Source organism: Nakamurella alba (assembly GCF_009707545.1).
Classification (GTDB): Bacteria; Actinomycetota; Actinomycetes; order Mycobacteriales; family Nakamurellaceae; genus Nakamurella; species Nakamurella alba.
The window spans coordinates 1-83,013 of sequence record NZ_WLYK01000018.1 but is presented as its reverse complement, the minus strand read 5'-3'; the positions used below and the strand labels follow the sequence as shown (position 1 = coordinate 83,013).

Here is an 83,013-nt window from a genome sequence, read left to right as displayed (position 1 = left end):
GACGCCCTCACCGACCTCTTCGCCCGCCTCGCCGCCGGACACACCATCACCCTCACCGACCTCTACCACTTCCCCGAACTCGCACCCCACACCCGCCACCACACCACCCACAACAGCAGTAGCGACAGCAGCGGCAGCAGCGGCAGCGAGACCGGCAGCGGCGAGAACAACATCACCGCGCACGATGTCACCGACCCGGCCGACACCCCCGAATCCGACAGCGCCGACGGCAGCCCGGCCGACACCACCACCGATGCCACCGACCGAGCCGATACCGATGGCACCGAAAGCGCCGACGGCGGCCCGGCCGGCACCACCGCCGAACACACCGACGACGAGCACACCGAGCCGCCGACCGGGCAACCCGAGACGGGCGGCTCCGGAGCCAACGACTCGTCGATGAACCCCGCCGCCGAGTACGCGTCCGACACTGCCACCGAGCCGGATACCGCCACCGAGCCGGATACCGCCACCGAGCCGGATACCGCCACCGGGTCAGATATCGCGACCGAGTCGGGCGCCGAGGGCGGTCACGCCCCTTCACACGACGAGTCGTGCGGCGGTGAGTCCGCGTACGAAAGCGTCGACTCGACCGGCGATGTCGACGACGACTGCCCTGGCCCCGTGGGAGACGAAGACCCCGCCGACAGCACCGCCACCGACGAGGCACCCGCCACCGAGCCGACCGGCTCCGGAACCGATGCGGACGACAACAGCAGAGACGCTCAGGACGACCGGGCCGACCACACCCGCGGCTCCAGCCTTCTCGACGCGGAGGACATCGATTCCGTCACCGACATCCCCAGCGATCCAGCCGCGCCCGACGCACCCGAATCGGACGACGACGGTGCCGGCGCCGACGAACATGACCGACCCCGCACCGCGGAGGACAGTGAACAGACAGTCGACGGCGAAGCCATGCCCGACGCGTGCGGAACGGACGACAACGGCGCCCACACCGACGAACATGAGCGACCCCGCTCCGCAGACGACAGCGAACAGACGGCCGGCGGCGGAGCCATGCCCGACGTACCCGGACCTGCCTTCGACAGCGACAGCGAACCTGACGACCTGCAGGACCTGATCGACTACCTCAACTCCGATACATCCGGTCCTGGCGACCCGGGATCAGCCGAGAACCCCGAGAACTGCGACAGCGCCACCCGCCCTGACGACATCGGGACCGACGACGCCGGTGACCCCGGTGCCGGGCCGGAGCCTACCCGGCGAGGGTTCCGGATCACCCCGCACGACCCGAACGCCGACCACCACGACACCCAGGTCACCGACATCCACCCAGCAGCCCGACCCGTCCGCGCCGAACACGCCTTCCACACCACCGTCACCATGTCCCTGCACACCCTGCTCGCCCTGGCCCGCAACCCCGGCCTGCTCCACCGGCAAGGACCCATCACCGCCGAACTCGCCCAAGCCATCGCCGAAGCAACCACCACCGTCAGCCTGCTCATCCTCGACGAGCACACCGGCACACCCGTCGGCGCCTCCGACACCCACTACGTCCCCGGCAGCCGACTCCGCCGCAAAATCGAACAACTCAACCCCCACTGCTCCTGGCCCTCCTGCCGCCGCCGCGCCCAAACCTGCGACCTGGACCACGTCACCCCCTACGACCACGACAGCCCCACCCGCGGCGGACAAACCTGCCTGCACAACCTGCGACCCCTGTGCCGGCACCACCACCTGCTCAAAACCCACACCGACTGGACCTACCAAGAGCACGACGACCGCACCGCGACGTTCACCTCACCCCTGGGCCACCGCACCCACCGACCCCCACCCGCGGTCGTCCACCCCGCCGAACACGCCAACGAATGGAACATCGATGACGACCCCGCCCCGTTCTGACAGGCGCGGTGTCCCGAGGGGTCCTCGGCATCCGGGACACTGGTGGGGTGAGTGCGACCCCGGCTGCCGACAGCGAACTCGGGACCGCGGCCCGGCTGCTGCACGAGGCCTTGGCGGAGCGCCGGGAGGCCGTGGCGACGATCGACCCGCGCCTGCTCCCCGACCTCGACCGGTTGCTGACGTTCGTCGACTCCGGGAAGTGGCTGCGCCCACGGTTCCTGTTGGCCGGACACCGCGCGACGGGCCGGGAGCCCGACGAAGCAGTGCTGCGCGCCGCCGGCAGCCTGGAACTGATCCAGGCCTGCGCCCTCCTGCACGACGATGTCATCGACCGTTCGGACACCCGTCGGGGAGATCCCAGCACCCACCGGGCGGTGGCCAAGGAACACGCCGATCACGGATGGTCCGGGGACGCCGACCACTACGGGATCTCGGTGGCCATCCTCCTCGGCGATCTGGCACTGGCCTGGGCGGACGACATCTTCACCGCTGCCGCAGCGGATCTCGACGCGCTCACGGCCACGCTGCCGGTCTGGCGGGACATGCGGACCGAGGTGCTCGCCGGCCAGCTGCTCGATCTGCGTGCCACAGCGGACCTCGCCGACGCCCCGGAGGCGCAGATCGCCGACGCCTCCGCGATCAACCGCTACAAGACCGCCGCCTACACCGTCGAACGCCCCTTGCACCTCGGAGCCGCACTCGCCGGTGCCGGCCACGACACGATCGCTGCCCTCCGCGAGTACGGCGCTGCGATCGGCGTGGCTTTCCAACTGCGCGACGACCTGCTCGGGGTGTTCGGTGATCCGGCGGTCACCGGCAAGCCGGCCGGCGACGACCTGGTGGAGGGCAAGCGCACCGTCCTGCTCGCCCTGGCTCGCGAGCCCCTCACCGGCACACCCGATCTCGACGAACTCGACGCGGGCATCGGCCGCAGCAACCCACCCGGCGGCATCGACCGCCTCCGGGACCTCATCGCCGCGACCGGCGCACCGGAGCGGCTGGAGTCCAGGATCGCGCAGCTCCACGCCGAGGGGCTCGAAGCGCTCCGGCGCACCACCGACGGAGCGCCGGTCGTCGCAACAAGCGCCGCCGCCGATCTCACCGACCTGGCTCGCCGCGCCGTGTTCCGGGAACGTTGAGAAGACACCGCCTGATTACCCAGAGTCAATTCTGTTGACCAACTCTTGACCTGAAGCATGACGAGCTCGATAGAATTCGATCGTTACGGACATATCGCCACGCTTCTGATCACAGAACGTTGCCGACTCTCGGGGTGGATCCATGACTGGACGTCGTTCCCTGCTGCGCCGCGCCGGTAGCGGCATGTTGGCGGTCATGCTGGCAGCCGCCACCATGGTGGTCGTCGCTGCCCCGGCGTCGGCAGTCGCCACCGCCTACGGGAAGACGATCAGCGGTTCCATCGCAGTGTCCGGCGAGCGCGACGTGTACACCTTCGCGGGTGCTGCCGGCGACCGTCTGTCGATCGACGAGATCACCGGGTCCGGCAGCATGCGGATGTCCCTGAAGGCACCGAACGGCCTCCTGGTCTGGGACGAGATCTACTACAGCGACAACTACGTGGATCTCGAGGCGTCGGGCACCTGGACGCTGACTGTCAGCTACGGCACGTACACCTACACCGGCGCTTACTCGTTCGCGATCAACAACGTGAAGAACCCGCAGAGCTTCGCCCGGCCGTACGGTTCGACGATCACCCAGAACGTCCCGTCGATCTTCAAGTCCGGCCCCACGCCGTCGGTCAACGGCGTCTACACCCCGCTGTCCGGCGACTTCGACGGCGACGGCCGCGCCGACATCTTCTACTACGCACCCGGTGCCGTCGGCGAGGCGATGTGGTTCGGTACCGCCACCGGTGCGTTCACCCCCGTTGCGGTGCCCGGCATCTCGGTCAGCGCCAGCTACCGGCCCGTCGTCGGCGACTTCACCGGTGACGGCAAGGACGACATCTTCTGGTACGCCCCCGGCGCCGGCGCCGAGTCGCTCTGGAAGGGCCGGGCCACGATCCGCACAGCCGGGTTCGCGAAGGCGGCCGGTCGGACGGTCAGCGGCACCTACACCCCACTCGCCGGCGACTGGAACGCCGACGGCAACACCGACATCTACTGGTACGGACCGGGAACCGCCAAGGACTTCCTCTGGTACGGCCAGGACAACGGCAGCTTCACCGACGGCCCCACCTTCGTCGTCAGCGGCAACTACGTCCTCACCGCCGTCAATGTCGACGGTGTCCCGGGCGACGACGTCGTCTTCTACTCGCCCAGCACCGGCGCGCTGTACCTGTGGTGGTCCCGCGGCGGCCGTCCGGTCGACAGCAGGAAGGTCTTCGGCTCGCCCGGCAAGAACAAGGTCCCGGTCGGCGGCGACTTCGACGACGACGGGTACGGCGACGTCCTCTTCTACCAGCCGGGTGCCGGCGCGGACGTGCTGCGGCGCGGCACCGCGAACGGTTTCACCAGCGGCCCGGTGGTCACCGTCAACGGCGACTACAAGCCGGTCGCCGGCGATTTCAACGGCGACGGTCACGGCGACATCTTCTGGTATGGCACAGGTACCAAGGCCGATTCCCTGTCCCTGGGCGTCACCCCCGAGCGGGCCGGCGCCGGGAACATCGAACTGCCCGGGGCGTCGGACGAGTACACGTTCGTCGGAAAGGTGGGCGATCGACTGTCGATCGACGAGCTCACCGGCAGTTCGTTGCGCATGACGCTGATCGCGCCGAACGGCGCCCGCGTCTGGAACGACGAGTACTGGGGCGACCGGTACCTCGATCTCACCCAGAACGGCACCTACCGCCTCAGGGTCTCGTACGGTCCGTACGTCTACACCGGCGCCTACAGCTTCAAGCTCAACAACACCGCTACCCCGCAGGCATTCACCGTCAAGTACGGCGACACGGTCGGCACCGGGTATCCCGGGCGGGGGTCCGCCAGCATCGAATTGCCGGGCGGCTCGGACCAGTACAACTTCACCGCCAAGGCCGGCGACCGACTGTCGATCGACGAGCTCACCGGCAGTTCCCTTCGGATGACGCTCACCGCCCCCAACGGCGCAACGATCTGGAACGACGAGTACTGGGGCGACCGCTACGTCGATCTCACCCAGAACGGCACCTACAAGTTCAAGGTGTCCTACGGTCCCTACGCCTACACCGGCACCTACAGCTTCAAGATCAACAACACCGCCGCTCCCCAGGTCTTCACCGCCAAGTACGGCGACACCATCCAGGCGGGCTATCCGGGTGCGGGTGCCGCCAACATCGAACTGCCGGGCAGTGCTGACCAGTACAACTTCGCCGGCAGGAACGGCGACCGACTGTCGATCGACGCCCTCACCGGGAGTTCCCTCCGGGTCACCCTGACCGCCCCCAACGGCGCAACGATCTGGAACGACGAGTACTGGGGCGACCGCTACGTCGATCTCACCCAGAACGGCACCTACAAGCTCAAGATCTCCTACGGTCCCTACGCCTACACCGGCACCTACAGCTTCCAGCTGCTCAAGGCGAACTGAACCCCCGGGGAGCACACTGGTCCCCATGGACCAGCGAGTGAGTTTCGTGACGGTGGCGACGGACGACCTGGAGGCGGCACGACGTTTCTACGGGGCGGGCGGCATCGGGTGGACGCCGCTGATGGACGTGCCGGGCGAGATCCTGTTCTTCCAGATCGCGCCGGGACTGGTGCTCGGCCTGTTCGACACCGAGAAGTTCAAGGCGGACGGGGATCTCGCGCCCACCCCGGCAGGATCCCCCAGCGTGGCCGGCCTCACCCTGTCGCACAACCTCGGCTCCCCCGAGGAGGTCAGCCGGGTCGTCGCCGAGTTGGAGGCGGCCGGCGGCGAGGTGACGGTGCCGCCGACGGAGAGCGATTTCGGCGGGGTGTTCCGCGCCCACGTCCGCGACCCCAACGGGATCATCTGGGAGATCGCGCACATCCCGACCTGGCGGGTCCACCCCGACGGGTCGGTCACCCTGGTCTGACCTCCCGAAGTACAGCTCTAGAACCCGGCCGCCTGCGCACGCCGGTGCACCTCGCGACCGCGGTTCTCGCGCAGCGCGGTGATCGGACGGCCGGGCAGCGACTCGTCCGACTCGAACAGCCAGGTGACGATCTCGGCGTCCGAGTACCCGGCATCGGTGAGCAGGGTGATGGTCCCGGGCAGCCCTTTGACCACGAGCCCCTCGCTGACGAACTCGGCCGGGATGCGCACCACGCCGCCCTCGCGCACGGCGATCAGGCTGCGCTCGCGCACCAGCTGGTGCACCTTCGTCACCACGATCCCGAGGGCCTCGGCGATGTCCGGGACCGGCACCCAGGTGGGCGGGCCGGCGTCGGGAGCGGGAGCAGCAGGTGTCGACACGGCGACCAGCCTGCCACACCGCCGGCGTCGCTGAGCTCAGCTGCGCAGCGGCCCCCGCCGGATCATTTCGAGCAGCCCGGCCGGCTGCGCTGCCTCGCCCTCCCACCGGGACTCGATCCACCAGGTCGCGCCCGCATCGGCCAACGCCTGCAGCCGGGCGCGGGCGGCGTCGGGGTCGTCGTCGGGCAGCTGACCCTCCACCACGATGTCGAACGGCGTGTCCGATTCCCGGTGTTCTGCCATCCAGTCGCGCACCGCGGCCACCGTCTCCGGCCGGGTCGGCTCCATCCCCGCCCCTTGCGCCACCGGCATGATCCCGTCCCAGCGCGCCGCCCGCCGCAGCGACCGCTCCACCGGGTGCACCCCGACCACCCAGATCGGGATCCGCGGCTGCTGCACCGGGCGCGGTCGGAACACCAGATCTTCTGCGGTGTAATGCTTCCCGCGGTAGCTGACGGTCTCCCCTGTCCACGCCTGCTCCAGGATCTCCAGCGTTTCGTCCAGCCGCTCGGCGCGCTCCCGCCGGGTGGTCGCCTCGCCGGACACCCGGGCGAACCCGCCGTCGTCGTTGGCCGCACCCAGCGCCACCGGCAGCACCAGCCGGCCGCCGGAGAGGTGATCGACCGTGATCGCCTCCCGCGCCACCTTCCACGGGCGCCGCCGCGCCAGCGGGAACACCATCGCCCCCAGCACCATCCGGGACGTCCGCTGGGTCAGCGCGCCGAGCAGCGCCCACGGGTCGAAGGTGTCCACCTCGCCGATCGAGATGCCGTCCCAGGTGAAGAACCCGTCCCAGCCCGCGGCCTCCGCCGTCTCCGCCATCTCCAGCACCTGCGCCGTCGATCCGAAGCTGCCCACCACACCGAATTTCATGGCCCGACCGTAGCGAGGCGCACCGACAAGCACCTGACTAGCACCTGCCGGGGCGCACCGCCTCCTAGGATCGGAACCGTGGACACCCCTGCCCCGCACCAGGCATCCGCCCGGCCCGGGCACCTCCTGGAGGGCCGCTACCGGGTCGGCGCGATGATCGCCCGCGGCGGCATGTCCACCGTCTACCGGGGCGTCGACCAGCGGCTGGACCGCCCGGTGGCGATCAAGATCATGGACCCGGCCCACGCCACCGACCCGGCATTCCTGGGGCGCTTCGAGCGCGAGGCACGACTGGCCGCCGGCGTGCACCACCGCGGCGTCGTGCAGGTCTTCGACCAGGGTCGCGAGGGCGAACTCGTCTACCTGGTGATGGAACTCGTCGACGGCGGCACCCTGCGCGAGCTGCTGCGGGAACGCGGTCCGCTGCCGGTGCCGGTGGTGATCGGCATACTGGAGCCGCTGCTCGCCGCGCTCGGCGCCGCCCACGACGCCGGACTGGTGCACCGCGACGTCAAGCCGGAGAACGTGCTGATCAACAGCCGCGGCGAGGTCAAGGTCGCCGACTTCGGCCTGGTCCGCGCGGTCAGCTCGGCCACCTTCGCCACCGGTGACGTCATCCTCGGCACGGTCGCCTACCTGTCCCCCGAGCAGGTCTCGACCGGCGCCAGCGATCCGCGGTCCGACGTCTACGCCGCCGGGATCGTGGCCTGGGAGATGCTCACCGGGCACCCGCCCTACTCCGGCGACAACCCGATCGGCGTGGCCTACCAGCACGTGCACTCCGACGTGCCGCCGGTCGGCGAGATCAACGCGGACGTCCCGGTCGAGCTGGAGGACCTGCTGCTGGCGGCCACCCGCCGCGAGCCGGACGCCCGGCCCCGCGACGCCGGGCAGTTCCTGTCGGCCCTCCGGTCCGTCCGCGCGCACCTGGGCATCGAGCTGCCACGACTGCCGGTGCCGGCGGTGCAGCGGGCCACCGAGCAGCCCGCCGCGGTCGGTCCGGGTGGTACCCGGATGGTGCCGGCGGAGGGGCCGGCCACGGCGCACCTCCCCGACGCGAGCGCCCGGCCCACCGACGCGGTGACCGCGCCGGCGACCCGGCGGCCGACACGGGGCCGCGGATTCCGGCGATGGCTGATCGCGATCATCGTCCTGCTGCTGCTCGGCACCGCCGCGGCCATCGGCGGCTGGTGGCTGGGCAGCGGCCGCTGGGCCACCATGCCGGTCACCGTCGGGCTGGACCGGGTGGACGCCGAGTCGGTGGTCCGGTCCGCCGGCCTGATCCCCGCGGTGCGCACCGCCCCGGACGACGGGGTGCGCAGCGGGCTCGTCGCCACCAGCGACCCGCAGGCCGGCACCCGGCAGCTGCGCGGCAGCGAGGTGAGCCTGGTGGTGTCCACCGGCAGGCCGAAGGTCCCGCAGATCGCGCCCGGCACCAGCGTGGTGGAGGCCTCGGCGGCGATCCGACAGGTCGGTCTGAAGACCGCAGCAGCCGCCCCGGCGGAGTACGACGACACCGTGCCGACCGGCACCGTGCTGCGCACCGACCCGGCCGGCGGCACCCCGCTCGCACTCGGCTCCGGCGTCACGCTCATCCGGTCGGCCGGCCCGCAGCCGGTCGAGATCCCGCCGGTGGCCGACAAATCCGTCGAGGACGCGACCAATGCGCTGCTCGCCGCCGGACTGCAGGTGGGCCCGGAGATCAAGCGGTTCGACACGTACCACGACCCCGGCACGGTGCTCGGCACCGATCCGCCGGCCGGTACCTCGACCGGCCGCGGCGGCACCGCGTCCCTGGTCATCGCCGACTCACTGACCGTGCCGGCCACGTCCGGCCTGGACGAACAGGCCGCCCGGGACCTGCTGACCGGCGAGGGCTTCGAGGTGACCCTCGGCGACGCCGTCTACGACCCGGCGGTGGACGGCGGTCTGGTCTCCGGCACCGCCCCGGCGGTCGGCACCCGGATCGACCCGGCCGCGCCGGCCATCACCCTGCACCTGTCCAACTCGGTGACCGTCCCGGAGGTGACCGGCCGCAGCCTGGACGAGGCGAGCGAGCAGCTGCGGGCCCTCGGCCTGGACGTCACCGTCTCCGCGGTGATCGGCGCCGGCTTCGCCAGCGTCATCGACCAGTCACCGGAGGCCGGGACCAGGGTCGAGCCCGGGCGGCAGATCGCCCTGGGCGTGTTCCCCTGACCCCGGCCCGGACCGGCCGGAACCAGCACAGAACCAGCTCAGTTGCGGAGCATCTCCGCGATCAGGAAGGCCAGCTCCAGCGACTGCTGGGTGTTCAGCCGCGGGTCGCAGGCGGTCTCGTAGCGGGACTCCAGGTCCTCGTCGCTGATCTCCTGCGCGCCGCCGAGGCACTCGGTGACGTCCTCGCCGGTCAGCTCCACGTGCACGCCGCCCGGGTGGGTGCCGAGCTCGCGGTGCACCTCGAAGAAGCCCTGCACCTCGTCCACGATCCGGTCGAAGTGCCGGGTCTTGTAGCCGGTGGACGCCTCGTGGGTGTTGCCGTGCATCGGGTCGCACTGCCAGATGATCCGGTGCCCGGTGGCCTCGACCTTCTCAACGATGGCCGGCAGGGTGTCGCGCACCTTGCCGTTGCCCATGCGGGAGATCAGCGTCAGTCGTCCCGGGGTGTTGTGCGGGTCGAGCCGCTCGACGTACTCCACCGCCATCTCGGGAGTCGTCGACGGGCCGATCTTCAGGCCGATCGGGTTCGCCATGATCTCGGCGAACGCGATGTGCGCGTGGTCGAGCTGGCGGGTGCGCTCGCCGATCCACAGGAAGTGGCCGGACAGGTCGTACAGCTTCGACTCGTCACCGGTCTCGTCCAGCCGCAGCATGGCGCGCTCGTAGTCGAGCAGCAGCGCCTCGTGCGAGGCGAAGATCTCCACCGAGTGCAGGGTGTGCGAGTCGACGCCGCAGGCGGCCATGAACCGCATCGCACGGTCGATCTCGGCCGCCACCCGCTCGTAGCGCTCGCCGGCCCGGGAGGTCCGGACGAACTCCTGGTTCCACTCGTGCACGGAGGCCAGGTCGCCCATGCCGGCGCCGGTGACCGATCGCACCAGGTTCATCGCGGCCGAGGCGTTGGCGTACGCCCGCACCATGCGGCCCGGGTCGGCGACCCGCGCCTCCGGGGTGGTGGACAGCGAGTTGATGATGTCGCCGCGGTAGGACGGCAGGCCCAGCGCGTCGGTGTCGGAGGACCGGGGCTTGGCGTACTGGCCGGCGATCCGGGCCACCTTCACCACCGGCATCGACGAGCCGTAGGTCAGCACGACGGCCATCTGCAGCAGCGTCCGGATGTTGGCCCGGATGTGCGGTTCGGTGTTGGCCGCGAAGGTCTCGGCGCAGTCGCCGCCCTGCAGCAGGAACGCCTCGCCGCGCGCCACCTGCGCCAGTTGGTCGTGCAGCCGGTCGACCTCGCGCGGGACGGTGATCGGCGGCACGGCCTCGAGGACCCGGCGGACCGCGGCGACCTGCGCTCCGTCCGGCCAGTTCGGCTGCTGCGCGGCGGGGAGGGAGAGGGCCGCGTCCAGACGCTCGCGCAGCTGCGCGGGCAGGGGCGGCAGGTCCGGCCATTCCTCGGTGGGGATGTCGACAGTCCAGTTCACGTGATCAGCCTATTTCGTCTCGGGGTGGTGCTCGACCACGGTGCAAACGTCAGCGCGGGGTCGGGTATGCCTGCAGCGTCTTCTCGGCGACCATCCAGCGGTCCCGGCCGAGCCGGGCGTCGGCCAGCGCGTCGTGCCGGTCGCGGCCCGGCTCCGGGATCGGCGGGCAGCCGGCCGCCTCCCAGTGCTGGCGGATCTCCCGGGTCAGCCGCGGGATCTCCCGCGGCAGTGCCGGCATGGCGCCCCACAGCTGGGCGAGCGCCACGTGGTCGTAGGCGCCGTACCAGGCCCACAGCTCGACCGGCAGCTTCGGGGCGAGCAGGAACGCGGCCAGGTCGTCGCGGATCCGTTCGCGGCTGCGCCAGGACCGGTCGGCCGGTCCGGGCAGTTTGTCCAGGACGTGCTTGCGCACCCAGGTCCCGGCCCGGTTCGGGTCGAAAGCGGTGGAGATCGCGTAGAACTCGCGGCCGTCCTCGGCGACCACCCCGATCGAGATCAACTCGATGGTGCGGCCGTCCTCGATGAACTCGCAGTCGTAGAAGTACCGGGCGACCGGCCCGGTGGGAGCGGGCCGGACCACCGGTCAGCCGGCCTTGGTGCCAGGGAGCCGGGTGACGGTGCCGGGGCCGCGGCCCTCCACCAGGGCCGGCTTGCCCTTCGCCGCGTCCAGGTCCGCCTTGACCTTCGCCGCGTAGACGTCGACGTACTCCTGGCCGGACAGCTCCATGATCCGGTACATGACCTCGTCGGTCATCGACCGCTCGACGAACCGGTCACCGGCCATCCCCTCGTAGCGGGAGAAGTCCAGCGGGCGACCGACGATCATCTGGATCCGGCCCGGGCGCCACATCTTCGAACCGATCGGGTTCACCTTGTCGGTGCCGAGCATGATCACCGGCACCACCGGCACCCGCGCCTCGAGGGCCATCCGGGCGAACCCGGTCTTGCCCTTGTACAGCCGGCCGTCCGGCGAGCGGGTGCCCTCGGGATAGACGCCGATGACCTGACCCTTGTTCAGCAGCCGGATACCGGTGTCCAGGGCGTCGCGCGCGGCCGAGGCGCCGCCCCGGTCGATCGGCACCTGGCCGGCCCCGGTGAAGAACCACTTCTTCAACCTGCCCTTGAGACCCTTCTCCGTGAAGTACTCGCTCTTGGCCAGGTACGAGACCTTGCGCGGGAGGTGCAGAGGGGTGAAGAAGGAATCGGCGACGGAGACGTGGTTGCCGACCAGGATGACGCCGCCGGACTCGGGCAAGTTTTCCACTCCGACCACCTTCGTCGGGAAGAACAGCCGCAACACCGGCCCGATCAGCACGAACTTGAAGAGGTAGTAGAGCACTCGACTCCCCGTCCTTCCAGGTCATGTCCGTCCACGGCGGCGGAAGACCACGGCACCGCCCCACACCGTACCCCGACGGGTGTTGCGGTCGACACCTCTGCCGACGCGTCGCACGTGCGAACATGGTGGGGTGAGCGCCGAACGTCCCGCCGATCCGGGTGCCCCGGTGCGCGTCGACGGCGGGCCGACCGGCGTGCTGCTGTGCCACGGTTTCACCGGCAGCCCGCGGTCGCTGCATCTGTGGAGCGCGGCGGCCGTCGACGCCGGGTTCACCGTCCGGGTGCCGCTGCTGCCCGGTCACGGCACCCGCTGGCAGGACATGAACCGCACCACCTTCGACGACTGGCTGGCCGCCGTCACCACCTCGCTGGCCGAGTTGGCCGAACGCTGCGACACCGTGGTGGTCGGCGGGCTGTCGATGGGCGGCACTCTCGCACTGCGGCTGGCCGAGCTGCACCCCGGCACCGTGGACGGCCTGGTGCTGGTCAACCCGTCGGTGATGTCGCTGCGCCGGGAGATGCGGATCCTGCCGCTGCTCAAGCGGGTGCTGCCGTCGGTCGCCGCGATCGGCGACGACATTGCCAAGGAGGGCGTGACCGAGGGCGCCTACCCACGGACCCCGCTGACGGCGCTGGACAGCCTGCGCCGCGGCTGGGCCACGGTCCGCGCCGACCTGTCCGAGGTGCGGGCGCCGTTGCTGCTGCTGCACTCCCGGACGGACAACGTCGTCGAACCGGAGAACTCCGCGATCGTGCTGTCCGGGGTGTCCTCCACCGACGTCACCGAGGTCTGGCTGGAACACAGCCGCCATGTCGCGACGTTGGACCACGACGCGGCGTTGATCACCGCGTCGGCGGTCGACTTCACCCGCCGGATCAGTGGCGTCGCGGTGAGCGGGGTGACGGAGTGACGAGCCCGAACCGGGATCCGCTGGACGGTGCCAGCAACGCCGAGGTCGACGCACGGTTCGCCGAGATCATCGCCGCCTGGGGCCCGCCGCAGGAGCTGCGCAGCTTCCGTGATTCGCAGGTGAACTCGCAGGTGGCCGACTCCCGGACGGTGACCCCGGACGAACTGGACGCCGCTGCCGCGGAAGCGGCGCGCGACCGGCGCGAGGAGCAGGTGAGCGACCGGGAGCGCCGGCGCGAGCTGCGCCGGATGGAGCGGGCCGCCGAGCTCGAGGCCTTCCAGGCCGAGCAGGCCCGACACCAGGCCGAGCTGGACGCCGACACCGAGCACTACGACCCGCCGGAACCACCGCCGATCCCCCGACCGAAGCGGCGCACCGTGCTGTCCGCCCTGCTGATGACCCTGGGGATCGTGATCATGGTGTGGCCGGGACTGCTCTCGGTCGCACCGGAAGTGGTGCTGATCCTCGGGCTCTCGGCGCTGGCCGGTGGTTTCGCCCTCATGATCGCCGGGCTGCGGCACCGGCGGGACGGCTGGGACGACGGCGCCGAGGTCTGACGCCCTACAGCTCGGCGGCCCGCAGCGCGGCGCCGATGATGCCGGCGGATCCGCCGAAGGTGGCGAGCTCCACCCGCGGCTCCGGGCGGTGGGCACCGCCGGTGATCATCGCCCGCATCTCGGCCACGGCCTGCGGCAGGAAGTACTCCGAGGAGCCCACCACGCCACCGCCGATCACGATCACCTCGGGATCGAGCACGTCGGCCGCCATCGCCAGGCCACGGCCCAGCCAGGTGCCGAGGTCGGCCAGGGCACGCAACGCCAGCTGGTCCCCCGCCGACGCGGCCTTGGCCACCATGGCGCCGGTCAGGTCCGCCGGATCACCGATGTCCAACAGCCCCGGCTTGTGGTCGGCCGCGATCATCTCCCGCGCGGTGTCGGCCAGCCCGGTCCCCGAGCAGTAGCGCTCCCAGCAGCCACGCTTCCCGCACGGGCACGGCCGGCCGCCCGGCACCAGCACCAGGTGGCCCAGCTCGGGCGCGACACCGTGGGCGCCGCGGTAGATCTCGCCGTCGACGATCAGCCCGGCGCCGATCCCGGTGCCGATCGCCACCAGCAGCGCGATGGAGGCCGAGCGGGCCGAACCCCGGCGGTACTCCGCCCAGGCGGCGCTGTTCACGTCGTGGTCCATCACCACCGGCATCCCGACCAGGTCCGAGATGCGTTGCGGCACAGGGTCGCCACGCCAGGCCAGGTGCGGCGCGAACATCACCGCGGTGCGGTCGGCGGTGACGAACCCGGCGACCGCGAGGCCGACCGCGCGCACCGGGTGCACCGACGCGAGGTCGAGGATCAGCTCCGCGAAGACCTTCTCGGTCTCCTCGACGGTGTGCGGGGTCGGGGCGTGGCGGGAATCCACGATGCGGCAGTCGGCATCGACCACGGCGGCCCGGACGGAGGTACCGCCGATGTCGAGACCGATGGTGTAAGAGGCGTTCTGGGTGCTCACTCGATGTCGATCCGTTGCAGTCCGGTGGTGGTGGGGTCCTGGGGGGCGGGGGCGGTGGTGGGCCCGGTCCGGGGTGTTCCGGCGGCGTCCAGCAGCCGGCGCAGCGCGCCGACCGCGGTCACCGCGGCGTCCAGCAGGGCGTCGGACACCTCCGGCCGCTCGCCGCGGGCCACCGCCAGCAGGGCGCACCACGGACAGCCGGTGGTGCACGAGGGCCCGTCGCCCGTCCGCCCGCACTCGGGGCACGGCGGCGTGGGCTCGGGAGCGTCGGCCTGCCGGCGCTCCCGGGCCTGGTCCAGCCTGGCCGAGACGGCGTCGAGCAGCAGGCCGGCCTCGGTGGTCAGGCCGGCCACCGGGTGGTGATGCGCGGTCATCGGCCGGCCACCATCTCCGCCACCGGCGCCAGGGCCTCCGGCCACCGCTCGGGATCCGGCACGAAACGCACCACCAGGTCGTCGCCCTCGAAGCGGGCACCGTCGGTCCGGCAGCGCTGCAGCAGCGACGGCAGGGTGAGCCGCCGGCGGTGCGGGCCGACCGTCACCACCAGGTCGTCGCCGGACCGGCCCAGGTGGACCTGACCGCGCTCGGCCAGCGGCAGGGACCAGCGCAGCTCCCAGCCGCCCGGGGCCTCGGTCGTGCGCGGGCCCGGGGCGGTGGCACGGGGTGCGGCGGGATCCTCACCGGCGAAGACCTGTGCGGCCAGCGCTGTCAGGGCCGGTACGCCCACGGGTTCGGCGGCGGCCCACGGCACCCGGTGCTGCGGGAGATCGGCGAAGGACTCGGTGACCTGCTCCAGACCGGCGGCCTGCGACCGCTGCCAGCCGCTGACCAGCTCCCCGTGCGGCCCGTCGGGCAGCACCCGGTTGACCACGATCCCGTCGACCGGGTAGCCGTGCAGGGCCAGCGCGGTCCGCAGCCGCCGCGCTTCCGCGACCACCACCCGCTCCGGGGTGAGCACGATCCGGGTGGCCCCGCGCGCCGCATCGGTCAGCAGGTCGCGCACGGCGGCGAGGTCGCCCAGCAGGTCGGCCAGCGCATCGCGGACCTCACCGGACGGGCCGGACCGGCTGCCGCCGGTGAGCCCGGCCAGGCCCGCGGCCAGTCCGCGCAGCAGCCGGGCCGGGCCGCCGAGCAGCCGGGACCCGTAGAACGCCAGCGTCTCCGGGACGGCGAGCAGCCGGAGCGTCTCACCGGTGGGCGCACAGTCGACGACCACCAGGTCGTGCTCGCCGGAGTCCAGGTGGCGCTTCAGCTCCAGCAGCGCGACCACCTCCTCGGCACCCGGGACGACGGTGAGCTCGTCGGCCTGTACCTCGCCGATCCCCTGTGCCGCAAGGACTCCGACCAGGTATCCGCGGACGGCGGACCAGGCCTGCTCGAACCGGCCCCGCACGTCCACCTGGGCGGCGCACAACCCGGGCACGCCGGGCACCGGGGTCGGGTCCGCCCGCAGCGGCAGGTCCAGCACGTCGGCGGCGGAGTGCGCGGGATCGGTGGACAGCAGCAGCACCCGGTGCCCGTGGCCGGCGGCGGCGACCGCCGTCATGGCCGCGACCGTCGACTTGCCCACACCGCCCTTGCCGGTGTGCAGGACCACCCGGGGCGCCGTCGTGCCCCCCACTCAGGCCTGCTCGACGCGCTTGCGGAGCTCTTTGAGCGCGGTGTCCATGATCGTCCGCTCGGCCTTGCGGCGCAGCACCCCGATCAGCGGCACGGTCAGCTGGACCGACAACGTGTAGGTGACCTCGGTGCGCCCGCCCTGCGGGGCCAGCACGTAGCTGCCGTGCTGCGACTTCTGCATCTGACCGGACACCAGGTCCCAGGAGACCGAGAGCCCGTCCGCCGCCCAGGTGTACTCGAGCTCGTAGGTGTCCTTGATCATTCCGGCGTCCAGCCCGAACTTCACCCGGCGGGCCCGGCCGTCGCTGCCGGGCTCGGTGATCTCCACCTGCTTCACCGCCCCGGTCCAGTCGGGGTAGGCCGGGAAGTCGGCGATGGTGGCCATGATGTCCGCGGGTGCCGCGTCCATCGTCAGCGACTGGGTGGAGGAGTCGGCCATGTCCGGAAGGTTAGTCGCTCCGGCTCAGACCTCCAGCACGAAAGGCACCGGGAAGCGCTGGAAGTGACCGACGTTGACGCACTCGGTGCGGCCCACCCGCAGCCGCCGGGCCAGCGGCTGGTGCACGTGCCCGAAGAGCGCCCACCTCGGATGGTGCTCGTCGATGTACTCGCGCAGGCCAGGGCCGAACATCTCCATCCGGGCCGGCACCACGTCGTACCGCAACGACGGGATCTGCGGCGGCACGTGCGAGCACAGCACGTCCACCGGGCCCAGGTCGCGCACCGTCGCCAGGTACTCGTCCCCGGGCCGGACCAGCGGCTGCCAGACCGGATCCGGGGCACGGACCGGGATGCCGGTCCGGGTCGACCCGCCGGCCACGAAGCCCAGGTCCAGGCCGCCGACGGAGACCACCGCACCGTCCAGGTAGGGCAGCCGGTCGCCGGCGATCTCGTTCCACACCGCCGCCACGTCGACGTTGCCCAGGGTCAGCAATGTGTCCGGCCCGACGGCCTCCAGCACCTGCTGGTAGCGGACGGCCACCACCTCGCTGAGCACCGACACCGGGTCGCTGACGGTGGCCCACAGCGAGCGGTTGTAGTCACGCAGGCCGAGGAAGTCGCCGGAACTGCGGAGCCGGGCGAACGGCCGGACCCGGTCCGCCCCGAACACCTGGCCCAGGATGCCGTTGCCGTGGTCGTGGTAGTCGACGTAGTCCAGCAGGTCCCCCAGCACGACCAGCTGCTCGGCCTGCGCCGCGACCCTGGCCAGGGCCTCGATGTTCCCGTGGATGTCGGACACGAAGCTGATCCGCACCCGGCCACGGTAACCGGCGGCGTGCGGCGGGCTGTCAGCGGGACAGCAGGTCGGCCAGCCGCTCCGCGGAACGGTCCCAGGTCCAGTCCTGCCGGACCCAGCGCCGGCCGGCCTCGCCGTAGCGGGCGCGCAGCGCCGGGTCGTTGAGCAGTTCGACGACGGCAGCGGCGACGGCGTCGGCGTCCCGGCCGTCGACCACGGTGCCGGTGCGGCCGTCCTGCACCGCCTCCGGTGCGCCGCCGGAGTCACCGGCGATCACCGGCAGACCGACCGCGGCGGCCTCCAGGAACACGATGCCCAGACCCTCGACGTCGAGCCCGCCTCCCCTGGTTCGGCAGGGCATCGCGAAGACGTCGGCCGCCGCGTAGTGCGCGGCGAGCTCGCCGTCCGGAGCGCGGCCGGTCATCCGGATCGACCCGGCGACCGGTGAGTCCGCGGCGAGCCGGTGCAGTCGGGCGGCGTCGGAGCCGTCGCCGACGATCAGCAGCACCGCGTCCGGGTGCCGGGCCACCACCTGCGGCCAGCTGCGGATCAGCATGTCCTGGCCCTTGCGGGCGACCAACCGGGAGATGCAGGAGACCACCGGCCTATCGCCGAGGCCGAGCCGCCCGCGGACGTCCGCGCGGCCGGCCGGGTCCGGCCGGAAGTCCGGCGAGACCCCGGGCGGCAGGTATTCCAGCCGTGCCATCGGGCCGAGGGCGGCGGCGATCCGGCCGCGGGCGTACCGGCTGACGAAGGTGATCACGTCGACGGTGCCGCCGATCCGGCACAGCGCCTGCCGGGATCCCGGCAGCATCGACCAGCCCACCTCGTGCCCGTGGGTGCTGGCCACCGCGCGCCGGACACCGGCCCGGCGCAGCGCCGGGGTGAGCAGGGCCAGCGGCGCGGCGGCGCCGAACCAGACGGCGTCCAGCCGGTGCTCCTGCACGAGGGCCCGGGCCCGGCGCGCCACGGTCGGTACCGGCAGCATCAGCGAGGTGGGGTGCCGGACCACCCGAAACGGCTGCGCGGCGTCGAACTCCGCGGCGCCGTCCCAGGCCGGCGCGTAGACGACCAGGTCGTCGGCGGGCAACCGCACGGCGAGTGCGTGCACGTAGGACTGGATGCCGCCGGTGCGCGGCGGGAAGTCGTTGGTGACGAGCAGGGTGCGACGCACGGCCGCACCCCCTCTGCACTCTGCTCTAGCCGCGCGGCACCCGGTGGCCGGTGGCGTTCGGGCCGCCCTTCTCGACGGGCACGTAGATGATGCCCAGCGATTCGTCGGCCGCGCTGACCACCATGCCGTACCCGACGTAGATCGCGACGTGCGACACGGGCGAGTAGTAGGTGACGAGGTCGCCCGGTTGCAGCTGGTCCAGCGGGACCTCCGGGTAGTTGGCCTGCTCGTAGCTGACGCGGGGGATGTCGATGCCGGCGGTCGCCCACGCCCACTTGGTCAGGCCGGAGCAGTCGTAGGACTCGGGACCGTCGCAGGCGTAGCAGTAGCCGCCGCCGATCTTGGTGATCGCCGCGGCCGCGGCCTTCTGGCCGGCGGCGTCGCCGACCGGCTCCACGCTGGCGATGCCGGCGGCGGCCTGCGAGGCCTGGGCCATGCTCAGCATGGCGGCCTGCTCCACCGCGGACAGCCGGTTGTACAAGGTCCGGTACTTCGCGGCGGCGGCGTCCAGCGAGGTCTTGCGGGTGGCGGCGGTCGCGGCGGCGGCGTCCGCCTCCTTCTTCGCGGTCGCCGCAGTCTCGCTCGCGGTGGCGGCGCTCTGCTGGGCGGACACGGCGGCGACGGAGGCCTGCGCGGCCTTCTGCTTCGCGGCCAGCGCGGTCTGCATCACGGTGCGGTTGTCGGCGGCGACCTGCTCGAGGGAGGTGGCCTGCTCCAGGAAGTCGTCGGCGTTGTCCGCGGTGAGGATCAACGACATGGTGCCGGTGCTGGCGCCGCGGAAGCTGGCGCTGGCGAACTGGTCGAGCTGCGTCTGGTAGTCGACGACCGCGGCGGCGGCGGAGGCGGCATCGGCCTTGGCGGTGGCCGCGGCGGCGGTGGCCGTGGTCAGCGCGGTGGCGGCAGCGGTGGCGGTGGCGTCGGCGCGCTTCTGCTCCTCGCGGGCACCGTTGAGCGCCTCGGACGCGATCTCCGCCTGGCGGGACGCGACCTCCCAGGCCTGCTGCGCCTCCGAGGAGTTGGTGGGCTCCGCGGAGTTGGTGGGCTCGTCGGTCACCGGCACGGCGGAGGCCGCGGGTGCGGCGAGGGCGCCCAGCACGGACAGCAGTGCGATCGCGGCGGCGGTGCGCAGTGCTCCGGTGCGGGGATGGTGCTGGCGGACCTTGCGGCCTGGCGTCGCCACAGACGAAGTGCCTTTCTTCCCTGATGCGCCGCCTACCGGGTGAGCTGACGGATTCGGGCCGGAAGTTGCCCTACCCCCGCGCCGGCCGGACAGCGCCGCACGAAGCGGCACGACGGACGGTGGCGGGGATTCACCCCACGTACCTGGTTCCCCGGCTCGACCCCACCGACCAGGTGATCATGGCGGCGGGCTGTGTCGACTCGGCGGTGACCTCCGGGGCAACCGGACCTGGTTGCCCACTGCCGAAGGTCTCGATCAGATTACGAGAAGGACACGGGAAGGGCCACCCGGCGGAACGGACATTTCGTGCGGACGCATGCACTTCCCCGTCCGGCGTGCGGCGACGTTGCTTCGGTGTGACCGACCTCATGAAGTTTCACGCAGTTTCCTCCCACCCCCGGGACGGCATCGGTGTGACGAGCCGCAGCGGCGGGACCAGGCCGGACTCGGCCAGCACCCCGATGGCGGCACGCTCGTTCTCGTCCCACTCGACCCCCTCCGGCGGGGCACCCAGCAGCACCGTGATGACGCAGCCGGAACAGGCGCGGCCGCGGACCTCGCAGCGATCGCAATCGATGTGCATCTGACCTCCTGGACCTCCCCGCCCGGCGGGTCCGGGTGGATGCGGCCGAGGGTAGGAACGGGCACCGACAGTGCCGGTTCCCGCGCCGTCCGGTCAGGTCAGCAGGGCCAGCAGCACCGGCGCGCCGGCCGTGCGGGCACCCCGCGCGCGGGCACCGTCCATCACCTCGCGGTCCGAACTGATCACCACCACCACCCGGCCGGCCGGTTCGGCCGCGGCGAGGTCGCGCACCACGTCGTCGGCAAGCACCCCGGGCGGCGAGAACAGCACGCGCACACGGCGTCCCGGCATCTGCGGCACGGTGACCGCGGCCCCGTCGAACACCACGGTGACCTCGGCACCGGTGCGCGCAGCCAGCGCCCCGGCGGACCGGACCAGACGTTCCCGCTGCTGCACCAGGGTCAGGTCCGGGTAGCCGGACTTGGTGACGTTGTAGCCGTCGACGATCAGGTGCGCCGCCGGCAGACCGAGCCAGCGCAGCAGCCGCCCGGGATCCGCGGTGGTCTCCGCAGCGGGTGCACCGACACCCAGGTCGCGGCCGACGACATCCGCCGGGTCCGCGCCCCCGCCGAGCAGGTTCCACTCCCGGCGCAGTCCGCCGGCCGCCCCCTCGAGGGTGGTCAGCAGCAGGTCGAGCCGGCGATCGGCGGCGGCCCGGTCGTCCCGGCCCGCCTCCCGGGCGCGGCCCAGCGCCTGCTCCGCGCGGTCCGCGCGGTCGGCGGCCTGCTTCGCCCGCTTCTCCCAGCTGTCGGCCTCGGCGCGGGCGGTCTCCAGTCCGGCGGCGGTCGCCGCGGCGGATGCGGCCAGCTGCTGCTGCAGCGCCGCGACGGTGTCCTCGGCCGTCCGCAGCCGGGTGCCCTGGTCCCGCAGGCGCTGCCGCAGCCGGTCCAGTGCCTGCTCCTGGGTCTCGGTGCCGGTCCGCGCCGCCACCAGCCGGTCCCGCTCGGCGGAGACGGCCGACAGTTCGCGTTCCAACCGGCGCACCCGACGCGGCCACTCGTGCGGATCCCGGCCGGCGGCATCGGTGGTGGCCGGAACCGCGGCCAGCCGCTCGGCCAGATCGGGCAGCTTCTGCAGGTAGGCGCCGGCCGCCAGGTCCACCGGATCGGCCGGGTCGGTGACACCCGCTCCGGCCTGGGCGACCGCGGCCCGGAAGGCGGCGTCGGACTGCAGCGCCTCGGCCAGCGGGACCGCGCCGAGCCGGGCGCGCTTGCCCGGGGTGAACCGGGCGACCCGGGCCAGCGATGCCGGCATCTGCGCGGGCGGCAGCCCGTCGAGCGCCCCGGCGGCCAGCTCCAGCAGCCGACCGCGCACCGCGGCGGGCAGCGCCGTCAGCTCGGGCAGGTCGGCCGGTTCCATGCCGACGATTCAACACGTCCGGCGGCCGTCCGGGTGCACTGTCGGTGCCCTCCCCTACCGTCCGCCCCGTGAGTCCCATCAGTCCCGTCCGTGACATCGAGGTCCAGGCCTCGTTCGACGAGCTCGACGACCCGTTGCGCGAGATCACCTTCGTGGTGGTCGATCTGGAGACGACGGGCGGTTCCGCGGTGACCGAGATGATCACCGAGATCGGCGCCGTCAAGGTGCGCGGCGGCGAGGTGCTGGGCGAGTTCGCCACCCTGGTCGACCCCGGCCGGGCGATCCCGCCGCAGATCACCATGCTCACCGGCATCTCCGACGCGATGGTGATGGATGCGCCGCGGATCGACGCCGTGCTGCCGGCGTTCCTCGAGTTCACCCGCGGCACCGTGCTGGTCGCGCACAACGCCCGGTTCGACATCGGCTTCCTGAAGGCGGCGTGCGCCCGCCAGGGGCTGCCCTGGCCCGGCAACGCCGTGCTGGACACGGTGCTGCTGGCCCGGCGCGCGCTGTCGAAGGACGAGGCGCCGAGCCTGCGGCTGGGAGCGCTGGCCCGGCTGTTCGGCGCCCGGACCACACCCGACCACCGGGCGTTGCACGACGCGCGGGCCACGGTGGACGTGCTGCACGCGCTGTTCGAGCGGCTCGGCGGCCTCGGCGTGCAGAGCCTGGCCGAACTGCAGGAGCTGGGCCGGGACGTCCGACCGGCCCAGCGCCGCAAACGGCACCTCGCCGACCACCTGCCGCAGGCCCCCGGGGTCTACCTGTTCCGCGGGCCCTCGGACGAGGTGCTCTACGTCGGCACGTCGAAGAACCTGCGGCGCCGGGTGCGGTCGTACTTCGGCGCCGGTGAGCTGCGTGGCCGGATCAAGCAGATGCTGACGCTGGCCGTCCGGGTCGACCATGTGGTGTGTGCGCACGGATTGGAGGCGAACGTCCGCGAGCAGCGGCTGATCGCCGCCCACCTGCCGCCGTACAACAAGCGCTCCCGGATGCCCGACAAGGTGAGCTGGGTGGTACTGACCCGGGAGACGTTCCCCCGGCTCTCCGTGGTCTCCACCCCGCCGCTGGTGGAGTCGGTGTGCCTCGGGCCGTTCGGCACCCGGCAGGCCGCGCAGAACGCCGTCGAGGCGCTGCAGGAGGTGGTCCGGATCCGGCGCTGCTCGGTCCGGCTGTCGCGCACCCCGAAGGGCACCCCGTGCGCGCTGGCCGAGCTGGACAAGTGCGGCGCGCCGTGCGCCGGGCGGGAGTCCGCGGAGGACTACGCCGGCCACCCGACGCGGATCGCCGACCTGGTGCGCGGCAGCTCCGACGAGGTGCTGGCCCGGCTGCGGGAGGAACTCGAGAGGCTGTCCGGGCAGGGACGTTTCGACCAGGCGGCACGGGTGCGGGACCGGCTGGCCGCCCTGGTCGACGCCGTCGACCGGCGACAGCGGCTCGGCGCCTTCGCCGCGATCGAGGAGATGGTGGCCGCGCAGCCGGACGGGCACGGCGGCTGGGACCTGGTGGTGATCCGGTTCGGCCGGCTGGTCGCGTCCGGCCGGGCCCGCCGCGGGATCGACCCGATGCCGGTGGTCGACCTGCTGCAGGCCTCGGCCGAAACCGCGTTGCCGGGCAACGGTCCGCTGCCCGGCGCCTCCGCCGAGGAGACCACCACCCTGTTGCGCTGGGTGGAGACCCCGGGCACCCGGCTGGTCCGCACCACCGCGCCCTGGTCCAGCCCGGCCCGGGCCGCCGGCCGGTGGCGGCCGTTCGCCGCCGCCGCGCACCTGGCGCGCAGCGACCTGCTGCGCCGGCCCTGGAGCTGAACTGCCCTGGAGCTGGACTACGCGCGCACCGCCGTGACCACGATGTTGTCGAGGTAGCTGCCGGCCGCCCGGTCGAACTCGCCGCCGCAGGTGACCAGGCGCAGCGTGTCGGTCGGGGTGGCACCGTAGACGGCGAAGGTCGGGAAGTCGTCCTTCGGGTACCGGTCGACGGCGGTGACCGTGTAGGTCGCGGTGCGCCCGTCCTGCAGGCCCACCGCCACGCTGTCACCGACCGCGGTGTCCCGGAGCCGGAAGAACACCGCCGGCCCGTCAAGGGAATCCACGTGCCCGAGGATCACCGTCGGCAGCCCGAACTGCCCCGGCCGGCCGCCGGTGGCGAACCAGCCCGCCCGCGAGTAGTCCTCCGGTGTCTGCGCCGTGCCGTCCGCCGCGATCCCGAGATCGATGAGCTGCTCGTCGATCCCGATGGACGGGACGGACACGGACACCGGGATCCCGGGCTGGGACGTGGGGGTGGTGGGCGTTGGCGTCGGGGTGGTCGGGGTCGGGATCGGCGTCGGGGAGGGCTTGGGAGCGGACGACGGGCTCGGGGACCGCGTGATGGTCGAGGATGTCGTCGCCTCGGGTGTTGTTGCTGTGAACGTGGTGCCGGTGGTCACTGCGGTCGCTGCAGTGTCGGCCGTCCCGGCGCACCCCGCGAGCGTCAGGAGGGCGGCGACGAGCAGCACCGCCCCGACGGGCCGGCGGGGGCCGGTCCGTCGGGGCGGCACGTCGGTGCGGCGCAGGGTCACTTGCCGGCGACGGCCTGTCGGCGGACCAGCACGGCGACACCGGCCATCAGCGCCAGGCCACCGGCCAGCGGGAGCGCCGGGAAGCCGCTCTCGTCGACCGCGGCATCGGCGACAGCCGTGCCACCGGCGCCGGTCTCGACGCCGCCCACCGGCACCGCGACCAACTGGCCGCGGACCGCGCCGGCCGGGTTGGCGGCCGTGTGGGTGTCGGTGAAGAACGCGGCCGGATCCGCCTCGATCTGCTTCAGGCTGAAGCCGTCACCGGTGTCGGCGCCGGTCGCCGCGTCCTTGACGCCGGTGGTGAACGGCGCCTGCATGCAGCCCTCGCTGCGGAACGAGCCGTCGGCCTGCTCGACCGGGTTCGGGAACGCCAGCCGCGGCGGGCCGGCCGAGCCGGCGTTGCCCTGGTGGATGTGCGTCGCCGTCCGGGCCGGGCTCTGGTACGGCGTCGTGATACCGGTGACGGTGATGTCGTAGCAGACGATCTCGAGATCGCTGTTGATCCGATAGTTGAAGGTCCCCATCGCGCCGGCAGTGCCCGGGGTGGGCACGTTGTCGGCGTTCACGACCATGTCGGGGGTGGCCATCGCGGTGAAGGCCGAGGTGAAGGTGGCCGGCGCGGCCACCTCCTCGTCGGCCGCGGCGGCGCTGCCGACCGGCCCGAACAGCAACGCACCGGCCGCGACCATCGCCGCTGCTGCTCCGAGCCGGGTCACTCGCTTCGTGGACATCTGCACTCCTCCTGCTGGCGAACGGTTGTCACCAGTGGATACGGGCGCCGCGCCCGGATGTTCAGATGTTCCTCAACTTTCGTGAGAAATGCTGTACCGCTCGGTCTTTCATACAACAGGCACGGTCAGAAGGTCGAGGTGAGCACCACGGCACCCTCGGCCGAGAGCACCTCGAAACCGGCCGCATCCGGCCGCAGCACCGCCGAGTTCAGGTTGCACTCCATCGAGTTCGACCCGGTCCCGACGAACTCGCCGGCCGGGGACCGGTCGCCGTCGGTGGTGACGATGCGCACCCGGTAGGCCTCCCCCGGCACGAAACCGGTCGCCGTCAGCTGGATCTCCACGCCCCAGGTGTGGTTGATCAGCTCGGCGGAGGCGTTCAGCGACGCCTGGTCGACCTGGACCGCGACCGGCTCGGTCGGCGGACCGGCCACCACCTCCGGCTGCGGCCGCAGTACCCAGCCCAGCACGCCGCCGACCAGCAGCACCGCCACCGCCGCGGCCAGCAGCAGCGGCGTCCGTGACCGGCGCGGTGACGACGTCTCCCGGCCGAGTTCCAGCACCGACTCGCGCAGCTCCGGTGGCGGGGCCGGTAGCGCCTCGATCCGGTTGACATCGACGAGGTCGAGGGCACGCACGGTGCCGCGGAGCTCGGCCAGCTCGGCCCGGCACTCCGGGCAGCCGTCGAGATGCGCTTCCACCGCAGCCGTCTCGACGGCGTCGGCCCGGCCGGTCGCGTACCAGGCGAGCAGTTCACGCAGCTCGCGGTGCGAGGAATCGTTCACAGCTCCACGCCCATCTCGTCCATGGCCACCCTCAGCGCCTTCAACCCGTAGAACAACCTGCTCCGGAGCGTCCCGGGCGGGACCCCTTGTTCTGCGGCCACCTCGGTCGGCGGCCGGCCGCGGAGGTGCAGCTCGACCACCGCGGTGCGGTGCTCCGGGCTGATCCGGCGCAGCGCCTCCTCGACGATCCACCGGTCCATCACCTGGTCGTCGATCCGGGGAGCGGCGGCGACGTTGTCGTGCTCGCGGTCGGGCGCGGCCAGGGTGCGCTGCCAGGGCCGGACCCCGGCGCGCCGGGCCTCGTCGATGACCACGTTGCGGGCGATCGCGAACAGCCACACCCGCAGGCTGGCCAGCTCGGGGTCGAACGAGGACGAGGAGCGCCATGCCCGCAGGAACACCTCCTGGACCACGTCCTGCGCACCACCCTCGTCACCGAGCTGACGCAGCGCGAAGCGGTACAGCTCGGGACCGTGCGCGTCGTAGGCGACCCGCAGGTCCGACTCGTCCTCGAGCCGCGGGCCGTCGGACGTACCGCCGACCCGCCTCAACACACCTCTTCGCCGCATCCGACCTCCGGTTCGCAGGGACGTTCGCGGTGACTACGGCGCCCGGCCCGCTCCTGTTCAACCGTCCTGTCCCCTGCTGGATACCCTGCAGCGGCACAACAACCCGCGAAGGAGCCGCCCCATGGTCACCGCCATCGTGCTGATCGACGTCGAGGCCGACCGGATCCAGGAAGCGGCCCAGGCGATCGCCGACCTGCCGGGCGTGGACCAGGTGTGGTCCTGCGCCGGGGACGTCGACCTGATCGCGATCACCTCCGCCGCCGGTCACGAGGAGATCGCGGCGCTGGTGCCGGGCCACATCTCGAAGGTGGACGGCGTGATCCGCACCGTCACCCACATCGCGTTCCGGTCCTACTCCGGCCGGGACACCGACGACGCCTTCTCGATCGGCTCCTGACCCCGGGCCGGCTCAGGCCAGTGTGACGGCCAGCTCCGACCACCGGGACACCAGGCGCTCGCAGCGGCCGTCGTCCAGAGCCTCGGCCGCCCGGCTCACCCCGGCGGCGAGGTCGGCGGCCAGATCGCCGGTGAGCCCGGCGTGCGCAGCCAGCGCCGCGGCGGCGTTGAGCACCACGGCGTCCCGCACCGGTCCGGTGGCGCCGGCGAACAGTTCCCGGGCCACCCCCAGGTTCACCGACACGTCGCCGCCGCGCAGGTCCTCGATCCCGGCCCGGGCGATGCCCAGGTCCACCGGATCCAGCGTCTGCGCCGTCACCGCGCCGTCGCGGACCACCCACACCGTCGAGGTGGTGGTCGTGGTCAGCTCGTCCAGCCCGTCGTCGCCGCGGAACAGCAGCACCTGCGCGCCGCGCCGGGCGAACACCTCGGCCATCACCGGGGCCATCGCGGCGTTCCCGCAGCCGATCGCGCTGGCGCCCGGCTGCGCCGGGTTGGTCAGCGGGCCGAGGAAGTTGAAGAAAGTCGGGACGCCCAGCTCCCGCCGCGGCGGTCCGGCGTGCCGGAACGACGGGTGGAAGACCGGTGCGAAGCAGAAGCCGATGCCCAGCTCGCGGACCGTCGCGGCGACGCCGTCAGCCCCCAGGGTCAGCGGGATGCCCAGTGCCTCGACCAGGTCGGCGGACCCGCACTTGCTGGAGGCGGCGCGGTTGCCGTGCTTGACCACCACGGCACCGGCTGCTGCGACCACCACGGCCGCCATCGTCGAGATGTTGACGGTGTTGGACCGGTCGCCGCCGGTGCCGACGATGTCCACGGCAGCGACGCCTGCGTCGATCGGCACCCGGACGGCGTGGGCCAGCATCGAGGCCGCGAACCCGGCGATCTCCTCCGGCGTCTCGCCCTTGCACCGCAGCGCGACCGCAACACCGGCGATCTGGGCCGGGGTGGCCTCGCCCGTCATCACCCGGTCCATCACCCAGGAGGTGTCGGACGCGGGGAGGTCCTCGTTCTTGAGCAGCCGGGTCAGCAGACCGGGCCAGGTGGGTGCGCCGGGATCGGTCCCGGTCACGAGCCGAGTCGCTGGGGCAGCCGGCGGAGCACGTCCGCCACGGCGGCGGCCGCGGTCACCGGGTCCAGCGGGTGGACCAGGATCTCGTCCACCCGGGCCCAGGTGGCCAACCAGCGATCGGCGGCCCGCCGGACGGTGAGCACGATCGGCGGCACCTGCGCCGGGTCGCGGGTCTCCATGTGCACCTGCCGGGCGATCCCCATGCCACCCGTCGGCTGCGCCTCGCCGTCCAGGATCAGCACGTCCGCCGCGCGGTCCTCGACCGCGGCGAGCACCTCGGCGACGGTGCCGGCCTCGAGGAAGTCGATCCGCCCCACGTCGGCCGCCGGACGCCGGCCGACGGCGGTGACGATCGCGTCGCGGACCTCGGGACGGTGGCTGTAGACCAGGACGACCGGGTTGCTCATGACCTTGATCGTAGGGCCGCACCCCCGGACCCGCTCCGGGCGGCCGTCACGGCGCGCCGAAGGCCCCGGTTTCGACAAATTGTCGAAGATTTTTTCGAGCCGTGACCTGCACAGATGGTTCCCATGTGATCGCGATCCGGATCACAGGGGCAACCCGCAGGGACACGGGCCACCTCGGCGGTCCATAATCCTTCCGTGACGACTGCGACCGACCGATCGGGTCCCCCCGCCTTCAGCTCGCGGATCCACACGCTGAACCGGCCGAACATGGTCAGCGTCGGCGTGGTGGTCTGGCTGGCCAGCGAGTTGATGTTCTTCGCCGGCCTGTTCGGCATCTACTTCACCGCCCGCGCGACCAATGCCACCGGCAGCTGGCCGCCGCCGGACACCGTGCTCAACGTCCCCTACGCGTTGACCTTCACGATCATCCTGGTGGCCTCGTCCTTCACCTGCCAGTGGGGCGTGTTCGCCGCCGAGCGCGGAGACGTCTTCGGTCTCCGCCGCTGGTACCTGATCACCCTGGTGATGGGCGCGATCTTCGTCGGCGGCCAGGCCTTCGAGTACCTGCACCTGGTCGAGGAGGGCACCACGCTCTCGTCCTCGGCCTACGGCACGGTCTTCTACCTGACCACCGGCTTCCACGGCCTGCACGTCATCGGCGGGTTGATCGGGTTCGTCATCCTGATCGCCCGCACCAAGATGTCGAAGTTCACCCCGGCCCAGGCCACCAGCGCCATCGTCGTGTCGTACTACTGGCACTTCGTCGACGTCGTGTGGATCGGCCTGTTCCTGACCATCTACGTCATCAGATAGCCGCATCCGCTCCGCCAGCCGCAGCAGTACCAGTTCCAGCAGCAGTACCAGTTCCAGCCGCCGCGATCCGATCACGAGGTGTCCTGCATGAGCGCCCGACCAGCGCGAAACTTCTTCCGGCCCCGTCGCCGTTCCAAGGCGATGCGCCGGATCACCGGCGGTCTGGCGCTGCTCTTCGCGCTCACCGCGATGGGCTTCGCCTACGCCGCCGTCGCCCCGCAGCCGGAGGCGGCCGCTGCCGCTTCCGTCGACGCAGAGACCATCGCCAAGGGCAAGCAGCTGTACGACAGCTCCTGCATCACCTGCCACGGCGCGAACCTGCAGGGCGTGCTGGACCGCGGCCCGTCGCTGATCGGTGTCGGCTCGGCGGCCGTGTACTTCCAGGTCGCCACCGGCCGCATGCCGGCCGTGGAGAACGCGGCGCAGATGCCGCGCAAGGAGCCGTTCTTCGACGAGACCGAGATCGCGGCGATCGAGGCGTACGTGCAGAGCCTGGGCGGCGGCCCCGAGCTGCCGACCGAGGAGGCCGCGCTGATCGACACCGCCGAGGTCTCCAAGGGCGGCGAGCTGTACCGGCTGAACTGCGCCTCGTGCCACAACTTCACCGGCCAGGGCGGCGCGCTGTCGCAGGGCAAGTACGCCCCGAACCTGGACCAGGCCACCGACAAGGAGATCTACGCGGCCATGCTCTCCGGCCCGGAGAACATGCCCAAGTTCGGTGACGCCCAGCTGACCCCGGAGGAGAAGGCGGCCATCGTCGCCTTCGTCCAGAACAACAAGGCCACCGTCGATCCGGGCGGGTACGCCCTCGGCGGCTTCGGCCCCGCCCCCGAAGGTCTGGTCGCCTTCCTGGTGGGTATGGGTGCCATCGTGGCCCTGACGCTGTGGATGGGATCCCGGGCATGAGCGCGAACGACGTCCCGGAGATCACCGAGGAGGAGTTCGCCCGGATGACCCGGGAGGAGAAGGCGCGTCACGGCGCCGCCCTCGACGGTGTCGATCTGGTCGAGTACGGCGAGCGGTACGTCCCGGGCTCCCCCGCGGACAAGCACGCCGAGCGTTCCGTCGCGAAGTGGTTCCTGCTGACCGCGCTGTTCGGTGCCGCCTTCGTGGTGATCTTCATCGTCTGGCCGGCCGGCTACAAGGACGCCTACTCGGGCGACGACCAGATCATCTACGCGCTCTACACGCCGCTCATCGGCCTCACCCTGGGTCTGGCCCTGCTCTGCTTCGGCATCGGCATCATCGCGCTGGCGAAGAAGATCGCCCCGCACGAGGTCGCCGTGCAGCAGCGGCACCAGGGCATGTCCGACGAGGTCTCCCGGCAGACGCTGGGCGCCGAGGTCATGGACACCGTCGACAAGATGGGCATGGTCAAGCGCCGCTCGGCGATCAAGGGCTCGCTCGCCCTCGCCGGTGGCGTGGTCGGCATCGCCGCCGCCGTGCCGATCCTCGGCGGCCTGATCAAGAACCCGTGGGAGAAGGGCGACCAGTCCGATCTCTGGGTCACCCCGTGGGCGCCCGCCGCCGACGGCACGAAGGTCCGGATGGCCCAGGTGGACGGCACCCCGGTGCGCCCCGAGGACATCCCGGCCGGCTCGCTCACCACCGTCTTCCCCGGTGTCCCCGGAGGCGCGAAGGCCTCCGACGCCGCGGTGATGTTGTTCCGCCTCCGCTCCGACGCCACGGTGATGATCCGTGACGGCCAGGACGGATTCGAGTACGGCGACATCTACGCCTACTCGAAGATCTGCACGCACGTCGGCTGCCCGGTCTCGCTGTACGAACAGCAGACCGGTCGGATCCTGTGCCCGTGCCACCAGTCCCAGTTCGACGTGTTCGACGGTGCCCGCCCGGTCTTCGGACCGGCCACCCGCCCGCTGCCGCAGCTGCACATCGGAATCGACGACGAGGGGTACCTCATCGCCGAGAGCGACTTCATCGAGCCGGTCGGCCCCGGCTTCTGGGAGTCCAACCAGGGCAGCCGTCCGTGGGGTTCGCACCCGAAAGGATCGGAGTCATGAGCCGTCTCACGACCCGCACCACGAAGAAGTCCGGCGGCCTGGTGCAGACCGCACTGGACGGCGCGGACATCCGGTACCACGGCGCCCGCCCGCTGCGGACCGCCATGAACAAGGTCTTCCCGACGCACTGGTCGTTCATGCTGGGCGAGGCCGCGATCTACTCGTTCATCATCCTGCTGCTGTCCGGTGTGTACCTGACGCTGTTCTTCGACGCGTCCATGGGCGAGACCGTCTACCAGGGTGTGTACGACAAGCTGCGCGGCGTCCCGATGTCCCGGGCGTTCGAGTCCTCGCTGAACATCTCGTTCGAGGTGCGCGGCGGCCTGCTGGTCCGGCAGATCCACCACTGGGCGGCGCTGATCTTCCTCGCGTCGATGATGCTGCACATGATGCGCATCTTTTTCACGGGTGCGTTCCGCAAGCCGCGTGAGGCGAACTGGGTCATCGGCGTCCTGCTGCTGGTGCTGGGCATGGCCGAGGGCTTCCTCGGCTACTCCCTGCCGGACGACCTGCTCTCCGGCACGGGCCTGCGGGCGGTGTCGGCGTTCATCCTGTCGATCCCGGTCATCGGCACCTGGGCGCACTGGGCGGTGTTCGGCGGTGACTACCCCGGCGAGATCGTCATCGGCCGGTTCTACTCGCTGCACATCCTGCTGATCCCGGGCATCATCCTGGCGCTGATCGCCGTGCACGTCGGTCTCGTCTGGTTCCAGAAGCACACCCAGTTCCCCGGGCCGCGCGCCACGGAGAACAACGTCGTCGGCGTCCGGGTCCTCCCGACCTTCGCCGCGAAGGGGGGTGGCTTCCTCTTCGTCGTCGTCGGCATCATCGTCCTGCTCTCCGGGTTGTTCCAGATCAACCCCATCTGGAATCTCGGGCCGTACAACCCGTCACAGGTGTCGGCCGGCGTCCAACCCGACTTCTACATGGGCTTCCTCGACGGCATGGTCCGAATATGGCCGGACTGGGAGATCCGGAACCTGTTCGGGCACTACATGGTGCCGGCGGTGTTCTTCCCCGCGATCGGCGGCGCCACGGTGCTGATGATCCTGGTGATCTCGTATCCGTGGATCGAGAAGAAGTTCACCAAGGACAACGCGATGCACAACCTGCTGCAGCGCCCGCGCGACGTGCCGGTCCGCACCTCGCTGGGTGTCGCGTTCCTGTCCTTCTACATCCTCAACCTGATCAACGGCGCGAACGACCTCTTCGCCTTCAAGCTGGACATCTCGCTCAACGTGATGACCTGGGTCGGCCGTATCGGATCGATCGTGCTGCCGGTGCTCTGCTACGTCATCACCTACCGGTTGTGCCTGGGCCTGCAGCACGCGGACCGCGCGGTGCTGGAGCACGGCGTGGAGACCGGCATCATCCGGCGCCTCCCGCACGGCGAGTTCATCGAGATCCACCAGCCGCTCGGCCCGGTGGACAGCCACGGCCACCCGATCCCGCTCGCCTACCAGGGCGCTCCGGTGCCCAAGCGGATGAACCAGCTCGGCTCCGCCGGACTGGCCCGCCGCGGCATGATCTCCCCGAAGGACACCACCGGGCAGATCCACCACGAGGAGATCGGTTCGGACTCGGAGATCACCGGGGCCGGACAGCAGTAGCTCCCGCGCATCAGCTGCGAGAAGGCGGGCGTTCCCTCAGGGAGCGCCCGCCTGCTGCGTCTCGGCCCCTTCTGTGTCGGTCCCGGTGAAGGCAGCTGTCAGCGCATCCAGCAGCGCCCGCGCCGCCGGCGAGGCGGCACTGCGGCGGAGCAGCACCAGCTGCGACCGCACGGCAACACCGTCGAACTCGGACACCGCCAGCCCGGTCCCCTCCCCCACCATCGAGCGGGCGACCACGCCGATGCCGAGCCCGCGGCGCACCAGCGCCAGTACGGCCTCCGGACTGCCCGCCTCCAGCCCGACCACCGGGCGCAGACCGGCGGCGGCACAGGCGTTCTCGAAGGCGGTCCGGACACCGGAGCCCGGGACCAAGGTGACCAGCGGACCGGCCGCGATGTCGGCCAGGCCGCAGGGTCCGGGCACCGGGCCCGCGTCGGCACGGACCAGCACCAGCTCGTCGTCGACGACGGTGACCGCCTGCACGTCGGCCGGCGGCGGCCCGGCCAGGCCGGTGAGCACCACGTCGAAGCGGCCGTCCCGGACGCCGGCCAGCAGATCGTCGGAACCGCTCTCGGTGAGCCGCATCTCGACGTCCGGGTGAGCCGCCCGGAATCGCTGCAAGCCCTCGAACAGCGCCGGGATCGCACAGGCCGTCACCATGCCGACGGTCACCCGGCCGCGCAGCAGACCGGTCACCTCGCCGATCGCCTCCCGCACCGCGGCCACCGCGGCCAGCGCCGCACGCGCATGCGGCAGCACCGCGACCCCGGCATGTGTCGGCGTCACCCGGAGGCCGGTGCGGTCCAGCAGCTCCTCGCCGAGCTCATGCTCGAGCTTGCGGATCTGCGCGCTCACCCCGGACTGGCTCACGTGCAGCGCGGCGGCCGCAGCGGTGAAGGTGCCGTGGTCGACCACTGCCGTCAGGTACTCCAGCTGGTGCAGTTCCATGGATGGACGGTACGCCGGACATCACCACTGCTGCTGGCTAGCATCAGGATCAGCTGTTGGACTTCTGGCCAACGCAGGAGCAGGTTGGAGGCATGACCGAACACGAGCAGGCACGGACCCCGGAGGACATCACCCGGCTCTTCGTCGAGCGGGCGAACGCGAAAGACGCCGCCGGCGTCGCGGCGCTGTACGAGCCGGACGCGGTGATGGCGTTCCCGCCCGGTCAGGAGACACGCGGCCGGGACGCGATCCGCAAGTTCTGGGAGCAGGCGTTCCCGGGGATCGACCGCGAGTTCCAGCAGGAGACCCCCGGCCCGACGCTGACGGCCGGCGACCTGGCGCTCACCACCACCCCGCCGCAGGACGGCGGCGGGGTCCGGGTGCAGGTGGTGCGCCGGCAGACCGACGGCAGCTGGCTGCGGGTGCTGGACCAGCCGGAGCTGGGCCGCTGAGCAAGCTCAGATCCTCCGAACGACGAAAGCCCGGACCCTGTGCGGGGTCCGGGCTTTCGTGCTGAGCAGGATCTAATGACTCTGCTTTTTCAATGACTCTGCGGGCGGCGGTGGTACTCGAAGAGCAGGCCGCAGATGGCCATCATCAGGAAGCCGATGGTGATGACCATCAGCCAGACCAGCAGGAAGGCGGTGGCCACCGCGGTGAACGCCGCGGCCAGGGCCATGCCGAAGGGCCAGTAGGAGCCGGGCGAGAAGAAGCCGAGCTCGCCGGCCCCGTCCGCCACGTCGGCGTCATCGTCGTCCTCGGGCCGCGCCTGGTCGAGCCGGCGGGCGGAGAACAGCAGGAAGGTGCCGATGATCAGCGAGAGGCCGGCGGTCAGTGCCAGTGCCACCACGCCGACCGGCTCGACGTCACCGGCCAGGATGCCGTAGAGCACCGCGGCGAAGGCGAAGAACACGGTGAGGGCCAGGAAGATCCAGGCCTCGACCCGCATGCCCTCCTTGGGGATCTCGCGGTCCTCGCCCTCGAGAACGGTGGTCGGAGCGTCGTGCCCGGACATCAGCTTCCCCCTGCCTGCGGCTGCGACGCGGCCTTGGCCTCACGGTCTGGATCCAGCGGGTAGGTCGTGGTGGACCGCTCGGCGCACAGGTCGCCGCACTCCGGGAACTCGGAGCCGACCTGGATCAGCGCGGCGGCCGCGGTGTACGGGGCGCCGGTGGCCTGGTCGACCTGCTGGCGCAGCTCGATGTAGCGGTTGTAGATGTTCTCCGGGACCGCACGGACCTCGAAGTTCATCGCCGAGTGGTAGGTGCCGCAGAGCTCGGCGCACCGGCCGACGAACGCGCCGGTCCGCTCGATCTTGTTCTGGAAGACGTTGTCGGTGGCGTTCGCCTCGGGATCCGGGAACACGTCGCGCTTGAACAGGAAGTCCGGCACCCAGAACGAGTGGATGACGTCCTGCGACTCCAGGTGGTACTCGATGGTCTTGCCGACCGGGAGGACCAGGATCGGGACCTCGTCGGAGGTGCCGATGGTGTGCACCTCGCCACCGACGTTCTCCACGACGGTGCCCTGGTACCCGAAGTCCCAGGCCCACTTCTGTGCCACGACGTCGACGGTGACGTCGGCCTGCGCGTCCTTCTTCAGGACGAAGTTCTCGGTGGTGACGGTGAAGTAGAAGAGGACCGCGACCATCACCAGCGGGACGGCCGTGTAGACCAGCTCCAGCGGGAGGTTCTCCTTGGTCTGCTTCGGGTACGTCGGGGAGTTCTTCTTCTTGCGGTACGCGAAGAACGACCAGAACATCAGCGCCCAGACGAGCACGCCGATCGCCAGCGCGGCGATCACCGACCAGGACCAGAAACCCTGCATCCGGCGGGCCTGCTCGGTGACTCCCTCGGGCCACCCGAACCGGGGCAGATCGGTGGACGAGCAGCCACTGGCCAGCAGGCCGGCCACGACCAGGGCGACGGCCAGGGGCCACCGCCGAGCACCGCGAGACCGAGCCACGCGCGCACCTTCCCTCGTACGGAACGGACACCTTCCAGGTGCCGTCGTCCCCCGGCGCGTACGCATGACGGAACACGGCTGTCGCGGCGGGTGACAGGGGTGAGATTACTCGACGTGGGACCGTCCGGCCCCGCCAGGTCGGGTGTCGCGGACAACTTCTCTACAACTTGTCGAAGATTTGCTGGTGAGGCGCCTGTGAGACGTGCCCGGGTTCGCGTGGCGCGTCCGGGATACTGGCCCGGGCCGGGATTCCGGCCGGCCCGGGCGATGGCTCGGGCAGTGGGTCAGGCGCGAACAGCAACAGGACAGGTGGACGGCACACGTGTGCGGACTGATGGGTTTTCTCTCCGGCAACGGCACCGCCGCGGACCGGGTGGACGCGATCGCGGCGGGCATGCGCTGTGCCCGGCACCGCGGCCCGGACGACGCCGGCACCTGGAACGACGCGGACGTGGTGTTCGGCTTCAACCGGCTGTCCATCATCGACATCGAGCACTCGCACCAGCCGCTGCGCTGGGGGCCGCCGGAGTCCCCGGACCGCTACGCGCTGGTCTTCAACGGCGAGATCTACAACTACCTGGAGCTGCGCTCGCAACTCGCCGAGGAGTTCGGCACCACCTTCCGCACCGAGGGCGACGGCGAGGCGATCGTCGCGGCCGTGCACCACTGGGGGCCGGAGGCGGTGTCCCGGCTGCGCGGCATGTTCGCGTTCCTGATCTGGGACACAGAGCAGCGGGTGCTGACCGGCGCCCGTGACCCGTTCGGCATCAAGCCGATGTTCGTCGCGGAACTGCCGGACGGCATCGGCTTCTCCTCCGAGGCCAAGGGCCTGCGCGAGCTCACCGGGACCGCGACGGTCGACCCGGCCGCGCTGCAGCACTACCTGGTGCTGCAGTACGTGCCCGAGCCGGCCACCATGGACGCCGCGATCCGGAAGGTGGAGTCCGGCACCTGGTTCCGCCTCTCCCCCGGTGAGCCGCTGACCACCCGGCGCTACTTCCACCCGGCGTTCCTGCCGAAGCCGGTGCGCACCGATGCCGAGCGCACCGACCTGTACCGGCGCATCGCCGAGGTGATGGACGACTCGGTCGGCGCGCACATGCGGGCCGACGTCACCGTCGGCTCGTTCCTGTCCGGCGGCATCGACTCCACCGCGGTCGCGGCGCTGGCCAAGCGGCACAACCCGGACCTGATGACCTTCACCACCGGCTTCGACCGGCAGGGCTACTCGGAGATCGACGTGGCCGCCGAGTCGGCGGAAGCGATCGGGGTCCGGCACATCATCCGCACGGTGTCCGAGGAGGAGCTGACCTCGACGCTGCCGCTGATCGTCTGGTACCTCGACGACCCGGTCGCCGACCCGGCGCTGGTGCCGCTCTACTTCGTCGCCAACGAGGCCCGCAAGCACGTGAAGGTGGTGCTCTCCGGCGAGGGTGCCGACGAGCTGTTCGGCGGCTACAACATCTACCGCGAGCCGCGGTCGCTGGCACCGATCACCGGCCTGCCGGGGCCGCTGCGCCGCGGGCTCGGCGCGATCGGCCGGTCGCTGCCGCGCGGGTTCCGCGGGAAGGACCTGCTGCGCCGCGGGGCGATCGACCTGGAGCAGCGCTACTACGGCAACGCGCGGATCTTCCGCGAGGAGCAGCTGCCCGGGCTGCTGCACACCTACCAGGAGGGCCGCTCGTTCCGGGACGTCACCGACCCGGTGTACGCGCTGTCCCGCGGGTCCGACCCGATCTCCCGGATGCAGCACATCGACCTGTTCACCTGGCTGCGCGGCGACATCCTGGTCAAGGCCGACAAGATGACCATGGCCAACTCGCTCGAGCTGCGGGTGCCGTTCCTCGATCCCGAGGTGTTCGCCGTCGCGTCCACGGTGCCGCCGGAGGAGAAGGTGTCCGGGCAGGCGACGAAGGTGGCGCTGCGCAAGGCGATGGAGCTGATCGTGCCGCCGCACGTGCTGCACCGCCGCAAGCTCGGCTTCCCGGTGCCGATCCGGCACTACCTCGCCGAGGGCTCCTACGAGTGGGCGCGGTCCATCATCACCTCGGCGCAGACCGAGCAGTACCTCGACGCCGCGGCCGTGCTGGAGCTGCTGGACCGGCACCGCGCCGGCGACGGCGACTGGTCACGCCCGATCTGGACCGTGCTGGTCTTCCAGCTCTGGCACGAGATCTTCGTGACCGGTGCCCTCACCCCCGCCGTCCCCGAGCCCGCCTACCCGGTCTATTTGTGACATGGCGGCCTGGCGGCCGCGGGTGCTCGGCGGCGGTAGCGGACGCATTCACTCCGCTCGTCCCTCGCTGCGCTGCACGCGTCCGCCCGCCTCGCACCGTTCGGTGGGCGCGGGGCCGCACTCTCACGCGACTGCGACAAACCCCATGACCCGGGCGATCTCGGCGGTGGGCTCGGCGCCGTAGGAGTCGGTGAGCCGCTGGACCGCGACGGCCGGGTCGAAGTGGTACTCCTGGGTGCCGATGTTCTCCAGTGCCAGGGTCGCCATCAGCGAGCCGAGGCGGGCGGACTGCTCGAAGTCGAGCCCGCGGTAGCGGCCGGCCAGGAACCCGCCGCGGAAGGCGTCGCCGACGCCGGTCGGGTCGACCTTGTCGGTCTCGCCGACGACCGGGACGTGCAGCCGGCTGCCGTCGGCGGCGACGATCTCGACGCCCTGCGAGCCCAGGGTGGTCACCCGGTGCCCGACCCGGGAAAGGATGTCCTCCTCGGACCAACCGGTCTTGGACTTGAGCAGGCCGAGCTCGTAGTCGTTGGAGAAGAGCAGCTCCGCACCGGTGACCAGGCGGCCGGCGGCGTCGCCGTCGAGCCGGGCCAGCTGCTGCGAGGGATCGGCGCCGAACGGGATGCCGCGCTGGCGGCACTCCTCGGCGTGCCGGACCATGCCTTCCGGATCACCGGCGCTGATCATCACCAGCTCGACGGAGCCGAGGCCGGCGACGACCGGGCCGAGCTCGATCTCCCGGGCCCGCGCCATGGCGCCGGCGTAGAAGGAGCCGATCTGGTTCATGTCGTCGTCGGTGGTGCAGACGAACCGCGCGGTCTGCACGTCGGCGCAGACGTGCACGTGGCTGCAGTCCACGCCGTGCCGCTCCAGCCAGGACCGGTAGTCGTCGAAGTCGGCGCCGACCGCGTCCAGCAGCACCGGACCCACACCCAGCAGACCCATCGCGAAGCAGATGTTCGGGGCCACCCCGCCGCGCCGCACCACCAGGTCGTCGACCAGGAAGGACAGCGAGACCCGGTGCAGCTGGTCCGGCAGCAGCGACTCGGTGAACTTCCCGGGGAAGTGCATCAGGTGGTCGGTCGCGATGGAGCCGGTGACGATGATCGGCACGAGGCCTCTTTCCAGGGCTGGGACGGACGGGGAGAACCCTACCGGCACACGCGAAAGCCGCCACCCGCAAGAAGTACGGGTGACGGCCGGCGCGTCAGTGCGAGAACAGGGTGTTCAGCGGAGATGACTCAGTGAATACAACTCAGTGGAACGAGTCGCCGCAGGCGCAGGAGTTCTGCGCGTTCGGGTTGTCGATGGTGAAGCCCTGCTTCTCGATGGTGTCGACGAAGTCGATGACCGCGCCGTCCAGGTACGGCTTCGACATCCGGTCGACCGCCAGGCCGACACCGCCGAAGGTGACGAGCGCGTCGCCGTCCAGCGTGCGGTCGTCGAAGAAGAGCTCGTAGCGCAGTCCCGAGCAGCCACCCGGCTGCACCGAGATGCGCAGCACCATGTCGGGGCTGCCGTCCCGGTCGAGCAGGGCCTTCGCCTTCTCGGCGGCGCTGTCGCTCAGGGTGACGCCGTGGGCGGCCTTGACGGCGGGCGCCTCAGTGGCGGCGGTCGCTGCGTTCTCGGTGGTGGTCATCTGACTCCCTCGTGCTGCTTGTGGGTCGGTCACTGTCGATGATGCCACGTCCACGCCGGGCACCACGTCGCTGTGAGCAGTCCAACCGGGCGTGCCGCGCCGTGTATTCCCGGGGTGCGCGGGTCATTTAGGCTGGCGGGGTGAGTTTCCTGCGCCGCAAGCCCGCCGCCGCCGCTGCCGAGACCGTGGCCGAACCGGTCGTCCCGGCCGGTCCGGTGGTCGGCAAGGGCCGTCCCACCCCCAAGCGCCGGGACGCCCAGGGCGGTCACCGCGGCCCGGTGGCGCCGCCGCCGCGGACGCAGAAGGAAGCGGTCCAGCGCTCGAAGGCGCAGGGCAAGACGATGACCAAGGACGAGCGGCGCGCCGCGGCGGCCGAGCGGCGCGAGAAGATGATGCGTGGCGACGACGCCTACGTGCTGCCCCGTGACCGCGGCGAGGTGCGCGCCTACGTCCGCGACGTGGTCGACACCCGCCGCAACCTGGCCGGGATCCTGCTGCCCGTCGCGGTGATCGCCTTCGTCGTGCTGCTCATCCCGTCGGCGATCATCCAGCTCTACGGCCCGCTCGTGATGCTGATCGCCATCCTCGCCGCCGTCGCCGACGGCATCGTCTTCGGCCGGCAGCTGGGCCGCCGGGTCCGGGAGAAGTTCCCCAAGGGCGACAACTCCGGGCTGTCGACGAAGGGTCGCGCGCTCGGCTTCTACGCGTTCAACCGGGCCTGCCTGCCCCGCCGCTGGCGGGTGCCGCGCCCGCGCCTGGAGCGTTCCGCGACCGTCGGCTGAGGCGGCGGCCGGACCGACGCGATGGACGACGACCTGATCCGTGCCACCGACGCCCAGCGGGACCTGGTGCGACAGCGGTACTTCGACGCCGACGGGCGGCTGCTGCAGATGCCGGCCAAGCTGTCCCGGCAGATCGCCGTGCTGGACGTGATCGCCGCCCGGTTCGTCCCGGGCGTGCACTACACCGAGGCCGAGGTGAACCGGGAGCTGATCGGGCTCTACCAGGATTACGTGTCGCTGCGCCGGGCCCTGGTCGACCACGGGTTCATGGACCGCGCCGAGGGCCGCTACTGGCGGTCCGGCGGGACGGTCGAGGTCTGATGCGCCAGCCCGACCGGCGCGCCGCCCGGCAGCACGACATCGTCAGCGCGGCGGCGGACCTGTTCGCCGACAGCGGGTATCCCGCCGTCGGGATGGACCAGATCGGCGCCGCCGCCGGCATCACCGGGCCGGCCATCTACCGGCACTTCGGGTCCAAGGCCGCGGTGCTGGCCGCGGTCTTCGAGGGCATCGTGACCGCGGTCGCCGCCGAGCCCGCCGCAGATTCCGGCGACACCCCCGACCCGGTCGCCGACCTGCTGGCGCAGATCGACGTCTACGCGCACGCCGTCGCCGAGCGCCGCAAGCTGATGGCGGTCTGGGTGCGCGAGGTGCACCATCTGCCGCCCGAGCACCGGCTGGGGCTCGAGCAGCGGCAACGGGCCCTGGTCCGGCGCTGGCGCACGCGGACGGCCCAGATCCACCCGGACTGGACGGTGGAGCAGGTGCGCACCGCCGTGCACGCCGCGTTCGGCATGCTCAACTCCGTCGGGACGTTCGACTCCCCGCTCTCCGACGGCGATCTCGCCGCCGAGCTGGACCTGCTGGTCCGGCGGGCGCTCGAACTGCCCTGACCGCGGCAGTCCCTAGAGCGACAGGTAGCGCTTCAGCTCGAACGGGGTGACCTGGCGGCGGTAGGCCTCGAACTCGGCCCGCTTGTTGCGCAGGAAGAAGTCGAAGACGTGCTCGCCGAGGGCCTCGGCGACCAGCTCCGAGTTCTCCATCGCACCCAGCGCCGACTCCAGCGAGGCCGGCAGCCGCAGGTAACCCATGGCGCGGCGCTCGGTCTCGGACATCGACAGGACGTCGTCCTCGGCCGGCGCGGGCAGCTCGTACTCCTCACGGATGCCCTTGAGCCCGGCCGCGATCACCGTGGCGAACATCAGGTACGGGTTGCAGCCGGAGTCCGGCAGCCGGAACTCCATCCGCTGGCTGGAGGACTTGCCCGGCGAGTAGTTGGGCACCCGGATCATCGCGGACCGGTTCGCCTGGCCCCAGGACGCGGCCGTGGGGGCCTCGTCACCGATGACCAGCCGCTTGTAGGAGTTCACCCACTGGCAGGAGACGGCGGTGATCTCCGGCGCGTGCCGCAGCACCCCGGCCAGGAACGACTTGCCGGTCGGCGACATCTGGTACTCGTCGTCGGCGTCGTAGAACGCGTTGGTCTCGCCCTCGAACAGCGAGAAGTGCGTGTGCATCGCCGATCCCGGCTGGTCCGCGTACGGCTTGGGCATGAAGGAGGCACGCACCCCCTGGGTGATCGCCACCTCCTTCACCACGTACCGGAACGACATGATGTTGTCGGCCATGGTCAGCGCGTCGGCGTACCGCAGGTCGATCTCCTGCTGACCCGGGGCACCCTCGTGGTGGCTGAACTCGACCGAGATGCCCATCGCCTCGAGGGTCTCGATAGCGCGGCGGCGGAAGTGCGGCGCCGCGTCGTGGCTGGCCTGGTCGAAGAAGCCGCCCTGGTCCGCCGGCTCCGGCACCGAGCCGTCGCCGGGCAGGTCCTTGAGCAGGAAGAACTCGATCTCCGGGTGGACGTAGCAGGTGAAGCCCATGGACGCGGCCTCGCCCATCACCCGGCGCAGCACGTGCCGGGGGTCGGCCCAGGACGGGCTGCCGTCCGGCATGGTGATGTCGCAGAACATCCGGGCCGAGTAGACCTTGCCGTCGTTCGACTCCCAGGGCAGCACCTGGAACGTCGACGGATCCGGCTTGGCGATCATGTCCGACTCGAACACCCGGGCGTAGCCCTCGACCGACGAGCCGTCGAACCCGATGCCCTCGCTGAAGGCCCCCTCGAGCTCGGCCGGCGCCACCGCCACCGACTTCAGGTAGCCGAGCACGTCCGTGAACCAGAGCCGCACGAAGCGGATGTCACGCTCCTCGAGCGTGCGCAGGACGAACTGCTGCTGACGATCCATGGTTCCACCCTATGTACGCCGTATTTCACGCGTGTTGCCGACAGGACACACGCCGTGGAACCGGACGGAGAAACGGACATCGGTGTGCGCCGCGCTGACGGTACAGGCACACCCGTGACATGCCGACTCAGGCCGCGAGCATGCGGCGGCGCAGCGAGTCGTACACCGGGGCCGCCTTCAGCAGGTGGGTGACCAGCAGCGCCGCGGCGCAGGCGATCAGCATCGGCACGGTCAGCGTGGTCACCGCGGTCATCTCCACGATCAGCACGATCCCGGTCAACGGCGCCTGCACGGTGGCGGTGAAGAAGGCCGCCATCCCGACGATCGCCAGCGGCAGCGGTGAGACCCCGACCTCGCCCAGCAGCGGCCCGGCCAGCTGCTGCACCCCGGTGCCGATCAGTGCGCCGACGGCGAGCAGCGGTGCGAACAGCCCACCGGGGGTGCCGGCGGCGTAGCAGAGCGGGCCGAGCACGAACCGGGCGGCCAGCACGGCGAGCAGCACCAGCAGCGGCATCCCCGGACCCGAGAGCAGTTGCTGGGTCACGCTGTCGCCGCCGTCCACCAGCCTCGGGTCGAACCAGAGCAACAGGCCGACCAACGCCCCGATCAGCGCGGCGCGGCCCACCGGACCGAACGGACCGCTGCGCCGCATCCGGTCGGTGACGTGCAGGATGCCGGTCACGATCGCGTTGTAGCCGATGCCGATCAGCCCGAGCAGCGCCCCGAAGAGGGCGAACACCCACAGCCCGGTCCAGCTCGGTGCGGCGATCGACGGCACCACGAAGTCCGGGGTGTCACCGTTCAGGATCCGCGAGCAGGCCACCGCCACCGCGGTGGACAGCAGGCTGATCACCACGATCCGCACCCGGAACGACCGGGTGACCTCCTCGATGGCGAACACCGCGCCGCCGATCGGGGCGTTGAAGGCGACCGCCAGCCCGGCCCCGCCGACCGTCGCGTAGAGCACGCGCCGGTCGTCGTCGCCCAGTCCGGCGGCCTTCCCGGCGGCGGCGCCGAGCGCCGAACCCATGTGGACGGTGGGTCCCTCGCGGCCGAGCACCATGCCCGGCCCGATCGCGGCCAGCCCGCCGACGAACCGGCCGGGCACCACGTCCAGCCCGGGCAGGTCGTGCTCGCGCCGCCACACCGCCTCGACGTCCTGGATGCCGCTACCCGCGCTGCGCGGTGACTTCACCACGATGAACCGGGCGATCGCCGCGCCGGCGGCGGCCAGCAGCACCGGGACCAGCCAGCCGATGCCGGGGTTGCGGTGCGCCCAGTCGGTGAGGTCGGTGCGCAGCTCACCCGCCCGCTGCAGGCACCAGCGGAACCCGCCGCCGATGAACCCGATGGCCACGGCCGCGCCGACGGTCGCCACCACCAGCCGGACCAGCAGGGCCGGACTGTGCTCACGCTCTGTGCTCACTGCGTGACAGTAACCGCACCCGGGCTGCGACCGGCTGTGATCTACGGTGAGCCGATGCCAGGGACCGTGACGACGGCCGGACCGACCGCGGTCCGGTTCGCCCTCGACGCGGTGCCGCTGGCCCGCCGGGTGCGGCTCGACCTCGACCTCGACCTGGCCACCGATCTGGACCTGCGCCGGGTCGACGGGTGCTGGCGGCTGGATCTCCCGCGGCCCGCGGTGGACCGCCTCGAGTACCGCTTCGAGATCGAGACCGCCGACGGCACCGGCAGTCTCGTCGATCCCGGCAACCCCGACCGCATCCCCGGGCCGTTCGGCGACCGCTCGGAGATCCGCTTCCCGGAGTACCGGGCACCGGCCTGGCTGGACACCCCGGCCGGTCCGGAACCGCGCACCGTGCCCGGCACCGCCCCGGTGCCGACGCGCCTGTGGAGCCCACAGGGCCTGCCGGACACGACGCCCGCCCCGCTGCTGTTGGTGCACGACGGCACCGACATGGCCATTCGCGGGTCGCTGCTGCGCTGGGCGGCGCACCGGAGCGCGGTCGCCCCGCTGCGCGTGGCACTGCTCGACCCGGCCGACGGCGCCCGCGCCGACTGGTACGCCGCGAACCCGGCCTATGCGGCCCTGCTGGCAGGCACGGTGGTGCCGGCGATCGCCGGAACCGTTGCGGTGCAAGGGATCGTCGGTCTGGGCGCGAGCCTCGGCGCGGTCGGCATGATGACCCTGCACCGGACGGCACCCGGCCTGCTGGCCGGGCTGGCCCTGCAGTCCGGGTCCTTCTTCACCCCGGAGCTGGACCCGCAGGAGTCCGGCTTCACCTGGTTCGGCCGGCTCTGTGCGACCTCCACCGCGATCGCCGACTCCCCCGGCCGGCCGGTGCCCACCCTGGTCACCGTCGGCACCGTCGAGGAGAACCGCGCCAACAACGAACGGCTGACCGCTGTGCTGCGCGACCAGGGCTGGCCGGTCCGCGCCGACCTGGTCCGCGACGGCCACACCATGATCGGTTGGCGGGACGCCTGGTTCCCCGCCCTGGACGAGCTGCTCGAGGGGGCGCACGGGTGACCCGCCAGGAGCACCACGTGATCCCGGGACCGGGCGGGCACGGCGACCGGGACGTGGTGGTGCACGGGCACTGGGGCCGACCGGTGATCTGGTTCCCGGCGGAGACCGGCGACGCGTGGGAGTTCGAGCGCAACGGGATGCTGGACGCGGTCCGGCCGGCGGTGGACGAGGGCCGGATCACGGTCTTCTGCGTCTCGGCCTGGAACGCGCAGTCCTGGTCGGCCCGGTGGAAGTCGCAGCACGACCGTGCCCTCGCGCACCTGGACTACGAGGGCTGGCTCACCGGGGGCGTGCTGCCGTTCGTCCGCGACCGCTGCGGCGGCCGCGACGACGTGGCGCTGGCCGGGCCGTCGATGGGCGCCTTCCAGGCGGTGCTGCTCGGGCTGCGGCAGGCACACCTGTTCCACCGGGTCATCGCCTTCTCCGGCGGCTACGACCCGTGGCAGTGGCACGCCTGGGGCGAGGGCAGCGCCGAGACCTACCTGACGAACCCGTCCGACTTCCTGCGGCACGTCGGCGGCGAGCACCTGGAGCACCTGCGGCGGTCGCTGCAGCTGACCCTGGTCGTCGGCAGCGGACAGTGGGAGGACACCACCGGTGCGCTGGCCTCGACCCGGTCGCTGGCGGCGGTGCTCGCGGACAAGGGGATCCCGCACGACCTGCACGTCTGGGGACCGGAGTGGCCGCACGACTGGGTCAGCTGGCGGGCCCAGGCGGCGGTGTACCTGCCACAGCTCGGCTGATGTGACCCCCGGCACACATGTTTCCGGCGATCTGGGGAAGGATCATCGGGCATGAGCCCCTCGCGCCGGGATGACACGACACGACTCATCGGACTGCTGCTCGGCACGGAGGACGACTGGCCGGCCGCGTTCGAGCACCTGCTGACGACGCTCGGCCCGGTGCAGCACCGCGGGGTGTCGCACCGGATGGCCTCGGAGCGGATCACCATCGAGCCGTTCGACCTGCGCGACCCGGTCCGGCACGACGTGGTGATCGACCGTCTGGCCTGGTGGTACTACCACCCGCGGGAGTGGCTGAAGAAGGCGGCGCTGGTGGACGACGTCTACCTGCTCAACAACCCGTTCACCTTCCAGGCCATGGAGAAGCACTCCGCGTACTGCGCGATGATCCGGCTCGGCTTCGACATCCCGGACACCGTGCTGGTCCCCTACAAGAACCCGGTCGACCACGAGAAGTGGGCCTACACCGCGGAGACCTACAACCTGCCGTTCCAGTTGGACGAGGTCGCGGAGCGGGTCGGCTACCCGCTCTACATGAAGCCGTTCGACGGCGGCGCCTGGCGCGGGGTGTCCCGGATCGACGATGTGGACACCCTGCACCGCGCGTACGACCAGTCCGGCCAGATGCTGATGCACCTGCAGGCCGCGGTCAGCCCCTACGACTCCTTCGCCCGGTCACTGACCATCGGCCCGGAGACCAAGATCATGAAGTTCCGGCCGGAACTGCCGATGCACGACCGGTACGAGGTCGCGCACTCCTTCCTGCAGCCCGAGGCCGGGATGGAGATCCTCACCCTGTCCCGGACCATCAACGCGTTCTTCCGCTGGGAGTTCAACTCCTGCGAGGCGCTGGTCACCGGCACCCGGGTGCGGCCGATCGACTACGCCAACGCCTGCCCGGACATCGCGATCACCTCGCTGCACTACTACTTCCCGTGGGCGATCACCCAGCTCATCTCCTGGTCGGTGTTCTGCGCCGTCACCCGGCGCCGGCCACGGGTGGACACCAGCAGCCGCGACTGGTTCGCCATCGCCGACGACCCGGACCTGACCTGGAACGAGAAGCTCGGCAACTACGCCGTTCTCGCCGACCAGTACTTCCAGGCCGACGAGTACCGGGAGTTCTGCTCGACCTCGCTCGCGACGCTGCCGGACCTGGTCCGCGACTGGGTGGCCTCGGCCGACTTCGACGACCTGCTGGTGCGCACGGTGCAGGTGACCTACCCGCCCGAGGAGCACGAGCGCTTCCTCGCCCACTTCCGCGGGCTGCTCGGCCTCTGGGTCACCGATCAGGCCTGACCAGGCCGGACCGGGGGCTCAGCTGCAGGTGGCGCCGTCGGCCGGCACCGTCAGGTCCAGCAGGTAGGCGTTGCCGATGTCGTCGGCACAACTGATGCCGGACAACAGGTATCCGGTGTGCCGGGTGCCGTCGATGGTCAGCAGCGCACCGCCCAGGTCCTGGGCCAGGTCGACGCCGGCCTGGTACGGGGTGGCCGGGTCACCGGTGGTGGACACCACCAGGATCGTCGCGTCCATCCCGGCCACGTCCGGCTTGTGCGGGCTCAGCGTGGGCTCGGCCGGCCAGAAGGCGCAGTAGTCCTTCACCGCCCCGGGCGGATCGCCGGAGTCCTGGAACGGCGCCACCTGGGCGTACTGCGCGTTGAGCTTGGTGACCTCGGCATCGTCGGTCATCCGCGGGCCGTCCATGCAGCGGATCGCGTTGAACGCGTCCAGCAGCGAGGCGTAGTGCCCGTCCGACCCGCGCTGGTAGTACTGGTCGGCCAGCACCATCATCTGCGAACCGTCGCCGCCGGCCAGCGCGGTCAGCGCCTGGGACAGCTGCGGCCGCAACGCATCCGAGTACATCGCCTGCGAGGTCGCGGTGTTCGCATCGCTGTAGCTGAGCACCCGGCCGTCCGGCAGCTGGGCCGGGTCGTCCAGCAGCGGCCGGGTCAGCTCCTGGTAGGCGGCGGTCGCCTTCGCCGGGTCGGTGCCGAGCGGGCAGGCCGACTGCTGCGCGCACCACTGGGCGTAGTCGTCGAAGGCGTCCTGGAACCCCTTGCCCTGGTCCAGCAGCCCGGTCGCCGGGTCCTGGGTGGGGTCGACGGCGCCGTCCAGGATCATCGCCCGCACGCTGCCGGGGAACTGCTCGGCGTAGACGGTGCCGAGCAGCGTGCCGTAGGAGTAGCCGACGTAGTTGAGCTTCGGATCGCCGAGAGCCGCGCGCAGCACGTCCATGTCGCGGGCGGCGTCCCGGGTGCCGACGTTGGCCAGGAACGTCGTGCCGTCGATCCCCTCGTCCTTGCCGGTGCGGGCGGCGCAGTCGTTCGCGACCTTCTGCAGGCGGTCGTTCGACGCGGTGACCGCGGCCGCCGTGTCCGACCGCAGGTCCTGGGCCCGGAACTGGTCCCACTCCGCGTCGGTCCGGCAGGTGATGACCGGCTCGCTGGACCCGATGCCGCGCGGGTCGAACCCGACCAGGTCGAACCGCTGGGACAGCGGCGCGGCCAGGCCGGCCACCGCGATCTGCGAGACCAGCGACATGCCGGATGCGCCCGGCCCACCCGGGTTGAACAGCAGCGAGCCGATCCGGTCGGTGCCGGTCGCCTGCTGCCGCAGCACGCCGATGGTGATGGTCTGCCCGGTCGGGTCGTCGTAGGCCAGCGGCACGGTCAGCCGTGCGCACTCGACCAGGTCCGAGGCGTAGTACTGCTGGTCGGCCGCGGTGGTGGCGTAGTCCGCGCACGGTCCCCAGGACAGCTGCTGCGTGTAGAAGCTCTCCAGCCCGTCCGGCACCGGCCCGATCCCGGCACTCTGGGAGGTCTGGCTGCTTCCCCCGGAGTCGGTGGTCGGGGGCTGCGAGGCCCCCGATCCGCCGGGACCTCCGGAGGGGACGGTGATCCCGGGCGGCGCCGTGGTCGCCGTGGTGCTCCCGGTGGCGCGCGCAGCCCCGACGGTCGGCGTGCCCGCCACGGAGGACCCGCAGCCGACCAGCAGGACGGCCAACCCGGCGAGGCCGAGTCGTCGGAGCGTGCGGGTCCGGCGCGTGCGGGCGTGCATGCCCGTGATCATGTCACCGCACCGGTCACCGCCGGGTGAGTTCCCGGTCAGTCGTCGCCGTCGGCCCAGGCGCGGTCCTCGGCGTTCTTCCGGTCCTCGCGGTCGTGGATGGTCTGCAGCGCGTTCGCCGCCGACTCCCGGTCCGGGAAGGGGCCGAGCAGGTCCTTCGCCTTGCTCTGACCCTCCTCCTCGACCTGGCCGGTGCTGATGTTGAAGTAGTACTTGGTGTTCCGCCCGATCTCGTCGCCCATGGGTCCAGCCTGGCACGGACCCTCCGGCCGTGCTCAGCAGGGGGTCATACCGGCGTGACCTGGATCCGCCGTTGCTCGCCGTCGACCGAATCCAGCCGGACCCGGATCACCGAACCCTCGACCAGTCCGTCGGCCGGCGCCTGTGCCCGGACCGGCGGGTCGTGCAGCATCACGGTGGCCCGGGCCGACCCGGCCTCGGCCTGCACCACCGTCGCGGTGAACTCCTCGCCGATCCGGCCGCCCAGCAGGAACACGAAGACCGCTGCGGTGCAGGCCCTCTCGAGATCGCCGGCGAGCCGGTCGGAGGACCGCATGATCGTGGGCAGCTCGTCCAGCGCGGCGGTGACCCACTCCGGCACCGGCGTGCCGGAGTGCAGGGCGAGACAGATCTCCGTCGCGTACCGGTCCACCAGGCGTCGCAGCGGGGCGGTGACGTGGGCGTAGGAGGCGCCGACCCCGGCGTGCAGCGGCTGCTCCGGCGACGCCCCGCGGAAGGGGGTGTAGCCGGCGCCGCGCAGCAGCCGGACCGCGTCCTCGAGGAAGGCGGCGACCTGTGGGCGGGCCGGGTCGAGCCGGGCGATCAGGTCGCCTGGCTCGATGTCGGCGGGCCAGTCGATGCCCAGAGCGAGGGCCGACCGGCGCAGCGCGGCCACCGCGTCCGGCTCGGCCGGCGGCAACGTCCGCAGCAGTCCGATCCCGCCCTCCAGCATGATCCCCGCGGCGACGATGCCGGTGAGCAGGCTGATCTCGGCGTTGAACTTCTCCACCGGCAGCGGGGCGCGCAGCTCGAGGGTCCAGTGCTCCCCCGCCGGCACCACCTCCACCTCGGGGATGTCCAGGGTGATCGCGTGCCGGGCCCGGGCCTGCGCCAGCCGGAGCGCGCCGATCTCCGGCAGCAGCGCGATCGACGGGTGCGGCCGGCCGGCGTCGAGATCGGCCTGCACACCGGCGTAGTCGAGCCGGGCCACCGAGCTCACCAGGACGCGGCGCACGTCGGCGGCGACCGGGAGGCCCTCGGCGTCCAGGTCGATCGTCCACAGCACCGCGGGCCGGTCGCCGTCCGGCAGCAGGCTCGCGGCGCCCTCGCTCAGCGCCGGCGGGTGCAGCGGCGTCGACCGGTCGGGGCTGTAGAGGGTCTGGCCGCGGCGCTGCGACTCCGCGTCGATCGCACCGCCCGGTGGCACGACCGCGCCGACGTCGGCGATCGCGTAGTGCACCCGGTACCCGTCGCCCCGGCGTTCCAGGTGCACCGCCTGGTCCAGATCGCGGCTGCCCGGCGGGTCGATGGTGACCAGCGGCAGGTCGGTCCGGCCGGTGCGGTCGGTGCGGTCGGCGCCTGCGGTGACCGGCTGCGCGGCGATCGCCTCCGCCTCCGCGGTGACCTCGGCCGGGAAGTCCTCCGGGATGCCGAGATCACGCCGGATGCGGTCGAAATCGATCGGCGCGCCCGCCGCCGAGGGGGTGGCGGGCGGTGGACGCAGTCGTCGGGTCGGCACGCGCCCAGGCTATCTTCGAACACATGATCGACGATCCGCGGTACCACCGACCCTGGGGGACGCAGGGCATGGCGGAGCTGCAGCCGGTGCAGTGCCCGGCCGGTCACCCGCTGGGTCCGCGGACGATGCTGGTCGCCTCGTCGCCGTGCTGGTGCGCGGGGCGGCCGCACCGGCTCTGGCGGTGCTGGGAGTGCGACGCGGTGTGGGTGTGGCCGGGGTGCGTGAACAAGCCGGAATGGCAGGTCTGGTCCGGGCGGGCCTGACCGGGCAGGTCAGCCGAAGCTGTACTCCCAGCCGCCGCCGCTGATGCCGGGCATGGTGAGCACGACGGTGCCTTTGGCGGCCGAGACGTCAAGGGCGATACGGCCCTTCGTCACCGAGTCCGGGGACAGCTCGTCGGTGTACGGGAACTCGTCGTCGATGGAGATGCAGGTCGCGGTGGCGTCGGTGTCGGCATCGACCTGCACCGTGCCCTTGCTGTCGTAGGCGGTCCACCGGCTGTAGTCGAAGTCGATCGACGACGCCTCCAGGTCCTCCGGGGTCGAGTTGCGGACCTCGACACTCAGGTCGATGACCACGAAGTGGCCGTTCTCCGGCTTGGCCTTCGCATCGTCGCAGCCCTTGTCGACCTGGATCTTGTCCACCCGGAACGCGACCAGCTCGACCTTCGAGTCAGCACCCTCGATCGCGTACACCTTGCCGACGTCGACGATCGCGTCGCCGTAGTCGTTGAACGGCGCCGACGTCTCCGCCGCCGGCAGCTCGTACGACCGCTCGGTGGTAGTTGTGCTCTCGCTGGTGTCGGTGCTCTCGGTGGTGGTTTCGGTGGTTTCAGTGGTTTCGGTCGTCTCGGTGCTCTCGGTCGTCTCCGTCGGTGCCGGTGCCGTGATCGTCGGATCGATCGTCGGCAGGGTCGCACCGGTCGGCACGGTGGCGCTGGTGGGCAGCGTCGCATCGGTCGGCAGGGCCACCCCGGCCCGCGGCACCGCGGTGCCCTGGACGGAGGTCGCGCAGGCCGCCAGCGTCACGGCGGCCGCCAGCGCCGCCGCCACCCGCACACCCCGCCGACCGTTCACCGCGCCTCCAGCACCTCTCCCGACACCCTGACCCGTGGGCGTGAGACTAGCCGAGCCGGTCGCCCGGGCCCGTTGCTGACCCGGACCGCTCCCCCGCCGCAACCTGTCGCTTCTCCGCGTCGACGTGCGAGATCAGCCATGCCGCCACGGATGCGGTGATCACGCCCACCACGGCGAGCCCGACCAGCATCAGGCCGACCGCGACGAACCGGCCCGGCGTCGTCACCGGGTACCGGTCGCCGTAGCCGACGGTGGTCACGGTCGCGCAGGCCCACCAGAGCGCGTCGCCGAAGGTGTGGATGTTCGCCGCCGGGTCGTTCTGCTCGGCGTCCAGCACGGCCAGCGCACCGAGGAACACAGCAGCGACGGCGGTCCCGGCGACATAGGTGGTGACCCGGCCGATGAGGTTGCGGGTGGCCGACCGGTTGAGGATCCGGGCGAAGGCCAGCACCCGCAGCAGCCGGAGCGGGCGCAGCATCGGCAGCACGATCAGCGCCACGTCGTACCAGTGGTGCAGCGCGTACCGGCCGCGACGCTCCGCGAGCGCCAGCCGCACCACGAAGTCGACGAGGAACGCCGCCCAGACCGCCCAGGAGGCGATCTCCAGGAACGACTGCAGCCCCGGATCGATCCGTGGGTCCAGCACCTGCCAGGCGTAGGCGACCAGGAAGCCCAGCGCGAGCAGCAGCAGCGGGATCTCGGTCCGGGCCTCCCAGCGTCCCACTCGTGTCGTGACGTCGGTGTCCGTGCGGTCGGTCATGCTCCCCCGTTTCGAGATGTCCTGCGATTCTGAACATGCAGTGCCGCTGAGAGCCAACGGATGTTCAGAATCCGCAGCGGCCACCCGACGGAGAAGGAGACCATGATGCCCCTGACCTGGGATCAGATGATCGTCGAGGCGGCGGACCCGGTGGCACTGGGCGGATGGTGGGCGCAGGCGCTGGGCTGGGTGGTCGTCGACGACGCGAGCGAGAGCGGCGCGTTCGAGATCCTGCCCGCGCCGGACGTCACACCCGGACTGCTGTTCGTGCCGTCGGCATCCCCGAAGTCGGGCAAGAACCGCTGGCACCCGGATTTCCGGCCGGCGGACCAGGCGGCGGAGGTGGAGCGGCTGCTCGCGCTCGGCGCCACCCGGGTGGACATCGGCCAGGGCGAGCAGCCGTGGGTGGTACTGGCCGACATCGAGGGCAACGAGTTCTGCGTGCTGTCCTCGCGGCCGTAGGATCTGCAGCGGGACGAGTCGGCCGGGCGACCGCGTCAGCCCGCAAGGGCTGCCGAGGAAAGTCCGGGCTCCTCAGGGCAGGGTGGTTGTCAACGGCAACCCGGCGTGAGCCGCGGGACAGTGCCACAGAGAACAGACCGCCCGGTTCCTCGGAACCGGGTCAGGGTGAAACGGTGGTGTAAGAGACCACCAGCATCCCGGGTGACCGGGATGGCTCGGTAAACCCCACCCGGAGCAAGGTCGAGAGCGGGAGAGATCCCGTGCGCAGGCGTTCGAGGGCTGCCCGCCCGAGCCTGCGGGTGGACCGCTGGAACGTGTCGGCAACGGCACGTCGAGATGGATGGTCGCCGAACGGGAGGCCGCAAGGCACCCGGGAACAGAACCCGGCTTACAGGCCGACTCGTCCCAACCCACCCGGGCGCGCCGCACCAGGTGACCCGGGACCAGGTGTCTAGTTCGCTCTTGACGACAACGTCCAGTGCGGACTAGAAACGTCTTGTGACGAAGCGGCGGGACATCATCGCCGCCATCGCCAGAGCTGCCGCAGAGGCCGGTGTCGAGTGGGTCGTCGCGCGCGAGGGCGCCAACCACACCGTCTACAACCTGGGCGGGATCATGATCCCGATCCCACGCCACAACGAGATCGACAACCGGATGGCCCAGGTCATCTACAAGGAAGCCGCCGAGAAACTCGGAAAAGGGTGGTGGAGATGACCGTCTACACGGCACAGGTCAGCCGCGGCGAGAAGTACTGGCTCGTCCACGTCCCGGAGATCGACCGGACCACGCAGGCCCGAACGCTGTTGGAGGTCGAAGCCATGGTCAGGGATCTGATCGTCGTCATGGAGCAGGTCGAACCTTCGTCGATCGAGCTTCGCGTCCGGATCGAACTACCGGATGAAGCCCGTCAGCATCTTGCCGAGGCCGACCGGCTCCGCGGCATCGCCCTCGATGCGCAGAGCCGCGCGGCGGAGGAATACCGCACCGCAGCCCTCGCACTCCGGGCGGCCGGCCTCGGCCTCCGGGAGATCGGAGCTGCCCTCGGAATCTCCCACCAGCGCGCGCACCAGTTGGTCACAGCCGCCTGAGGGCCCCCCGGGAACAGAACCCGGCTGACAGGCCGACTCGTCCCACCCACCCGGGCGCGCCGCACCGGGGTCTCACCCGGGGGCCCGCAAGATGGGGCGGTGAGACCGAGGAACCGCACCACCCGTACCGCGAGCGCCCTGGTGGCCGGAATCCTGGCGGTGACACCGCTGGCGGCGTGTTCGTCGGATGACTCCCTCCCCGACGTGACCACCACCGTCGACCTGCCGCAGTCATCCGCGAGTGGCGCAGGCACCGAGCCCATCAACACCGAGCCCACCGGCACCCCGGCATCCGTCCCGCCGAGCACCAGCTCCGCCCCGGCCCCGCTGTTCGGCACCCCGCAGCAGCTGACGGCGACCGCCGATGACGGCACGGAGCAGCGGTACTCGATCACCGTCACCGGCGCGGACTGGACGACGAACACCCCGCGGGGCCTGCCGGACCCGACGACCGGTGGCTTCCTGGTGGTCTCGGTGACCTACACCGCCGAGACCGGTGATCTCACCGCACTCGGCGCCGACGACTGGTTCCTCACCACGTCGGTCGGGGTGATCTCGCCGCTCACCGGACTGCCGGCCACCTCGGCGCTCGGCCGCACGTACCTGTCCGGGTTCGTGACGATCCCGGAGGGCAGCTCACTGGAGGGCCTGCTGGTCTTCGACATCACCCGCGGCGACGTCGACCTCACGTACGGCTCCGGCGAAACGCCGGTCACCTGGGCCATCTCCTGACGGCCCTCCTGACAGACACGGCCTGGAACAACAGCGTCAGCTGTGGATGGCCCGCCACTGCGCGGTCGATCCCCAGCCGGGCAGCTTCTGGTTCAGCTCGTCGATCCGGTGCCCGGCCAGCAGCCGGCACTTGTGCTCGGCCCGCTGGTTGCTGAGCCAGTAGGACAGTCGGCGCTCCTCGGCCGGCGCCGAGAGGCTCTGCACGGGCAGCCGCCCCTCCTGGTCGACGAACTCGAGCAGCTCGGCGAGCCGGACCAGCCAACGGTCGTCGTCCAGTTGAAAACCTGCGGGGCGGCGCTGTTCCTCGGACACCTGATGATTCTCGCAGAACCTCTGCAACTCAGCGTCACCGACATCCGACAGCAGGTAACGCCCCCGGCGGAGCGGCACCCACGGCCGGGGCCGGAGGGCGACGACCCCGCACCCGGCAACGGGGGACGACCAGCACAGACGGCGGGTCGCGGAATCACAACAGTGCTGCGGAAGCCTTCGCAATGTGGCCAAGGCCACGCTCCGAAAGTATGCCGAGCCGGTGTCGTCGGCGGGTCGTGCCGGGACCTTCGTCCCTGGGCGACCGGACGCTGCGCGACTACCGTCGGAACCAGGCCGCACCGCAGCGGCCGCCCCGACGGACGAGGAACACGCCGATGATCGAGACGGAGAAGTCGATCGTGGTCGGGGTGCGGCTGCAGGGCGCCGCTGCCGGTTCCTCGCTGATGGCCCTGCGCCACGCGGTCCGCCGGGCGATCCCGACCGGCACGACGGTGGTGGCGGTGCTGTGCCGCCCGCCCGCCCGGCACGCCGACGCCATCGGTCGCACCCCGACGCAGCTGCACCGGATCGTCGCCGCCCGGCTCGACGACGAGATCCGCCGGCTACGTGCCGATCTCGGGCTCGCCCCGGGCTCCGCACCGGAGGTGCGTGCGGTCTGCAGCGTCGGCCACCCGACCGGGATCCTGCTCGAGAGTTCTTTCTCCGCACGGGAGATCGTGCTCGGTGCGGCCGGCAGCATCCGGACCGGTGACCTCGAGTACGGCCAGGTGATCGGCACCTGCCTGCGCCGCGCCCGCTGCCGGGTGACCGTGGTCGACGCCGACGGGATGGTCGTCGGCACCCGGCCCGCGGAGCCGCTCGCCGGGTGACGCCGCCGCGGCTACGCTCCCGCGCGTGGACCGCACATGACGAGCACCCCGGCGACCGTCCTCGGGGTCGCGTTGCTGATCGCGGTCCTCGCATTCGCGGTCGTGCGGCCGCGCGGGCTGCCCGAGGCGGTCGCCGCCGTCCCGGCGGCCGGGCTGGCGCTGCTGCTGGGACTGGTGCCGCCGGAGGTCGCCGGCTCGACGGTCCGGGGCCTGCTGCCGACCATCGGGTTCCTCGGCGCGGTGCTGGTGATCGCCCACCTGGCCGAGGTCGACGGGGTGTTCCGCTGGCTCGGCGCGGTGATGGCGACCGGCAGCCGCGGATCGCCGGTGCGGCTGCTCGGCCTGGTTTTCGTGATCGCCTCGCTCACCACCGCGGTGCTCAGCCTGGACGCCACCGTGGTGCTGCTGACCCCGGCGGTGCTGGCCACCGTCCGGCTGGTCCGGGTGCCGGCGGCACCGGCGCTCTACGCCACCGCACACCTGTCGAACTCCGCCTCGCTGCTGCTACCGGTCTCGAATCTGACCAACCTGCTGGCGTTCTCGGCCTCCGGGCTCGGCTTCGTCGGCTTCACCGCCGCGATGGCCGGGCCCTGGGTGGTGGCGGTCGCGGCCGAGTACCTGGTGTTCCGCTGGTTCTTCCGCCGTGACCTGCGTCCGGCCGTGACACCTGCAGCTCCGGCACCACCGGCACCGCAGCCGGTCCCGGTCCCCCGCACCGGGCTGGTGCTGCTCGCCGCGATCCTGGCGGGTTTCGTGGCCGGCGAACCGCTCGGCATCGCGCCGGTGTGGGTGGCCGCCGCCGGCGCGGTGGTGATGGCGGTGCGGGCGCTGGTGACCCGGAAGGTCGAACCGCTCACCGTGATCCGCGAGCTGAACCTGCCGTTCCTGCTCTTCGTCGCCGCCCTGGGCGTGGTGGTCGACGCGGCCACCGGCCACGGACTGCAGACCGCCCTGGACACGATCCTGCCGTCCGGGACGTCGCTGCCGGCGCTGCTGCTGATGGCCGGGATCGCCGCGCTGCTGGCCAATGTCGTCAACAACCTGCCGGCCACCCTGGTGCTGCTGGCCGGGCTCGGCGACGCTCCCCCGCCGGCCCTGGTACTGGCGGTGCTGATCGGGGTGAACCTGGGACCGAACCTCACCTACACCGGGTCGCTGGCCACCCTGCTCTGGCGCCGCGCGCTGGCCCGGCACGACCGGCCGCCGTCACTGGGCCGGTTCACCCGGCTCGGCCTGCTCACCGTGCCGGTGACCCTGCTCGCCGCGACACTCGCCCTGTGGGCCGCGATGTCACTGCTGTAGCCTCCGGGAATCAGCCGCCCGGCAGGTGTCCCGTCTCGTTGACCGCCCACACCGTGCAGGTGCCGGCCTCCGCGTCGGCCGGGCCGGTCAGCGCCGACAGCGAGGCGGTGTCGACCTTGAGCCGGAACCCGACCGCGGCCGGCACACCGAGCGCCCAGGTCAGCAGCATCTTCACCACGGCGGAGTGGGTGACCAGCGCCGCCGTCCCGCCCGGGTGCGCGGCGAGCACCCGGCGCAGCACCGGCACGGCCCGGTCCAGCACCTGGTCGTAGGACTCGCCGCCGGGCGGCGCCCCGGCGCTGCTGGAACTCCACCGGGCGAAGGCCGCCGGGTCCCCGGCCTGGATCTGCCGCCGGCCCAGGCCGGTCCACGCGCCGAGGTCGGCGTCGGTGAGATCCGGCTCGACCAGCACCCCGTTGTCCCGGCCGGCGATCCGGGCCGCGGTGTCCCGGCAGCGCCGCAGCGGCGAGCTGTAGACGACGTCCGGACGCAGTCCGCTGACCCGTTCGGCGAGCGAGATCGCCTCCTGCTCACCGAGTCCGGTCAGCGGCGGGTCCTCGCGGCCGGCGTACCGGCGCTCCGCGCTCCAGGTGGTCTGCCCGTGCCGCACCAGCAGGACGGTGGTCTCCGGCACGGGCGCGGTCACGCGCGGATCAGGATCGCGCCGCACTCCGGGCACCGGGCCACCTCGTCGGCCGGGGCGGACCGCAGCCGGCCGACCTCGACCCGGTCCAGCCCCAGTTTGCAGGCGCCACAGGTGTCGCCGGTGAGTTCGGCGGCGGCGGTCCGGCCGGTCGCGTGCACCTTCTCGTACAGGGCGAGCACGTCCGCGGGCAGCGGCGCGGCGACCTCCGACCGCTGGGCGGCCAACGTCTCCAGCTCGGCGTCGACCTCGGCGAAGACCGCGTCGCGGCGGGCCCGGGCGGCGTCCAGCGAGGCGGTGGCCGCGTCGAACTCGCGGGTGGCGCCGGCGAGCACCTCGTCGGCCGTCTCCCGCCGTTCCATCAGCTCCAGCGCGTCGTCCTCCAGCACGCCCTGCCGCCGGGCCAGCGAGGTGATCTCGTGCTGCAGGTTCTCCAGTTCCTTGGGCGAGCCGGCCCCCGAGGACAGCCGGGCGGCGTCGCGGTCGGCGCGGGCGCGTACGGTCTCGATCTCCGCGTCCAGCTTCCGGCCGTCCCGGTCGAGATCCCCGACCTCCGTCTCGGCGGTGATCACCGCGTTCCGCAGACCGGCGAGAGCCTGCTCGCCGGCAGCGATCTCGGCCAGTTCCGGCAGGGTCGTCCGACGGTGCCGGGCGGTGCCCACCGACCGGTCGACGGCGGCCAGGTCCAGCAGGCGCCGCTGGGTGAACGGATCGGCCTTCGGCACGCCGGTGGTCCTTTCGTCGGAACTGCTGCTGCCGGCTACGCGTGCCCGACCCAGGGGTCGGTCCGCAGCGTCGACACGGTGGTCCCGACCGTACCGCCCGTGGCCTCGTCGATCACGGCGGCGGCCCGCTGCAACCACGGCCACTCGCCGGACCAGTGGGCCACGTCGATCACCGCCGGTGCCCCGGGCAGGGCCACGAACTCGGCGACGCGGTGGTGCGAGGTGTCCGAGGTGACGAACACGTCGGCCCCGGCCGAGGCGGCCGCATCCATCAGGTCCTGGCCCGCGCCGCCACACACCGCGACGGTCCGCACGGTGCGGGCCGGGTCCCCGGCGAACCGCACGCCGCCCGCGGTGGCCGGCAGCGCGGCGGCCACCCGGTCGGCGAAGTCGGCCAGTGGCAACGGTTCCGCGAGCACACCGACCCGCCCGGAACCGGTCCGTGCCGGTCGGTCCGGCACGAGCTCGACCAGGTCGAAGGCGGGTTCCTCGTAGGGGTGCGCGGCGCGCAGGGCGGCGACCACGGCGGCCCGGGCAGTGCGCGGCAGGATCATCTCCACCCGCGACTCCTCGACGTACTCCCGCCGGCCGACGGCGCCGATCGCCGGCCGGGCACCGTCCAGCGGGAGGAACTGCCCGGTCCCGGCCGAGACGAACGCGGCCTCGGCGTAGTCGCCGATGGTGCCCGCACCGGCCGCGGCGAGCGCCGCCACCATGTCCTGTGCGCCGGCCACCGGGACGAACACCACGATCTTGTCGGTCCCCGGCACCGGGTCCGGCTCCAGCGGCCGGGCCCCGGACACGCCCAGGGCCGCCGCCAGCGCGTCGTTCACCCCGCCGACCGCCTTGTCGGCGTTGGTGTGCGCCGCGAGGTGGGCCACCCCGGCGGTGATCATCCGGTGCAGCAGCGCGCCCTTGGCGGTGTCCGCCGCCACCGACTGCACCGGGCGGAACAGCAGCGGGTGGTGGGTGAGCAGCAACTGCGCACCGACCTGCACCGCCTCCTCGACGGTGGCCGGATCGACGTCCACCGCCAGCAGCACGTGCCGCACCGGCGCGGCCGGGTCGCCACCGGTCAGCCCGATCCCGGTGTCCCAGCCGGCGGCCAGCGCCGGTGGGTAGGCGCGGTCCAGGATCGTCCGGAGGTCGCCCACGGTGACGGTCATGACCGGGCAGTCTTCCATCCTGGGGGACAATGGCCGGGTGAGTGGTCCCGTCCGAGTCCTGCCCGCCGACCGGTGGCCCGCGCACCGGGCCCGGGATCCGCTGCGGGTGATCGTGGTGTGCTCCGGCAACATCTGCCGGTCCCCCGTCGGCGAGCAGATGCTGCGCACCGCACTGGGCGATGCCGGGCTCGGACCGGACGTCGTGCAGGTGACCTCGGCGGGCACCGGCAACTGGCACGCCGGCGACGACATGAACGAGCGGTCCGCCGCCGCGCTGGACCGGGCCGGCATCACCGCTGCACCGCACGTGGCCCACGAGATCACCATCGACGAGGCCCGCGCCGCGGACCTGCTGCTGGCCGCCGACCGCGGTCACGTGCGGGCACTCCGGGCGCTGGTCGGCGACGCCACCCCGATCCGGCTGTTCCGCGAGTTCGACCCGGCGGCGGACGATCTGGAGGTGCCGGACCCGTACTACGGCCCGGACAGCGGATTCGACGACGTGGTGGCGATGACCGCCGCCGCACTGCCCGGCCTGGTCGCGGAGATCCGGCGGATGGCCGGCCGATGAGCACCGCTCCGCCGACCCACCCCGCCGACACCCCCGCTCCGGCGGGACCGCCGGCCCGCGCCCCGCGCCGCTGGGCCTTCCTGCTCCGGCCCGGCTGGATCGCCGCGGTGATCGGCGCGATCGTCTTCGGGCTGGCCTGCTTCGTGGTGCTCGCCCCCTGGCAGTTCGACCGGCACAGCGAGCGGGAGGCGCAGAACGCGGCGATCCTCGCCGCCACCACCGCCGCACCGGTGCCGGTCGCCGACCTGCTCTCCACCGGCGCCGAGCCGACCGGGGCGGTGCAGTGGCGGCAGGTCTCCGCCACCGGCGTGTTCGAGCCCGAGGGCCAGGTGTTCGTCCGACTCCGCCAGGACGCGGCAGGCAACCCGGCCTCCGAGGTGCTGGTGCCGTTCCGGCTGGCCGACGGGGGCGTGCTGCTGGTCGACCGCGGCTACATGCCCGACGACCAGGTCCGGGCCGGCACGCCGGCGCCGGCACTGCCGACCGGCACCGTGACGATCACCGGCCGCGTGCAGCCCGACCAGCCCTACCCGGTGCCGCGGCCGGCCGTGCAGGAGAACGGGCACACCCTCGTCTACGGCATCGACTCCACCGTGCTGCTCGCCGGCCAGGACGGGGCGCTGCGTGGATTCGTCCAGCTGACCGCGGACAGCCCCGCGGTGATCGCCGAGATCCCGGTGCCGCAGCGCGATTCCGGACCGTTCCTGTCCTATGCCCTGCAGTGGATCGCCTTCGGCATCATCGCGATCCTGGCCATCGGTTACTTCGTCGTCCGCGAGGGCACCGACCCCCGCGGCGACGACCAGGAGGAGGACAGCGCGCCCCTCATCGACCGGGCCCCGGCGACCCGGGCGAAGTTCGACCGGTCCCAGCTGTACGACCAGGAGTGAGCGGTTTCGCCGCCCTGGCGGCACAGGCCGAGCGGACGGTGCTGTCCCGCTCGGTGCGGCGGCTGTGGGCGCTGCCCGGCACCGCGCTCGGCGTGGTCGGCGACCCGCCGACCGTCCGCGAGCGGCTGTTCCTGCGCTGGCACTTCTGGTGGCAGGCGCACCTGCTGGACTGCCTGGTCGATGCCTACCTGCGGGCGCCGGACCGGGCGCGGGCGGACCGGATCCGCCGGGTCGGCCGGACGATCCTGCTGCGCAACAACGGCCCGCTGAACGCCTACCACGACGACATCGCCTGGCTCGGGCTGGCACTGCAGCGCTCCCCGGTACCGATCCCCGGCAGACGCACCGCGATCCGCCGGATCGTCGCCCGGCTGGTGCAGGGCTGGGAGGCCGACGGCGGCGGGATCGCCTGGCGGATCGGCGACGACTACCGCAACGCCCCGGCCAACGGGCCGGCCGCGCTGCTGCTGGCGCGGGCCGGGGTGCGCCGCCGAGCCGGGGAGATGACCGACTGGCTGTTCGACTCGCTCCAGCTGCCGTCCGGGCTGATCGCCGACGGGCTGCGGCACGGGGTGGTCAACGCCGCCGAGATCTACACCTACTGCCAGGGTGTCGCCCTCGGGGCCGCACTGGCCGGGCCGACCGGAGAGCTGCGCACCGCGCGGGTGCACGGCCTGGTCCGGGCGATCGCCACCGAACTCGCTCCCACCGGGGTACTGCCGGCCGACGGCACCGGTGATGCCGGGCTGTTCCGGGGCATCCTGGCCCGTTACCTGGCCGCCGCCGCCCGTTACCCGACCGGTGCCGGTGCCGCCGCCCGGGAGACCGCCGACCTCGCCCGGGCGCTGGTGCTCGCCACGGCAGCGACCGTCGACCCCGACCCGACGCACCCGGAACGCGATCTGTCCGTCCACCTCTCGGACTGGATGCTGGCCGAGGCGGCCGCCATCCTGGCCCGCTAACCTGGGACCCATGGCGAGCCTGGCGACGAGGGTGGAGCGGCTGCTGGACGGTCCGCGGCCGTTGCCGATCGTGCAGGCCGGCGACCCGGTGCTGCGCACGCCCGCCCGGCCGTACGCCGAGGATCCGCTGGAGCCCGGACTGCTGGCGGCGTTGATCGCCGCGATGCGCGAGACCATGCTGGCGGCACCGGGTGTCGGCCTGGCCGCCCCGCAGGTCGGGCTGGGTGTGCGGATCGCCGTGATCGAGGACACCGCGGCCGTCCCGACGTCGATCGCGCTCGCCCGGGAGCGCACGCCCGTGCCGTTCCGGGTGCTGGTCGACCCGTCGTACGAGGCGGTCGACGACGAACTGGTGTCGTTCTACGAGGGCTGCCTGTCCGTCGCCGGCTACCAGGCGGTCGTCGCCCGGTCGCGGGCGGTACGGCTGCGGTGCACCGACGAGCAGGGCCGGGCCGTCGACGAGGAACTGACCGGGTGGCCGGCCCGGATCGTCGCGCACGAGGTCGACCACCTGGACGGCATGCTCTACCTGGACCGCGCGGTGACCCGGTCGCTGACCAGCAACGAGAACTACCTGAGCCGGTGGGCCACCCCGGTCCCGGACGTCGCGGGCCAGGCCCTGGGATTCTGACCCCCGGCGCCCGGATAGGCTCGGCACCATGCGCATCGGTGTGGTGATCCTGCCCCAGTACCCGGCCCGGGAGACCTCCCGCCGCTGGAAGTCCTTGGACGACAGGGGTTTCGCCCACGGCTGGACCTACGACCACCTGGCCTGGCGCACGCTGGCGGACCAGGACTGGCACTCCACGATCGTGACGCTGGCCATCGCGGCGACCGCGACCGAGCGCATCGGCATCGGCACCTGGGTCGCCTCGCCGAACTTCCGGCACCCGGTCACCTTCGCCAAGGACCTGATGTCCCTGGACGAGCTGTCCGGCGGTCGGGTCAACGCCGGGATCGGCGCCAGCGGAACCAATTTCGACTCGGTGGTGATGGGACAGCCGCCACTGGGGCCGAAGGAGCGGGTGGACCGGCTGACCGAGTTCGCCGAGCTGACCGACCTGCTGCTGCGGCAGCGCGAGACCACCTGGCAGGGCACGTACTACACCGCCGAGCAGGCCAGGATGAACCCCGCCGGCTCGCGCGAGCGGATCCGGATGATCCTGGCCGGCAACGGTCCCCGGTCCATCCGGCTCGCCGCGAAGTACGACGGCTGGGCCACCATCGGCCGCGGCGAGGAGGACTACGCGAGCTGGTGGGCGACGATCGAGGAGCTGGCCGGCCGGTTCGACCGGGCCGTCGGCGACCGGGCCGTCCCGCGGTACCTGTGTGCGGAGAACATGCCGGGCAACACCTTCGACAGCGTCGAGCAGGTGCACGACACCGCCGGTCGCGCAGCGGCTCTCGGCTTCACCGACCTGATCATCCAGTGGCCGCGGGAGGAGCCGCCCTACCAGGGCGACGCCGGCCTGCTGGACCGCCTCGCGGACCGGCTGGTGATGGGCGACCTGCGGGTCTGACAGCTTTCCGACGGTCAGGGCAGACGCAGCAGCGTCTCCCGCAGCACCGGGGCGAACGGATCGGCCATCTGCAGCGCCACCCGGCAGTGCGCCCCGCTCTGCTCCGGGTAGCCGCTGTACTTCCCGCGCAGGTCGACGATGGTCTGCCCGCGGCCGGGCCCCTCGGTGGCGTCGATCTCCACCCGGACCGTCGGTGCCAGCGCCATGGTGACCGCGCCGGTGGCGATCGCCATCGCGAGCGGGTCGTGCAGCGCCGACCCGCGGAAGCCGAGAATCGGCTCGTAGAAGGCGAAGTAGACGTCGAGCATCTCGCCGATGGCCCGCGGCACCGCACCGGGGGCGGCCAGCAGTGCCTCCCGGTCGGGCTCGGTGAACAGGTGCCGCATGGTGACGTCGAGGCCGACCATCGTCATCGGCCAGGCCGCGGCGAACACCGCGGCGGCGGCGATCGGGTCGTTCCAGATGTTCGCCTCGGCGACCGGGCTGACGTTGCCCGGCGCGGCGGCCGCCCCGCCCATCACCGTGACGTGCTCGACCAGACCGGGCAGCTCCGGGTCCAGTTCGAGCGCGGCGGCGAGGTTGGACAGCGGGCCGGTGGCGACGATGTGCAGCCGACCCTGGTGCTCGCGGGCCAGCCGGACGATCGTCTCCGCGGCGGCGGTGGGCTCTAGCGGCCGGGAGGCCGCCGGCAGGCTGATCCCGCCGATCCCGTTGCCGCCGTGCACCTGTGGCGCGCCGCCGTCGAACTCGCGGCCGATCGGATGGGTGGCACCGGCCGCCACCGGCACGTCCGGGCGGCCCGCCAGCGCCAGCAGCTCCAGCGTGTTCTGCGCCGCCTGCTGCACGTCCACGTTGCCGAAGGTGGTGGTGATCGCCACCGTGTCCACTCCTGGATCGGCCAGCATCACCCCGATCGCCATCGCGTCGTCGATGCCGGTGTCGCAGTCCAGCAGGAACGGTCGGCCCTTCTCAGCGGTGCTCACCCGCCGATGATAGGGGTCGCGCCCTCAGCGCTGGATGCCGCGGTGCGGTGGTCGTTCCAACGGGTCGACCACCCCGATGAGCACCGCGACGGCCGGTGCGATCAGCAGGATCCCGGCGCCCAGGGTGAGATACTGACCCGGCCCGGCCATCGCCTCGCCGTCGGCCAGCACCGCCAGCGGATCCGGCGAGAACAGCCGCAGCAGGCCGTATCCCATGGTCAGCAGACCGACCAGCACCAGCACCGCGGCCGGGATCCGGTACGGGTGCTCGCTGCGGGTGGGCACGGCCAGCGCCACCGCCAGCACCACTGCCAGACCGGCCCCGACCAGCACGGTCACCGCAGGCCGGAAACTGCCCTCGCCGCCGGTGAGATCGTTGAGGTTGCTGCCGGCCAGCTCGTTGTCGCCGCCGATCGACCCCCAGCCGGAGATCTGCGTCACGCCACCGGTGTCGGTCGCCACCGACAGCCACACCTGGAAGGACGCCAGCACCAGCATCGCCCCGCCCAGCAGCACCACGGCGGCCAGGGCGAGCCGCCACCGGGTCTGTTCGGCGGTCCTGCGTGTCGGTGCCATGGGCCCCGACGCTACCTGCCCCGCCTACGATCCCCCTGTGACGACGGTGATCGACCTCGAAGGGGTGCTGCTGGGCAGCGACCTGCCGGTGCAGGCCTACGCCCGCCATGCCACCGAGCACCTCGACCCGGCGGCGGCGACCGCGGTGATCGACGGGATGCGCGACTTCCTCGAGGGCAAGGGCACCGGGCTCGCCGGTGCACTGGGTGTCGACCTGACCGGGGTCGAGGACGGCACCGAGGCGGTGACGCTGCTGGCCCGGGCCGCCGGGGTGCCTGATCCGGCGCTGGCCGGCGCGCACATCGCCGCGCAGCGCGACCTGCTCGCCTCGCTGTTCGTCCTCGATCCGTCCCCCGCGCTGGCAGCGCTGCCGGCCGGTGAGCCGGTGTGGGTGGTCAGCGAGCTGCCGCCGGCCGATGCGGCGCAGGTCGTCGGCGCGCTCGACGACACCGGGCGCACGGAGCGGATCGTCACCTTCGGCGAGCTCACCGCGGCCCCGCCGGCGGGGACGTGGACGATGGTCGCGCACTGCTGGGAGGGCGAGCTGGACCGGGCGGCGGCGCTCGGCGCCCGCACCGCGCACCTGGACCGCTTCGGCACCGGCACCGGCTCCCCCACCTGGCGCGCCCGCACCCTGCCGGACCTGCTCGCGGCAATGGCGGGCGGGGCGTCATGACCGACCTCCGCACGCCGGACGGCGAGCCCGCCGAGCTGCCGGTGCTCACCGTCGCCCACCTGTCCGACACCCACCTGACCAGCGCGGGCACGCTCTACAACAACGTCGTGGACGCCGATCTCGCGCTCGACCGCGCGGCGGCCGTGCTGGAGCAGGCGGCCGCGGACGGCCGGCCGATCGACGTGGTCGTGGTCTCCGGCGATCTCACCGACACCGGCGACCCGGACGCCTACCGCCGGCTGCGATCCAGGTTGGAAGGCATTGCCCCGCAGATCATCTGGGCGACAGGCAACCACGACGTGCGGGCCGAGTTCCACCGCAGCCTGCTCGGCCGGACCGAGGACGGCCCGGTGCTGCAGGTGGTCCGGCTGCCGCAGCTGCGCATCGTGGTGCTGGACTCGACCATCGTCGGTGCCGGGCACGGTCGGCTCGAGCCCGGCCACCTCGCAGAGCTCACCGCGGAGCTGGCCGAGCCGCACCCGGGCGGGTCGGTGGTGGTGCTGCACCACGCCCCGCTGCCGCCACCGTCCCCGCTGCTCACCTACTTCGCTCTGGAACGCGAGTCCCGCCGTGCGCTGGCAGCCGCGCTGGCCGGCACGGACGTACGCCTGGTCCTGGCAGGTCACCACCACCTGGCCGGCTCCGGCATGCTCGGCACGGTCCCGGTGGCGGTGGCCGGGTCGACCGCGATCCGTACCGACCCACTGGCCCGGCCCGGCCACGAGCGGACCACCCGTTCCGGGTCGTTCAACCTGGTGCGCTTCTACGACGATGGCCACACGGTGTCGGTCATCCCGGTCGACGGCGCGGAGCAGGTGTTCGACCTCGATCCGGCCGCCGCGGCCGCGGTGATCGACGCGCACCCGGTGAACCAGGTCGGCTAGGCCAGCAGCACCGCCAGCCAGCCGCCGAGCAGCAGGAACGGCCCGAACGGCAGCGCGTCCTTCGCTGTCCACCGCCCGGCCGCGATGCCGGCGATGGCCACCACCGCCGCCGTGACGAAGGACAGCGCGACGGCCAGCACAGCGGTCTGCACCGACAGATAGCCGGCGAGCAGGCCGATGCTCGGCACCAGTTTCACGTCACCCCAGCCCATCGACCGCGGCGAGATGCGGGCCGTGGCTGCGAAGATCGCCCAGACCACCACTGCCGTCAGGGCCGCCCTGCCGATGTCCCCCGACCCCGGTGCCCACCACGCGGTGAGCCCGACCACCGCCGCGGACACGGCAATTGCCGGCAGGGTGATCGCGTCGGGCAGCCGGTGGTGCCGCAGGTCGACAGGCACCAGCAGCACGCCGAGCCAGCCCAGCAGCAGCACCGCGCCGAGCTGCGGCGTTCCCCAGCAGACTGCCACGCCGACGGCCGTCACTGCTGCTCCGCCGACCTCGGCCGGCCCCGCCCGCAGCACCGTTCCTCGCGCCAGTCGCGCCAGCCACCACCGCGCCGCCGCACCGGCAGCCGTGCCCACCACGGCGCCCAGCGCCGCCACCACCCCGAGCATGAACATCCCCCAGTCCCCCGCCGGTCCCCACCGGCCCGACCAGGGTGCCACAGGATCAGCTCGAGGCGGTGTGCTTCCAGCTGTCCAGGTAGGTGATCTCCTCGATCGGCCGGCGGGTGGCCGGCCTGAAGTCGGTGCCCTTCGTCCAGGCGACCGGCAGCATGGCGGCCTGGGTGACGCTGTCCGGGATGCCGAGCAGTGCGGCGGTCTCCCGCTCGTGGGCGAGGTGGAAGGTGGTCCAGACCGAGCCGAGCCCGCGGGAGCGCAACGCCAGCTGGAAGCTCCAGATCGCCGGGTGGATCGACCCGAAGAAGCCTGCGGCCTGGGAGATGTCGGTGATCCGGCCGAGCAGGCACGGGATGACCAGCACCGGCACCTTGTCGATGATGTCGACCAGGTACTCGGCGGACGAGCGGACCCGGGTGCCCTGCTCGTCTCGCGGGACGTCGGCGGAGGCGGCGAGATAGTCCTCGCCGCCGGAGCGGTAGAACTCGGCCAGCTTCGCCCGCTTGGCGGGGTCGGTGACCACCAGGAACCGCCAGCCCTGGGAGTTGCTGCCGGTGGGCGCCTGGGTGGCCAGCCGGAGACAGTCCAGGATCACCTCCGGCGGCACCGGCCGCTCCAGGTCCAGGCGCTTGCGCACCGCCCGGGTGGTGGAGAGCAGCTCGTCGGTGACGGAGAGATCGAACGGTGCGGTCATGGCGCCGAGGGTAGGCCTCCGGCCGGACCTCAGCGCCAGCGCGGTGCCGGGGCGGGCCGGTCCCCGGCCGGTGTGCGGACACCTTCGTCGCTGCGCCCGGCCGCCCAGGCCAGCTTCGCACCGATGCTGCCCTGCACCTCCGGCACGCTGTCCCAGCCGCCGGTGATCTCGGCGTGCAGCCGCTCGGACAGGTCGGCGGGCAGGTCGTCCCAGCTGTCCCCAGCGTTCAGATCCATGGCGTGCAGCCAGGTCTCGCGACAGCGCATCCAGACGGTGAAGGACTCCGGGAAGAACTCACCGCGGTGCGCGGCGCCGACGGTGGCGTCCCAGGCCTCCTCCGGCAGCTGCGCCCAGCGCTCGGCCAGCGCGGCCCCGGTCTCCGCCACGAACTCGCGCAGCTGTGCGGCGGGAAGGGCGGCGCCCTCCTCGATCTCGGCGTCGCGACCCTCCTGCGAGGGGTACATGGTCTGCTCGATGCCGGTGGCCGCCCAGTCGGCGAGGCGGCGCAGGCCGGCCGCGTTGTAGGCGATGTGCGCGGCGACGTGCGCCCGGGTCCAGCCGGGCAGCAGGCTGGGCCCGGCCAGGTCCTCGTCGCGGACCCGGGCCAGGGCCGCGTCGAAGAACGCCGTGCCGGCGGCGACCAGTTCGAGATCGGTGTCGGGGCGCGGCATCACGCCACCGGCAGCGGGAGAGCGGACCCGGCGGCGGCGAGCAGACCCTGCCGCATCGCCTCCCGGGGTGCGGGGAGCCCGGTGAACAGTTCGTTCTGCCGGAATGCCTGGTGCATCAACATGTCCAGTCCTGTCACGGTGATCCGGCCGGGCACCCCGGCCTCGGCGAGCGGGGTGGGCCACGGGTGGTAGATGGCATCCAGCAGCACCGGCACCGGGGCCAGTGCGGCCGCCAGCTGGTCGGCGCCGCCGGCCGGCACGGTGGAGATCACCACGCCGACCTCGCCGGCCACCGCCGCCACGTCCTCCGGGACCATGCGGATCTCCTGCACCGCGAGTCCGAGTTCGGCGGCGAGCTCCGCACAGCCGGCCGTGCTCTCCGGCCGTCGACCGGCGAGAATCACCGATGCGGCGCCCATCTCGGCGAGCGCGGCGCAGGCGGAGCGGGCGGTGTGACCGCCGCCGAGCACCAGCGCGCCGGACACGCCGGAGACACCGGCGGCCTGCAGCGCCCCGCGCACCCCGTCCACGTCGGTGTTCTCGGCCATCCAGCCGCCGGAGATGTTGCGCACCAGGGTGTTCGCCACCCCGAGCACCTCGACCCGGGCGCTGCGTTCGGTGGCCACCTCCGCAGCCGCGGCCTTGCCGGGCATCGTCACCGAGAACCCGACCCACTCCGGCCCGGCCTCCCGGACCAGTGCCGGCAGCATGGCGGCGTCGCAGCGGATGCGTTCGTACCGCCAGTCGGTCAGCCCGGCCGCCCGGAATCCCGCCCGGTGCAGGGCGGGCGAGAGCGAGTGCTCGACCGGATCACCGAGCACCGCTGCTCGTCGTCCGCTGTCCTGGCTCATTCGTCGAAGACGCCGTTCTGCTGGGCCTCCGCGACGCACTTCTCGTGCTCGGCGTTGGTCACCGAGAAGCACGAGTTGCCGGCGGTGTCGATCTTGACGAAGAACAGCCAGGGTCCCTCGGTGGGCGCGACCGTGGCCTCGAGAGCGTCCGGGCCGGGCGAGGAGATCGGCGTGGGCGGCAGCCCGGCCACCGCGTAGGTGTTCCACGGGTTGCTCGTGGCGCGCTCCTCCTTGGTGGTGGAGATCTGCGCGCGGTCAAGGAAGTAGTTGACCGTGGAGTCCATCTGCAGCTTCATCCGGTCCTGGATGCGGTTCTCCACCACCCGCGCCACCTTCGGCATGTCGACGGTGTTGCTCTCCCGCTCGACGATGGAGGCGATGGTGAGGGTCTGATAGGTGTCCAGGCCGGCGGCGCGCGAGTCGGTCACGATGTCGGACGCGGCGAAGGTGGCCGAGGACGCGGTCAGCACCGCCTTGAGGGTGTCCAGCGGGGACGCGTTGGCCGGGATGTCGTACTCCCCGGGCACGATCAGCCCCTCCAGCCGCTTGTCCGGCTCGGGGGCGTTCTGCACGGCGTTCACCGCCCAGTCCGGCACGCCCAGTTCGACCGGGTCGGCCGTCTCGGCCACCGTCCAGAGGTCCTGCACCGGCCAGCAGTCCGACTTCCCGTCCAGCGGCACGCAGGCGGCCGCCGCGATCTGGCTCAGGTAGCCCTCGGTGACCGTGCCGCCGCCGCCGGACTTCGTGGACACGTCGGCGAGCCGGCGACCGGGGATGATCCGGATGTGGCCGACCCGGTTCTGTTCGGCGACCAGCTGGTTCGCCGCCTCGTGCGCGGGCAGCGCGGTCTGCAGCCGGAAGTAGCCGGGCGGCAATGCGGCCACGTCGGCATCGCCCGCGGTGGCGTCCAGGAACGCCTGGGCGGAGGCGACCACCCCGGCCGCGGCCAGCGTGCCGGCGATGTCGTCCCGGCTGTCCCCGCTCTGCACCCGGATCACCGTCTGCGGACCCGGTGCGCCGGCGAAATCCGGGACCACGTCGGCGTTGTGCCGCCAGATCAGGAAACCGCCGGTGATGCCGCCGGCGATCACCAGCAGGATGACCAGGGCCAGCAGACTGTGCCGGCGGCGCTTGCGGTTCCGCCGGGCCTGCGCCTCGCGGCGTTGCCGCTGCGCCTCCCGCCGGGTCACCGGGGACGGGGCTGCCGCCTTGGGCGTCTCGGTGCCGGCGGTCCGGGTCAGGGCCTTGCGCAGCTCCGCGACATCGACGTTGCCGGTGTCGTCGGAACGGTCGCGGTCCCGGTCCGGCCCGTCGAAGATCCCGAGGTGGTCGTTCACCCGCGGCTCCGCAGCCGGTCGAGGTGGGTCTGCAGGATCCCGACGGCGGCGGCCTGGTCGACCACGGCGCGCCGGGCCCGGCCCTTGACCCCGCTCTCGGCCAGCGACCGGTTGGCCACCACGCTGGTCATCCGCTCGTCCACGAGGACGACCGGGACCGGTGCGATCCGGCCGGCCAGCTGGTCGGCGTAGGCCCGGGCGGCCGCCTCAGCGGGGCCGGCAGTGCCGCGCAACGTCCTGGGCAGACCCACCACCACCTCCACCACGTCATGGTCGGACACCAGCCGGACCAACTGGTCGAGATCCGACCCCGCGGCCACGTCCCGGGCGAGCGTGCTCACCGGTGTGGCCAGAATGCCGTGCGGGTCGCTGATCGCGACGCCGACTCGCACCGTACCGACGTCGACCCCCAGACGCACCCCTCGGGGGGCGGTCACGAGGCCGATCCACCTCCGGCCCGGACGGCCTCGACGAGCGCCGCCAACGCCCGGTCGGCACCGGACGGATCGGTGCCGCCGCCCTGCGCCATGTCCGGTCGGCCGCCGCCGCGGCCGGCGATGTCGGGCAGGAAAGATTTCACCAGGGTGCCCGCGGCCAGGCCGGACGCCACCGCGCCCGGGGTGAGCGCGACCACGAACGGCACGCTGCCCTCGGCCGGGGCCAGCAGCGCGACGACCGCCGGCCGGTCCTGCAGCCGGCCCCGGACGTCGGTGGCCAGCGTCCGCAGGTCGCCGGCGGAGGTGCCCGGGCTGGTGGCGGCGACCACCGTGATCCCGCCCACCTGCTGCGCCTTGTCGACCAGCGCCGCCGCCGACGCCCCGGCCGCCGCGGCCCGGAACTTCTCCAGTTCCTTCTCCGCGCTGCGCAGTCGCTCGGCCATCGCCTCGATCCGGGCCGGCAGCTCGCCGGGCTGCACCTTCAGCGACGCGGCGATCTGCGAGAGCAGGGTGCGCTCGGCGGCCAGCTTGTGGAACGCCTCGATACCGACGGCCGCCTCCAGCCGGCGGACGCCGGAGCCGACCGACGACTCGCCGGTGAGCACCAGCGGCCCGATCTGGCTGGAGTGATCGACGTGGGTGCCGCCGCAGAGCTCGACCGACCAGGGGCCGCCGATCTCGACGATGCGGACGACGTCGTCGTAGGTCTCGCCGAACAGTGCGATCGCGCCGAGCTGGTCGGCCTCCTGCTTGCTGCCGTAGACCACCCGGACCGGCAGGTCGCCGCGGACCGCGAGGTTGGAGACCTCCTCGATCTCGCTGCGGGTCTCCGCGGACAGGCCCTGCGACCAGGAGAAGTCGAGCCGGAGGTAGCCCGGCTTGTTGAAGGAGCCCGCCTGCAGCGCGTCCGGCCCGAGCACCTGGCGCAGCGCGGCGTGCACGACGTGGGTACCGGAGTGCGCCTGCCGCGCGCCGAGCCGCCACTCCGGGTCGACCCGGGACAGCACGGACGCGCCCTCGGTCATCTCGCCGTCGGTGACCCGCACCCGGTGCACCCAGAGCTTGCGGTCCACCTTCTGCACGTCGAGCACGTCGGCGGAGAACCCGTGGCCGGTGATGGTGCCGGCGTCCGAGTCCTGGCCGCCGGACTCGGCGTACAGCGAGGTGCGGTCCAGCACCACCTCGACGGTCTCGCCCTCGGCGGCCGCGGGGATCCGCTTCCCGTCGACCAGCAGGCCCTTGACGGTGCCCTCGGTCTCCAGCTCGGTGTAGCCGGTGAACTCGGTGGGACCGTCGGCGAGCAGCCGCCGGTACTCGGTCATGTCGGTCAGGCCGCCCTTGCGCGCCTTGGAGTCGGCGCGGGCGCGGTCCTTCTGCTCCTTCATCAACCGCTGGAACTCGTCGGTGTCGACGGTCAGGCCGGCCTCCGCCGCCATCTCCAGGGTGAGGTCGATCGGGAAGCCCTGGGTGTCGTGCAGCTGGAACGCGGTGGCGCCGGTCAGCACGGTGCCGCCGCCGGCCTTCGTCTGCTCCGCGGCGGTCTCGAAGAGCCGGGAACCGGTGGTGATGGTCTTGAGGAACGCCTGCTCCTCGGCGACCGCGACCCGCTCGATGCGCGGGTAGTCGGTGGCCACCTCCGGGTAGGACGGGCTCATCAGGTCGCGGACCACCGCGGTCAGCTCGCCCAGCACCGGGTCCTCGCAGCCCAGCAGCCGGGCGGCGCGCACGGTGCGGCGGAGCAGCCGGCGCAGCACGTAGCCGCGACCCTCGTTGCCGGGGGTGACGCCGTCGGCGATCAGCAGCGTGCCGGACCGGATGTGGTCGGCGATGACCCGGAACCGGACGTCGTCGGCGTGGCCCTGTTCGCCGCCCGCGCCGTACTTCTTGCCGGTCAGCTGCTCGGCCGTGGTGATGATCGGCCGCAGCAGGTCGGTCTCGTAGACGTTGTCGACGCCCTGCAGCAGGAAGGCGACCCGCTCGACGCCGAGCCCGGTGTCGATGTTCTTCTTCGGCAGCGACCCGATCGGCGGGTGCCCGTACTTCGGGCTCTCGTCGCCGCGGATGTCCTGCATGAAGACCAGGTTCCAGATCTCCAGGTAGCGGTCCTCGTCGACGACCGGGCCGCCGTCCTTGCCGAACTCCGGGCCGCGGTCGTAGTAGATCTCCGAGCAGGGGCCACCGGGACCGGGAACGCCCATGTCCCAGTAGTTGTCGAGGCCGTCACGGCGCTGGATGCGCTCGGTGGGCAGGCCGGCGATCCGCTGCCACAGCTCGATGGCCTCGTCGTCGTTCTCGTAGACGGTGACCCAGATCCGCTCCGGGTCGAAGCCGTAGCCGCCGTCCTCCTGGGAGCCGGTGACCAGCGACCAGGCGTGGGTGATCGCGCCTTCCTTGAAGTAGTCGCCGAAGGAGAAGTTGCCGGCCATCTGGAAGAACGTGTTGTGCCGGGTGGTGATGCCGACGTTCTCGATGTCCAGGGTGCGCACGCACTTCTGCACGCTGGTGACCGTCGGCGCCGGCGGGGTGGCCTGGCCGAGGAAGAACGGCTTCATCGGCGCCATGCCGGCGATGGTGAACAGCACCGTCGGGTCGTCCGAGACCAGCGAGGCGGACGGGCGCACGAGGTGCCCCGCCTTCTCGAAGTGGTCGAGGAACCGGCGGCGGATCTCGTGGGTCTCCATCAGAGGTGTCCGATTTCTGTTGCAGGCATGACTGGACGTGGGGTGAGGCTGCTTCGGGGCGCCGAGGTTTGCCGGGGTGTCGGGGTCTGCGACTCAGGCGGAGCGGCGCGACGGGTCGGCGTCGACGGTGCTACTGGCGACGGTGCTGCCGGCCTGCGGGCCCATCTGGTCCGGGGCGAGCATGGCGACGGCGCCGGTGGCGTTGTCGATCATCGGGCGGTAGGCGGCGCGCCGGTTGGCGGCGCCCTGCCGGACGTCGGAGGCGAAGGAGCCGACGGCGTTGCCCAGTTCGGCGATGGCATCGGCGACGTCGGCGGCGATGGCCGAGGGGGTCAGCTTCGCGGCCAGGGCGGCCCGGGCGGCTTCCTTGGCCCGCCGGGTGCGCCGGGTCGCGGCGACGCCGAGGGCGACACCCGCACCGAAGTAGTAGATCCGCTTCACCGTCGCTGACCCTTCTCATCCGGCCTGATCCGCCCGGTCCCCGGGCAGTGCGGCCCCAGACTACCCGCCGGGGCGTGGGCCACCGATCGGGTTGATTTGGCGGTGCGGCGTGCTGGTGATGAGGATTGACCGGTGACCGACCACACCCCCGAGCAGCCCTCCGACGCCACCACCCCGGACTGGCGGCGCACCGCCGTCGTCTACCAGATCTATCCCCGCTCCTTCGCCGATGCCTCCGGCGACGGCATCGGGGACCTGCCCGGCATCACCTCGCACCTCGGTGACCTGGCGGAACTCGGCGTGGACGCCGTCTGGCTGTCGCCGTTCTACACCTCGCCGCAGGCCGACGCCGGCTACGACGTGGCGGACTACCGCGACGTCGACCCGCTGTTCGGCACGATCGACGACTTCGACGTGCTGCTGGAGCGGGCGCACGGACTGGGCCTGAAGGTGATCATCGACCTGGTGCCGAACCACAGCTCCGACGAGCACCGCTGGTTCCGCGAGGCGCTGGCCGCGGCGCCGGGATCGGCGGAACGCGACCGCTACATCTTCGCCGACGGCAAGGGCGTCGACGGGGCGGAGCCGCCCAACAACTGGCTGTCGGTGTTCGGCGGGCCGGCCTGGACCCGCACCACGAACGCCGACGGCAGCCCTGGCCAGTGGTACCTGCACATGTTCGACACCCGGCAGCCGGACTGGAACTGGGACAACCGGGCGATCCACGACGAGTTCCTGTCGGTGCTGGCGTTCTGGCTGGACAAGGGTGTCGACGGTTTCCGGATCGACGTGGCGAACTCGCTGATCAAGGCCCCGGGCCGGCCGGACCTGGACCTGAGCAGCCCGGTGTCCACCTTCGCCGACCTGCCGGACGGCGAGGAGCCGGCGGTGGCCGACCTGCCGATGTGGGACCGCGAGGAGGTGCACGAGGTGTACCGCGAGTGGCGGTCGCTGTTGGACACCTACTCCCCCAGCCGGATGCTGGTCGCCGAGGCGTGGGTGCGACCGCTGCACCGGCTGGCCCGGTACGTCCGGCGCGACGAGATGGACCAGGCGTTCAACTTCGACTTCCTGGCCTCGCCCTGGGACGCCCGGGTGCTGCGGCTGGTCATCGACCGGTCGATCTCCACGAACGCGGAGGTCGGGGCGCCGACCACCTGGGTGCTGTCCAACCACGACGTGGTCCGGCACGCCTCGAGATTCGGTCTGCCGCAGGATGTCCCACGCCCGAACGGGATCCGCGCCGGCGATCCGCAGCCCGATGCGGTGCTGGGTCTGCAGCGGGCGCGGGCGGCGACGCTGCTGATGCTGGCGCTGCCCGGTTCGGCGTACCTGTACCAGGGTGAGGAGCTCGGACTGCCCGAGCACACGGACCTGGACGACGACCTGCGGCAGGACCCGACCTGGTGGCGCTCGGACTACGAGATCGCCGGTCGCGACGGCTGCCGGGTGCCGCTGCCGTGGGTCGGCGGCGCGCCGGGCAACGGGTTCGGGCCGTCGGCGGCCACCTGGCTCCCGCAGCCGGCGTCGTACGCGGACCTGGCCTGGGACCGGCAGTTCGGCGTGCCGGGCTCGACGCTGGAGATGTACCGGGACGCGCTGCGGCTGCGCGCATCCCTGGGTCTGGCGACCGGCGGACTGGCCTGGCTGGACGATGCCCCGGCGGGGGTGCTGGCGTTCACCACGGCCGGGATCACCGTGCTGGCCAACATCTCCGACGCCCCGGTCCCGCTGCCGGCCGGTGAGTTGCTGCTGTCCTCGGAGGCGCTGCCCTCTGGGGACGCAGCCGGGACCCTGCCGGTCGACACCACGGTCTGGCTGCGGGTCTGAGATCTGCTGCTGTTGCCCGCTCAGGGCAGCAGCAGCAGTTTGCCCGTGCTGCGCCGCCCGGCCAGGTCCTCCTGCGCCCGGGCGGCGTCGGCCAGCGGGTAGGTCCCGCCGATCCGCACCTCGAGCCGGCCGTCGGCGATCCAGCCGAGCACCTCGGCGGAGCGGGCCAGCAGTTCGGCCCGGGTGCGGGTGAAGTGGGCCAGGGTCGGGCGGGTCAGGTAGAGCGATCCGAGGCCGTTCAGCCGCTGTGGGTCGAACGGCGGGACCTGGCCGCTGGACCCGCCGAACAGCACCATCGTGCCGCGGACTGCGAGCGAGGCCAGCGAGGCGTCGAAGGTGTCCTTGCCGACGCCGTCGTACACCGCCTGCACCCCGGCCCCGCCGGTCAGCTCGCGCACCTTGTGCTCGAAATCCTGGTAACCGACGATGATCTCGTCCGCTCCGGCGTCCCGAGACAGCTCCGCCTTGGCGTCGGTGGACACGGTGGTGATCACCCGGGCGCCGCGGATCCGGGCGATCCGGGTGAGCAGCAGGCCCACTCCACCGGCGCCGGCGTGCACCAGCACGGTGTCGCCGGGGCGGACCGGGTACGAGTCGGTGGCCAGGTAGTGCGCGGTGAGGCCCTGCAACGGGAAGGCGGCGGCCTGCTGGTCGTCGACGCCGTCCGGGACCGGGATCAGTGCCGCGGCCGGGGCGTTGACCAGGCCCGCGTACGAACCGTGCACGTCGCACCAGGCGACCCGGTCGCCCACCGCGACGCCGTCCACCCCGGGTCCGATGGCCATTACCGTGCCGGCGCCCTCGCGACCGGGGACATTGGGCAGCGGTTCGGGGTAGACACCCTGCCGGCGGTAGATGTCGATGAAGTTGATCCCGGCCGCGGCGACCCGGACCTGCACCTGGCCCTCGCCCGGCGCCGACACGTCGATCTTCTCGACGGTGAGGACCTCGGGCCCGCCGTACCCGGTGACGGTGATCGCGTCGGTCTGCGTGCTCACTTCTTCTCCTCCTGATTGGTCTCGGTCCGCTTGTCATCGGCGGCGGGCGTGCCGCGGACAGCGCGCCGCAACTTCGGCATCCGCTCGGCGAGGGCGCGCTCGGCGCCCCGACCGACGGGTTCGTAGTAGTCCCGGCCGACCAGCTCGTCCGGCGGGTACTGCTGGGTGGCGATGCCGTCCGGGGTGGACGGCGGGTAGACGTAGGTCTGGGCGTTGCCGAGGGCCGCGGCGCCCGGGTAGTGGCCGTCGCGCAGGTGCCGCGGAACGCTGCCCGCCTTGCCCGCGCGGACGTCGGCCATCGCGGCGTCGATCGCGGAGACCACGGCGTTGGACTTCGGCGCGCTGGCCAGGTGGATGGTGGCCTGGGCCAGGCCGATCCGCGCTTCCGGCAGCCCGACCAGCTGCACCACCTGAGCGGCGGCGACGGCGGCCTGCAGGGCGGTCGGGTCGGCCAGCCCGATGTCCTCCGAGGCGTGCACCATCAGCCGGCGGGCGATGAACCGCGGGTCCTCCCCCGCCTCGATCATCCGGGCCAGGTAGTGCAGGGCGGCGTCGACGTCGCTGCCGCGGATCGACTTGATGAACGCGCTGATCACGTCGTAGTGCTGGTCGCCATCGCGGTCGTACCGCACTGCGGCGCGGTCCACCGCACGTTCGACGGCGGCCAGGTCGACCTCGTCCTGCCCGGTCCCCTTCACCGAGTCGGCCGCGGCCTCGAGCGCGGTGAGTGCGCGGCGGGCGTCGCCACCGGAGAGGGCGAGCAGCTGGGTCCTGGCCTCGGCGGTGAGGGTGACGGCGCCGGCGAGGCCGCGTTCGTCGAGAACCGCCCGGTCGATCAGGGCGGCGACGTCCTCGTCGGTGAGCGGCTGCAGCTGCAGGACCAGGGAGCGGGACAGCAGCGGCGAGACGACGGAGAAGAACGGGTTCTCGGTGGTGGCGGCGATGAGGATGACGGTGCGGTTCTCCACGGCGCCGAGCAGCGAGTCCTGCTGCGTCTTGGAGAACCGGTGCACCTCGTCGATGAACAGCACCGTCTGCTCGCCGGTGCGGCGCAGGGCCGCGGCGGCGTCCGCGATGACCGCGCGGACCTCCTTGACACCGGCCGACAGCGCGGAGAGCTGGGCGAACCGGCGGCCGGTCGCACCGGCGACCAGGGTGGCGAGGGTGGTCTTGCCGGTGCCGGGCGGGCCGTAGAGCAGCATCGACGACGGCGCCCCGCCCTCGACCAGGCGGCGTAGCGGGGCGCCGGGCTTCAGCAGCTGCTGCTGGCCGACCACCTCGTCCAGCGTGCGCGGGCGCATCCGGACGGCGAGCGGGGCGCGGGGGTCGACCGGATCGAGACCGTTGCGGTACTCCACCGCCGCGCCGGCGGCTGCGCTCGTCGGTACGGCGGGCCGGGGCGTCGGGTCGCCGAACAGGCCCAGTTCTCCGTCGGTCACCTGGCGAGATTACCGAGTCCCACCGACAGTGCCGGACCGCCCCGGCTACGCTGCGGCCGTGGAGATCCTGCGTTACACGGCGTTCTCGTCCGATCCGTCCGGCGGTAACCCGGCAGGTGTCGTCCTCGACGCCACGGGTGCGACCGACGCCGAGATGCAGCGCATCGCGGCCGATCTGGGTTACTCGGAGTCGGCGTTCCTGTTCCCGAGCGGACCGGGGCGGGCACGGATCCGCTACTTCTCGCCGCTGGCCGAGGTGGACTTCTGCGGGCACGCGACGATCGCGACCGCCGTGGCCCTCGCCGAGCAGCAGGGGGCGGGGCCGTTGGTCCTGGACGCCAATCCCGGTGAGATCGAGGTGGCGACCCAGCTCACCGACCAGGGCATGACGGCGACCTTGGTCAGCGTGGTACCGCAGGTGTCGGAGATCGCGCCGGCCGTGATCGCCGAGCTGTTGGCCTGCCTGCGGCTGACCGAGGCCGATCTCGACCCGGAACTGCCGGTGCGGCAGTCGTTCTCGGGCAATCTGCACCCGGTGGTGGCGGTGTCGGCGGAGGCGCTGGAGTCGTTGGACCAGGACCAGGACGCGCTGGCCGCGCTGATGTACGACCACGGCTGGGGCGCGACGGTGGCGGTGGTGCACCGACTTTCGGACGACGAGTTCGTGGCGCGCAACCCGTTCCCGCCGGGCGGTGTCCGGGAGGACCCGGCCACCGGCTCGGCGGCAGCGGCGCTCGGCGGCTACCTGCGCGCCATCGGTGCCGTGACCCCGCCGGCCCGGATCGTCGTGCAGCAGGGTGCGCACATCGGCCGGCCGGGCCGGCTGGTCGTCGACATCCCCGAGGCCGGCGGCATCTCGGTGACCGGCACAGCGGTACCGATCGCGGAGTGAGCCCCTGGTTCTGATCCGGCCCCGGGTGATGGTCAGACGGTGTCGCCGGCCACCAGCAGGTGGACGAACCGCATCTTCTCCAGGACGGCCGGGGGCAGCACGAAGGGGTAGAGGTCCTTGTGCCCCATGGACCGGTTGACCATGTTGAGCGACCAGGTCAGCGGCACCCAGAGCTCGATGATCCGGTCGAACCCGGCGGCGCCGGCGTTCGGCCGGTCCAGCGTCGCGCCGGCCGGAGCCATTGCGAAAGCAGCTGCGGTGTCGAGGGTGTCGCGGATGTGCAGGTAGTGCGCGAAGGTCTCCGCCCAGTCCTCGGCCGGGTGCATGGTGGCGTAGGAGGACACGTAGGTCTCCTCCCAGCCGGCGGGCGCGCCCTGCGAGTAGTGCCGGTCCAGTGCCGCCTGGTAGTCGAGATCCGGGTCGCCGAAGAGACTCTCGAACCGCTGCCGGGCCTCGCCCTGCTCGGCGAGCACCGAGAAGTAGTAGTGGCCGATCTCGTGCCGGAAGTGCCCGAGCAGGGTGCGGTAGGGCTCGTCCATGGAGACCCGCAGCTGCTCGCGGTGGGCGTCGTCGCCCTCGGCGAGGTCCAGCGTGATCACGCCGTCGGCATGCCCGGTGACCACCGGCTCGTGCTCGCTGGAGAGCAGGTCGAAGCAGAGGCCGGTCTCCGGGTTCTGGTCCCGGCCGACAATCGGCAGGGACAGCTCGTCGAGTTCCACCACCAGCCGGCGCTTGGCGGCCTCCGCCGCGGCGAACTCGCCCAACGCGATCGTGTCGTCGTCCGACGGCCGGGTGCGGGTCAGTGCGCAGGAGCGGCAGAGGCCGTCCGGGGACCCGAAGGGGGTGACCCAATTGCAGGCGGCGACCGCCAGGTTCGCGCACATGGTCGCCGGGTCCCCGTTGTCGGTCGTCGCCCCGTCCGCCCCGACCAGCCGGAACGAGCGGGTCGGCAGATCGAAGCCGACGCTGTTTCCGCAGTTCAGACATACCGAGTTCTCGAACGCCAGCCGCTGGCCGCAGTTCGGACACAGGAAGTCCCGCACGATCCACCCTCCGTTGATGCCCAGTTCGGTCGAAATGACCACGGACAGTGTGACCAGTGGCCGGGCGACTCAAACTACCCGCACCGGACATCACGGCGGTGCCGTCAGAACGGGGCGGGGTCGTCATCGATGTTCCATTCGTTGGCGTGTTCGGCGGGGTGGACGACCGCGGGTGGGGGTCGGTGGGTGCGGTGTCCGAGGGGTGAGGTGAACGTTGCGGTGCGGTCGGCGTGCTCTTGGTAGGTCCAGTCGGTGTGGGTTTTGAGCAGGTGGTGGTGGCGGCACAGGGGTCGCAGGTTGTGCAGGCAGGTTTGTCCGCCGCGGGTGGGGCTGTCGTGGTCGTAGGGGGTGACGTGGTCCAGGTCGCAGGTCTGTGCGCGGCGGCGGCAGGAGGGCCAGGAGCAGTGCGGGTTGAGGTGTTCGATTTTGCGGCGGAGCCGGCTGCCGGGGACGTAGTGGGTGTCGGAGGCGCCGACGGGTGTGCCGGTGTGCTCGTCGAGGATGAGCAGGCTGACGGTGGTGGTCGCTTCGGCCATGGCTTGGGCGAGTTCGGCGGTGATGGGTCCTTGCCGGTGGAGCAGGCCGGGGTTGCGGGCCAGGGCGAGCAGGGTGTGCAGGGACATGGTGACGGTGGTGTGGAAGGCGTGTTCGGCGCGGACGGGTCTGGCGGCGGGGTGGATGTCGGTGACCTGGGTGTCGTGGTGGTCGGCGTCCGGGTCGTGCGGGGAGATCCGGAACCCCCGCCGGGCGGGTGCTTCCTCCGGGTCCTCCGGCTCGGCGTCCTTCGGACCCGGGTTCCCGGCTGACCCTGCGCGGGCGTCAACTGCGGGCCGGTCGGCGGGATCGCTGCTGTTGAGGTAGTCGATCAGGTCCTGCAAGTCGTCGGGTTCGGTGCTGCAGTCGCTGTCGGTGGCGTCGGGCGTGGCTCGGCCACCGGTGCAGCCGCCGGAGTCGTCGGAGTCGTCGGAGCCGTCGCCAGGGGATCGAGGCCAGCCGGGATCGGGCATGGCTCCGCCCGGAGCCTCCTCATTGTTGCCGTCTGCGGTGCCGCATCGGTCATGTTCGCCGGAGTCGACGCCGGCAGCCGAGCCGGTAGCGGACCCTCGTGACGCCGGACCGGCGTCACCACTTCCGTGGTAGTTCTCCTCGGCTACTTCGTCGAAAACCCCTTCAGCTGCGTCGGGCATGGCTCCGCCGCGGGCCGTTTCATCGCTGTCGTCGGCGGACCGCGGTCGGTCATGTTCGTCGGCGTGGGCACCGTTGTCGTCCGGTTCGGGTGGGTCGGGCATGGCTCCGCTGCCGGCGATGTCGTCGGCGTCGGCGATATCGACGGATTCAGCGTCAGTGTCGTCCACGTCGAGAAGGCTGGAGCCGCAGGTGTGGTCGGCCCGGTCGTCCTGACCGCTATCGCTGTTCTCGTCGGTATCGGTCTTGGGGGCGGTCGGCTCGGTGGCGGTGGTGTGGGCGGGGTCTTCGTCGCCCGCGGGGGCCGCGCTGTCGTCGTCGACATCGCCGGTCGAGTCGGTGCTTTCGTGCGCCGATTCTCCGCCGCACGACTTGTCGTCGGAAGGAGCCTGACCGCCCTCGGCGCCGGACTCGGTCGCGATATCTGACTCGGTGGCGGTATCCGGCTCGGTGGCGGTATCCGGCTCGGTTGCGGTATCCGGCTCGGTGGCGGCGTCGGGCCCGGGCCTGGTGTCGGTCTCGCCGGCGGGGTTCATCGACGAAGCGTTGGCTGCGGAGCCGCCCGTCTCGGGTTGCCCGGTCGGCGGCTCGGTGTGCTGGTCGTCGGTGTGTTCGGCGGTGGTGTCGGCCGGGCTGCCGTCGGTGCTGTCGGCGCCAGCGGTGTCGGCTCTGTCGGTGGCATCGTCGGTGGTGTCGGCCGGGCTGCCGTCGGCGCTTTCGGCGTCGGCCATGTCGGCCGGGTCGGTGACATCGTGCGCGGTGATGTTGTTCTCGCCGCTGCCGGTCTCGCTGCCGCTGCTGCCGCTGCTGTCGCTACTGCTGTTGTGGGTGGTGTGGTGGCGGGTGTGGGGTGCGAGTTCGGGGAAGTGATAGAGGTCGGTGAGGGTGATGGTGTGTCCGGCGGCGAGGCGGGCGAAGAGGTCGGTGAGGGCGTCGGCGCGGCGGGCGTCGGTGCCGCGTTCGTCCATGCCTTTGGTGGCGTCGGCGAGCAGGTCCAGGACGGTCATGATCATGGCGGCGTCTTCGGCGGCGAGGTCGCCGGTGAGGCGGGCCATGCTGCGGCGCAGCGGTTGGACGGTGACGGTGCGTTTGGCGAAGGCTTCGTGTTCGTCGTTGACGGCGCGGTCGGGGTCCATGGCGGTGACGAGTCGTTCGGCGAGGGCTTTGAGGTTGGCCAGGCAGCGGCCGGGGGCGGTGTGCAGCATGTGTTGTTCGAACAGGTGGCGGAGTTCGGGTGGCAGTTCCCAGGCTTTGTC

The 83,013-nt window shown here is 72.1% G+C and carries 86 protein-coding genes, 1 other RNA gene, 1 pseudogene and 1 riboswitch; of the genes and pseudogenes, 38 read left to right on the top strand and 50 right to left on the bottom strand.

Annotated features, from left to right (window positions below):
• The 4 genes and pseudogenes from GIS00_RS27070 to GIS00_RS25935 form a co-directional block, all read left to right on the top strand.
• Positions 1 to 1,866: pseudogene (locus tag GIS00_RS27070) on the top strand (hypothetical protein); the annotation flags it as partial.
• Between the two features lie 47 nt (positions 1,867 to 1,913).
• A complete protein-coding gene (locus GIS00_RS25945; RefSeq protein ID WP_322098467.1) occupies positions 1,914 to 3,005 on the top strand; it encodes a polyprenyl synthetase family protein in 1,092 nt (363 codons plus the stop codon).
• A gap of 142 nt (positions 3,006 to 3,147) precedes the next feature.
• Entirely contained in the window at positions 3,148 to 5,397 is a 2,250-nt protein-coding gene (locus GIS00_RS25940) for an FG-GAP repeat domain-containing protein (protein ID WP_154771353.1), read from the top strand.
• Between the two features lie 25 nt (positions 5,398 to 5,422).
• Complete coding sequence (locus GIS00_RS25935; RefSeq protein WP_154771352.1) at positions 5,423 to 5,866, top strand: VOC family protein; 444 nt, start codon at positions 5,423 to 5,425, stop codon at positions 5,864 to 5,866.
• Positions 5,867 to 5,883: 17 nt separating this feature from the next.
• On the opposite strand, the gene GIS00_RS29220 is transcribed toward GIS00_RS25935, so the two are convergent.
• Together GIS00_RS29220 and GIS00_RS25925 are read right to left on the bottom strand one after the other, a co-directional pair.
• Complete coding sequence (locus tag GIS00_RS29220; RefSeq protein ID WP_322098466.1) at positions 5,884 to 6,246, bottom strand: Rv2175c family DNA-binding protein; 363 nt, start codon at positions 6,244 to 6,246, stop codon at positions 5,884 to 5,886.
• Between the two features lie 36 nt (positions 6,247 to 6,282).
• The gene (locus tag GIS00_RS25925) at positions 6,283 to 7,119 is read right to left on the bottom strand and encodes an LLM class flavin-dependent oxidoreductase (RefSeq protein WP_154771350.1); all 837 of its coding nucleotides are present in this window, start codon (positions 7,117 to 7,119) and stop codon (positions 6,283 to 6,285) included.
• A 78-nt stretch (positions 7,120 to 7,197) separates the two neighbouring features.
• On the opposite strand from GIS00_RS25925, the gene pknB reads away from it, so the two are divergent.
• Complete coding sequence (pknB, locus tag GIS00_RS25920) at positions 7,198 to 9,315, top strand: Stk1 family PASTA domain-containing Ser/Thr kinase (RefSeq protein WP_154771349.1); 2,118 nt, start codon at positions 7,198 to 7,200, stop codon at positions 9,313 to 9,315.
• 38 nt (positions 9,316 to 9,353) lie between these two features.
• On the opposite strand, the gene GIS00_RS25915 is transcribed toward pknB, so the two are convergent.
• The 3 genes from GIS00_RS25915 to GIS00_RS25905 are packed head-to-tail and all read right to left on the bottom strand — an operon-like array spanning position 9,354 to position 12,081.
• On the bottom strand, positions 9,354 to 10,742 hold the full coding sequence (locus GIS00_RS25915) for a class II 3-deoxy-7-phosphoheptulonate synthase (RefSeq protein WP_322098465.1): 1,389 nt from the start codon (positions 10,740 to 10,742) through the stop codon (positions 9,354 to 9,356).
• A gap of 49 nt (positions 10,743 to 10,791) precedes the next feature.
• A complete protein-coding gene (locus tag GIS00_RS25910; protein ID WP_322098464.1) occupies positions 10,792 to 11,322 on the bottom strand; it encodes a polyadenylate-specific 3'-exoribonuclease AS in 531 nt (176 codons plus the stop codon).
• A gap of 3 nt (positions 11,323 to 11,325) precedes the next feature.
• Positions 11,326 to 12,081: a lysophospholipid acyltransferase family protein gene (locus GIS00_RS25905; RefSeq protein WP_322098463.1), complete on the bottom strand. Its 756-nt coding sequence runs from the start codon at positions 12,079 to 12,081 to the stop codon at positions 11,326 to 11,328.
• 130 nt (positions 12,082 to 12,211) lie between these two features.
• Here GIS00_RS25905 and GIS00_RS25900 point away from each other — a divergent pair, with 130 nt between their 5' ends.
• Together GIS00_RS25900 and GIS00_RS25895 are read left to right on the top strand one after the other, a co-directional pair.
• The gene (locus GIS00_RS25900) at positions 12,212 to 12,991 is read left to right on the top strand and encodes an alpha/beta hydrolase (RefSeq protein ID WP_322098462.1); all 780 of its coding nucleotides are present in this window, start codon (positions 12,212 to 12,214) and stop codon (positions 12,989 to 12,991) included.
• Entirely contained in the window at positions 12,988 to 13,548 is a 561-nt protein-coding gene (locus GIS00_RS25895; RefSeq protein ID WP_154771348.1) for a DUF308 domain-containing protein, read from the top strand. Before GIS00_RS25900 ends, GIS00_RS25895 begins: the two co-directional genes overlap by 4 nt.
• Before the next feature lie 4 nt (positions 13,549 to 13,552).
• On the opposite strand, the gene GIS00_RS25890 is transcribed toward GIS00_RS25895, so the two are convergent.
• From GIS00_RS25890 to GIS00_RS25850, 9 genes are all read right to left on the bottom strand, one after another.
• The gene (locus GIS00_RS25890) at positions 13,553 to 14,497 is read right to left on the bottom strand and encodes an ROK family protein (protein ID WP_322098461.1); all 945 of its coding nucleotides are present in this window, start codon (positions 14,495 to 14,497) and stop codon (positions 13,553 to 13,555) included.
• Complete coding sequence (locus tag GIS00_RS28160) at positions 14,494 to 14,871, bottom strand: hypothetical protein (protein ID WP_230314165.1); 378 nt, start codon at positions 14,869 to 14,871, stop codon at positions 14,494 to 14,496. The genes GIS00_RS25890 and GIS00_RS28160 overlap by 4 nt, the downstream gene beginning before the upstream one ends.
• Positions 14,868 to 16,118: an ArsA family ATPase gene (locus GIS00_RS25885; RefSeq protein ID WP_322098460.1), complete on the bottom strand. Its 1,251-nt coding sequence runs from the start codon at positions 16,116 to 16,118 to the stop codon at positions 14,868 to 14,870. The genes GIS00_RS28160 and GIS00_RS25885 overlap by 4 nt, the downstream gene beginning before the upstream one ends.
• Positions 16,119 to 16,556 (bottom strand): SRPBCC family protein, encoded by a 438-nt coding sequence (locus tag GIS00_RS25880; RefSeq protein WP_154771347.1) that lies wholly within the window; start codon positions 16,554 to 16,556, stop codon positions 16,119 to 16,121.
• A gap of 24 nt (positions 16,557 to 16,580) precedes the next feature.
• Positions 16,581 to 17,372 (bottom strand): metallophosphoesterase family protein, encoded by a 792-nt coding sequence (locus GIS00_RS25875; protein ID WP_322098459.1) that lies wholly within the window; start codon positions 17,370 to 17,372, stop codon positions 16,581 to 16,583.
• A gap of 34 nt (positions 17,373 to 17,406) precedes the next feature.
• Positions 17,407 to 18,528: a glycosyltransferase family 4 protein gene (locus GIS00_RS25870; RefSeq protein ID WP_322098458.1), complete on the bottom strand. Its 1,122-nt coding sequence runs from the start codon at positions 18,526 to 18,528 to the stop codon at positions 17,407 to 17,409.
• 25 nt (positions 18,529 to 18,553) lie between these two features.
• Positions 18,554 to 19,708, bottom strand: coding sequence for a C40 family peptidase (locus GIS00_RS29215; protein ID WP_196073474.1), 1,155 nt, complete (start codon positions 19,706 to 19,708; stop codon positions 18,554 to 18,556).
• Between the two features lie 13 nt (positions 19,709 to 19,721).
• Positions 19,722 to 19,894, bottom strand: a riboswitch (cyclic di-AMP (ydaO/yuaA leader).
• Positions 19,895 to 20,084: 190 nt separating this feature from the next.
• Positions 20,085 to 20,291 carry a hypothetical protein gene (locus GIS00_RS25855; protein WP_154771345.1) on the bottom strand — a complete coding sequence of 69 codons (207 nt, stop codon included), beginning with the start codon at positions 20,289 to 20,291 and terminating at the stop codon, positions 20,085 to 20,087.
• A 93-nt stretch (positions 20,292 to 20,384) separates the two neighbouring features.
• Positions 20,385 to 21,650, bottom strand: a complete 1,266-nt coding sequence (locus tag GIS00_RS25850; protein ID WP_154771344.1) for an NYN domain-containing protein — start codon at positions 21,648 to 21,650, stop codon at positions 20,385 to 20,387.
• A 68-nt stretch (positions 21,651 to 21,718) separates the two neighbouring features.
• Between GIS00_RS25850 and GIS00_RS25845 the strand changes: the two genes are divergently transcribed.
• Positions 21,719 to 23,458 carry a DEDD exonuclease domain-containing protein gene (locus GIS00_RS25845; protein WP_322098457.1) on the top strand — a complete coding sequence of 580 codons (1,740 nt, stop codon included), beginning with the start codon at positions 21,719 to 21,721 and terminating at the stop codon, positions 23,456 to 23,458.
• 17 nt (positions 23,459 to 23,475) lie between these two features.
• On the opposite strand, the gene GIS00_RS25840 is transcribed toward GIS00_RS25845, so the two are convergent.
• The 4 genes from GIS00_RS25840 to GIS00_RS25825 all read right to left on the bottom strand — a co-directional run bounded on the left by GIS00_RS25840 (position 23,476) and on the right by GIS00_RS25825 (position 26,280).
• Entirely contained in the window at positions 23,476 to 23,901 is a 426-nt protein-coding gene (locus tag GIS00_RS25840; protein WP_322098456.1) for a class F sortase, read from the bottom strand.
• Positions 23,902 to 24,206: 305 nt separating this feature from the next.
• Positions 24,207 to 24,941 carry a CHRD domain-containing protein gene (locus tag GIS00_RS25835; protein WP_154771342.1) on the bottom strand — a complete coding sequence of 245 codons (735 nt, stop codon included), beginning with the start codon at positions 24,939 to 24,941 and terminating at the stop codon, positions 24,207 to 24,209.
• 125 nt (positions 24,942 to 25,066) lie between these two features.
• The gene (locus GIS00_RS25830; protein WP_322098455.1) at positions 25,067 to 25,726 is read right to left on the bottom strand and encodes an anti-sigma factor family protein; all 660 of its coding nucleotides are present in this window, start codon (positions 25,724 to 25,726) and stop codon (positions 25,067 to 25,069) included.
• Entirely contained in the window at positions 25,723 to 26,280 is a 558-nt protein-coding gene (locus GIS00_RS25825; protein WP_407666929.1) for a sigma-70 family RNA polymerase sigma factor, read from the bottom strand. The genes GIS00_RS25830 and GIS00_RS25825 overlap by 4 nt, the downstream gene beginning before the upstream one ends.
• A 136-nt stretch (positions 26,281 to 26,416) precedes the next feature.
• Between GIS00_RS25825 and GIS00_RS25820 the strand changes: the two genes are divergently transcribed.
• Positions 26,417 to 26,692: an Lrp/AsnC family transcriptional regulator gene (locus tag GIS00_RS25820; protein ID WP_154771340.1), complete on the top strand. Its 276-nt coding sequence runs from the start codon at positions 26,417 to 26,419 to the stop codon at positions 26,690 to 26,692.
• Between the two features lie 12 nt (positions 26,693 to 26,704).
• On the opposite strand, the gene trpD is transcribed toward GIS00_RS25820, so the two are convergent.
• Entirely contained in the window at positions 26,705 to 27,763 is a 1,059-nt protein-coding gene (gene trpD, locus GIS00_RS25815; protein WP_322098454.1) for an anthranilate phosphoribosyltransferase, read from the bottom strand.
• Entirely contained in the window at positions 27,760 to 28,170 is a 411-nt protein-coding gene (locus GIS00_RS25810) for a hypothetical protein (protein WP_154771339.1), read from the bottom strand. The genes trpD and GIS00_RS25810 overlap by 4 nt, the downstream gene beginning before the upstream one ends.
• Before the next feature lie 195 nt (positions 28,171 to 28,365).
• On the opposite strand from GIS00_RS25810, the gene ctaE reads away from it, so the two are divergent.
• From ctaE to qcrB, 4 genes are all read left to right on the top strand, one after another.
• Positions 28,366 to 28,983, top strand: coding sequence for an aa3-type cytochrome oxidase subunit III (ctaE, locus tag GIS00_RS25805; protein ID WP_322098453.1), 618 nt, complete (start codon positions 28,366 to 28,368; stop codon positions 28,981 to 28,983).
• Positions 28,984 to 29,070: 87 nt separating this feature from the next.
• Complete coding sequence (gene qcrC, locus GIS00_RS25800) at positions 29,071 to 29,889, top strand: cytochrome bc1 complex diheme cytochrome c subunit (protein ID WP_196073473.1); 819 nt, start codon at positions 29,071 to 29,073, stop codon at positions 29,887 to 29,889.
• Positions 29,886 to 31,007, top strand: coding sequence for a cytochrome bc1 complex Rieske iron-sulfur subunit (gene qcrA, locus GIS00_RS25795; RefSeq protein WP_154771338.1), 1,122 nt, complete (start codon positions 29,886 to 29,888; stop codon positions 31,005 to 31,007). Before qcrC ends, qcrA begins: the two co-directional genes overlap by 4 nt.
• A complete protein-coding gene (gene qcrB / locus GIS00_RS25790; protein ID WP_154771337.1) occupies positions 31,004 to 32,617 on the top strand; it encodes a cytochrome bc1 complex cytochrome b subunit in 1,614 nt (537 codons plus the stop codon). The genes qcrA and qcrB overlap by 4 nt, the downstream gene beginning before the upstream one ends.
• A 36-nt stretch (positions 32,618 to 32,653) precedes the next feature.
• Here qcrB and GIS00_RS25785 read toward each other — a convergent pair whose 3' ends face one another.
• The gene (locus GIS00_RS25785) at positions 32,654 to 33,565 is read right to left on the bottom strand and encodes a LysR family transcriptional regulator (RefSeq protein ID WP_154771336.1); all 912 of its coding nucleotides are present in this window, start codon (positions 33,563 to 33,565) and stop codon (positions 32,654 to 32,656) included.
• Between the two features lie 92 nt (positions 33,566 to 33,657).
• Between GIS00_RS25785 and GIS00_RS25780 the strand changes: the two genes are divergently transcribed.
• Entirely contained in the window at positions 33,658 to 34,017 is a 360-nt protein-coding gene (locus tag GIS00_RS25780; protein ID WP_154771335.1) for a YybH family protein, read from the top strand.
• 89 nt (positions 34,018 to 34,106) lie between these two features.
• On the opposite strand, the gene ctaF is transcribed toward GIS00_RS25780, so the two are convergent.
• Together ctaF and ctaC are read right to left on the bottom strand one after the other, a co-directional pair.
• Positions 34,107 to 34,514 carry an aa3-type cytochrome oxidase subunit IV gene (gene ctaF / locus GIS00_RS25775; RefSeq protein ID WP_154771369.1) on the bottom strand — a complete coding sequence of 136 codons (408 nt, stop codon included), beginning with the start codon at positions 34,512 to 34,514 and terminating at the stop codon, positions 34,107 to 34,109.
• Positions 34,515 to 34,579: 65 nt separating this feature from the next.
• Positions 34,580 to 35,530 (bottom strand): aa3-type cytochrome oxidase subunit II, encoded by a 951-nt coding sequence (gene ctaC / locus GIS00_RS25770; protein ID WP_322098452.1) that lies wholly within the window; start codon positions 35,528 to 35,530, stop codon positions 34,580 to 34,582.
• A 322-nt stretch (positions 35,531 to 35,852) separates the two neighbouring features.
• Here ctaC and asnB point away from each other — a divergent pair, with 322 nt between their 5' ends.
• Complete coding sequence (asnB, locus tag GIS00_RS25765) at positions 35,853 to 37,766, top strand: asparagine synthase (glutamine-hydrolyzing) (RefSeq protein WP_407666928.1); 1,914 nt, start codon at positions 35,853 to 35,855, stop codon at positions 37,764 to 37,766.
• 123 nt (positions 37,767 to 37,889) lie between these two features.
• On the opposite strand, the gene GIS00_RS25760 is transcribed toward asnB, so the two are convergent.
• Positions 37,890 to 38,879, bottom strand: coding sequence for a carbohydrate kinase family protein (locus GIS00_RS25760; RefSeq protein ID WP_322098451.1), 990 nt, complete (start codon positions 38,877 to 38,879; stop codon positions 37,890 to 37,892).
• Positions 38,880 to 39,021: 142 nt separating this feature from the next.
• Positions 39,022 to 39,405 (bottom strand): HesB/IscA family protein, encoded by a 384-nt coding sequence (locus GIS00_RS25755; RefSeq protein WP_154771332.1) that lies wholly within the window; start codon positions 39,403 to 39,405, stop codon positions 39,022 to 39,024.
• Between the two features lie 140 nt (positions 39,406 to 39,545).
• Here GIS00_RS25755 and GIS00_RS25750 point away from each other — a divergent pair, with 140 nt between their 5' ends.
• Genes GIS00_RS25750 through GIS00_RS25740 form a run of 3 tightly spaced genes read left to right on the top strand, consistent with a single transcriptional unit; the run spans position 39,546 to position 41,080 of the window.
• Complete coding sequence (locus tag GIS00_RS25750; protein WP_322098450.1) at positions 39,546 to 40,187, top strand: DUF3043 domain-containing protein; 642 nt, start codon at positions 39,546 to 39,548, stop codon at positions 40,185 to 40,187.
• 21 nt (positions 40,188 to 40,208) lie between these two features.
• A complete protein-coding gene (locus GIS00_RS25745) occupies positions 40,209 to 40,508 on the top strand; it encodes a DUF2087 domain-containing protein (protein ID WP_154771331.1) in 300 nt (99 codons plus the stop codon).
• Complete coding sequence (locus GIS00_RS25740; protein ID WP_154771330.1) at positions 40,508 to 41,080, top strand: TetR/AcrR family transcriptional regulator; 573 nt, start codon at positions 40,508 to 40,510, stop codon at positions 41,078 to 41,080. Before GIS00_RS25745 ends, GIS00_RS25740 begins: the two co-directional genes overlap by 1 nt.
• A gap of 12 nt (positions 41,081 to 41,092) precedes the next feature.
• On the opposite strand, the gene glnA is transcribed toward GIS00_RS25740, so the two are convergent.
• Both glnA and GIS00_RS25730 read right to left on the bottom strand, forming a co-directional pair.
• Positions 41,093 to 42,433, bottom strand: a complete 1,341-nt coding sequence (gene glnA, locus GIS00_RS25735) for a type I glutamate--ammonia ligase (protein ID WP_154771329.1) — start codon at positions 42,431 to 42,433, stop codon at positions 41,093 to 41,095.
• Positions 42,434 to 42,560: 127 nt separating this feature from the next.
• Entirely contained in the window at positions 42,561 to 43,859 is a 1,299-nt protein-coding gene (locus GIS00_RS25730; protein ID WP_322098449.1) for a ClC family H(+)/Cl(-) exchange transporter, read from the bottom strand.
• Between the two features lie 54 nt (positions 43,860 to 43,913).
• Here GIS00_RS25730 and GIS00_RS25725 point away from each other — a divergent pair, with 54 nt between their 5' ends.
• The 3 genes from GIS00_RS25725 to GIS00_RS25715 are packed head-to-tail and all read left to right on the top strand — an operon-like array spanning position 43,914 to position 46,969.
• On the top strand, positions 43,914 to 44,927 hold the full coding sequence (locus GIS00_RS25725; RefSeq protein WP_154771328.1) for an esterase: 1,014 nt from the start codon (positions 43,914 to 43,916) through the stop codon (positions 44,925 to 44,927).
• A gap of 17 nt (positions 44,928 to 44,944) precedes the next feature.
• Positions 44,945 to 45,670 (top strand): alpha/beta hydrolase-fold protein, encoded by a 726-nt coding sequence (locus GIS00_RS25720; RefSeq protein ID WP_322098448.1) that lies wholly within the window; start codon positions 44,945 to 44,947, stop codon positions 45,668 to 45,670.
• Positions 45,671 to 45,721: 51 nt separating this feature from the next.
• Entirely contained in the window at positions 45,722 to 46,969 is a 1,248-nt protein-coding gene (locus GIS00_RS25715; RefSeq protein ID WP_154771327.1) for an ATP-grasp domain-containing protein, read from the top strand.
• 18 nt (positions 46,970 to 46,987) lie between these two features.
• Here the strand turns inward: GIS00_RS25715 and GIS00_RS25710 are convergent, their stop codons facing one another.
• From GIS00_RS25710 to GIS00_RS25700, 3 genes are read right to left on the bottom strand one after another with little or no spacing between them, the layout of a single operon-like run.
• Positions 46,988 to 48,730, bottom strand: a complete 1,743-nt coding sequence (locus GIS00_RS25710) for an alpha/beta hydrolase (RefSeq protein WP_196073472.1) — start codon at positions 48,728 to 48,730, stop codon at positions 46,988 to 46,990.
• Between the two features lie 47 nt (positions 48,731 to 48,777).
• A complete protein-coding gene (locus tag GIS00_RS25705) occupies positions 48,778 to 48,981 on the bottom strand; it encodes a hypothetical protein (protein WP_154771325.1) in 204 nt (67 codons plus the stop codon).
• 44 nt (positions 48,982 to 49,025) lie between these two features.
• Positions 49,026 to 50,477 carry an RNB domain-containing ribonuclease gene (locus GIS00_RS25700; protein ID WP_322098447.1) on the bottom strand — a complete coding sequence of 484 codons (1,452 nt, stop codon included), beginning with the start codon at positions 50,475 to 50,477 and terminating at the stop codon, positions 49,026 to 49,028.
• A 23-nt stretch (positions 50,478 to 50,500) separates the two neighbouring features.
• On the opposite strand from GIS00_RS25700, the gene GIS00_RS25695 reads away from it, so the two are divergent.
• Positions 50,501 to 50,740 (top strand): hypothetical protein, encoded by a 240-nt coding sequence (locus GIS00_RS25695; RefSeq protein ID WP_154771324.1) that lies wholly within the window; start codon positions 50,501 to 50,503, stop codon positions 50,738 to 50,740.
• Positions 50,741 to 50,749: 9 nt separating this feature from the next.
• Here GIS00_RS25695 and GIS00_RS25690 read toward each other — a convergent pair whose 3' ends face one another.
• On the bottom strand, positions 50,750 to 51,553 hold the full coding sequence (locus tag GIS00_RS25690) for a hypothetical protein (protein ID WP_154771323.1): 804 nt from the start codon (positions 51,551 to 51,553) through the stop codon (positions 50,750 to 50,752).
• A gap of 46 nt (positions 51,554 to 51,599) precedes the next feature.
• The gene (locus GIS00_RS25685) at positions 51,600 to 52,313 is read right to left on the bottom strand and encodes a potassium channel family protein (RefSeq protein WP_230314161.1); all 714 of its coding nucleotides are present in this window, start codon (positions 52,311 to 52,313) and stop codon (positions 51,600 to 51,602) included.
• Between the two features lie 105 nt (positions 52,314 to 52,418).
• Between GIS00_RS25685 and GIS00_RS25680 the strand changes: the two genes are divergently transcribed.
• The 5 genes from GIS00_RS25680 to GIS00_RS25660 all read left to right on the top strand — a co-directional run bounded on the left by GIS00_RS25680 (position 52,419) and on the right by GIS00_RS25660 (position 54,595).
• The gene (locus GIS00_RS25680) at positions 52,419 to 52,775 is read left to right on the top strand and encodes a VOC family protein (protein WP_154771322.1); all 357 of its coding nucleotides are present in this window, start codon (positions 52,419 to 52,421) and stop codon (positions 52,773 to 52,775) included.
• Between the two features lie 14 nt (positions 52,776 to 52,789).
• Positions 52,790 to 53,182: RNase P RNA component class A (rnpB, locus tag GIS00_RS25675), an RNA gene on the top strand.
• A 91-nt stretch (positions 53,183 to 53,273) separates the two neighbouring features.
• Entirely contained in the window at positions 53,274 to 53,489 is a 216-nt protein-coding gene (locus tag GIS00_RS25670) for a hypothetical protein (RefSeq protein ID WP_196073471.1), read from the top strand.
• Positions 53,486 to 53,863, top strand: coding sequence for a hypothetical protein (locus GIS00_RS25665; protein WP_154771321.1), 378 nt, complete (start codon positions 53,486 to 53,488; stop codon positions 53,861 to 53,863). The genes GIS00_RS25670 and GIS00_RS25665 overlap by 4 nt, the downstream gene beginning before the upstream one ends.
• Before the next feature lie 99 nt (positions 53,864 to 53,962).
• Positions 53,963 to 54,595: a hypothetical protein gene (locus GIS00_RS25660; RefSeq protein ID WP_154771320.1), complete on the top strand. Its 633-nt coding sequence runs from the start codon at positions 53,963 to 53,965 to the stop codon at positions 54,593 to 54,595.
• 36 nt (positions 54,596 to 54,631) lie between these two features.
• On the opposite strand, the gene GIS00_RS27060 is transcribed toward GIS00_RS25660, so the two are convergent.
• The gene (locus GIS00_RS27060; protein WP_196073470.1) at positions 54,632 to 54,907 is read right to left on the bottom strand and encodes a helicase associated domain-containing protein; all 276 of its coding nucleotides are present in this window, start codon (positions 54,905 to 54,907) and stop codon (positions 54,632 to 54,634) included.
• A gap of 335 nt (positions 54,908 to 55,242) precedes the next feature.
• Between GIS00_RS27060 and GIS00_RS27055 the strand changes: the two genes are divergently transcribed.
• Both GIS00_RS27055 and GIS00_RS25650 read left to right on the top strand, forming a co-directional pair.
• Entirely contained in the window at positions 55,243 to 55,737 is a 495-nt protein-coding gene (locus tag GIS00_RS27055; protein ID WP_196073469.1) for an adenine nucleotide alpha hydrolase family protein, read from the top strand.
• A gap of 36 nt (positions 55,738 to 55,773) precedes the next feature.
• Entirely contained in the window at positions 55,774 to 57,039 is a 1,266-nt protein-coding gene (locus GIS00_RS25650) for an SLC13 family permease (protein WP_154771319.1), read from the top strand.
• A gap of 10 nt (positions 57,040 to 57,049) precedes the next feature.
• Here the strand turns inward: GIS00_RS25650 and GIS00_RS25645 are convergent, their stop codons facing one another.
• The 3 genes from GIS00_RS25645 to GIS00_RS25635 are packed head-to-tail and all read right to left on the bottom strand — an operon-like array spanning position 57,050 to position 59,573.
• A complete protein-coding gene (locus tag GIS00_RS25645) occupies positions 57,050 to 57,685 on the bottom strand; it encodes a histidine phosphatase family protein (protein ID WP_196073468.1) in 636 nt (211 codons plus the stop codon).
• Complete coding sequence (locus tag GIS00_RS29210) at positions 57,682 to 58,407, bottom strand: zinc ribbon domain-containing protein (protein ID WP_322098446.1); 726 nt, start codon at positions 58,405 to 58,407, stop codon at positions 57,682 to 57,684. Before GIS00_RS29210 ends, GIS00_RS25645 begins: the two co-directional genes overlap by 4 nt.
• Positions 58,408 to 58,442: 35 nt before the next feature.
• Positions 58,443 to 59,573: a Nif3-like dinuclear metal center hexameric protein gene (locus tag GIS00_RS25635; protein WP_154771317.1), complete on the bottom strand. Its 1,131-nt coding sequence runs from the start codon at positions 59,571 to 59,573 to the stop codon at positions 58,443 to 58,445.
• A 37-nt stretch (positions 59,574 to 59,610) separates the two neighbouring features.
• On the opposite strand from GIS00_RS25635, the gene GIS00_RS25630 reads away from it, so the two are divergent.
• From GIS00_RS25630 to GIS00_RS25610, 5 genes are read left to right on the top strand one after another with little or no spacing between them, the layout of a single operon-like run.
• On the top strand, positions 59,611 to 60,144 hold the full coding sequence (locus tag GIS00_RS25630; RefSeq protein WP_322098445.1) for an arsenate reductase/protein-tyrosine-phosphatase family protein: 534 nt from the start codon (positions 59,611 to 59,613) through the stop codon (positions 60,142 to 60,144).
• Complete coding sequence (locus tag GIS00_RS25625; protein WP_154771315.1) at positions 60,141 to 61,034, top strand: SURF1 family cytochrome oxidase biogenesis protein; 894 nt, start codon at positions 60,141 to 60,143, stop codon at positions 61,032 to 61,034. The genes GIS00_RS25630 and GIS00_RS25625 overlap by 4 nt, the downstream gene beginning before the upstream one ends.
• Positions 61,031 to 61,996 (top strand): glycoside hydrolase family 76 protein, encoded by a 966-nt coding sequence (locus tag GIS00_RS25620; protein WP_322098444.1) that lies wholly within the window; start codon positions 61,031 to 61,033, stop codon positions 61,994 to 61,996. The genes GIS00_RS25625 and GIS00_RS25620 overlap by 4 nt, the downstream gene beginning before the upstream one ends.
• Before the next feature lie 10 nt (positions 61,997 to 62,006).
• Positions 62,007 to 62,627 (top strand): peptide deformylase, encoded by a 621-nt coding sequence (locus tag GIS00_RS25615; protein WP_154771314.1) that lies wholly within the window; start codon positions 62,007 to 62,009, stop codon positions 62,625 to 62,627.
• Positions 62,628 to 62,655: 28 nt separating this feature from the next.
• Positions 62,656 to 63,516: an LLM class flavin-dependent oxidoreductase gene (locus tag GIS00_RS25610; protein ID WP_154771313.1), complete on the top strand. Its 861-nt coding sequence runs from the start codon at positions 62,656 to 62,658 to the stop codon at positions 63,514 to 63,516.
• Between the two features lie 14 nt (positions 63,517 to 63,530).
• On the opposite strand, the gene GIS00_RS25605 is transcribed toward GIS00_RS25610, so the two are convergent.
• On the bottom strand, positions 63,531 to 64,499 hold the full coding sequence (locus GIS00_RS25605; RefSeq protein ID WP_322098443.1) for a nucleoside hydrolase: 969 nt from the start codon (positions 64,497 to 64,499) through the stop codon (positions 63,531 to 63,533).
• Between the two features lie 24 nt (positions 64,500 to 64,523).
• Entirely contained in the window at positions 64,524 to 65,075 is a 552-nt protein-coding gene (locus GIS00_RS25600; RefSeq protein ID WP_154771312.1) for a hypothetical protein, read from the bottom strand.
• Between the two features lie 37 nt (positions 65,076 to 65,112).
• On the opposite strand from GIS00_RS25600, the gene GIS00_RS25595 reads away from it, so the two are divergent.
• Positions 65,113 to 65,751 carry a hypothetical protein gene (locus GIS00_RS25595; RefSeq protein WP_154771311.1) on the top strand — a complete coding sequence of 213 codons (639 nt, stop codon included), beginning with the start codon at positions 65,113 to 65,115 and terminating at the stop codon, positions 65,749 to 65,751.
• Complete coding sequence (locus tag GIS00_RS25590; RefSeq protein WP_154771310.1) at positions 65,748 to 66,635, top strand: metallophosphoesterase family protein; 888 nt, start codon at positions 65,748 to 65,750, stop codon at positions 66,633 to 66,635. The genes GIS00_RS25595 and GIS00_RS25590 overlap by 4 nt, the downstream gene beginning before the upstream one ends.
• Here GIS00_RS25590 and GIS00_RS25585 read toward each other — a convergent pair.
• From GIS00_RS25585 to GIS00_RS25550, 8 genes are all read right to left on the bottom strand, one after another.
• Positions 66,632 to 67,303 (bottom strand): prepilin peptidase, encoded by a 672-nt coding sequence (locus GIS00_RS25585; RefSeq protein WP_154771309.1) that lies wholly within the window; start codon positions 67,301 to 67,303, stop codon positions 66,632 to 66,634. The two genes, GIS00_RS25590 and GIS00_RS25585, sit on opposite strands and share 4 nt — an antisense overlap.
• Before the next feature lie 4 nt (positions 67,304 to 67,307).
• On the bottom strand, positions 67,308 to 67,952 hold the full coding sequence (locus GIS00_RS25580; RefSeq protein WP_154771308.1) for a nitroreductase family protein: 645 nt from the start codon (positions 67,950 to 67,952) through the stop codon (positions 67,308 to 67,310).
• A gap of 29 nt (positions 67,953 to 67,981) precedes the next feature.
• A complete protein-coding gene (locus GIS00_RS25575) occupies positions 67,982 to 68,623 on the bottom strand; it encodes a maleylpyruvate isomerase N-terminal domain-containing protein (RefSeq protein WP_154771307.1) in 642 nt (213 codons plus the stop codon).
• On the bottom strand, positions 68,623 to 69,474 hold the full coding sequence (locus tag GIS00_RS25570; protein ID WP_154771306.1) for a shikimate dehydrogenase: 852 nt from the start codon (positions 69,472 to 69,474) through the stop codon (positions 68,623 to 68,625). Before GIS00_RS25570 ends, GIS00_RS25575 begins: the two co-directional genes overlap by 1 nt.
• Positions 69,471 to 70,811: an endolytic transglycosylase MltG gene (gene mltG, locus GIS00_RS25565; protein WP_154771305.1), complete on the bottom strand. Its 1,341-nt coding sequence runs from the start codon at positions 70,809 to 70,811 to the stop codon at positions 69,471 to 69,473. Before mltG ends, GIS00_RS25570 begins: the two co-directional genes overlap by 4 nt.
• Complete coding sequence (gene ruvX / locus GIS00_RS25560; protein WP_322098442.1) at positions 70,808 to 71,248, bottom strand: Holliday junction resolvase RuvX; 441 nt, start codon at positions 71,246 to 71,248, stop codon at positions 70,808 to 70,810. Before ruvX ends, mltG begins: the two co-directional genes overlap by 4 nt.
• On the bottom strand, positions 71,245 to 73,929 hold the full coding sequence (gene alaS, locus GIS00_RS25555; protein WP_154771304.1) for an alanine--tRNA ligase: 2,685 nt from the start codon (positions 73,927 to 73,929) through the stop codon (positions 71,245 to 71,247). The genes ruvX and alaS overlap by 4 nt, the downstream gene beginning before the upstream one ends.
• 93 nt (positions 73,930 to 74,022) lie before the next feature.
• Complete coding sequence (locus GIS00_RS25550; protein ID WP_154771303.1) at positions 74,023 to 74,370, bottom strand: hypothetical protein; 348 nt, start codon at positions 74,368 to 74,370, stop codon at positions 74,023 to 74,025.
• Positions 74,371 to 74,502: 132 nt separating this feature from the next.
• Between GIS00_RS25550 and GIS00_RS25545 the strand changes: the two genes are divergently transcribed.
• The gene (locus GIS00_RS25545; RefSeq protein WP_322098441.1) at positions 74,503 to 76,200 is read left to right on the top strand and encodes a glycoside hydrolase family 13 protein; all 1,698 of its coding nucleotides are present in this window, start codon (positions 74,503 to 74,505) and stop codon (positions 76,198 to 76,200) included.
• A 20-nt stretch (positions 76,201 to 76,220) separates the two neighbouring features.
• Here the strand turns inward: GIS00_RS25545 and GIS00_RS29205 are convergent, their stop codons facing one another.
• Together GIS00_RS29205 and GIS00_RS25535 are read right to left on the bottom strand one after the other, a co-directional pair.
• The gene (locus GIS00_RS29205; RefSeq protein ID WP_322098440.1) at positions 76,221 to 77,198 is read right to left on the bottom strand and encodes a quinone oxidoreductase family protein; all 978 of its coding nucleotides are present in this window, start codon (positions 77,196 to 77,198) and stop codon (positions 76,221 to 76,223) included.
• Positions 77,195 to 78,499 carry a replication-associated recombination protein A gene (locus tag GIS00_RS25535; RefSeq protein ID WP_154771356.1) on the bottom strand — a complete coding sequence of 435 codons (1,305 nt, stop codon included), beginning with the start codon at positions 78,497 to 78,499 and terminating at the stop codon, positions 77,195 to 77,197. The genes GIS00_RS29205 and GIS00_RS25535 overlap by 4 nt, the downstream gene beginning before the upstream one ends.
• A gap of 196 nt (positions 78,500 to 78,695) precedes the next feature.
• Between GIS00_RS25535 and GIS00_RS25530 the strand changes: the two genes are divergently transcribed.
• Positions 78,696 to 79,529, top strand: coding sequence for a PhzF family phenazine biosynthesis protein (locus GIS00_RS25530; protein WP_322098438.1), 834 nt, complete (start codon positions 78,696 to 78,698; stop codon positions 79,527 to 79,529).
• Between the two features lie 32 nt (positions 79,530 to 79,561).
• On the opposite strand, the gene GIS00_RS25525 is transcribed toward GIS00_RS25530, so the two are convergent.
• Both GIS00_RS25525 and GIS00_RS28585 read right to left on the bottom strand, forming a co-directional pair.
• Positions 79,562 to 80,572 carry a zinc-binding metallopeptidase family protein gene (locus GIS00_RS25525; protein ID WP_407666930.1) on the bottom strand — a complete coding sequence of 337 codons (1,011 nt, stop codon included), beginning with the start codon at positions 80,570 to 80,572 and terminating at the stop codon, positions 79,562 to 79,564.
• Positions 80,573 to 80,676: 104 nt separating this feature from the next.
• The coding region (locus tag GIS00_RS28585) for a DUF222 domain-containing protein (protein WP_154771302.1) at positions 80,677 to 83,013 on the bottom strand (2,337 nt) is incomplete at its 5' end.

What these genes read in the sequence shown, in the direction of transcription:
- GIS00_RS25940 (WP_154771353.1), top strand. Translation starts at nt 3,148, where the DNA reads ATGACTGGACGTCGTTCCCTGCTGCGCCGCGCCGGTAGCGGCATGTTG.
- GIS00_RS25935 (WP_154771352.1), top strand. Translation starts at nt 5,423, where the DNA reads ATGGACCAGCGAGTGAGTTTCGTGACGGTGGCGACGGACGACCTGGAG.
- GIS00_RS25925 (WP_154771350.1), bottom strand. Translation starts at nt 7,119, where the DNA reads ATGAAATTCGGTGTGGTGGGCAGCTTCGGATCGACGGCGCAGGTGCTG.
- GIS00_RS28160 (WP_230314165.1), bottom strand. Translation starts at nt 14,871, where the DNA reads ATGACCGCGCATCACCACCCGGTGGCCGGCCTGACCACCGAGGCCGGC.
- GIS00_RS25880 (WP_154771347.1), bottom strand. Translation starts at nt 16,556, where the DNA reads ATGGCCGACTCCTCCACCCAGTCGCTGACGATGGACGCGGCACCCGCG.
- GIS00_RS25855 (WP_154771345.1), bottom strand. Translation starts at nt 20,291, where the DNA reads ATGCACATCGATTGCGATCGCTGCGAGGTCCGCGGCCGCGCCTGTTCC.
- GIS00_RS25850 (WP_154771344.1), bottom strand. Translation starts at nt 21,650, where the DNA reads ATGGAACCGGCCGACCTGCCCGAGCTGACGGCGCTGCCCGCCGCGGTG.
- GIS00_RS25835 (WP_154771342.1), bottom strand. Translation starts at nt 24,941, where the DNA reads ATGTCCACGAAGCGAGTGACCCGGCTCGGAGCAGCAGCGGCGATGGTC.
- GIS00_RS25820 (WP_154771340.1), top strand. Translation starts at nt 26,417, where the DNA reads ATGGTCACCGCCATCGTGCTGATCGACGTCGAGGCCGACCGGATCCAG.
- GIS00_RS25810 (WP_154771339.1), bottom strand. Translation starts at nt 28,170, where the DNA reads ATGAGCAACCCGGTCGTCCTGGTCTACAGCCACCGTCCCGAGGTCCGC.
- qcrC (WP_196073473.1), top strand. Translation starts at nt 29,071, where the DNA reads ATGAGCGCCCGACCAGCGCGAAACTTCTTCCGGCCCCGTCGCCGTTCC.
- qcrA (WP_154771338.1), top strand. Translation starts at nt 29,886, where the DNA reads ATGAGCGCGAACGACGTCCCGGAGATCACCGAGGAGGAGTTCGCCCGG.
- qcrB (WP_154771337.1), top strand. Translation starts at nt 31,004, where the DNA reads ATGAGCCGTCTCACGACCCGCACCACGAAGAAGTCCGGCGGCCTGGTG.
- GIS00_RS25785 (WP_154771336.1), bottom strand. Translation starts at nt 33,565, where the DNA reads ATGGAACTGCACCAGCTGGAGTACCTGACGGCAGTGGTCGACCACGGC.
- GIS00_RS25780 (WP_154771335.1), top strand. Translation starts at nt 33,658, where the DNA reads ATGACCGAACACGAGCAGGCACGGACCCCGGAGGACATCACCCGGCTC.
- ctaF (WP_154771369.1), bottom strand. Translation starts at nt 34,514, where the DNA reads ATGCGGGTCGAGGCCTGGATCTTCCTGGCCCTCACCGTGTTCTTCGCC.
- GIS00_RS25755 (WP_154771332.1), bottom strand. Translation starts at nt 39,405, where the DNA reads ATGACCACCACCGAGAACGCAGCGACCGCCGCCACTGAGGCGCCCGCC.
- GIS00_RS25745 (WP_154771331.1), top strand. Translation starts at nt 40,209, where the DNA reads ATGGACGACGACCTGATCCGTGCCACCGACGCCCAGCGGGACCTGGTG.
- GIS00_RS25740 (WP_154771330.1), top strand. Translation starts at nt 40,508, where the DNA reads ATGCGCCAGCCCGACCGGCGCGCCGCCCGGCAGCACGACATCGTCAGC.
- glnA (WP_154771329.1), bottom strand. Translation starts at nt 42,433, where the DNA reads ATGGATCGTCAGCAGCAGTTCGTCCTGCGCACGCTCGAGGAGCGTGAC.
- GIS00_RS25725 (WP_154771328.1), top strand. Translation starts at nt 43,914, where the DNA reads ATGCCAGGGACCGTGACGACGGCCGGACCGACCGCGGTCCGGTTCGCC.
- GIS00_RS25715 (WP_154771327.1), top strand. Translation starts at nt 45,722, where the DNA reads ATGAGCCCCTCGCGCCGGGATGACACGACACGACTCATCGGACTGCTG.
- GIS00_RS25710 (WP_196073472.1), bottom strand. Translation starts at nt 48,730, where the DNA reads ATGCACGCCCGCACGCGCCGGACCCGCACGCTCCGACGACTCGGCCTC.
- GIS00_RS25705 (WP_154771325.1), bottom strand. Translation starts at nt 48,981, where the DNA reads ATGGGCGACGAGATCGGGCGGAACACCAAGTACTACTTCAACATCAGC.
- GIS00_RS25695 (WP_154771324.1), top strand. Translation starts at nt 50,501, where the DNA reads ATGATCGACGATCCGCGGTACCACCGACCCTGGGGGACGCAGGGCATG.
- GIS00_RS25685 (WP_230314161.1), bottom strand. Translation starts at nt 52,313, where the DNA reads ATGACCGACCGCACGGACACCGACGTCACGACACGAGTGGGACGCTGG.
- GIS00_RS25680 (WP_154771322.1), top strand. Translation starts at nt 52,419, where the DNA reads ATGCCCCTGACCTGGGATCAGATGATCGTCGAGGCGGCGGACCCGGTG.
- GIS00_RS25665 (WP_154771321.1), top strand. Translation starts at nt 53,486, where the DNA reads ATGACCGTCTACACGGCACAGGTCAGCCGCGGCGAGAAGTACTGGCTC.
- GIS00_RS27055 (WP_196073469.1), top strand. Translation starts at nt 55,243, where the DNA reads ATGATCGAGACGGAGAAGTCGATCGTGGTCGGGGTGCGGCTGCAGGGC.
- GIS00_RS25650 (WP_154771319.1), top strand. Translation starts at nt 55,774, where the DNA reads ATGACGAGCACCCCGGCGACCGTCCTCGGGGTCGCGTTGCTGATCGCG.
- GIS00_RS25635 (WP_154771317.1), bottom strand. Translation starts at nt 59,573, where the DNA reads ATGACCGTCACCGTGGGCGACCTCCGGACGATCCTGGACCGCGCCTAC.
- GIS00_RS25625 (WP_154771315.1), top strand. Translation starts at nt 60,141, where the DNA reads ATGAGCACCGCTCCGCCGACCCACCCCGCCGACACCCCCGCTCCGGCG.
- GIS00_RS25615 (WP_154771314.1), top strand. Translation starts at nt 62,007, where the DNA reads ATGGCGAGCCTGGCGACGAGGGTGGAGCGGCTGCTGGACGGTCCGCGG.
- GIS00_RS25610 (WP_154771313.1), top strand. Translation starts at nt 62,656, where the DNA reads ATGCGCATCGGTGTGGTGATCCTGCCCCAGTACCCGGCCCGGGAGACC.
- GIS00_RS25600 (WP_154771312.1), bottom strand. Translation starts at nt 65,075, where the DNA reads ATGGCACCGACACGCAGGACCGCCGAACAGACCCGGTGGCGGCTCGCC.
- GIS00_RS25590 (WP_154771310.1), top strand. Translation starts at nt 65,748, where the DNA reads ATGACCGACCTCCGCACGCCGGACGGCGAGCCCGCCGAGCTGCCGGTG.
- GIS00_RS25580 (WP_154771308.1), bottom strand. Translation starts at nt 67,952, where the DNA reads ATGACCGCACCGTTCGATCTCTCCGTCACCGACGAGCTGCTCTCCACC.
- GIS00_RS25575 (WP_154771307.1), bottom strand. Translation starts at nt 68,623, where the DNA reads ATGCCGCGCCCCGACACCGATCTCGAACTGGTCGCCGCCGGCACGGCG.
- GIS00_RS25570 (WP_154771306.1), bottom strand. Translation starts at nt 69,474, where the DNA reads ATGAGCCAGGACAGCGGACGACGAGCAGCGGTGCTCGGTGATCCGGTC.
- alaS (WP_154771304.1), bottom strand. Translation starts at nt 73,929, where the DNA reads ATGGAGACCCACGAGATCCGCCGCCGGTTCCTCGACCACTTCGAGAAG.
- GIS00_RS25535 (WP_154771356.1), bottom strand. Translation starts at nt 78,499, where the DNA reads ATGCGCCCGCGCACGCTGGACGAGGTGGTCGGCCAGCAGCAGCTGCTG.